General features: G+C 30.3%; 101 protein-coding genes, 3 tRNA genes, 2 pseudogenes and 2 riboswitches (2 of these 108 cut by a window edge). Of the genes and pseudogenes, 30 read left to right on the forward strand and 76 right to left on the reverse strand.

The features are described from left to right. A protein-coding gene (locus ACY2RX_RS03520) for an HAD family hydrolase (protein ID WP_490102585.1) crosses the window boundary here: on the reverse strand, positions 1-155 show its 5' end (the start). It extends 526 nt beyond the left edge of the window; the window shows 155 of its 681 coding nt (coding positions 1-155); it begins with the start codon at positions 153-155; its stop codon lies beyond the left edge, outside the window. Next, positions 156-878: an SDR family NAD(P)-dependent oxidoreductase gene (locus ACY2RX_RS03525; RefSeq protein WP_490102586.1), complete on the reverse strand. Its 723-nt coding sequence runs from the start codon at positions 876-878 to the stop codon at positions 156-158. Between the two features lie 121 nt (positions 879-999). Here ACY2RX_RS03525 and ACY2RX_RS03530 point away from each other — a divergent pair, with 121 nt between their 5' ends. Further along, positions 1,000-1,206 (forward strand): hypothetical protein, encoded by a 207-nt coding sequence (locus ACY2RX_RS03530; RefSeq protein WP_490102587.1) that lies wholly within the window; start codon positions 1,000-1,002, stop codon positions 1,204-1,206. Positions 1,207-1,295: 89 nt separating this feature from the next. Here ACY2RX_RS03530 and ACY2RX_RS03535 read toward each other — a convergent pair whose 3' ends face one another. Genes ACY2RX_RS03535 through ACY2RX_RS03545 form a run of 3 tightly spaced genes read right to left on the reverse strand, consistent with a single transcriptional unit; the run spans position 1,296 to position 4,677 of the window. Next, positions 1,296-3,320, reverse strand: a complete 2,025-nt coding sequence (locus ACY2RX_RS03535; RefSeq protein WP_490102588.1) for a dipeptidyl-peptidase 3 family protein — start codon at positions 3,318-3,320, stop codon at positions 1,296-1,298. 38 nt (positions 3,321-3,358) lie between these two features. Beyond that, a complete protein-coding gene (locus ACY2RX_RS03540) occupies positions 3,359-4,120 on the reverse strand; it encodes a hypothetical protein (RefSeq protein ID WP_490102589.1) in 762 nt (253 codons plus the stop codon). Next, a complete protein-coding gene (locus tag ACY2RX_RS03545; RefSeq protein ID WP_490102590.1) occupies positions 4,117-4,677 on the reverse strand; it encodes a DNA-3-methyladenine glycosylase I in 561 nt (186 codons plus the stop codon). The genes ACY2RX_RS03540 and ACY2RX_RS03545 overlap by 4 nt, the downstream gene beginning before the upstream one ends. Positions 4,678-4,887: 210 nt before the next feature. Here ACY2RX_RS03545 and ACY2RX_RS03550 point away from each other — a divergent pair, with 210 nt between their 5' ends. After that, the gene (locus ACY2RX_RS03550; protein WP_490102591.1) at positions 4,888-5,322 is read left to right on the forward strand and encodes a DUF6146 family protein; all 435 of its coding nucleotides are present in this window, start codon (positions 4,888-4,890) and stop codon (positions 5,320-5,322) included. On the opposite strand, the gene ACY2RX_RS03555 is transcribed toward ACY2RX_RS03550, so the two are convergent. Next, the gene (locus tag ACY2RX_RS03555; protein WP_490102592.1) at positions 5,315-5,809 is read right to left on the reverse strand and encodes a dihydrofolate reductase; all 495 of its coding nucleotides are present in this window, start codon (positions 5,807-5,809) and stop codon (positions 5,315-5,317) included. The genes ACY2RX_RS03550 and ACY2RX_RS03555 overlap by 8 nt on opposite strands. A gap of 302 nt (positions 5,810-6,111) precedes the next feature. Here ACY2RX_RS03555 and ACY2RX_RS03560 point away from each other — a divergent pair, with 302 nt between their 5' ends. Next, positions 6,112-6,408 (forward strand): isoamylase early set domain-containing protein, encoded by a 297-nt coding sequence (locus ACY2RX_RS03560; RefSeq protein ID WP_490102593.1) that lies wholly within the window; start codon positions 6,112-6,114, stop codon positions 6,406-6,408. Positions 6,409-6,464: 56 nt separating this feature from the next. Here the strand turns inward: ACY2RX_RS03560 and ACY2RX_RS03565 are convergent, their stop codons facing one another. The 5 genes from ACY2RX_RS03565 to ACY2RX_RS03585 all read right to left on the reverse strand — a co-directional run bounded on the left by ACY2RX_RS03565 (position 6,465) and on the right by ACY2RX_RS03585 (position 11,603). Then, positions 6,465-7,289 (reverse strand): thymidylate synthase, encoded by an 825-nt coding sequence (locus tag ACY2RX_RS03565; protein WP_490102594.1) that lies wholly within the window; start codon positions 7,287-7,289, stop codon positions 6,465-6,467. 70 nt (positions 7,290-7,359) lie between these two features. Then, complete coding sequence (locus tag ACY2RX_RS03570; protein ID WP_490102595.1) at positions 7,360-8,763, reverse strand: NupC/NupG family nucleoside CNT transporter; 1,404 nt, start codon at positions 8,761-8,763, stop codon at positions 7,360-7,362. A gap of 17 nt (positions 8,764-8,780) precedes the next feature. After that, complete coding sequence (locus tag ACY2RX_RS03575; RefSeq protein WP_490102596.1) at positions 8,781-9,392, reverse strand: bifunctional nuclease family protein; 612 nt, start codon at positions 9,390-9,392, stop codon at positions 8,781-8,783. Between the two features lie 368 nt (positions 9,393-9,760). After that, positions 9,761-10,717, reverse strand: coding sequence for an electron transfer flavoprotein subunit alpha/FixB family protein (locus ACY2RX_RS03580; protein ID WP_490102597.1), 957 nt, complete (start codon positions 10,715-10,717; stop codon positions 9,761-9,763). Between the two features lie 139 nt (positions 10,718-10,856). Further along, complete coding sequence (locus tag ACY2RX_RS03585) at positions 10,857-11,603, reverse strand: electron transfer flavoprotein subunit beta/FixA family protein (RefSeq protein ID WP_490102598.1); 747 nt, start codon at positions 11,601-11,603, stop codon at positions 10,857-10,859. A 223-nt stretch (positions 11,604-11,826) separates the two neighbouring features. Here ACY2RX_RS03585 and ACY2RX_RS03590 point away from each other — a divergent pair, with 223 nt between their 5' ends. The 3 genes from ACY2RX_RS03590 (at position 11,827) to ACY2RX_RS03600 (ending at position 15,999) form a co-directional block, all read left to right on the forward strand. After that, positions 11,827-12,804 (forward strand): pyruvate dehydrogenase complex E1 component subunit beta, encoded by a 978-nt coding sequence (locus tag ACY2RX_RS03590; protein WP_490102599.1) that lies wholly within the window; start codon positions 11,827-11,829, stop codon positions 12,802-12,804. Between the two features lie 169 nt (positions 12,805-12,973). Further along, positions 12,974-13,501, forward strand: a complete 528-nt coding sequence (locus tag ACY2RX_RS03595; RefSeq protein ID WP_490102600.1) for an inorganic diphosphatase — start codon at positions 12,974-12,976, stop codon at positions 13,499-13,501. Positions 13,502-13,617: 116 nt separating this feature from the next. Beyond that, the gene (locus ACY2RX_RS03600) at positions 13,618-15,999 is read left to right on the forward strand and encodes a sodium-translocating pyrophosphatase (protein WP_490102601.1); all 2,382 of its coding nucleotides are present in this window, start codon (positions 13,618-13,620) and stop codon (positions 15,997-15,999) included. Positions 16,000-16,094: 95 nt separating this feature from the next. Here the strand turns inward: ACY2RX_RS03600 and pckA are convergent, their stop codons facing one another. Then, on the reverse strand, positions 16,095-17,705 hold the full coding sequence (gene pckA, locus ACY2RX_RS03605; protein WP_490102913.1) for a phosphoenolpyruvate carboxykinase (ATP): 1,611 nt from the start codon (positions 17,703-17,705) through the stop codon (positions 16,095-16,097). A gap of 86 nt (positions 17,706-17,791) precedes the next feature. Next, a complete protein-coding gene (locus ACY2RX_RS03610; protein ID WP_490102602.1) occupies positions 17,792-18,172 on the reverse strand; it encodes a DUF423 domain-containing protein in 381 nt (126 codons plus the stop codon). A gap of 70 nt (positions 18,173-18,242) precedes the next feature. Here ACY2RX_RS03610 and ACY2RX_RS03615 point away from each other — a divergent pair, with 70 nt between their 5' ends. Next, a complete protein-coding gene (locus ACY2RX_RS03615; protein WP_490102603.1) occupies positions 18,243-19,613 on the forward strand; it encodes a saccharopine dehydrogenase family protein in 1,371 nt (456 codons plus the stop codon). Here ACY2RX_RS03615 and ACY2RX_RS03620 read toward each other — a convergent pair whose 3' ends face one another. The 4 genes from ACY2RX_RS03620 to ACY2RX_RS03635 form a co-directional block, all read right to left on the reverse strand. Continuing rightward, positions 19,614-20,372: a tRNA1(Val) (adenine(37)-N6)-methyltransferase gene (locus tag ACY2RX_RS03620; RefSeq protein ID WP_490102604.1), complete on the reverse strand. Its 759-nt coding sequence runs from the start codon at positions 20,370-20,372 to the stop codon at positions 19,614-19,616. Positions 20,373-20,429: 57 nt separating this feature from the next. After that, positions 20,430-20,514: transfer RNA gene (locus tag ACY2RX_RS03625), tRNA-Ser, on the reverse strand. 82 nt (positions 20,515-20,596) lie between these two features. Next, positions 20,597-21,124 carry a ribosome maturation factor RimM gene (gene rimM / locus ACY2RX_RS03630; protein WP_490102605.1) on the reverse strand — a complete coding sequence of 176 codons (528 nt, stop codon included), beginning with the start codon at positions 21,122-21,124 and terminating at the stop codon, positions 20,597-20,599. A 19-nt stretch (positions 21,125-21,143) separates the two neighbouring features. Next, complete coding sequence (locus tag ACY2RX_RS03635; protein WP_490102606.1) at positions 21,144-21,689, reverse strand: 30S ribosomal protein S16; 546 nt, start codon at positions 21,687-21,689, stop codon at positions 21,144-21,146. A 327-nt stretch (positions 21,690-22,016) separates the two neighbouring features. Between ACY2RX_RS03635 and dnaE the strand changes: the two genes are divergently transcribed. Then, the gene (dnaE, locus tag ACY2RX_RS03640) at positions 22,017-26,354 is read left to right on the forward strand and encodes a DNA polymerase III subunit alpha (RefSeq protein WP_490102607.1); all 4,338 of its coding nucleotides are present in this window, start codon (positions 22,017-22,019) and stop codon (positions 26,352-26,354) included. A 60-nt stretch (positions 26,355-26,414) separates the two neighbouring features. Here dnaE and gldA read toward each other — a convergent pair whose 3' ends face one another. From gldA to ACY2RX_RS03665, 5 genes are all read right to left on the reverse strand, one after another. Beyond that, on the reverse strand, positions 26,415-27,329 hold the full coding sequence (gene gldA / locus ACY2RX_RS03645; protein ID WP_490102608.1) for a gliding motility-associated ABC transporter ATP-binding subunit GldA: 915 nt from the start codon (positions 27,327-27,329) through the stop codon (positions 26,415-26,417). 39 nt (positions 27,330-27,368) lie between these two features. After that, positions 27,369-28,139 carry a hypothetical protein gene (locus tag ACY2RX_RS03650; RefSeq protein ID WP_490102609.1) on the reverse strand — a complete coding sequence of 257 codons (771 nt, stop codon included), beginning with the start codon at positions 28,137-28,139 and terminating at the stop codon, positions 27,369-27,371. 77 nt (positions 28,140-28,216) lie between these two features. Continuing rightward, on the reverse strand, positions 28,217-30,979 hold the full coding sequence (locus ACY2RX_RS03655; RefSeq protein ID WP_490102610.1) for a carboxypeptidase-like regulatory domain-containing protein: 2,763 nt from the start codon (positions 30,977-30,979) through the stop codon (positions 28,217-28,219). Between the two features lie 21 nt (positions 30,980-31,000). Then, a complete protein-coding gene (locus tag ACY2RX_RS03660) occupies positions 31,001-31,831 on the reverse strand; it encodes a GLPGLI family protein (RefSeq protein WP_490102611.1) in 831 nt (276 codons plus the stop codon). A gap of 103 nt (positions 31,832-31,934) precedes the next feature. Further along, positions 31,935-32,783 carry a GLPGLI family protein gene (locus tag ACY2RX_RS03665; protein WP_490102612.1) on the reverse strand — a complete coding sequence of 283 codons (849 nt, stop codon included), beginning with the start codon at positions 32,781-32,783 and terminating at the stop codon, positions 31,935-31,937. 116 nt (positions 32,784-32,899) lie between these two features. Between ACY2RX_RS03665 and ACY2RX_RS03670 the strand changes: the two genes are divergently transcribed. From ACY2RX_RS03670 to ACY2RX_RS03680, 3 genes are all read left to right on the forward strand, one after another. Then, a complete protein-coding gene (locus tag ACY2RX_RS03670; protein WP_490102613.1) occupies positions 32,900-34,489 on the forward strand; it encodes a sensor histidine kinase in 1,590 nt (529 codons plus the stop codon). Continuing rightward, complete coding sequence (locus ACY2RX_RS03675; protein ID WP_490102614.1) at positions 34,482-35,159, forward strand: response regulator transcription factor; 678 nt, start codon at positions 34,482-34,484, stop codon at positions 35,157-35,159. The genes ACY2RX_RS03670 and ACY2RX_RS03675 overlap by 8 nt, the downstream gene beginning before the upstream one ends. 65 nt (positions 35,160-35,224) lie before the next feature. Further along, complete coding sequence (locus tag ACY2RX_RS03680; RefSeq protein ID WP_490102615.1) at positions 35,225-35,839, forward strand: deoxynucleoside kinase; 615 nt, start codon at positions 35,225-35,227, stop codon at positions 35,837-35,839. Between the two features lie 178 nt (positions 35,840-36,017). Here the strand turns inward: ACY2RX_RS03680 and ACY2RX_RS03685 are convergent, their stop codons facing one another. Both ACY2RX_RS03685 and ACY2RX_RS03690 read right to left on the reverse strand, forming a co-directional pair. Beyond that, positions 36,018-36,857, reverse strand: coding sequence for a mechanosensitive ion channel family protein (locus tag ACY2RX_RS03685; RefSeq protein WP_490102616.1), 840 nt, complete (start codon positions 36,855-36,857; stop codon positions 36,018-36,020). A 196-nt stretch (positions 36,858-37,053) separates the two neighbouring features. Further along, a complete protein-coding gene (locus ACY2RX_RS03690) occupies positions 37,054-37,623 on the reverse strand; it encodes an RNA polymerase sigma factor (RefSeq protein WP_490102617.1) in 570 nt (189 codons plus the stop codon). A 201-nt stretch (positions 37,624-37,824) separates the two neighbouring features. Between ACY2RX_RS03690 and ACY2RX_RS03695 the strand changes: the two genes are divergently transcribed. The 3 genes from ACY2RX_RS03695 (at position 37,825) to ACY2RX_RS03705 (ending at position 41,087) form a co-directional block, all read left to right on the forward strand. Beyond that, on the forward strand, positions 37,825-38,688 hold the full coding sequence (locus ACY2RX_RS03695) for a sigma-70 family RNA polymerase sigma factor (protein WP_105017184.1): 864 nt from the start codon (positions 37,825-37,827) through the stop codon (positions 38,686-38,688). A 382-nt stretch (positions 38,689-39,070) separates the two neighbouring features. Then, on the forward strand, positions 39,071-39,727 hold the full coding sequence (rpe, locus tag ACY2RX_RS03700) for a ribulose-phosphate 3-epimerase (RefSeq protein ID WP_490102618.1): 657 nt from the start codon (positions 39,071-39,073) through the stop codon (positions 39,725-39,727). A 1-nt stretch (position 39,728) separates the two neighbouring features. Beyond that, positions 39,729-41,087: an exonuclease domain-containing protein gene (locus tag ACY2RX_RS03705; protein WP_490102914.1), complete on the forward strand. Its 1,359-nt coding sequence runs from the start codon at positions 39,729-39,731 to the stop codon at positions 41,085-41,087. A 32-nt stretch (positions 41,088-41,119) separates the two neighbouring features. On the opposite strand, the gene ACY2RX_RS03710 is transcribed toward ACY2RX_RS03705, so the two are convergent. The 11 genes from ACY2RX_RS03710 to ACY2RX_RS03760 form a co-directional block, all read right to left on the reverse strand. Then, the gene (locus ACY2RX_RS03710; protein ID WP_490102619.1) at positions 41,120-41,536 is read right to left on the reverse strand and encodes a CBS domain-containing protein; all 417 of its coding nucleotides are present in this window, start codon (positions 41,534-41,536) and stop codon (positions 41,120-41,122) included. A gap of 250 nt (positions 41,537-41,786) precedes the next feature. Continuing rightward, positions 41,787-41,860, reverse strand: a tRNA-Arg gene (locus ACY2RX_RS03715). 48 nt (positions 41,861-41,908) lie between these two features. After that, positions 41,909-42,358 (reverse strand): GatB/YqeY domain-containing protein, encoded by a 450-nt coding sequence (locus ACY2RX_RS03720; protein ID WP_490102620.1) that lies wholly within the window; start codon positions 42,356-42,358, stop codon positions 41,909-41,911. Positions 42,359-42,378: 20 nt separating this feature from the next. Next, the gene (locus ACY2RX_RS03725; protein ID WP_490102621.1) at positions 42,379-42,828 is read right to left on the reverse strand and encodes a retropepsin-like aspartic protease; all 450 of its coding nucleotides are present in this window, start codon (positions 42,826-42,828) and stop codon (positions 42,379-42,381) included. Positions 42,829-42,880: 52 nt separating this feature from the next. Further along, positions 42,881-43,678 (reverse strand): alpha/beta hydrolase, encoded by a 798-nt coding sequence (locus ACY2RX_RS03730; protein ID WP_490102622.1) that lies wholly within the window; start codon positions 43,676-43,678, stop codon positions 42,881-42,883. A gap of 475 nt (positions 43,679-44,153) precedes the next feature. Then, entirely contained in the window at positions 44,154-45,467 is a 1,314-nt protein-coding gene (nqrF, locus tag ACY2RX_RS03735; protein WP_490102623.1) for an NADH:ubiquinone reductase (Na(+)-transporting) subunit F, read from the reverse strand. Positions 45,468-45,471: 4 nt separating this feature from the next. Next, positions 45,472-46,203 carry an NADH:ubiquinone reductase (Na(+)-transporting) subunit E gene (nqrE, locus tag ACY2RX_RS03740; RefSeq protein WP_490102624.1) on the reverse strand — a complete coding sequence of 244 codons (732 nt, stop codon included), beginning with the start codon at positions 46,201-46,203 and terminating at the stop codon, positions 45,472-45,474. A gap of 74 nt (positions 46,204-46,277) precedes the next feature. Beyond that, positions 46,278-46,925, reverse strand: coding sequence for an NADH:ubiquinone reductase (Na(+)-transporting) subunit D (locus tag ACY2RX_RS03745; protein ID WP_490102625.1), 648 nt, complete (start codon positions 46,923-46,925; stop codon positions 46,278-46,280). A 3-nt stretch (positions 46,926-46,928) separates the two neighbouring features. After that, positions 46,929-47,675 carry a Na(+)-translocating NADH-quinone reductase subunit C gene (locus ACY2RX_RS03750; protein ID WP_490102626.1) on the reverse strand — a complete coding sequence of 249 codons (747 nt, stop codon included), beginning with the start codon at positions 47,673-47,675 and terminating at the stop codon, positions 46,929-46,931. 2 nt (positions 47,676-47,677) lie between these two features. Continuing rightward, entirely contained in the window at positions 47,678-48,877 is a 1,200-nt protein-coding gene (locus ACY2RX_RS03755; RefSeq protein ID WP_490102627.1) for an NADH:ubiquinone reductase (Na(+)-transporting) subunit B, read from the reverse strand. A 4-nt stretch (positions 48,878-48,881) separates the two neighbouring features. Then, entirely contained in the window at positions 48,882-50,231 is a 1,350-nt protein-coding gene (locus tag ACY2RX_RS03760) for a Na(+)-translocating NADH-quinone reductase subunit A (protein ID WP_490102628.1), read from the reverse strand. 206 nt (positions 50,232-50,437) lie between these two features. Between ACY2RX_RS03760 and ACY2RX_RS03765 the strand changes: the two genes are divergently transcribed. The 4 genes and pseudogenes from ACY2RX_RS03765 to ACY2RX_RS03780 all read left to right on the forward strand — a co-directional run bounded on the left by ACY2RX_RS03765 (position 50,438) and on the right by ACY2RX_RS03780 (position 53,212). After that, positions 50,438-51,655 (forward strand): type IX secretion system plug protein, encoded by a 1,218-nt coding sequence (locus ACY2RX_RS03765; protein WP_490102629.1) that lies wholly within the window; start codon positions 50,438-50,440, stop codon positions 51,653-51,655. 49 nt (positions 51,656-51,704) lie between these two features. Further along, positions 51,705-52,091 (forward strand): Co2+/Mg2+ efflux protein ApaG, encoded by a 387-nt coding sequence (apaG, locus tag ACY2RX_RS03770; protein ID WP_490102630.1) that lies wholly within the window; start codon positions 51,705-51,707, stop codon positions 52,089-52,091. 149 nt (positions 52,092-52,240) lie between these two features. Next, positions 52,241-52,387: pseudogene (locus ACY2RX_RS03775) on the forward strand (DUF3667 domain-containing protein); the annotation flags it as partial. A gap of 186 nt (positions 52,388-52,573) precedes the next feature. Next, the gene (locus tag ACY2RX_RS03780; RefSeq protein WP_490102631.1) at positions 52,574-53,212 is read left to right on the forward strand and encodes a hypothetical protein; all 639 of its coding nucleotides are present in this window, start codon (positions 52,574-52,576) and stop codon (positions 53,210-53,212) included. Here ACY2RX_RS03780 and ACY2RX_RS03785 read toward each other — a convergent pair. After that, on the reverse strand, positions 53,190-53,900 hold the full coding sequence (locus ACY2RX_RS03785; protein ID WP_490102632.1) for an NRDE family protein: 711 nt from the start codon (positions 53,898-53,900) through the stop codon (positions 53,190-53,192). The two genes, ACY2RX_RS03780 and ACY2RX_RS03785, sit on opposite strands and share 23 nt — an antisense overlap. Positions 53,901-54,045: 145 nt before the next feature. Here ACY2RX_RS03785 and pruA point away from each other — a divergent pair, with 145 nt between their 5' ends. Then, positions 54,046-55,671 (forward strand): L-glutamate gamma-semialdehyde dehydrogenase, encoded by a 1,626-nt coding sequence (gene pruA / locus ACY2RX_RS03790; protein WP_490102633.1) that lies wholly within the window; start codon positions 54,046-54,048, stop codon positions 55,669-55,671. A gap of 205 nt (positions 55,672-55,876) precedes the next feature. Here the strand turns inward: pruA and ACY2RX_RS03795 are convergent, their stop codons facing one another. After that, positions 55,877-59,191, reverse strand: a complete 3,315-nt coding sequence (locus ACY2RX_RS03795; RefSeq protein WP_490102634.1) for a reprolysin-like metallopeptidase — start codon at positions 59,189-59,191, stop codon at positions 55,877-55,879. 74 nt (positions 59,192-59,265) lie between these two features. On the opposite strand from ACY2RX_RS03795, the gene lipB reads away from it, so the two are divergent. Beyond that, a complete protein-coding gene (lipB, locus tag ACY2RX_RS03800) occupies positions 59,266-59,967 on the forward strand; it encodes a lipoyl(octanoyl) transferase LipB (RefSeq protein WP_490102635.1) in 702 nt (233 codons plus the stop codon). Between the two features lie 54 nt (positions 59,968-60,021). On the opposite strand, the gene ACY2RX_RS03805 is transcribed toward lipB, so the two are convergent. Both ACY2RX_RS03805 and rnhB read right to left on the reverse strand, forming a co-directional pair. Continuing rightward, the gene (locus tag ACY2RX_RS03805; RefSeq protein ID WP_490102636.1) at positions 60,022-61,074 is read right to left on the reverse strand and encodes a nucleoid-associated protein; all 1,053 of its coding nucleotides are present in this window, start codon (positions 61,072-61,074) and stop codon (positions 60,022-60,024) included. A gap of 240 nt (positions 61,075-61,314) precedes the next feature. Beyond that, positions 61,315-61,914, reverse strand: a complete 600-nt coding sequence (gene rnhB, locus ACY2RX_RS03810) for a ribonuclease HII (RefSeq protein WP_490102637.1) — start codon at positions 61,912-61,914, stop codon at positions 61,315-61,317. Between the two features lie 171 nt (positions 61,915-62,085). Here rnhB and ACY2RX_RS03815 point away from each other — a divergent pair, with 171 nt between their 5' ends. Further along, positions 62,086-64,041, forward strand: a complete 1,956-nt coding sequence (locus ACY2RX_RS03815; RefSeq protein WP_490102638.1) for a putative porin — start codon at positions 62,086-62,088, stop codon at positions 64,039-64,041. A gap of 44 nt (positions 64,042-64,085) precedes the next feature. Then, positions 64,086-64,319 carry a hypothetical protein gene (locus ACY2RX_RS03820; RefSeq protein WP_490102639.1) on the forward strand — a complete coding sequence of 78 codons (234 nt, stop codon included), beginning with the start codon at positions 64,086-64,088 and terminating at the stop codon, positions 64,317-64,319. Between the two features lie 120 nt (positions 64,320-64,439). Here the strand turns inward: ACY2RX_RS03820 and ACY2RX_RS03825 are convergent, their stop codons facing one another. Further along, positions 64,440-64,886 carry a GNAT family N-acetyltransferase gene (locus tag ACY2RX_RS03825; RefSeq protein ID WP_490102640.1) on the reverse strand — a complete coding sequence of 149 codons (447 nt, stop codon included), beginning with the start codon at positions 64,884-64,886 and terminating at the stop codon, positions 64,440-64,442. A 2-nt stretch (positions 64,887-64,888) separates the two neighbouring features. After that, entirely contained in the window at positions 64,889-66,373 is a 1,485-nt protein-coding gene (gene nhaC / locus ACY2RX_RS03830; protein ID WP_490102641.1) for a Na+/H+ antiporter NhaC, read from the reverse strand. A 79-nt stretch (positions 66,374-66,452) separates the two neighbouring features. Here nhaC and ACY2RX_RS03835 point away from each other — a divergent pair, with 79 nt between their 5' ends. Continuing rightward, complete coding sequence (locus ACY2RX_RS03835; RefSeq protein WP_490102642.1) at positions 66,453-67,475, forward strand: metal-dependent hydrolase; 1,023 nt, start codon at positions 66,453-66,455, stop codon at positions 67,473-67,475. A gap of 112 nt (positions 67,476-67,587) precedes the next feature. On the opposite strand, the gene ACY2RX_RS03840 is transcribed toward ACY2RX_RS03835, so the two are convergent. After that, positions 67,588-68,787, reverse strand: coding sequence for an aminotransferase class I/II-fold pyridoxal phosphate-dependent enzyme (locus ACY2RX_RS03840; protein WP_490102643.1), 1,200 nt, complete (start codon positions 68,785-68,787; stop codon positions 67,588-67,590). Between the two features lie 152 nt (positions 68,788-68,939). On the opposite strand from ACY2RX_RS03840, the gene ACY2RX_RS03845 reads away from it, so the two are divergent. Continuing rightward, complete coding sequence (locus tag ACY2RX_RS03845) at positions 68,940-69,395, forward strand: Lrp/AsnC family transcriptional regulator (RefSeq protein WP_490102644.1); 456 nt, start codon at positions 68,940-68,942, stop codon at positions 69,393-69,395. 105 nt (positions 69,396-69,500) lie between these two features. On the opposite strand, the gene ACY2RX_RS03850 is transcribed toward ACY2RX_RS03845, so the two are convergent. The 11 genes and pseudogenes from ACY2RX_RS03850 to ACY2RX_RS03900 form a co-directional block, all read right to left on the reverse strand. Further along, entirely contained in the window at positions 69,501-71,519 is a 2,019-nt protein-coding gene (locus ACY2RX_RS03850) for a DUF3858 domain-containing protein (protein WP_490102645.1), read from the reverse strand. 5 nt (positions 71,520-71,524) lie between these two features. Beyond that, complete coding sequence (locus ACY2RX_RS03855; protein ID WP_490102646.1) at positions 71,525-73,435, reverse strand: DUF3858 domain-containing protein; 1,911 nt, start codon at positions 73,433-73,435, stop codon at positions 71,525-71,527. Between the two features lie 93 nt (positions 73,436-73,528). Beyond that, a complete protein-coding gene (locus tag ACY2RX_RS03860) occupies positions 73,529-74,167 on the reverse strand; it encodes a YceI family protein (protein WP_490102647.1) in 639 nt (212 codons plus the stop codon). 102 nt (positions 74,168-74,269) lie between these two features. Further along, positions 74,270-74,722: a D-aminoacyl-tRNA deacylase gene (gene dtd, locus ACY2RX_RS03865; protein WP_490102648.1), complete on the reverse strand. Its 453-nt coding sequence runs from the start codon at positions 74,720-74,722 to the stop codon at positions 74,270-74,272. A 57-nt stretch (positions 74,723-74,779) separates the two neighbouring features. Next, positions 74,780-75,739, reverse strand: coding sequence for a ribosome small subunit-dependent GTPase A (gene rsgA, locus ACY2RX_RS03870; RefSeq protein WP_490102649.1), 960 nt, complete (start codon positions 75,737-75,739; stop codon positions 74,780-74,782). A gap of 215 nt (positions 75,740-75,954) precedes the next feature. Continuing rightward, a complete protein-coding gene (locus tag ACY2RX_RS03875) occupies positions 75,955-77,037 on the reverse strand; it encodes a chorismate mutase (protein ID WP_490102650.1) in 1,083 nt (360 codons plus the stop codon). Between the two features lie 82 nt (positions 77,038-77,119). After that, complete coding sequence (locus tag ACY2RX_RS03880; protein WP_490102651.1) at positions 77,120-77,971, reverse strand: prephenate dehydrogenase; 852 nt, start codon at positions 77,969-77,971, stop codon at positions 77,120-77,122. Between the two features lie 3 nt (positions 77,972-77,974). Then, entirely contained in the window at positions 77,975-79,117 is a 1,143-nt protein-coding gene (locus ACY2RX_RS03885; RefSeq protein WP_490102652.1) for a pyridoxal phosphate-dependent aminotransferase, read from the reverse strand. Then, positions 79,114-79,947, reverse strand: coding sequence for a prephenate dehydratase (locus ACY2RX_RS03890; RefSeq protein WP_490102653.1), 834 nt, complete (start codon positions 79,945-79,947; stop codon positions 79,114-79,116). The genes ACY2RX_RS03885 and ACY2RX_RS03890 overlap by 4 nt, the downstream gene beginning before the upstream one ends. Before the next feature lie 301 nt (positions 79,948-80,248). Continuing rightward, positions 80,249-81,745, reverse strand: coding sequence for an aminotransferase class V-fold PLP-dependent enzyme (locus ACY2RX_RS03895; RefSeq protein ID WP_490102654.1), 1,497 nt, complete (start codon positions 81,743-81,745; stop codon positions 80,249-80,251). Between the two features lie 316 nt (positions 81,746-82,061). Beyond that, positions 82,062-82,169, reverse strand: a pseudogene (locus ACY2RX_RS03900) (ATP-binding protein); the annotation flags it as partial. A gap of 85 nt (positions 82,170-82,254) precedes the next feature. On the opposite strand from ACY2RX_RS03900, the gene ACY2RX_RS03905 reads away from it, so the two are divergent. The 4 genes from ACY2RX_RS03905 (at position 82,255) to ACY2RX_RS03920 (ending at position 85,199) form a co-directional block, all read left to right on the forward strand. Beyond that, positions 82,255-82,815 (forward strand): 5-methylcytosine restriction system specificity protein McrC, encoded by a 561-nt coding sequence (locus tag ACY2RX_RS03905; RefSeq protein WP_490102915.1) that lies wholly within the window; start codon positions 82,255-82,257, stop codon positions 82,813-82,815. Positions 82,816-83,466: 651 nt separating this feature from the next. Further along, the gene (locus tag ACY2RX_RS03910; RefSeq protein WP_490102655.1) at positions 83,467-83,838 is read left to right on the forward strand and encodes a helix-turn-helix domain-containing protein; all 372 of its coding nucleotides are present in this window, start codon (positions 83,467-83,469) and stop codon (positions 83,836-83,838) included. Next, positions 83,839-84,270 carry a hypothetical protein gene (locus tag ACY2RX_RS03915; protein ID WP_490102656.1) on the forward strand — a complete coding sequence of 144 codons (432 nt, stop codon included), beginning with the start codon at positions 83,839-83,841 and terminating at the stop codon, positions 84,268-84,270. 59 nt (positions 84,271-84,329) lie between these two features. Further along, complete coding sequence (locus ACY2RX_RS03920) at positions 84,330-85,199, forward strand: Abi family protein (protein WP_490102657.1); 870 nt, start codon at positions 84,330-84,332, stop codon at positions 85,197-85,199. A gap of 208 nt (positions 85,200-85,407) precedes the next feature. On the opposite strand, the gene ACY2RX_RS03925 is transcribed toward ACY2RX_RS03920, so the two are convergent. The 22 genes from ACY2RX_RS03925 to ACY2RX_RS04030 all read right to left on the reverse strand — a co-directional run bounded on the left by ACY2RX_RS03925 (position 85,408) and on the right by ACY2RX_RS04030 (position 109,420). Further along, a complete protein-coding gene (locus ACY2RX_RS03925; RefSeq protein ID WP_490102658.1) occupies positions 85,408-86,001 on the reverse strand; it encodes a hypothetical protein in 594 nt (197 codons plus the stop codon). Positions 86,002-86,107: 106 nt separating this feature from the next. Continuing rightward, a tRNA-Asp gene (locus ACY2RX_RS03930) sits at positions 86,108-86,181 on the reverse strand. A 53-nt stretch (positions 86,182-86,234) separates the two neighbouring features. Next, positions 86,235-87,158: a DUF58 domain-containing protein gene (locus ACY2RX_RS03935; protein ID WP_490102659.1), complete on the reverse strand. Its 924-nt coding sequence runs from the start codon at positions 87,156-87,158 to the stop codon at positions 86,235-86,237. Positions 87,159-87,225: 67 nt separating this feature from the next. Then, positions 87,226-87,543, reverse strand: coding sequence for a thioredoxin (gene trxA, locus ACY2RX_RS03940; protein WP_490102660.1), 318 nt, complete (start codon positions 87,541-87,543; stop codon positions 87,226-87,228). Positions 87,544-87,667: 124 nt separating this feature from the next. Next, positions 87,668-88,621: a methylenetetrahydrofolate reductase [NAD(P)H] gene (gene metF, locus ACY2RX_RS03945; RefSeq protein WP_490102661.1), complete on the reverse strand. Its 954-nt coding sequence runs from the start codon at positions 88,619-88,621 to the stop codon at positions 87,668-87,670. A gap of 243 nt (positions 88,622-88,864) precedes the next feature. Then, complete coding sequence (gene metH / locus ACY2RX_RS03950) at positions 88,865-91,585, reverse strand: methionine synthase (protein WP_490102662.1); 2,721 nt, start codon at positions 91,583-91,585, stop codon at positions 88,865-88,867. A gap of 15 nt (positions 91,586-91,600) precedes the next feature. Beyond that, positions 91,601-92,620, reverse strand: coding sequence for a homocysteine S-methyltransferase family protein (locus ACY2RX_RS03955; protein ID WP_490102663.1), 1,020 nt, complete (start codon positions 92,618-92,620; stop codon positions 91,601-91,603). Positions 92,621-92,665: 45 nt separating this feature from the next. Further along, positions 92,666-92,772, reverse strand: a riboswitch (SAM riboswitch). A 72-nt stretch (positions 92,773-92,844) separates the two neighbouring features. After that, positions 92,845-93,738 (reverse strand): cysteine synthase CysM, encoded by an 894-nt coding sequence (cysM, locus tag ACY2RX_RS03960; RefSeq protein ID WP_490102664.1) that lies wholly within the window; start codon positions 93,736-93,738, stop codon positions 92,845-92,847. A gap of 1 nt (position 93,739) precedes the next feature. Then, positions 93,740-94,495: a serine O-acetyltransferase EpsC gene (gene epsC, locus ACY2RX_RS03965; protein ID WP_490102665.1), complete on the reverse strand. Its 756-nt coding sequence runs from the start codon at positions 94,493-94,495 to the stop codon at positions 93,740-93,742. Between the two features lie 8 nt (positions 94,496-94,503). Further along, positions 94,504-94,833 carry a 2Fe-2S iron-sulfur cluster-binding protein gene (locus ACY2RX_RS03970; protein ID WP_490102666.1) on the reverse strand — a complete coding sequence of 110 codons (330 nt, stop codon included), beginning with the start codon at positions 94,831-94,833 and terminating at the stop codon, positions 94,504-94,506. Positions 94,834-94,892: 59 nt separating this feature from the next. Beyond that, the gene (locus ACY2RX_RS03975) at positions 94,893-95,948 is read right to left on the reverse strand and encodes an NAD(P)/FAD-dependent oxidoreductase (protein WP_490102667.1); all 1,056 of its coding nucleotides are present in this window, start codon (positions 95,946-95,948) and stop codon (positions 94,893-94,895) included. Positions 95,949-96,025: 77 nt separating this feature from the next. Next, a complete protein-coding gene (locus ACY2RX_RS03980; protein ID WP_490102668.1) occupies positions 96,026-96,601 on the reverse strand; it encodes a precorrin-2 dehydrogenase/sirohydrochlorin ferrochelatase family protein in 576 nt (191 codons plus the stop codon). Further along, on the reverse strand, positions 96,601-97,422 hold the full coding sequence (gene cobA / locus ACY2RX_RS03985) for a uroporphyrinogen-III C-methyltransferase (protein ID WP_490102669.1): 822 nt from the start codon (positions 97,420-97,422) through the stop codon (positions 96,601-96,603). Before cobA ends, ACY2RX_RS03980 begins: the two co-directional genes overlap by 1 nt. A 2-nt stretch (positions 97,423-97,424) precedes the next feature. Next, a complete protein-coding gene (locus tag ACY2RX_RS03990) occupies positions 97,425-99,530 on the reverse strand; it encodes a HEPN domain-containing protein (protein ID WP_490102670.1) in 2,106 nt (701 codons plus the stop codon). 103 nt (positions 99,531-99,633) lie between these two features. Then, positions 99,634-100,881 (reverse strand): sulfate adenylyltransferase subunit 1, encoded by a 1,248-nt coding sequence (locus ACY2RX_RS03995; RefSeq protein ID WP_490102671.1) that lies wholly within the window; start codon positions 100,879-100,881, stop codon positions 99,634-99,636. A gap of 113 nt (positions 100,882-100,994) precedes the next feature. Continuing rightward, positions 100,995-101,900 (reverse strand): sulfate adenylyltransferase subunit CysD, encoded by a 906-nt coding sequence (gene cysD / locus ACY2RX_RS04000; RefSeq protein ID WP_490102672.1) that lies wholly within the window; start codon positions 101,898-101,900, stop codon positions 100,995-100,997. A gap of 13 nt (positions 101,901-101,913) precedes the next feature. After that, entirely contained in the window at positions 101,914-102,528 is a 615-nt protein-coding gene (locus ACY2RX_RS04005) for a phosphoadenosine phosphosulfate reductase domain-containing protein (RefSeq protein ID WP_490102673.1), read from the reverse strand. Then, the gene (locus tag ACY2RX_RS04010) at positions 102,528-102,794 is read right to left on the reverse strand and encodes a DUF2061 domain-containing protein (RefSeq protein WP_490102674.1); all 267 of its coding nucleotides are present in this window, start codon (positions 102,792-102,794) and stop codon (positions 102,528-102,530) included. Before ACY2RX_RS04010 ends, ACY2RX_RS04005 begins: the two co-directional genes overlap by 1 nt. Positions 102,795-102,999: 205 nt before the next feature. Next, entirely contained in the window at positions 103,000-103,413 is a 414-nt protein-coding gene (locus tag ACY2RX_RS04015; RefSeq protein WP_490102675.1) for an RrF2 family transcriptional regulator, read from the reverse strand. A 26-nt stretch (positions 103,414-103,439) separates the two neighbouring features. Further along, on the reverse strand, positions 103,440-104,606 hold the full coding sequence (locus tag ACY2RX_RS04020) for an O-succinylhomoserine sulfhydrylase (RefSeq protein WP_490102676.1): 1,167 nt from the start codon (positions 104,604-104,606) through the stop codon (positions 103,440-103,442). Positions 104,607-104,687: 81 nt separating this feature from the next. After that, entirely contained in the window at positions 104,688-108,089 is a 3,402-nt protein-coding gene (thrA, locus tag ACY2RX_RS04025; RefSeq protein WP_490102677.1) for a bifunctional aspartate kinase/homoserine dehydrogenase I, read from the reverse strand. A gap of 56 nt (positions 108,090-108,145) precedes the next feature. Then, a complete protein-coding gene (locus tag ACY2RX_RS04030) occupies positions 108,146-109,420 on the reverse strand; it encodes an O-acetylhomoserine aminocarboxypropyltransferase/cysteine synthase family protein (protein ID WP_490102678.1) in 1,275 nt (424 codons plus the stop codon). A gap of 125 nt (positions 109,421-109,545) precedes the next feature. Beyond that, positions 109,546-109,679: riboswitch (SAM riboswitch) on the reverse strand. A 390-nt stretch (positions 109,680-110,069) separates the two neighbouring features. Here ACY2RX_RS04030 and metK point away from each other — a divergent pair. Continuing rightward, positions 110,070-111,326: a methionine adenosyltransferase gene (gene metK, locus ACY2RX_RS04035; protein WP_490102679.1), complete on the forward strand. Its 1,257-nt coding sequence runs from the start codon at positions 110,070-110,072 to the stop codon at positions 111,324-111,326. A 160-nt stretch (positions 111,327-111,486) separates the two neighbouring features. Further along, complete coding sequence (locus tag ACY2RX_RS04040; RefSeq protein WP_490102680.1) at positions 111,487-113,973, forward strand: zinc-dependent metalloprotease; 2,487 nt, start codon at positions 111,487-111,489, stop codon at positions 113,971-113,973. 76 nt (positions 113,974-114,049) lie between these two features. Here the strand turns inward: ACY2RX_RS04040 and ACY2RX_RS04045 are convergent, their stop codons facing one another. Further along, positions 114,050-115,343, reverse strand: partial view of a mechanosensitive ion channel family protein gene (locus ACY2RX_RS04045; protein ID WP_490102681.1) — the 3' portion only. Its footprint extends 353 nt past the window's final position; the window shows 1,294 of its 1,647 coding nt (coding positions 354-1,647); the start codon falls outside the window, past its right edge; its stop codon occupies positions 114,050-114,052.

Consider the following 115,343-nt stretch of genomic DNA (forward strand, 5'->3'; position numbering starts at 1 on the left):
TGACTATCTGTTACATTTGGGTAGCTTTTCCAATCTTGATTTATTTCTGTAATTCCAAAATCAATCATTGTTTTTACATACGCAGTTTGATGTTGGTTTTCACTTTTTGTAAGTGTATCATCAATATCAAAAACAATTAAATTTTTCTTTTTCATTTAAGTTGCTTTCTTTAATAACCAAGCAGGTACAGTTTTTAAAACCCAAGCTATTAATTGCCATCTCTTAGAAATATAGGCAACTCTTTTTTTCTTTTTTATGGCAGCATAAATTTGATTTGATGCTTTTTTTAAAGGGACTAACCAAAAAACGCCATCGCCCAAAGCCATTGCTGTATCTACAAAACCAGGTCTAATATCTGTAATAAAAACTTTTTTAGATTTTATAGATTTTGTTTTGATATACAAACTTTCTAAGTAGGCTTTTTGATAGGCTTTGGATGCAAAATATACTGGCGCAGAACGATTTCCTCTAATAGATGCAATTGATGAAATTCCAACTAAATGTCCAAATTGTTGTTTCTTAAACAAATTATACGCTAAAGTGTAGAGTTTGGTTACGCCAAGCACATTTGTGTTTATGGTTTGCGCTTCTTTGCTCCATTCTAATTTTGGATTTACAAACCCAACTCCAGAAGATTGTATCACCAAATCAATGGTTTTAAATTGATTTACAATTTCATTAAAAACCTTTTCTACTTCATCAACTTTTTGAATATCATTTTGTTTGATGATTACTTGATTCGGAAATTCTTTTTTTATTTCTTCTAACAATTCTAATCTTCTACCTGTAATTGCCACATTATACCCGTCTTTAACTAAAAGTTGAGTTAGTGTTTTACCAATGCCAGAAGTTGCTCCAAAAACGATGGCGTTCTTCATTTTATTTGTAATTTTGAAAAATCAAATTTTAATGATTTTAGATAGACAATATATAGAAACTTTCTGAAAAATGAACTTTTCTTTTTGGCTATTAATTCACAACTTATAAAGAATAGAAACTATGTTTTTAAGTGCTTTTTTTACTACAGGACGAATTATTTTTACGATTTTCTTTGTAATTGCTTTTTTAACTTTAATGATTTATAGTTATAGAAAAGACATCAAAAATCACGAACGCTACTATAAAGGTGCTGGTAAAAAAGTGATGCTTTTTGGTGGGTTAATTGTTATTATTTTTATGGTAATTCGTTTTTTAACAGAGCATTAAAAAAACCGACTCATTTTAGAATCGGTTTTATAACATTTATAGCTTTTGATTTTACTGTAAAAGAAAATAACACAAATTGTATTTTCTTATTATTTAGTTTCTAAAAAGCTATAGTTTTTAGAGTAAAAAAGCATTTGGTTTTCAAAGCTTTTTGGTTGTTTAATAGTAACATCTATAATACTATCCTCTGTATTTGTTATTGGTACTAAAACAGGATTCACAAAACCATTATATGGTGCAGATTTAAACTGCTTATTTCTTTTAAGCACTTCTTTATGAATTTCTAGATCTACTTTAACACCATAACCTTCAACTAATTTTTTAGCAGCTTCAAAGTCTCCTTCAGATTTTATACGTTGTGTTTCTCTTAATAGTCGTCCAAAAATTTTACAAAGCTTATCATAATCATTAATATTATAATAGGTTTTTCCGTTTTTAACAACCTTTTCTATTACGTTGTCTTTTGCTCCTTGTTCAAACGCCCAAGCAGAAACCCATTGTCTGTTTACCATATGGTCTTCTTCTACATCATCACCTAAATTTAATCTTATTAATTGCGTTATTAATCCATTTCTAATATACCCATCATAAGCTGCCATTCCTAACTTTTTCCAATTATCGGTCAATCCTAATTCTTGCAATTTTGGATCCATTAAATAAAACAAACCAACTAAATCTGCACGTCCTTCTTCCATAGTTGATGCATAATTTTGAAGCGTTTCTTTTGGTTGCCCAACACCATTGTTAATTACCCCAGAAGCGTGTCCAACAACTTCATGTAAAGCTGTATGTAATTTGTCTGCAATTTGTCCGTATTTTTCTTCTAATTCAATTTCCTCTTTATCGTGCGCAAATTCTTTTAAACGCCCAGTTCCGCCAGCATTATTATACGCTCTAATAATGTTTCCTAGAGAGACAGATTTAGAACCATGCTGTTGGCGAATCCAATTATTGTTTGGTAAATTTACACCTATTGGCGTACTTGGAGATGCATCTCCTGCCTCACCAGCCACATTAACGGTTTTGTAAGAAACCCCTACAACATTTTTCTTTTTATGATTTTCCATTAAAGGAGAATTGTCTTCAAACCATTGTGCATTATCTGATAAAACTTTCATTTTACGAGACATATCAAAATCTTTAATTTGTACAATTGTTTCGTAAGACCCTCTGTATCCTTTAGGGTCGTTATAAACTTCTATAAAACCATTAATCCAATCTATATTACCATCTGTAGATGTTGCCCAAGCAATACAATATTTATCCCAAATATCTAAACTACCCGTTTTATAATACTCAATTAATAAACTTAATGCATTTGCTTGTTTTTCATTTTCTGCAACTCCTTTTGCTTTTTCTAACCAAACAATAATTTTGTCTATTGCTGCACCATACATTCCGCCAGATTTCCAAACTTTTTCTACCAATTTACCATTTTCTCTAACTAATTTAGAGTTTAAACCTGCTTCTATTGGCATTCCTTTTGGACCTTTGTAAGCTGTTTTATAAAAATTGGCAACTTCTTTATCAGTAATATCTGGCGCGTAAAAATTAATTGCAGATGATAAGATATTATCAACGCCTGCTTTTTTATTCACTTTTTTATTATCGGCATCATTAAATAATACTTCTATAACTTCTGAGGATAAACTAGTGTTCGATTTTTTTAATAATTCGTTTACAAAATATTCTTTAGTAAATTCTGGTTTTATTTTATCGTTTGAATAATGATGATGAATTCCGTTAGAAAACCAAACTCTTTTTAAATAGGTTTTAAACGACTTAAAATTGTCAGAATTTCTATCACTTTTATAATTCTGATTGATATTTTCTAGTGCTTTTCTAATACTTAAATTATGTCTGTAATTTTGATCCCACATAATATCTCTACCCGCTAAACCAGCTTGTGTTAGGTAGTATACAAGTTTTTTTTCTTTTAGAGTAAGTTCATTAAAACCAGGAATTTTGTAGCGTAAAACTTTAATGTCTGCAAATTGCTCTACAAAATGATTGAATTCTTCTTGCTTTTCAACCTTTTTAGAAGGTTCCTTTTTATCACAAGAAAATAAAAAAGCTACTGTAAATAGCGCTAAGAATGCTTGTTTTATATTCATATTTTTTAATTTTAAATTGATGTATAAATATACGGTTTTTAGGTTTGATATTTTCTCATATTTCTTAATCGTTTCCAAGTTTTGTTGTGTATAATAATATAAATTAAAAAACAACTTACATCAAGCAAAAAATAGAACAAACTTATTCCGCTTGGCGGATTATTGCTTGGTAAAAAAGTAAAAACCCTAAAAGCTGTATCTGGCCATTTCCAAGCGCCAAAAGCTGTTCCTCCTATTTCTAAAATTGCCACTAGAATATACATTGAATAAAAAAATAATCTATCTTTTGGTCTTTTCAATAGAAGTAAAAAAACACAAATTGTCATTACAAAACCAAAAATATCTGTAAAAAGTAGAAGATAAATTATTGCAAAAAAACCAATAGCTATTGCAAACAATTGTTCTATTGCTTTATGATGTTTTCTAACAACAGATGCTTTGCTAAACATAAAAATTCTTCCATACAAAGCAGCGTGACCTAATGGCACATATAAAGGTACATTTTCTAATCTATAAGTATACATATGAAGCCCCCTAGAAAATAAATGCTCTCCTAAAAAACCTACAATTACAGCGTAAATCATAACTTTTTTTACTCTAGGTGTAGATCTAAAGTACATTTTTAAAAAACCAGCAAGCATTAAAATATTAATAAGCCACTGTGAACTTGTTACATTTTCTGAAAACCAAAGACTATCAAAAAAAAGCACAAAAACAAAGAAAACAAAACGTCCTATTTCTCTATTAAATATTGATATTATTTTATTTAAATCGGTTTTAGGAACTGCTAATATTTTCATCCTTTAGGGTATTTAAAACAATTTGTTGTGTGATCATTTACCATACCAACTGCTTGCATATAAGCGTAGATTACAGTAGAACCCACAAATTTAAACCCACGTTTTTTTAAGTCTTTAGAAATTGTATCTGACAAAGTTGTTGTAGCAGGAACGTTTTCTTTTCTATGAAATTTATTTATAATCGGTTTTCCATCAACATAACTCCAAATAAATTTAGAAAAAGAACCAAATTCTTTTTGAAGTTCTATAAATAATTGTGCGTTAGTTATGGCACTTCTTACTTTTAATTTATTTCTAATGATTCCTGAATCTTGTAGTAAAGATTTGTACTTACTTTCTGAATATTTTGCAATCTTTTTGTAATCAAAATTATCAAATGCTTTTCTAAAGTTTTCTCTTTTATTTAAAATAGTAATCCAACTTAAACCTGCCTGAAATGTTTCTAAAATTAAAAACTCAAACAGTGTTTTATCATCATAAACGGGTTCTCCCCATTCACTATCATGGTAATCTTTATACAGTTTACTATCTGTAACCCAAAAGCATCTTTGTTTCATTTTATTGGTTTTTACAAGTTTACAAATTAATGTTAAAAGAAAGAATTATTTATCCATTTTAGAATAAATTTTGTATTTTATTCCTGTTTACTCAACAAAAGTGTGGTTTTACTCATTTTGTCTTTTTTTAATAAAATTACCATACTATTTTTGAGTAACTAAAGATTAAGAAAAGATTTTTACCTCTGTAATTAATTTAAATCAAAGAAAATGAAACTTATAAAATACTCACTATTAATTACCGTAATTAGTGTTTTTATTTGGTCTTGTGGTTCAACTCCTACTAATAAAACAACTAAAGAAAAAGAAGAACCTGTGGTTATTGCTAACGATAGTTTAGAATATGAAATAATTATTATTGATGTTGGTTTTAATTTGTTTTTAAATTCTATAGCGCGACCTAAAGGTTTTTATTCACAAAACTATTTAGAAACTAGAAATAGAGTTTGGGTCTTAGAATGGAACAACAGAGCAAGAAACATTAGTCAATTTAATGCCAATATTTACGAAAACGTAATTGATTACCAACCAGATATAGATTACGGGTACGAGGTAAATTATAAACTTTTTAATTATTTCTTGTTTGCTCAACGCAAATATAAAATGAGTTTAGGCGGCGGATTTAGAACCAATAGAATTAATTAGTTTTCTTTTGATAACTTACAAAACTATAATCATAGCTATTTTTTTCATCGGCTTTAAAATCTTCTCTTTTAGATTCTTCCCAAATATTTAAATCTATTTCTGGAAAAAAAGCATCTGCATCAAACTCTGAATGAACTAAAGTAATATCTAGTTGATCTACTAAATCCTTTTTTATTGCTTCTTTATAAATCTGTGCGCCACCAATAATAAATATTTTTTCATCATTTTCCGCTAATTCAATTGCTTCTTCTAAACTATGGGCAATTAAACAACCATCTTTAAAGTAATTTTTATTTCTAGTAATAATTATTGTTGTTCTGTTTGGCAATGGTTTACCAATAGATTCAAAAGTATTTCTACCCATTAAAATATGATGCGCAGAAGTTACTTTTTTAAACCTTTTTAAATCCGCAGGTAAATGCCAAATTAAATCGTTATTTTTTCCTAAAGCATTATTTTTGGCAATTGCTGCAATAATTGTAATCATAAATTCATAAATTTTTTAACAAAATTAAAGTAATTCTTCTTTGATTTGACGTTTTAAACTCTTTTTTAGACAATTTTATCAATTTACGAATACGTTTTCGGACTAAAAACGCTGAAAATCAAGGAAAAAGAAACCAACATTTTTTTATATAAACTTCAATTTTAAAACACTTTTTTTTTGAATTATCAATAATTTACATACACATTTTGTAAAACTGATAATTCTTTAAAATTCTTATAAAACTTTGTCTATTCTATTTCTTTTCTTCTATACATTTACCACAAAATTTTGAATTAAAAAATATGGCAATTAAAAAACAATTTTTAAAAAGCAAACCTGTTTGTAAAGTTACTTTTACCGTGCCTGCAGAAGAAGCAAATAAAGTAGCAGTTGTAGGAAATTTTAATGAGTGGAATGCAAAAGCAACTCCATTAAAAAAATTAAAAAATGGATCTTTTAAAGGTACTGTTGATTTAGAAACTGGTAATTCTTATGAATTTAGATACCTAGTTGATGGTGCTTATGTAAACGAACAAGAAGCAGATAGTTTTGCTTGGAACGATTATGCTGGCGCAGAAAACAGTGTATTAAACATATAACAAATGTTATGAAAAAAGAAAAAGAGCTTTCAGAATTACTTGAAAGCTCTTTTTTTTTAAACAGCAACCACTCCTTTTATATGTGGATGAGGGTTATAATTTAACAACTCAAAATCATTAAAAGTAAAATCGAAAATACTTTTTACTTCTGGGTTTATTTTCATTGTTGGCAAAGGTCTAAGTTCTCTAGACAATTGTAATTCTAATTGTTCTTGATGATTGTTATAAATATGGGCATCACCAAAAGTATGGATAAATTCTCCTGCTTTATAACCACAAACCTGAGCAATCATCATAGTAAGCAATGCATAACTTGCAATATTAAAAGGAACTCCTAAAAATATATCTGCACTTCTTTGGTACAACTGGCAAGACAATTTACCATCTGCAACATAAAACTGAAAAAAAGCGTGACAAGGTGGTAATGCTGCTTTTCCGTTAGCAACATTTTCAGAAAAAGATTTTGATGTATCTGGTAATACAGAAGGATTCCAAGCAGAAACCAACATTCTTCTAGAATTCGGATTCGTTTTTAAAGAGTGGATAATTTCTTTTAATTGGTCTATTTCATCGCTATTCCAATTACGCCATTGATGCCCGTAAACAGGACCTAAATCTCCATTTTCATCTGCCCAATCATTCCAAATTCTAACTCCATTTTCTTGTAAATATTTAATATTAGTATCTCCTTTTATAAACCAAAGCAATTCGTAAATAATCGATTTTAAATGTAATTTCTTAGTAGTTACCATAGGGAAACCTTTGCTTAAATCAAAACGCATTTGATGCCCAAAAACACTTTTTGTTCCTGTTCCTGTTCTGTCTCCTTTTTCGTTTCCGTTTTCTAAAACGTGTTTTACTAAATCGTGATATTGACGCATTGTTTTATCGTTTAATTGTTTATTTGTGTAACTGTTTAAACGCTTAAACAATTACACGATTACACATTTTTTATCCTATAATCATCCCTGCAATAGTTGCAGACATTAAAGAAGCAATTGTTCCACCAATTAGTGCTTTCATTCCAAATTCTGATAATACTTTTCGCTGACCAGGAGCTAAAGAGCCAATTCCTCCTATTTGTATTCCTATAGAAGCAAAGTTTGCAAAACCACACAACATATAGGTTGCCATAATTACAGATTTATTATAAGTTAAATGTGTTGCATTGGCTACATTTTTCAATTCTGCCAATTGTATATAACCTACAAATTCACTTGCGGCTAATTTAATTCCTAATAATTGCCCCATAAGTGCCATATCTTCTGTAGCAACACCCATTAACCACATTAGCGGGGCAAAAACATAGCCTAAAATAAACTCTAAAGTCAAAGATTGGTAAGGTGTGTTTTGTACAATCCAATCATTAAGACCAGTTATGCTACCCAAAGATGTAAACCCGTGATTTATCATAGCAATAAAAGCCACAAATACCAATAACATTGCCCCAACATTTACTGCCAAACGTAACCCTTCTGTTGTACCGTTAGCAATGGCATCTAAAATATTAGAACCTATTTTATCTGAAGAAACTTTTACATCTGTATTTATACTTTCTGTTTGCGGATATAAAATTTTAGAAATTATAATTGCACCTGGTGCTGCCATAACAGATGCAGCCAATAAATGTTTAGCATATTGTAATCTTAACACAGGATCATCTCCACCTAAAAAACCTATATAAGCAGCTAAAACAGCACCTGCAACAGTTGCCATTCCGCCAATCATTACCAATAACATTTCTGACTTATTCATTTTTTCTAAATAAGCTTTTATAAGAAGTGGTGCTTCTGTTTGTCCTAAAAAAATATTACCAGCAACTGATAGACTTTCTGCTCCAGAAATTTTTAAAATTTTCGACAAAACAATTCCAAATGCTTTTACAACAATCTGTATAACACCTAAGTAAAATAACAATGATGTTAATGCAGAAAAGAAAATGATTGTTGGCAATACTTGAAACGCAAAAATAAATCCAAAAGTATTCATATCGCCCACCATTCCTGCAAATAAAAACTCGCTTCCTGCTCTTGTAAAATCTAAAACTTTTACAAAAATATTACCTACAAATTCGAATCCGTTTTGAATAAAACCAACTTTTAAAACTCCAATTGCTATTAATAATTGAAAAGCTAAACCAATACCTACTGTTTTCCAATCTATATCTTTCTTTTTAGAGCTAAATAAATAGGCTATTGCAAGTAAAGAAATCATTCCTAAAACTCCTCTCCATAAAGTATTAAAAGAAAAACCTTGGCTTGGTAAAATTTCTGAAACTGTAGTGGCTGCTTCTGTGTTTTGAGAAAATATTGAAATTGATAAAAAACTAAAAACGATAAAAAGTGTTTTTTTCATAACTATATTGTATAATTTTAAGAGCGCTTGCTTATTTCGTCTCTAATTTTTGCTGCCAATTCATAATTTTCATCAGCAACTGCAGTATTTAATTGATCATTTAATTCTTTTATAGACAAATCTGAAAAAGGAGTTTCTTTTTGAGAAGTTAAGTCTTCTAATTCTAAAGAAGTTTCTTCTGAGACTGGTGTTTCTTTTATTGATAATTCTTCTTCAATTTTTAAATAAATACCTGCTTTTTCTAAAATATTTTCATAGGTATAAATAGGAGCTCCAAAACGAACTGCAATTGCAATTGCATCTGATGTTCGAGTATCAATAGCTTCTTCTACTCCTTCTCTCTCACAAATTAAACTAGAAAAGAAAACGCCATCTACCAATTTATGAATGATAACTTCTTTTACATTGATTAAAAAACGGTCGGAAAAAGTTTTAAATAAATCATGTGTAAGCGGTCTTGGCGGTCTAATTTCTGTTTCTAAAGCAATCGCAATAGATTGTGCTTCAAAAGCTCCAATAATAATTGGTAAAGTTCTTGTACCTTCTATTTCACTCAATACCAAGGCATAAGCTCCACTTTGGGTTTGACTGTAAGAAATTCCTTTAATATTTAATTGTATTAAACTCATACATTTATCTACATAAACTAAAAAGTAATTTTTAATATTTTAAAGTTTTTACGACTAACTTTTTAGTGGGCACAATTTAATAAAAATAATAGCTTAAAAACTGATATTTCTTTAAAAATACTAAATATAAATAGATACACACGCGTGAATGATTGAAGCATCTGTCCGAGCTATTTTCTTTTTTTTGATGAAATGAAAGAAAAGAAAAAGCGAGTGACTTTCGGCTTCGCTCAAGATAAACTCCAAGCCTAACTAAATTATTTAAAATTTGATTTACTTATGTTGATAAATAAAAAACCTACCAAAAAATAATTCTGATAGGTTTTTAAATTTGTAATTATAAATAATTTGGGCACGCCCAAAAAATATTAAGACGCTTTAAAAGCTTTTAATTTTTCGATTAATTTTGGTACAACCTCAAAAGCATCTCCAACAATACCATAATCTGCTGCCTTAAAGAAAGGGGCTTCTGCATCTGTATTGATAACCACTTTTACTTTAGATGCGTTGATACCTGCCAAATGCTGAATTGCACCAGAAATACCAATAGCAATATATAAGTTAGAAGCAACTGGCTTGCCTGTTTGCCCAACGTGTTCTGAGTGTGGACGCCAACCTAAATCTGAAACTGGTTTCGAACAAGCAGTTGCCGCTCCTAAAACGTCTGCCAGTTCTTCTATCATTTTCCAATTTTCTGGTCCTTTTAAACCTCTACCAGCAGAAACTACAATATCTGCATCTGCAATGGTTACTTTACCTGTAACTCTTTCTACTTTTTCTGATGTTACACCTGCTTCTACAATTGTAGCATTAAAAGATTCTGATGTTCCTGAAACCGTATTTTCGTGAACCCCGTAAGAGTTTTTAGCCAAACCAATTACTTTATTTTCTGTAGAAATTACGGTATTTGAAAATGCTTTGTTAGAAAAAGCTTTTCTTTTTACTGTAAACGGACTTGTGCTACTTGGTAATGCTACTACATTCGAAACATAACCTGCTTCTAAATTTACAGCAACAATTGGTGCTAAATACAAACCATCTATACTTGAGTCTACAACAACAACATTTGCACTTTCTGCTTTTGCTATTTCTGTTACAATGGCTGCATATTGTTTTGCATTAAATGTTTTTAAAGCATCGTTAGAAACTGCAATTACTTTTTCTGCTCCGTAGGTATATAATTCTGATGAATCGCTAGCATTTATTGTAAGCGCAACCACAGAAGTACCTAATTGTTCCGCTACTTTTTTTCCGTAAGAAACTACTTCAAAAGCAGTTTTTTTAAATTTTCCTTCCGATGAATCGGCAAAAACTAAAACAGACATATTATATAAGTTTTTGGTTGTTAGTAAGTAGTTTTTAGTTTTACTATACCAACAAAATTATTTTTATTTTTTAATTGTTGAATCGTGTAATTGTTGAATAGTGACTTTAACAATTACACAACTAAACATTTACACATTTTTATATCACTTTTGCTTCATTATGTAATAAGCTTATTAACTCATCTACATTGTCTGCATCTACTAATTTTACTGCTCCTTTTGGTGCTGGCTTTTCAAAAGTTTGAATATTTGTTAATGCATCTCCACCAACAGCTTCTACAACTTGTAAAGGTTTTTTACGCGCCATCATAATTCCGCGCATATTTGGTATACGCAAATCTTTCTCTTCAACAATTCCTTTTTGCCCTCCAATAACTAGAGGTAAACTAGAGGATAATGTTTCATTTCCGCCATCAATTTCTCTCATTGCAGATACATTTGTTCCATCTATTTCTAAACCGACACAACCATTTATAAAATTAAAATCGGTTAAAGTTGCTAACATTCCAGGAACCATTTGACCATTATAATCTGCAGATTCTTTACCCGCTAAGACCAAATCATAACCTCCATTTTTTACAACTGCCGCTAATTCTTTTGCTACTTGAAATCCGTCAGTAGGATTCGCATTTACACGAATTGCATTATCTGCACCTATTGCTAGCGCTTTTCTTAAAGTAGGTTCTGTTTCTGCGCCACCAACATTTACTACGGTTACAGAAGCTCCTTGTTTTTCTTTAAACCACATTGCTCTTGTAAGGCAAAACTCATCATAAGGATTTATTACAAACTGTACTCCATTTGTATCAAACTTTGTGTCGTTTTCAGTAAAATTAATTTTTGATGTGGTATCAGGAACGTGACTAATACATACCAATATTTTCATAAAATTCTATTTTTATACTTTTTTATTGCTGATGGCGAAATTACGTCTTTTTTTTAAAAAATACTATGCACGCATAATAAATTTTTATTTTTTTAACATTTTTCGAAAACGATTGAGTATTTAATCATCAACAAAAGTGATACTTTCTAATTCTGATTGAAAAAAAATGACAATTAATTCCTTACTTTTGCAATTGATAATTACTAATTACAACTAATAATAAATGAAAACAGTTCAGTTCAGAGAAGCAATTTGTGAAGCTATGAGTGAAGAAATGCGCAGAGACGAGAGCATTTACTTAATGGGTGAAGAAGTTGCAGAATATAATGGTGCCTACAAAGCATCTAAAGGAATGTTAGACGAGTTTGGTGCAAAACGTGTATTAGATACTCCAATTGCTGAACTTGGTTTTGCGGGTATTGCAATAGGTTCTGCTATGAATGGAAACAGACCCATTGTAGAGTATATGACTTTTAACTTCTCTTTAGTAGGAATTGATCAAATTATAAATAATGCCGCAAAAATTAGACAAATGTCTGGCGGACAATTTAATTGCCCAATAGTTTTTAGAGGTCCAACAGCATCTGCAGGTCAATTAGGAGCAACACACTCGCAAGCATTTGAAAACTGGTTTGCAAATACACCAGGTTTAAAAGTTATAGTACCCTCTAATCCTTATGACGCAAAAGGCTTATTAAAAGCTGCCATTAGAGATGATGATCCTGTAATTTTTATGGAATCTGAACAAATGTATGGAGATAAGATGGAAATTCCTGAAGGTGAGTATATTATACCTATTGGAGTTGCAGATATAAAAAGAGCAGGAACTGATGTAACCATTGTTTCTTTTGGTAAAATTATAAAAGAAGCTTACAAAGCTGCAGATGAATTAGCAAAAGAAAATATTTCTGTTGAGATTTTAGATTTAAGAACTGTTCGTCCTATGGACCATACTGCAATAATAGAATCGGTTAAAAAAACAAATAGATTAGTTATTTTAGAAGAAGCTTGGCCATTTGCAAGTGTTTCATCAGAAATAACTTATAGAATTCAAGAAGAAGCATTTGATTATTTAGATGCTCCAATAAAAAGAATTACAACTGCAGACACACCTGCACCCTATTCTCCTGTTCTGCTAGAAAAATGGTTACCAAATCATAATGATGTAATTAAAGCTGTAAAAGAAGTTTTATATCTTTAATAAATAAAAACAATTTAAAAAAAGCTTTTTCAAAATGAAAAAGCTTTTTTATTTACAATAACTATCTTTAAAATTCGAAAACCATTGCGTAAATAAAAATGTTAAAACCAAAGATAGATTAGATATATTCATTATTTTTACCGCCGTTTAACAAAAAAGAAGAGATAATATGAGCAAGAAAAAAGATTTAACATTTGATGTTTTAATTGAAATTCCAAAAGGAAGTAGAAATAAATACGAATACGATTTTACGTTAAATAAAATTCGCTTTGATAGAACATTATTCTCCTCTATGATGTATCCTGGAGATTATGGTTTTATACCAGAAACTTTAGCCTTAGATAAAGATCCTTTAGATGTTTTAGTACTTTGTACTGAACCAACTTATCCAATGGTTGTTATTGAAGTTAAACCAATAGGTGTATTTCATATGACTGATGAAAAAGGACCAGATGAAAAAATAATTTGTGTTCCTGTAGAAGATCCTATTTGGAATAAAAGAAAAGACATTTCTGATATTAACCCACATAGAATTCAAGAAATTGAACACTTTTTTCAAGTATATAAAGATTTAGAAGAAAAAAAAGTAGATGTTGGTGGTTGGGGAAATGCTGAAGAAGCAATTAAAATTTATCACAAATGTGTAGAACGTTATGAAAATAGCGAACACAAAAAGAAAAGAACTTTTACAATATAATTGTAAAATTGCTAAAATAATTGTGTAATCTTAAAATATAGTGGCTTTTTTTTATCACATTTATTTTACTACATTTAGCACCGTTTATTAAAATTAACTTATATAACTAATCAAATATGGAATCAATAGTGAAATTTTTACCGCTTTTTGGTGTTTTAGCCTTAGCGTTTGTATTCATTAAAAGTGCTTGGGTCAATAAACAAGATGAAGGTGAAGACCGAATGAAAAGGATAGCAAAAAACATTGCAGATGGAGCAATGTCATTTTTAAAAGCTGAATACAAAGTATTAGCAATTTTTGTAGCAGCAGTTGCTGTATTATTATATTTTAAAGGCGCATCAGAAGTTGGGTCTAGTGGAATGGTTGCTGTTTCTTTTATAATAGGAGCTATCTGTTCTGCTTTAGCTGGTTTCATTGGAATGAAAGTTGCAACAAAAGCAAATGTAAGAACAACACAAGCTGCAAGAACATCATTAGGTAGCGCTTTAGAAGTAGCTTTTGCTGGTGGTGCAGTAATGGGGTTAGGCGTTGTAGGTTTAGGTGTTTTAGGTCTTAGTATATTATTTATAGCTTATCAAAACATATGGCCTGGTGCAGATAATTTAACTTTAGTACTAAATGTACTTTCAGGTTTTTCTTTAGGTGCATCATCTATTGCATTATTTGCAAGAGTTGGTGGTGGTATTTATACCAAAGCAGCAGATGTTGGAGCAGATTTAGTTGGTAAGGTAGAAGCTGGTATACCAGAAGATCATCCTTTAAACCCTGCTACTATTGCAGACAATGTGGGTGATAATGTTGGTGATGTTGCTGGTATGGGAGCAGATTTATTCGAATCTTATGTTGGTTCTATTATTGGTACAATGGTTTTAGGTGCATTTATTATAACGCCTAATTTTGATGGAATGGGAGCTGTATATTTACCTTTAGTACTAGCAGCTGTCGGAATTGTAATGTCAATTCTAGGTTCGTTCTTTGTAAAAGTAAAAGACGGTGGAAACCCACAAACTGCATTAAACATTGGTGAATTTGGTTCAGCAGGATTAATGGTAGTTGCATCTTATTTTATTATAGAAAATATGTTAACAGGTACATCTAGTTTACCTCATGGTTCTATGGGTGTATTTTATGCTGTAATTGCTGGTTTAATTGCTGGTTTGGCTGTTGGAAAAATTACTGAATACTATACTGCAACTGGCAAAAAACCAGTTAACTCTATAGTTAAACAATCTGAAACTGGTTCTGCAACAAATATAATTGCTGGTTTAGGTGTTGGTATGATGTCTACTGCAATTCCAATTATTTTAATTGCTGCTGCAATTATGGTTTCTCATCATTTTGCAGGATTATATGGTATTGCTATTGCTGCCGTTGGTATGTTAGCAAATACAGGTATACAATTAGCTGTTGATGCTTACGGACCAATATGTGATAATGCTGGTGGTATTGCTGAAATGGCAGAATTACCGAGTGAAGTTAGAGAACGTACAGATAAATTAGATGCTGTTGGTAACACAACTGCAGCTGTAGGTAAAGGATTTGCTATTGCTTCTGCAGCTTTAACGGCTTTAGCATTATTTGCTGCTTTTATGAAAACTGCTAACGTAACTGCTATTGATGTATCTCAACCAAAAATTATGGCAGGTTTATTAGTTGGTGGTATGTTACCATTTGTATTTTCTGCCTTATCTATGAATGCTGTTGGTAGAGCTGCAATGGCTATGATCGAAGAAGTTCGTCGTCAATTTAGAGATATACCTCAATTAAAAGCTGCGCTTGAAGTAATGAGAGCTGTAGATTCTGATATGTCTAAAGCTACAAAAGAACAACGTGCTATTTTTGATGCTGCTGATGGTGTCGCTGAATATGATAAATGTGTAGATATTTCTACAAAAGCATCTATTAAAGAAATGGTTTTACCAGGCTTACTTGCTATTGCAGTACCTGTAGCTATTGGTTTTATAGGTGGCGCAGAAATGTTAGGAGGATTACTAGCAGGTGTTACAACTTGTGGTGTTTTAATGGCAATCTTTCAGTCTAATGCTGGTGGAGCTTGGGATAATGCAAAGAAAACTATTGAAGAACAAGGCAGAAAAGGAACTGAAGCTCATAAAGCTGCTGTTGTAGGAGATACAGTTGGAGATCCTTTTAAAGATACTTCTGGCCCTTCTTTAAACATCCTTTTAAAATTAATGTCTGTTGTAGCATTAGTAATTGCACCTAGTATTGCTTTAAACAGTACTGCCGTTTCTGATTATAATTCTAAAAAAGAAGTTAAAGTAGAAATTAAACAAACTACTGGAGATTTAGCAATGGCTACAATTACTACTACAAAAACTATTGATGGTAAAGTAACAGAAGAAATTCAAGAAATTGAGGGAACTGTTGCTGAAATAGAACAAAAAGCAAAAGAAGCTGGAAAAATTGTTTCTGTAAATGTTGAAAAAAACAAAAATGAAATAACAGAAAAAGTTGAAGTTATTGTTAAAAGCGAATAACTTTTTCAAGTAAATACATATAGAAACAGCCCCCAAAAAGTTAGACACTTTTTGGGGGCTGTACATTTTGGGTGTTTTGTAAAAACAAAAAACTACTAATATGCATAACGTTGTGGACCTCCTCTTCGGATTTCCTCGTTAGCAAATTGTTCGAATTTTTTAAAGTTATGTCTAAATGCATTCGATAATTTAAATGCCGTTTTATAATACGCATCATCGTTATTCCAAGTAGACCTTGGGCTTAACAACTCTGTTGGAACACCAGGACAAGTTCTTGGTTGTGCTACTCCAAATACAGAATGAATATGATAATCTTCGTAAGTATAATCTCCTAATTTGCCTTCTAACACAGCAGTAATCATTGCTCTTGTATACTTTAAAGGCATTCTTCTACCAACGCCATATTTACCACCAGACCAACCTGTGTTTATCAACCAAACATTTACACCAGCATCTTTCATTTTTTTACTCAACATTTCTGCATATCTTGTTGGATGTAAAGGCATAAATGGCGCACCAAAACAAGCTGAAAAACTCGGCATTGGCTCATTAACTCCAGCTTCAGTACCTGCTACTTTTGCTGTATAACCAGAAATAAAATGATACGCAGCTTGGCTAGGCGTTAATTTAGATATTGGAGGCAAAACACCAAAAGCATCAGCAGTTAAAAAGAAAATATTTTTTGGATTTTTACCTATTGATGGTTTTTTAATGTTTTCTATATGATAAAGAGGATAACTAACTCTTGTATTCTGAGTAATAGAAGTATCTTCAAAATCGATAACGCCATTAGCATCCATAATAACATTTTCTAAAATTGCACCTTTTTTTATGGCTGCAAAAATTTCTGGTTCTTGTTCTTTTGATAAATTAATTACCTTAGCATAACAACCGCCTTCAAAATTAAAAACAGTGTTTTCTGCTGTCCATCCATGTTCATCATCACCAATTAAACTTCTATCTGGGTCTGTAGACAAAGTTGTTTTTCCTGTACCCGATAATCCAAAAAAAATAGCTGTATCACCATCTTTACCAACATTTGCAGAACAATGCATAGGCAACGTATTTTTAAATACAGGTAGAATAAAATTTAGCGCAGAAAAAATTCCTTTTTTAATTTCACCAGTGTAACCAGTACCACCAACCAATGCAATTTTCTTACTAAAATTTAAAATTGCAAAATTATGCTGACGCGTTCCATCTACATCTGGATTTGCCATAAAACCAGGAGCATTGACCACGGTCCATTCTGGAGAAAAATCTTTTAATTCTTCTTCTGTAGGACGTAAAAACATATTGTAAGCAAACATATTGCTCCAAGGATATTCATTTACAACTCTTATATTTAACTTATAGTTTTTATCTGCACAAACATAACTGTCTCTCACAAAAATTTCTTTTTCAGATAAATAAGCACCCACTTTTTTATACAAGGCATCAAACTTTTCTGTGTCAAAAGGAATGTTAATATCACTCCACCAAACTTCATCTTTTGTTACATCATCTTTTACAATAAAACGATCTTGTGGAGAACGCCCTGTAAACTCACCTGTGTTTACCGCAATTGCGCCTAAAGAAGACTCTTTTCCTTGTTCTTTTTTTAAAGTTTGGTTATGTAATTCATCAGAAGTTAACTGATAACGAATTGTTGCATTTTTGATTCCTAGACTTTTTAACGAAATCGATTTCGTATTTGTATCTACCATATCAATATTTTTTGATGTTTTATATCGTAGCAAAATTAAACAATATTTTAAAACCTGTATAGAGTTGATAAAGAATTATTATTAATTTAAGTATTTTTTAATTTCTTTATGAATATGATAATCATTAAAAGCCAGCCTGCTATCAAAGTAAAACCACCAATAGGAGTTACAAACCAAATAGATTTAGCGGTTATTGATGTTAAATGAATTGTATAAATAGAGCCTGAAAAGAATAGAATTCCTAAAAGAAAAATAGTAGTAATTGTATTTTTTTGAGCTACTGTAAAGCCGTTATAAATATTAACAAACAACAAGACAATTACGTGATACATTTGATAACGAACACCTGTTTCAAAGCTTAATAATTCTTGTGGAGTTAAAATATCTCTTAAAGCGTGAGCTCCAAAAGCCCCTAATACAATAGCCAATAGTCCTAAAAAACACGTAATAATTAAATTTTTAAACATTTTTAATGGTTTTTGTTGAAATTTAAACAAAAATAGTATATTCGTATGACTACAAAATACGTTATTATTGATGAAAAACATTCTAATTATTGGTGCTGGAAAATCTAGTTCTTATTTAATTAAATATTTACTAGAAAAATCTGTAGATGAAAATTTATATTTAATTATTGGTGATATTTCTACTGAAAATGCAGACAAACTAATTAAAAATCATAAAAATGCAGAAAGTATTATTCTAGATGTTTTTAATGCAGAACAGCGTCAGAAATACATCAAAAAAGCTGACATTGTAATTTCTATGTTACCAGCAAGATTTCATTTAGAAGTGGCTAAAGATTGCATCACCTTTAACAAAAATATGGTTACTGCTTCTTATATTTCTGAAGAAATGAAAGACTTAGATAAAGCTGCAAAAGAAAAAGGCTTAATTTTTATGAATGAAATTGGTGTAGATCCAGGAATAGATCATATGAGTGCTATGCAAGTCTTAGATAGAATTAGAGATAATAACGCTAAAATTTTACTTTTTGAATCTTTTACTGGCGGCTTAATTGCTCCTGAAAGTGACAATAATCTTTGGAATTATAAGTTTACTTGGAATCCCAGAAATGTTGTTTTAGCAGGACAAGGTGGCGCTGCAATGTTTATACAAGAAGGTACTTACAAATACATTCCTTACCACAAATTATTTAGAAGAACAGAATTTTTAAACATAAATGGTAGCGGAAAATTTGAGGCTTATGCCAATAGAAATTCACTAAAATACAGACATATTTATGGTCTAGATAATATACCAACTATGTATAGAGGAACCATTAGAAAGGTTGGTTTTTCGAGAGCTTGGAATATTTTTGTACAACTAGGAATGACAGATGATTCTTACACAATAGAAGATTCCGAAAATATGAGTTACAGAGATTTTGTAAACTTATTTTTAGCCTATTCTCCTTCAGATTCTGTTGAACTAAAATTGCGTTCGTATTTAAAAATAGATCAAGATGATATTATGTGGGAAAAATTAATTGAATTAGATATTTTTAATCCGAATAAAAAAATTGGAATAAAAAATGCAACACCTGCACAAATGCTTCAAAAGATTTTATCTGATTCTTGGACTTTAAAAGAAGATGACAAAGATATGATTGTAATGCAACATCTTTTTGGCTATGAATATAAAGGAGAAAAACGCCAAATAGAAAGTAGTTTGGTTGTAATTGGCGAAAACCAAAGATATACAGCTATGGCAAAAACAGTGGGTTTACCAGTAGGTATTGCAACCCTAAAAATTCTAAAAGGCGAAATTAATACTCCAGGTGTTTTACGCCCTATTTCTAAAGAAATTTACATTCCTATTTTAAAAGAACTAGCAGAATATGGCATAAAATTTACCGAAAAGAAAGTTCCGTATTTAGGTTATAATCCAAATCACGTAACAGGATAATTACATCTTTAAATAAAAATCTTTTGTTAAGTTGATATATGCTTCTGTATAATTATGCCTAGAATTTTCTATAATTAAATGTTCTTCTTTTATTTCTGATGGATGAAAAGAAAACGTTAATAAACTTCTTTTTATTTCTGATGATGGATTGCCCTGAACTCTACAAACGCTATTTAAAAATAAGTGATTCTCTTTTGCTAAATTGATAAAACTTTCTTCTTCTTTATAAGGAATGATAACTGAGAATTTTCCGTTTTCTGATAAAATTTTTGAAACTCCAGAAATTAATTCAGAAAAAGACAAAGACGATGTAAATCGCGCCTTATTTCTTGCAATATCTTCGGTTTCAAAATCATCCGTATAAAATGGCGGATTAGAAACAATTAAATCATACGTTTCTTCTTCATCTGCAATTTCATCAGCAAATTCTTGAAAAGAAGCATTATAACAATACAATCTGTCTCCCCAATCAGATTCTTCAAAATTCTGAACACTTTGTTCGTATGCATTTTCATCAACCTCAACAGCATCAATTGTCAATGCATCAGAACGTTGCGCTAACATTAAAGAAATGACTCCAGTTCCAGAACCAACATCTAAAATTGAATCTGAAAAACTATCCATAGAACACCAAGCTCCTAACAAAACACCATCAGTTCCTACTTTCATTGCAGTTTTATCTTGATGGATTGTAAATTCTTTAAATTGGAATGGTTTCTTAATAATGCTTTCTATTTTTAAATTAAAAATTCTGCACATTTTAAATACGCAGAACTTTTTTAAATTTAATACTTTCTAACTTTAAAAACTTTTTTGCAGAAAGGAAGGGATTCGAACCCTCGATACGTTACCGTATACACACTTTCCAGGCGTGCGCCTTCGACCACTCGGCCACCTTTCTAAATACATTAAATATTAAAAAATTGACTATTAAAAGATTAAAAAAATATTAAATCTTTCAGTCATTTAATTTTTCAATAATATCAAGACAAATAAAGCTCTATTAATCCGTTTGGAGTTTCTACTTCTATTGTTTTATTCTCTCTATCCACTTTTTTGATAAAATCATCAATCATCGGGATAAAGATTTCTTTACCTTTTCTATCAATTTCAAAAAGAGGTTGTGCAGCTTTGTCATTAATATGAACAATTGCTCCTACTTCTCCAAAATTAGCATCAACAACTGTAAAGCCAATTACTTCGTGAAAATAAAATTTATTTCCTTCTAGTTTTGGTAATAAATCCATTGGTAAATAAATACCGCATTTTAAAATCGAATCCGCTGCTGCTTCAGTGTAAATATCTTCAAACTGAACACGCAATTGATTTCCTTTATGCAGCGAACTTTTTTCAATAAAAAATGGAACCAAATTTGTGCCGAATTCAACATAAACTGATTCCATATTTTTATACAACTCTGGTTCGTCTGTATCTAATTTGATAACAACCTCACCTTTAAAACTATATTTTGTTACGATTCTGCCTAAATAAAAACATTCTTCTTTACGCATTATCAACTAACTTTATAATTTACTCAGTTGCTTTTTCTTGAGCTTCATCAATTGTTTCTTTAGCTTCTTCAGCTTCAGCAACAACTTCTTCAGCAACCTCTGCAACTTCTTCTACAACGGGTTTAGCTGCTTCAATTCTAGCTTCATTAACTGCTTTTTCTGCTGCTAATGCTGCTGCTTTTGCTTCAGATTGAGCTTTAGATAAACCAGCTTCTTTATCAGCAATTTTAGTTGCCTTTTCTTCTAACCAAGCTGCAAACTTTGCATCTGCTTGTTCTTGAGTTAAAGCTCCTTTTCTTACACCGCCCGCTAAATGATTTTTTAACATTGCACCTTTGTAAGATAAAATGTTTTTAGCAGTATCTGTTGGTTGTGCTCCATTTTGTAACCATTCTACAGCTTTGTCAACGTTTAAATCGATAACTGCAGGGTTTACATTTGGGTTATACGTTCCTAATTTTTCTAAGTAACGTCCATCTCTTTTTGCACGGGCATCAGCAGCAACAATCCAATAGAATGGTTTCCCTTTTTTACCGTGTCTTTGTAATCTAATCTTTACAGACATAATTTGTTAATTTTTTAAGGTTCTCGACCTCGATTATTAAAAATCTTACCATCTCGTGATAAGTGGGCGCAAAAATACAAAACCTTTTTAAACTAAAACCTTAATTTTCAATATTTTTTAGGGCGTTTTAACGGGCTTTCGCTACTCGCTTTTTTTCATTCTTCAAAAAGAGCTCAAACAAACCGCTCAATCCCTAACGCAGTTAGCGGTTATCAAAAATAAAAACTTATGACCTATAAAACTTAAAATCAATCAAAAACCGTTAATAACTTCCGCCTAAAAACTCATCTTAAAATTGTAATTTTACAGTTTACTTAAATACTTTCTATGTACTTAATTTTTGATACTGAAACTACAGGTTTACCCAAAAGCTGGAATGCTCCAATTACTGATACAGACAACTGGCCTAGATGTATTCAAATTGCGTGGCAATTACACGATGAAATGGGAAATTTATTAGAAAACAACGATTTTCTAATACAACCAAACGGTTTTAACATTCCTTATGATGCAGAAAGAATTCATGGAATTTCTACTGAATTAGCTAATGAACAAGGAATTTCTTTAGACAAAGGTTTAGATTTATTTAATGAAGCGTTAAAAAAAACAAAGTTTATAGTTGGTCAAAATGTAGGTTTTGATATTAATATTATGGGGTGCGAATTCCATAGATTAGGTGTAGAAAACAACTTGGCTTCTCTCCTAGTTTTAGACACTTGTACAGAAAAAACGGCGCTACTATGTCAAATTCCTGGAGGTCGTGGCGGAAAGTTTAAATTACCAACTTTAACAGAGTTACACAAGCATTTATTTGGTATAGATTTTGCGGAAGCACACAACGCAACTGCCGATGTTGAGGCAACCACACGTTGTTTTTTAGAGTTGATTCGTTTAAGAGAATTTACCAAAGAACAATTAGATGTTGATGCAGAGTATTTCAAAAATTTTTCTGAAGCAAATCCAAAACCAATTCAGGTGATTGGTTTAAAACACATCAATCTAAAAAAAGAAAGTGATAAAATAAGAAAACGTCTTGAACAACTTAAAGACGTTGAAGAAACAAAATCTACATCAGAAGGGTTAGCCGAATTAAAAGACGTTCAATTTGCACATTTACACAACCATACACAGTATTCTGTTTTACAATCTACAATGCAAATTGGCAACATTGTAAAAGCCGCTGCAAAAGACAATATGCCAGCTGTTGCAATGACTGATACTGCAAATATGATGGCTTCTTTTCATTTTGTGAGTGCAGTTTTAAATCATAATAAAACTGCAGAAACTCCTATGAAACCCATAATTGGTTGTGAGTTTAATATCTGTGAGGATCATAAAAATAAATCGCAAAAAGACAATGGTTATCAAGTAGTTTTATTAGCAAAAAACAAAAAAGGATATCACAATTTGGCAAAAATGTCTTCCATCGCTTTTGTTGATGGATTCTATTATGTTCCTAGAATTGACAAAGAAGTCATCAAAAAACACAAAGAAGATATCATTGTCTTAACGGGCAATTTATATGGTGAAGTTCCCAGTAAAATATTAAATGTAGGAGAAAAACAAGCCGAAGAAGCTTTACTTTGGTGGAAAGAAGAATTTCAAGATGATTTTTATATTGAGTTGATGCGTCACAATCAACAAGATGAAAACATTGTTAATGAAACATTATTAAAGTTTTCTAAAAAACATAATATTAAAGTAGTTGCTACTAATAATACTTTTTATCTAAACAAAGAAGACGCTAATGCACACGATATTTTGTTATGTGTAAAAGATGGCGAAAAGCAAGCCACACCAAAAGGAAAAGGTCGTGGTTACAGATATGGTCTTCCAAATGAGGAATATTATTTTAAATCTTCGGATGAAATGAAAACCTTGTTTGCAGATTTACCAGAAGCTATCATTAATATTCAAGAAATTGTAGATAAAATTGAAATTTTCACTTTAGCTAGAGACGTTTTATTACCTGCTTTTGATATTCCAAATGAGTTTAAAGATGAAAAAGATGAAAAAGATGGAGGAAAGCGTGGTGAAAATAATTTCTTAAAACACTTAACTTTTGAAGGTGCTAAAAAACGGTATGGAGAAATTACAGAATCCATAAAAGAACGTTTAGATTTTGAATTAGAAGTTATCGAAAAAACAGGTTATCCAGGTTATTTTTTAATTGTGGAAGATTTTATCAGAGAAGCCAGAAATATGAATGTTGCTGTTGGTCCAGGTCGTGGTTCTGCTGCAGGTTCTGTAGTTGCTTATTGTTTGTGGATTACCAATATAGATCCTATTAAATACGATTTACTTTTTGAGCGTTTCCTAAACCCAGAACGTGTTTCTATGCCAGATATCGATATCGATTTTGATGATGAAGGTCGTGGACGCGTAATGGATTATGTAATTGATAAATATGGTGCAAATCAAGTAGCTCAAATTATTACTTACGGAACAATGGCAGCAAAATCATCAATAAGAGATACTGCCAGAGTTTTAGATTTACCACTTTTTGAAGCCGATAGAATTGCCAAATTAATACCCGGAATTAAGCTTAAAAATATTTTTGGTGATGATGCTAAAAGTAAAAGTAAAGTTGATGGATTAAGAGCAGAAGAAAAACAATTGGTTGAAGAATTAAAAACCATTTCTTATGGTAATGATTTAGCTTCAGAAACGGTAAACAAAGCCACCATTTTAGAAGGTTCTGTCAGAAATACGGGTATTCACGCCTGTGGCGTTATTATTACTCCAGGAGATATTACCAATTATGTTCCTGTAGCATTGGCAAAGGATTCTGATATGTATGTTACCCAATTTGACAATTCTGTAGTAGAATCTGCAGGTTTGCTAAAAATGGATTTCTTAGGATTAAAAACCCTGACTTTAATTAAAGATACCGTTAAAATTGTAAAGGCCAGACATGGGGTTCAGTTAGATCCAGAAAATTTTCCTTTGGATGATGAAAAAACGTATGAGTTATTTCAAAAAGGAGAAACCGTTGGTATTTTTCAATATGAATCTCCAGGAATGCAAAAACATATGCGCTCTCTAAAACCAACTGTTTTCGCAGATTTAATTGCAATGAATGCTTTGTATAGACCAGGACCTATGGAATATATTCCGAGTTTTATCAACAGAAAACATGGGACAGAAGATATTGAGTACGATTTGCCTGCTATGGAAGAATATTTGGCAGAAACTTACGGAATTACAGTATATCAAGAGCAAGTAATGTTACTCTCACAAAAATTAGCAGATTTCACCAAAGGTGAAGCCGATGTTTTGCGTAAAGCAATGGGTAAAAAACAAATTGCGGTTCTAGATAAAATGAAACCAAAATTTGTTGAGCAAGCTGCTGCAAACGGTCATGATGAAGAAAAATTAGAAAAAATTTGGAAAGATTGGGAAGCCTTTGCAAGTTATGCTTTTAACAAATCTCACTCTACTTGTTATGCTTGGATTGCTTATCAAACTGCGTATTTAAAAGCACATTATCCTGCAGAGTATATGGCTTCTGTGCTTTCTAATAATATGAATGACATTAAATCTGTATCGTTTTTTATGGAAGAATGCAAACGTATGGGATTAGAAGTTTTGGGTCCTGATTTAAATGAATCTTACTTAAAATTTTCAGTTAATAAAGAAGGTGCTGTTCGATTTGGAATGGCAGCTGTAAAAGGTGTTGGTGCTGCTGCAGTAAAAGCCATTATTAAAGAAAGAAAAGAAAATGGAAATTATTCATCCATTTTTGATTTAGCAAAACGTGTAGATTTACGTGCCGCTAATAAAAAATCTTTTGATAGTTTGATAAAAGCAGGTGCTTTTGATTCTTTTTCTGACACACATAGAGCGCAATATTTTGCCATTGATGAAAAAGGAATGACTTTTTTAGAACGTGCTATGAAATTTGGAAGCAAGTATCAAGAAAATGAAAATTCGGCACAAGTTTCTTTGTTTGGAGAAGCTTCTACCATACAATTTCCAGAGCCAGATATTCCGCAATGTGAAACTTGGGGAACTATGGAGCTTTTATCGCAAGAAAAAGAAGTAATTGGTATTTATATTTCTGCACATCCTTTAGACGATTTTAAAAATGAATTAAAATTTTGCAACGCAACTTTACATCATTTTAAAGGTGATATTGCAAAATATGTGGGAATGAATTTAGCTTTTGCAGGGATAGTTTCTGATGTTCAGCATAGAGTTTCTAAAGCCGGAAAAGGTTGGGCTGCATTTACTATTGAAGATTATGGAGATAGTAATGAGTTTCGAATTTTTGGCGAAGATTATTTAAAAATGAAACACTTTTTAGTACCAAATTCTTTCTTATTTGTACGTTGTACAATTCAACTAGGATGGACTAATAAAGAAGGTGTTACAGGAGAGCCAAGACTAAAATTTACAGAAATGAAACTCTTACACGACATTATGGATGAATTGTCTAAAAAAGTTACCATTCAGCTTCCTTTAGAAGAAATTAATGCAGAAACTATTTTAAATTTAGAAACTATTTTAAAAAATAATCATGGAAAAAAGTCTTTACATTTTACGGTTTGGGATGCTAAAGAAAAGATAGAAGTGAATTTGCCAAGTAGAAATACTAAAATTCATATTACGAATGAATTATTAGCGACTTTAGAAAGTCAGCAAATAAAATATAAATTGAATTAGTTTTGGAGTTCATTAAACCTTTCAGGTTTTAAAAACCAGAAAGGTCTGTAAAATGTAAATTTAACTTGTAACCTCTCTAAACAGCGTTTCTAAATTTTTATTTTGCGTATTTAAACCTAGAATTTTTAAACCGTTTTCTTGAGCAAAATCAAAGATTTTTGGGCGCATATCTTCATCAGAATCAAAAGTGATAAACCAAGTGTTATCATAATTGTTTTTGTATGAAAATACGTTTGGTAGTTTTTTAATGAATTGTTCTTCAATTTTATAATCAAACGTAACTTCTATAGTTTGCTGATTATTTTCTTTGAGTTCAGAAAGTTTTTTATCAACTAAAACCTCACCTTTTTTTATGATGATAACTCGATTGCAAACCGCCTCTACTTCTTGCATAATATGTGTAGAAAACAACACTGTTTTGTCTTTGCCCAATTCTTTAATTAGCTGACGAATTTCAACTAATTGATTTGGGTCTAAACCAGTTGTAGGTTCGTCTAAAATTAAGACTGTTGGATTGTGTAAAATTGCAGCAGCCAAACCTACTCTTTGTTGATATCCTTTAGACAATTGATTTATTTTTTTATGAGCTTCTGCTTCTAAACCAACTTTAGAAATACAAGTTTCTATTTGTTCTTTTTCTGTCAGATTGAGCGCAGACGAAATCTTAAAAATACTTGCTTGAAATTGCAAATATTCTCGCACATACATATCTTTATACAAAGGATTGTGTTCTGGTAAATATCCTATTGTTTTTTGAGCTTCTAGCGGATTTTCTAAAACATCTATTTCATCAACAAAAACCTCACCAGAATTTGGTTTGATAAAACCTGTTAAGATTTTCATCATTGTAGATTTTCCTGCGCCATTTGGACCTAAAAACCCAATAACTTGCCCTTTATCCGCAGAAAAAGAAACATCGTTTAATGCTTTTTGAGTATTATAAATTTTTGAAACTGACGTTACTTTAATTGACATTTAATCTAACTTTAGCTTTAGAACGAAATTACTTCTTTTTTAGTTTGTAGAAATTGAATTATGCATTCTAATTTTTCTGATATTTTTCATTCTTTTCCAAGCTATTTTATGTCTTTTTTTATAAAAATATAAACACCCTAAATCTAATCCAAAGTAAAAAAAACTAATTCCACTTGGTGGATTTGCACTTGGCAAAAAAGAAAAAGTATCCCAAGCTGTTATTGGCCACCACCAACATTTATAACTTGTGCCAATAATTTCTAAATAGCCAACTGCTAAAAACATAGTTAAATAAAACATACGTTCTCTTGGCTTTTTTCTTAAAATTAGCAAAGTTAAAACGGTAAGACTAAATCCGAAAACATCATTCTTAAAGATTAGAAATGTTGTTGCATAAATTATAATTATTGCAGTAAAAACTTTTTCTAAAGTTTTTATATTGTTTTTAGAAAACGATGTTTTTGTAAAATATAAAACTCCTGCATAAACCAAAGCATGTCCCATAGGAATATAATGAGGAATATTTTCTAATCTGTAAGTGTACATACCCATTCCTAAAGAAAAGGCATATTCGCCACCAATAGCAATTATTGTGGCATAAATCATTTGTTCTCTTATTCTTGGGCTTACTTTAAAAAGTGTAATTGAAAAAATAATTACCATAATTAGATTTGCCAATCCTTGTAAATCTTGATAATTCTCTACAACATAAACACTATCTAAAAAAAGTCCTAAAAAAATATATAGAAATAATATTCCTAAGGATTTTATAAAGGCTGGAAAAAAAGATTTTGAAGTAACAACACTCATTGCGCAAAAATAGGGAAACTAAATAAAAAAGGCTCAAAATATTTTTGAGCCTTGTTAATATATAATGTTTTTATAATTTACAATTGATAACGAACTCTAAAACTAATTAACCTTGGCAAGATAAAAGTTTCGTTTACAGAGAACAAAATATTATTTGCACTAACAGACGAACGAGAACCTGTGCCTAATAAGTTGCTTGCTTCTAATTCATATTCCCATTTTGCATCGCTGTTTTTTCTATATGCAAAAGTGGCATCCCAAATTTTAAATGAATTTTGTACGACTCCATTTTGTTTTACTTCGTTAAAAGAAAAATCGGTTTTAAAAGTTAAAGAATCCCATATATAGGCATCAAAACTTATGGATGGAGCATTTACCACTCCTTTATTTTCTCTAGTATTGGCGTTATTTTTTTGATTTGTATAACTTAAAGAATATTTAAGACTTACATTAGGTGCTTTTGTAAAATTTGTACCAACACTTGTTCTGTAAGAATGAACCAAGGTTTTGTTTACATTTCCTACAGAATTTAAAAACTGATTGGTTTTATTATAAGTGAAATTTGCACCTAAAGAAGTTCTAATTTTGCTAAATGTTTTTCCTACACGCCCAAAAGCTGTAAATCTTTCATTATCAAAAGGGGAATTAATAGCTGTACTGCTTGACACAACAGAGCCAGTTGGAAAATGAATATTATTGTTAATTTGATCTATAGTTTTTGTATAATTTACTGTTGCAAAAACATTTGTGTAATTAAATAAATTAAAACTAAAATATTTTAAATTTAAATTATGAATGGTTGCATTGGTTAATTTTGATGCTCCTGAAAAAAATGAATTATAACTATTAGCCACAATACCTCTTGCTATTTTATTTACATCAGTAAAATTAACTTGCTGTTTGTAAGAAAAAGTTAGACTCTCACTTCTTTTAAACTGTGCAACAATATTAATTTCTGGCAAGAATTTTTGAAACGTGTCTTTAAAAATTTTACTAAATTGAGTGTTTTTAGTTTTATAAGTATGTACTGTAAAACCTGGTGTAAAAGTAAAAATACCAGACTTTACTCTATACCTTACACCAGTATACACATCTGTAAAATTATATTCTGTATCGTTTGTGGTTTTTGGATTCACAACTCCTGGAATTGTTGGAGTTGGGTTTAAAGTATTTCCATTATCTAAAATTTGAAAAAACTTTGAATCGAAATTTTGTTTGCTTAAAATAGTACCCGCAACAAAGTTTAAATTACTTTTTTGATTTATAATATAATAGTAATCTAACTTTGCATCTAGTTGATTCGATTTTACTCTTCTGTTTTGCTCTAACTTATAAAATAGGTTGCTTCTATCTAAACCTAAATCTTTTGCTGGTTTATCAAAACCATCAGGAGGATTATTTCCTTTTGGATCGTTATTGTTATTTGCAGGATCGTTTTCTAAAGAAGCCACATAAAAAGGATCTTCATCTTGCAATAGATGTTTTACTTCTAAAGCAAAAATATTGTTTTCATTAGCGGTATAGAAATAGCTTAAATTTTGATTTATTTTAAAAGGCGTTGCATTTTCTTTTTCAGAAATATCACTTAAAACACGAGAGTTTACATTATCGGTTCTATATTCATTAGAAAAACGACCAATAATATCATAATTCATTTGATTGTTAAAATCTTTTTTATAGATAGAACTAAACTTAAATAAACCTGTGTTACTAGTTTGATCTGTTATACTTTGCGTAAAATCATCTGGTGTATTAGGGTTTACATAATTTTTAGTAACATTATTTTTCTGTCCATTACTATTACTAGAAAATATTAAGAATCCGCTTAAATCTAATTTTTTGTTGGGTGAATAACTAAAGTTTAAAGCCGATAGTTTTGTTTCTATTTTGTTAGCATTTCTAGCATTCGCATTTAAAAAGCCAATTCCGGCATCAGAAATGTTAATATTTGTTCCGTTAGATGGACTCTGGCTTCTAAAACCTCCACTAAAATTTCTAATATCTCTTCTACTTAAAACTACATCTCCTAAATTATTTACATCACCAATAACATTTATGGTATATTTTGGTGAATAATAAAAAAGTTTTGGCTGAAATAAATACAAACCTTCGTTTGGTGATGTGCCCAAACCTGCTGTAACATCTCCAAACCAAAAATTCTTTTTCCCTTCTTTTAATTTAATATTGATGGCAATTCTATCTTGGTTATTTTGCACACCTTTTAGTTGATTTACATCACCATAATTTCTTAAAACCTGAATTTTATCTACTGCATTAGATGGAATATTCTTGGTAGCTAACTTAGTGTCTCCATCAAAAAAATCTTTACCATCTACCATAATTTTTTCAACCTTTTTACCCTCTACTTCAATTTCACCAGCCTCATTTATTTCCATTCCTGGAATTTTCTTTACCACATCTTCTAGTTTTCTTTCGGTACCATTTTTAAAGGAATCTGCATTGTAAATAATGGTATCGCCTTTAATTGTAACTGGCATTTTAGAAATTATTTTAATTTCATCTAACTGATTGTCTTCTAACATAGTAAAGTTTTTTGTGATGTCTTTACTTGCTGTTTTTACAATTTGGCTAATCGTTTTAAAACCCACATAACTTACCTTTAGATTGTAAACTGTATTCTTTTTTAAGTCTAGTTTAAAATATCCTTTTGCATCTGTAAAACCGAAAGACGAAATGCTTTTGGCTATAGTATCTATAGCAATAACATTAGTCATTTCTAGTGGTGTACCTATAGAATCTTTTACAATACCTGATAGTTTAATTTGAGCAGATGTTAGCCCAGTCGCTAATAAAATAGCAACAAATAAAAGTTTTTTCATTTTTAGTTTGATTAAGTGTTTTTAGAACCCTCTTCTACGGCCTCTTTTTCTACTTTTAAAACGTTCTCTAAGTTCTTTTGATTTTTTCTTTATGATAGTATTATACTCTTTCCTAGTAACTTCTTTCCCTTTTTTGGGTTCTTTAATTTCTATTTCTTCTTCAGGATTTAAAACAATTTCCGTACACAACATTGTTGTTCTACCAGCATTTATTTCTAAAATCAACCCTGGTAAACCCCAATATTCTGCTGGCCCAGCACTTACAGGTATTTGTGGCGTGTACCAAGCTGTAACTAAAATAGTTTTAACTTGTTCTTTTTTAGCATTTGTTTTGGTAGAATCTTTCTTTTTATTATTTCCTCTTCTAAAAATTTTACCCCAGTCTATGTTTTTATCAATTTTAACATAAGTAACTTTGTAGGCTGTAAATTTTCCTATTTGCTTGGTTTCTGTACCTAATTGCCATTTGGGTTGTTGCAAGTCTTCTTTAATAAGAAATCTTTTACTAAACTGCTCTGTATCTTGAATCATTTTTCGGCTCTTAAGATTTTTATAAATAGAGCCTTGCCCATTACTACCTCCCCATCTTGAGCCAGATGTGCCTGGAGCCTCTAACTTTACATTTTCTTTAAATGATGATTCTATTTTATTAAAATTTAATGTATACGTTTTTTCTAAAAAGTTTTTAAAACGAGCCATCATCTGTTTTTTTCTCTGCTCAGACATTTTGTTTCCAAACCTACTCATATCCATTGTTGTCTTAGACATATAAGTAGCTTTACCTTGAAAACCTTTTTGAGCAAAAGTAACAACAGTAAATAATGTTAAAAATAAAGTAGATACTAATTTCATAGTTTTTTTGATTTGATTTTACCAAAAGTAATCTTTAATACTTTTAATTTGACTTAAAAAAAACTTAAAGGTTTATTTTGAGTAATAAAATCAAAAAATTAGATTAACCGCCTATTTTAATATTTATACCATTTCCTGAATCTACACCTTTTCTACTTTTAAATCGCTCCATCATTTCTTTAGATTTTTGTTTACTAATTTTTTCGTATTCTTTCTGAGAAACTACCTTTCCTTTTTCTGGCTCATCAATTTTTATACTACTAGATTTATCTAAAATAATTTCTGTACAAACAATGGTTGTTTTGCCATCATTAATTTCTAAAATCAATCCTGGTAAGCCTTGATAACTGCTTGGTCCATTACTAATAGGCACTTGTGGCGTATACCAAGCAGTTGTTATAATAGTTTCTTTTTTTATATCTTCTTCTGGTTTTCCATCTTTAAGAATCATTTTTATACTTTCCACTTCTTTAGAAAAAGTAGCTTTATAACAAGTATATTTACCAATATTTTTTGTTTCTGATGATAGTTTCCAACCTTGTGAATCTAAAGAATCTTTAACTAAAAATCTTTTCCCTAAAATTTCTGTTTGATTTGTAAATCTTTTTTCTTTGATGTTTTTGTAATAAACACTTCCATTTCCTGAGCCTCCAAAAGACATCACCATTACATTTGTTGCGCCAACTTTTGGTTTAGGAGCATTTAATTTTACATCTTCTTTATAGGTTGATGCATAATTATTAAACTCTAAAACAAAGGTTTTTTGAGTCATTTTTTGAATTCTTGCCTGAATTTGTTTTTTCATATCTTCTGATATGTTTGAGTTTTTACCTTCTCCAATTTTAAAATTAGACTTTCTACTTGTTTTATAAATTGCTTTTCCTTGAAAGTTTTGGGCTGTTATTATTATTGATGACAGCAAAGCAATACTAATACATAATTTACTTTTCATTTTAAATGTTTTTAAATCTTTACAAATGTCATAAAGAAAAACAATCTATAAGGTTAATAAATGTTAACGAGTGTTAAGCTACTAATTTTATATTTTTTAGAACATATATTTGTACTATGAATACAAAAAAGCATCAATGGCTCTTTTACCTAATTGCCATAACAATTGTTATTACAATTATTATCCAATTTTATTGGAATTATAAAAATTACGAGGAAAACAAAAGGCAAGTTACCAATGACATTCAATTAAGTTTAGACAATGCAGTAGAAGAATATTATGCTACTTTGGCAAAAAGTAATTTTATAACTATTATTGATGATAAGAATAATGTTACAAAAAAAGTTTCAGAAAAAAATGCTTTACAAAAAATCTTAAAAAGCATAAGAAAAGACAGTAATAACAAGCAAAAACCAAAAGTAACTATAACCAACCTAAGTATTACTTCTGATGAAGGGATTTCTCAAGAAAAAATAGACTCTATGATGAATTCTAACAAAGAATTTGTGACAAAGTTTAATTTAGAGAATGATTCTACTCACAAAAAAAGAAAAATTTTCACTCAATTTATAGATAAGAAAAATGGAATTACATTAAATACTAATAGATCTTTTAAAGAAGTTAAATTTTTTAAAGGAAAAAAAACAGCAGACAGTTTAAAACTAATTACCAATTTAAAACCTATTTTTATCTCATTTTTAAACCATTCTGTAAACTATAAAAAAATAGATTCCTTAATAGAAAATCAATTATATCAAAAAAAAATAAATTTAAAAACAAGGTTTTTGCATTTAAAAAGTGATACCCTTTTTCATCAAACAAAAGACAGTATTTTAATTGCAAATTTTTCTTCTATAAAATCAAAATCAACATTTGTAAGAGAGGGAGAAAATTTTGAATTACAGTATAGCAACCCTAATTTTGAAGCTCTAAAAAGAAGTTTTATTGGAATTTTATTATCATTAATTTTATCTTTTGCAGTAATATCTAGTTTATTCTATTTACTTAAAATCATTAATCAACAAAAAGAATTAGCCACCATAAAAAACGATTTAATTAGCAATATTACGCATGAATTTAAAACACCTATAGCTACAGTTTCTACAGCCATAGAAGCCATTGAAAACTTTAATGTTATTGATGATAAAGAAAAGACCAAAAAGTATTTGGCAATGTCTTCTGTACAACTAAAAAAACTGCATCAAATGGTAGAAAAACTTCTAGAAACTGCAACTTTAGACAGCGAAGATTTACTACTAAAAAAAGAAACTATAGACATTGTTGAAATAATTGAAAAACTAGTTAACAAACACAAATTATTAAGCAATAAAAAAGTGCTGGATTTTTCATCAAACTTGCAACCTATTTACTTAAATGTTGATGTTTTTCATTTTGAAAATGTAATTTCTAATTTAATAGATAATGCTATAAAATATGGTGGAAACCAAATAGAAATTAACGTAAACTCAATTTTAAAATCTACAGAAATTACAATTGCAGATGATGGAAATGGCATAGAAAAAAATCAGCAAGAAAAAATTTTTGATAAGTTTTATAGAGTTCCTAAAGGAAATACTCACAACATAAAAGGTTTTGGAATTGGCTTATATTACTGTAAAAACATTGTTGAAAAACATAGTGGCAGCATACAACTAACATCATCAAAAAACAACACTACTTTTAAAATAATAATGCCCAATGAGTAAAATAAAAGTACTTTTAGCTGAAGATGAAGAAAGCTTAGGAATGATTGTCAAAGAAAGTTTAGAATCTAGAGATTTTATAGTTTATCATTCTAAAAATGGGCAAAACGCATTAGAAATTTTTCAAACAAAAAAACCAGATATTTTAGTGCTAGATGTTATGATGCCTATTAAAGATGGTTTTACTTTAGCCAAAGAAATTAGGCAAGAAAACAAAGTTATTCCTATCATATTTCTAACTGCAAAATCGCAAACTAGCGATGTTTTAGAAGGATTTAATCACGGTGGAAATGACTATTTAAAAAAACCCTTTTCTATGGAAGAATTAATTGTTAGAATAAAATCTTTACTAAATAGAATTCATATAAAACCAAATATAGAAAACATTAAAATAGGAAAATATTTATTTAACTACACAAAACAAATTCTTACTTTTTCTGAAGAAAACCAACCATTAACTCATAGAGAATCTCAGTTATTATATCATCTTTTTGAAAAGAAAAATGAAGTTTTAGACAGAACTTTTATCCTAAATAAACTTTGGGGAAATGACGATTTTTTTAATGCAAGAAGTATGGATGTTTTTATTAGTAAACTTCGTAAAAAATTAAAAAAAGACGATACCATTAAAATTATAAATATTCGCGGATTTGGTTATAAATTGATTTGTTAACCTACTTTCTGTTCTACTTTTTTTATTACCTTTAGCGTCCCTTTTAATCTTATACAAATTATAATATGCACGTTGCAATTGCAGGAAATATTGGTGCTGGTAAAACTACACTAACCAAGTTATTAGCCAAACATTACAAGTGGAAACCACATTTTGAATCTGTTGATGAAAATCCTTATTTAGACGATTTTTACACAGAAATGGAACGTTGGTCATTTAATCTTCAGGTTTATTTTTTAAATAGTCGTTTTCGTCAGATTTTAGAACTTAGAGAAACTGGCAAAAATATTATTCAGGATAGAACCATTTATGAAGATGCTCACATATTTGCACCCAATTTACACGCAATGGGTTTAATGACAAATAGAGATTATAATAATTATAGTTCTTTATTTGAGTTGATGGAAAACTTAGTGCAACCACCAGATTTATTAATTTATTTACGCGCAGATATTTCTACTTTAGTGGGGCAAATTCACAAACGAGGTAGAGATTATGAAAACTCTATAAGTATAGATTATTTAAGTAGATTAAATGAACGTTATGAAGCTTGGATTTCTAAATATACCAAAGGAAAATTATTAATTATTGATGTTGATAATTTAGATTTTGTAGACAACCCAGAAGATTTAGGTTATATTATTGATAGAATAGATGCGCAAATAAATGGCTTATTCTAAAAAATAAATTTGATATTTAGATTCCCGTTTTTACAGGAATCACATTTTGAAACTCAAGAAAAAACCTCATAAAAGTATTTCTAATTAAAAGAGACCGCAAATGCAGTCTCTTTCTTTTTTTGTGAAATAAATCACTATCGATAAATCGTCCCCCAACTCTTCATCAATTTTTTTAACTCTATTTTATAATTTCAATTTTATTATCAACAATTTCTTTAATTGGCATTACAATTTTACCTTTTTCAGTTTTTAAAACTACACAAATATTATCTACAGTATCAACTACTCCTTGTTCTCCGTTAATTAAAACTTTATCTCCAACTTGTAAATTTTTTCTAGTATAATAACCAAATAATAATCTCTGAATTACATCTCTAGAGCCTAAGCCAAATGCTAATGTAAAAGAGGCTAAAATGGCACCCAAAATAATAGATAAATTATTCGTAATTAAATCTGTATTAACACCTGCCTGATTTAAAGCAGTTACAGTTACTATAATTGTTATAATATAAAAAGCGATATTACCCACAAAATTGCCACCTGTTAATTCTAAAGATTTAAACATAGAAACTAATATCTTCTTAATTACATTAGCAACATAAATACCCACAGCAAAAATAATAAGTGCACTAATTAACCTAGGCAAATAACCAATTAAATTACTTAACTGTTCAGAAACCATTTTTAAACCTAAGAGTTCTGAACCAACAATAATAAAAACTAAAATTAAAACCCACTTTATAGCAGTAATAATAATTTTTGTAGGTTGTATTTTTATTGATGATTCTCCAAAAATTTCATCAACATTTAATTTTTCTGGAAGACTATCAATACTTGTAAACTTTAACGCTTTTTTTACTATAAAAAGTATAAATTTTATGAATAACCAACCAATTACTAAAAAAATAAGTCCTTTTAATAATTGTGGTACAAAATCTACAAAATTATACCAAAGGTTTTGTAAAAAGGTAAAATCTAAATCAGATTGTAGGCTAAGCAGTTGTGGTTTCGTTGTCATATCTTTAGTTATTATAATTTAGGGTTATTCTTGTTGTTACTCATTAAGTCTCCAACAGTGTTAGGGTATTTAACTAAAAATAAATCGGCAATATCTAAGGTAAGCTTAATCATACCAATATCGCTCAAAACTTTTTTCTTGAGAACCTCAGGCACATTGTGGTGGTGAATAATTCTCTTAAAAGGGTTGTCCATAATTATAACTCTTCATACGTTCTTACAACTTTCTGTTTTGCTCTTTTAATTCGCATTTTAACAGCACTTTCACCAACTTCTAAAACTTCTTGAATTTCTCTAATAGTCATATCATCTTGATATTTCATTAAGAGAATCATTTTTTCTGCTGGCTCAATTAAAGACAATGCTTTTGCTAATTTCTCAGATTTTAACTCAAACAAAGTTGCATCTTCAATCTCTTGCAAAACATCGTCTTCTTTAATATTATCTGTAACAACTGTAACTTTTTCTTTCTTCTTGTAAGCGTTTCTTTGCACATAATTTACACAGAAATTATAGGTAAAAGAATACAACCAAGTAGAAAACTTAGAGTTACCCTTAAAGGTTTTTAATTTTACAAATAACCTGATAAAAACGTCATGAGTTAAATCTTCTGCTTCTTCCTTACTCTTGGAAAAACCATAGCATTTGTTGTAAACAACTTTAGAAAATCGGTCATATAAAACAGCAAACAAATGTGTATTATTTGTTTCAACAATTTTAAAGACTAAATCCTCATCACTTAAAGTTTTAACGTCAATCGTTTTCAATTCAGTTATTGTTTTGACACAAATAAACTTAATAAGTCACATATAAAAATTAAAAAAAGTTGATGCGACATTTAAGGTCGATGAATGGTAAAAAAACTACTTTTAAAAAAAATTAAAACTTTTTGTAACATTAACTTATATTCTTGCGTATAATAAAGTGTGGCATTCACATTAATCCTTTAAAAAGTTATAGAGAAGTAGATGAGACAACTTAAAATTACAAAGCAGGTTACAAATAGAGAAACTGCATCGTTAGACAAATACTTACAAGAAATAGGTAAAGTAGATTTAATTACAGCTGATGAAGAAGTAGAATTAGCACAGCTTATAAAAGCTGGCGATCAAAGAGCATTAGAAAAATTAACGAAAGCCAATTTAAGATTTGTTGTATCTGTAGCGAAGCAATATCAAAACCAAGGATTAACTTTACCAGATTTAATTAATGAAGGAAACTTAGGTTTAATTAAAGCAGCAAAACGTTTTGATGAAACTAGAGGTTTTAAATTTATATCTTACGCTGTTTGGTGGATTCGTCAATCTATCTTACAAGCCTTAGCAGAACAATCTAGAATTGTACGTTTGCCGTTAAATAAAATTGGTTCTATCAATAAAATTAACAAAATGTACGCGTTCTTAGAACAAGAAAACGAGCGTCCACCTAGTGCAGAAGAAATTGCCAAAAAGTTAGATATGACTGTAAACGACGTAAAAGAATCTATGAAAAATTCTGGACGTCACGTATCTATGGATGCACCTTTAATTGAAGGTGAAGATTCTAATTTATATGATGTATTAAACTCTGGCGAATCTCCAAACCCAGATAAAACTCTTTTACACGAATCTTTAAGAATCGAAATTAATAGAGCTTTAGAAACATTAACGCCAAGAGAAGCAGATGTTGTAAAATTATACTTTGGTTTAGGAGAACACCAACCAATGACGTTAGAAGAAATTGGTGAAACTTTCGATTTAACAAGAGAGCGTGTACGTCAAATTAAAGAAAAAGCAATTAGAAGATTAAAACACACTTCTAGAAGTAAAATTTTAATGACTTACCTAGGCTAGCAATCTCAGATTGCTTTAGGTATCTAGCTAATACTTAAAATTGTAAATAAAAATTAAAAAACTCTCGAACTCATTTTCGGGAGTTTTTTATTGGAAGCTATTTCGCGCTTTCCATTATATCTTTTTTCTTTCTGTCATTGCGAATAAAGCTTTTTCTGCTTTATGTGGCAATCTCATTTCTTCAGCAGATTACTTCATTCGTTCCTCATTCGTAATGACGCTAACTTAAAACAAGAAAAAAGGATGCCATTTCAATCACGGCTAAACCTACTTATGAGCATCTGTGTTTTATCCAATGCAAAACTAAACTATGTTTTCTATGTTTCTATGTGGTCAAATTTTTTAAATTCAATTACCTTTGCAAAAACACAACAACAAACTAATGAATAATTTAATTGCACCTTCAATTTTAGCAGCAGATTTTGCCAACTTACAACGCGATATAGAAATGGTAAACAATAGCGAAGCAGATTGGTTTCATATAGATATTATGGATGGCGTTTTTGTACCCAATATTTCTTTTGGAATGCCTGTTTTAAAAGCGATTTCTAAACACGCTAAAAAAACAATTGATGTACATTTAATGATTGTAGATCCAGATAGATACATCACAACTTTTGCAGATTTAGGCGCAGATGTTTTAACTGTACATTACGAAACTTGCACACATTTACACAGAACAATACAAGCCATAAAATCTGCAGGAATGAAAGCTGGTGTTGCCTTAAATCCGCATACACCAATTGCTGTTTTAGAAGATGTAATTGCAGATTTAGATTTGGTTTGTTTAATGAGTGTAAACCCTGGTTTTGGCGGACAATCGTTTATTGAAAATACCTACAAAAAAGTAAGTCAATTAAAACACTTAATCGAGTTTTCGAAATCAGATTGCCAAATAGAAATTGATGGTGGTGTAACCAATAAAAATGCCAATACATTAATAGAAGCCGGAGCAAATGTATTGGTTGCAGGCAGTTATGTTTTTGGAGCAGAAAACCCTACAGAAACCATTGCAGATTTAAAGAATATTGTTGGGTAAATTGTACACCGTAATCGACATAGAAACTACAGGAAATGGATATAAAGGTTCTAAAATAATCGAAATATCCATTTTTGTTTTTGATGGAAAAAAAGTGATTGATGAGTTTACAACTTTAGTAAATCCAGAACAAAACATTCCGCCATTTATTACCAACCTTACAGGCATTACAAATGCAATGGTAAGAAATGCTCCAAAATTCTATGAAATTGCAAAAAAGGTTGAAGAAATTACTAAAGACACCATTTTTGTAGCGCATAATGTAAATTTCGATTACAATATTATTCAAGAAGAATTTAAAAATTTAGGATTCGATTTTAAACGCAAAAAACTTTGCACAGTAAGATTATCAAGAAAAATTATTCCTGGATTAAATTCTTACAGCTTAGGCAATATTTGTACTTTTGAAAATATACCTATAAACGGAAGACACAGAGCCAAAGGAGATGCAGAAGCAACCACAGAATTGTTTCGAAGAATTATTGAAAGAGATAATCATTTTATTATCAATTCGTTTTTAAATCCGCGTTCTAGACAAGCCACTTTACCTCCTCTTTTAGACAAAAGTGTTGTAGATAATCTACCCGAAACTTTTGGTGTTTATTACTTTAAAAACTTAGCCAAAGAAGTTATTTATGTGGGTAAAGCCAACAATATTAAACAACGAGTTATCAGTCATTTTTACGATAAAAAGAAGAAAGAGCAAACAATGTGTTTAGAAACTTCAGATATTTCTTTTACAATAACTGGTAGTGAATTATTGCCGTTACTATTAGAATCATCAGAAATAAAACATATTTATCCTAAATATAATAGAGCGCAAAGAAGAGCCAAGGAGGCTGTTGGTTTATTTTCTTACGAAGACCAAAAAGGAATTATACATTTGGCATATAATCGATCAAAATTAGTTCCAAATCCTTTAACTAAATATTACAATGTTTCTGAGGCTCGAAATCAACTAGAAAACTTGTGTGCAGCATTTGAATTATGCCCAAAATATTGTCATTTACAAACCAATGTTTCTACCTGTTTTCATTATCAAATTAAAGAATGTAAAGGCATTTGTTGTGATAAAGAATCTGTAGAAAGTTATAATAAACGTGTAAAAAAAGCTATAAAATCAATAGAAATTGGTGCAGAGAATTTAGTTATTAAAGAAACAGGAAGAACAGAAAACGAAGTTGGTTTTGCGCTCATTTTAGACGGAATTTATCAAGGTTTTGGTTATGTAGATATTCATCAATCTGAACAATTAGAAAACCCAAAAGATTATCAGTTTTTTGTAAATCCAAAAAAAGACAATAGAGATATTCAACGAATTATTAGTTCTTATTTAAAGAAAAAAGAGGCTCTTTTTTAAGCCTCTTTTTTTCTAACCAACCAATAAAAATTCTATAGTTGCGCTACCAGAAAGTTAATTAGGTCTGTTGTGGTAACTATACCTACCAACTCACCATCTTCTACCACTGGTAAAGCGTGAAACTCTTTTTTTGTTAACATTGTTGCCACTTCTTTAACTGTGGCATAAGGAGGCACCATAAAAATATTTTTAGCCATAACTTGTCTTATAGAAAACATATCGTACACAAATGCATCTACGTTTCGCTCATCATCACTAACATCTGCAAAACTAATTCTAAGAATATCAGAATAACTTAACATTCCTAAAACCTCTTTGTTTTGTACAACAGGTATGTGTCTAATTTTGTTTTTTTTAAATAATTTTTCAGCCTTTTCTAAAGTATCTTCTGCACTTAAAGTAATAACATCTTGTGTCATTATTGCTGATATTGGTGTCTCTTTTCTCATAATTTCAGCTTTTACTTCTTATCTCAAATTTCTAAAAAATAATACTTGTAAAAGATGATTTTTATCAGTAAAACAAAATTATTCTAAATAAAAAAGCCAAGAATTATAATTTAATAGTTCTTGGCTTTAATTCGTGATTCTAGCAGGATTATTAAAGATGATCCTGACAAAACTCCGTTTTGAAAAAAGAACCATAAAATTTAAAAAATAAACTTGTTTATTTTTTAAATTTTATGGTTCTTTTAATTCGTGACTCCAGCAGGATTCAAACCTGCAACCCTCAGAGCCGAAATCTGATATTCTATTCAGTTGAACTATGGAGCCTTATATATAAAATTTTGTTATTCTGAAATGAGTTCAGAATAACAAAAACTACATTAAATTCTTTTTTACAAAAGTAGATATGGTTTTGCCATCTGCTTTACCAGATAATTTTTTAGAAACAATTCCCATCACTTTTCCCATATCTTTCATACCTAAAGCACCTACACTTTTTATGGTTTCTACAACAACTGCTTCTATTTCATCTTCAGACATTGCTTCTGGCAAGAATTGTTCTAAAACAGCAATTTCTGCTAACTCAGGAGCGGCTAAATCTTCTCTATTTTGTTTTAAAAAAATAGCGGCACTGTCTTTTCTTTGTTTTACTTGTTTCTGAATTATTTTAAGCTCTTGTTCTTGGGTTAATTCTTCTTGAGATCCTGTTTCTGTTTTTGCTAATAAAAATGCAGATTTTACGGCTCTTAAAGCTTGTAAAGCAACTGTATCTTTGGCTTTCATAGCTTCTTTCATTTTATCCATTACTTGTTTTTGCAAACTCATACTTTTATCTTTTAAATTAATTATTTCTTTGGCTTTTTTAAATACAAAACATTTTTATTGTAGTCTATAAATGCTTTTCCTTTTTGTAAAATATCTGCACCAATAATGCCGTGAACTTCTTTGGCATTGTGTTGCTTTAAAGCTGTATTTACGTGCGATAAATTAAACAATACTAAATGGCATTTGTTGGTTTTCCAATTACCAATTTTTAGCGTATTATTTTGAGATTGTTGAGTTTCCATATCTGTAGCACCTGCACCTGCTGCTTTGGTTTCACTTTCTTGCGCATCTAACTTAAAATGTGCTATTAAATCTAACCCCACACAAGAATTTGAAGCTCCTGTATCTAGTATAAATCTACCTTTTATATCATTTATTTTTGCTTTTAATTCTAAATGATTGGTAGTAATTTTCTTTAACTTAATTTTAATGTATTTCTTCTTCTTTAAAATCTTTTCTAAACGCTTCATTCTATAATTCTTTCTAAAAATCAAAAATACGATTTATAAAATTTAAAGAATACTATCGTTCTAAAATTTCTTTTAACTTTTCTTTATAAAGAGCGAATTCTCTAAGATTATGATGTGTTCCTCCATCTATTTCTACAAAGTTATCTTTAGATGATTTATTAAGTTTTATCAACTCTTTAGATTGTAAAAAAGAGGTAGTTTTATCTTTATTTCCGTGAAAAACTGTGATGGGTGCTGTTACTTTAGCAATATCTTTATCTGTTCTAAATTGATATCTTAACAAAAAAGTTGGTGCGAATTTAGAATAACATTGTAGCGCTTTTTTTAGATTGAAAAATGGAGCTTCTAAAATAAGTTCTTTGGGTTTGTTTAGAGAGGCGATTTTTGTAGCAAAAGTTGTTCCTAAAGAAAAACCGTAGACAACAATATTTTCTTCTTTATAATTATTTTTTAAATGATTATAAACCAACAAAGCGTCTTTGTACATTAATTTTTCATTAAAACTCCCTGTGCTTTTACCGTAATTTCTATAATCGAAAACTAAAACTTCGTAATTATACTTTAAAAAATAAGAAACTCTTTTTCCCCAACGTGTTAAATTTCCTTTGTTGCCGTGGCAAAACAATATTACTCCTTTAGGGTTTGGCAACTTAAAATGAAGAGCATTAATTTCTTTATCATCTTCAGTTTTTATAAAAACTTCTTCAAATTTATTAGAGAATTTATATTGATAATTTCTGTCTAATTTTTTCCAATTAATAAATATAAATTTCTCTTGAAAAAAATAGAAAATTAAACTGACAATTGTAACTACACAAGCAAAAAGAATAAGATAGAAAGTCCAGTTCATTAAATGATTTTAGTTTTACTAAACTACTGAAATTTAAGGAATAAAAAAACTACCTGATTTTGTATAATTGTTTAAAAAGAACTTAACAGCTGTTTTAAACAATAAAAAAGTTAATGGTTTATCATTTTAAAAGTGACTCATTTTTTAAAAAATAGTTTTTATTGAGGACTTTTATCCATAAATACTTTTTCCTACAATTAAAACATTTTTTATAGCCAACAAAAGGTAAAAAACTATAAATAGTTAATTTTTCTTTTTTTTCTTTCTGGCAAACTGGACACTCTGTCATTAGCTTAGGGGTTATTATTTATAAAAATAAGTAATAAAAATGTAAGTAAAAAAGAAATGTTCTTAAACTATTTTTTTTATATCTAAATACTAAATTTAGTAACACAAAAAAAACCGACATGTTTCTGTATCGGTTTTTAAATAAATTTTAAAAAGATTCTAAAACAAATTCAGAATGATGTTTTGCTTATCCTCCAAAATCGTCAAAACGAATATTTTCATCATCTAAACCAAAATCTTCTCCCATTTTTTGAACAGCATTGTTCATTAACGGTGGACCGCAGAAATATAATTCTAAATCTTCTGGCGCTTCATGTTTAGACAAATATTGGTCTATTACAACTTGATGAATAAAACCAACAAAACCATCTCCTTCTGTATCATCTACATCTTTTTTAATTTTCCAATTATCGGCCTCTGTTGGGTCTGACAACGCAATAAAGAATTTAAAGTTTGGAAAATCTTTTTCTAAAGCTCTAAAGTAATGAATGTAAAATAATTCTGCTTTAGAACGACCTCCATACCAATAAGTTACTTTTCTACCCGTTTTTAAAGTTCTGAATAAGTGATAAATATGAGAACGCATTGGCGCCATACCAGCACCACCACCAACATATAACATTTCAGCTTCAGAATCATTGATAAAGAACTCTCCATAAGGTCCAGAAATTGTACACTTATCACCTACTTTTAGGTTAAAAATATATGAAGATGCTACACCAGGATTTACATCCATCCATCCACCTTTAGCTCTATCAAAAGGAGGTGTTGCAACACGTACATTTAACATTATTTTTCTTCCTTCTGCTGGGTAAGAAGCCATAGAATAAGCTCTTTCTACAGACTCAGTGTTTTTCATCACCAAAGGCCATAAACCAAATTTTTCCCAATCTGCTTTAAACTTATCAGGTTCTCCTGGATGATCTTCAGGATGTGCTGTAACATCCATATCTGCATATTTTACTTCACATTCAGGAATTTCAATTTGAATATAACCACCTGCTTTGTAATCCATATCTTCAGGAATTTCAACCACAAATTCTTTAATAAATGTTGCTACATTATAATTAGAAACTACAGTTGCTTCCCATTTTTTAATTCCGAAAATTTCTTCTGGAATAGAAATGTCCATATCTTGTTTCACCTTAACTTGACAAGCTAAACGAATTCCTGATTTTAATTCTTTCTTAGTAAAATGTGGTATTTCTGTTGGCAAAGCTTCACCTCCACCAGAATTAACGTGACATTCACATTGAACACAAGAACCACCACCACCACAAGCTGATGGTAAAAATATTTTTTCGTTTCCTAAAGTTGTTAAAAGTGTACTACCAGAACCTACCTCTATTTTCTTTTCTCCATTGATAGTAATTGTAACTGGACCAGAAGGAGATAATTTTTGTTTTACGAATAATAATAGTGCTACTAATATGAGCGTTAAAACTAAAAATGCTGCTACTGTTGCAATTATAGTACCTGTTGTACCTGCTGCTAATATCATTTTACTATTGGTTTATATTTGTGTTTTCGGCTACAATTTCTTTAGCCTCTTTTTTAACTTCCTTTTTTACTTCTTCTACCTTAGCTTCTACTTTAGGAGTTTCTTCTTTCTTTTCATCACCACCTGTTAACATTCCTCCAAAACTCATAAAACCAATTGCCATTAAACCAGTAATAATAAAAGTAATTCCCAATCCTCTTAATGCTGGTGGCACTGAAGAATATCTAATTTTTTCACGAATTGCAGCAATTGCTAAAATTGCTAAAAACCACCCGATTCCTGAACCAACACCATACGTTAAAGCTAATCCTAAAGAAGGGATTTCGCGCGATTGCATAAATAAACTACCACCTAAAATTGCACAGTTTACTGCAATTAATGGTAAGAAAATACCTAATGAATTGTATAATGAAGGTGAAAATTTTTCAACAATAATTTCTACCAATTGTACCATTGTTGCAATGGTTGCAATAAACATAATAAATGACAAGAAACTTAAGTCGTATGCTGCATATTCTGGACCTAACCAAACTAATGCGCCTTCTTTTAATATGTATTGATCTAACAACCAGTTTAAAGGCACAGTAACTGCTAATACAAAAATTACAGCAGCTCCTAAACCAACAGCTGTTGATACTTTTTTAGATACAGCAAGGTAAGAACACATTCCTAAGAACGTGGCAAAAACCATATTATCTATAAATATCGATTTGAAAAATAATTCTATATGTTCCATATTATTATAGTTTTTAGTAATTAGTTTTTAGTGGTTAGTACTTATTGCTAACAACTATCTCCTAAAACCTAAATTTAATGTTCTTCTATTAATGTTTTATTTTTTGTTCTTTGAATCCAAATAATGATTCCAACCACTATTAATGCCATTGGCGATAATAACATAAATCCGTTATTTTCATAACCAATTGCATACAATCCTGTTTTTTCTATTGGGTCTCCTAACACTTTAAAACCTAATAAGGTACCGGAACCTAAAAGCTCTCTAAAGAAACCTACAATGATTAAAATAACTCCATAACCAATTGAGTTTCCTATTCCGTCTAAGAAAGAACGCCAAGGTCCGTTACCTAAAGCAAAAGCTTCAAAACGTCCCATAATGATACAGTTTGTAATAATCAATCCTACAAAAACGGATAGTGTTTTACTGAGTTCGTAAGCAAAAGCTTTTAAAACTAAATCTACTATAATTACTAAAGTTGCAACTACAATTAATTGCACAATAATTCTGATTTTTGATGGAATTATGTTTCTCATTAAAGAGATAACCACGTTTCCTAATCCTAAAACAAACATTACAGATATTGCCATTACAATAGAGGCTTTTAATTCTGCTGTAATTGCTAAAGCAGAACAAATACCTAATACTTGTATTGTAATTGGATTATTATCAAATAATGGATCTTTAATTAATGCTGCGTCTTTTTTTGATAAAAGTGCCATAAATTATTTTTTTAATGATTTAAAATAAGGTGCGTACAATGCTAAATCAGATTTAATCATTGCAGAAACTCCATCACCTGTAATGGTTGCACCCGCAATTGCATCTACTTCAAAATCTGTTTTTTCTTCGTTTTTAGGATCGTTATTACCTTTCTTTACGGTAATTCCTTTAAAATCTCCTGATGAATTGATTAAGTGTTCTCCCATAAAATCATCCATAAAAAAACGTTGTTTAATATTTGCTCCCAAACCTGGTGTTTCTCCTTTATGATCAAAATAGGCTCCTTGTACAACCATATTTTCATCCATAGCTACATACCCCCAAATGGCATCCCAAAGACCTTTACCTCTAATGGGTGCTACATAAAATATTTTCCCATCTTTTTCTCCAATAAATAAAGGTAATCTTCTTTGGTTTCCTGCTTTAGCAGAGGCTTGTTCTTTTTTTACATCTATTAAATAGGCTTTGTCATCTTCAGTAATTTTATCGCCTTGAATAACAATTTGCTTTTTAATATATTTTGTAAATTCTGTACCAGCAACATCTGTAGAAACAAAGTTTGCACTAGAATCATCGTTTTCATTAACACCCATTGCATACAAGATGTTTTGTTGCTTTTCTATTCTTTTATTTTCATCAATATTTGGTTTTAAAGACGATGCTAAAAAAGCTAATATCGATCCTACAACAACTACCATAATTACGGTAAATATTATTGTATATACATTACTATCTGTTCTCTTACTCATAATTAGGCAGTTTTAACTTTAGTACGTTTTAATCTCTTTTTTACATTTGCTTGCACTACATAGTGGTCTATTGTTGGCGCAAAAACATTCATTAATAAGATTGCTAAAAATACGCCTTCTGGATATGCAGGATTAAACACACGAATCATTATTGAGATAAACCCGATTAAAAAACCGTAAATCCATTTTCCTTTATTGGTTTGTGACGCCGTTACTGGGTCAGTTGCCATATACACAGCTCCAAATGCTAAACCACCAATCATTAAGTGTTCCCACCAAACTGTGTTCATTAATCCGTAAAACTTGCTAGATTCTGTAATAATATCTGCAGCAACTACTTGATTAAAAATAAAGCCCATTACTGCAGCTCCTAAGAATGTAGACACAATAATTCTCCAACTTCCAATTTTTGTAAAAATTAAAAATGCAGCTCCTAAAAGAATTAATAAAGTTGATGTTTCTCCTACAGAACCTGGAATGAATCCCATAAACTTATCCCAAGTAGAATAGATTACATCTTGGTTTTGCGCATAACTTCCTAAAATGGTTTCCCCAGAAATGGCATCTGGGGTTCCTGCTCTTTCTACAGCATCATACACCCAAACTTTATCTCCAGACATCCAAGTAGGATAGGCAAAAAACAAGAATGCTCTAATGGTTAAAGCCGGATTTAAGATATTCATTCCTGTACCTCCAAATACTTCTTTACCTATTACTACACCAAAAATGACTGCAACTGCTAACATCCATAATGGAGTGTCTACAGGAACAATTAATGGCACTAACATACCCGTTACTAAGTAACCTTCTTCTACTTCATGACCTTTGATAACCGCAAAAATAAATTCTACTCCTAAACCAACAGCATAAGAAACAATTACTAGTGGTAATACTTTTATGATACCAATCCAAAGATTATCAAACGTAAAAAAGTTTGCTAAAACATCTGTTCTTAAAGTAGCATCTATTGCTGCATAATGTTGATAACCTGCATTAAACATTCCGAAAATTAAACAAGGAATTAAAGCTAAAATTACTGTATTCATAGTACGCTTTAAATCGTCTGCTGCTTTTATATGAGTTCCTCCGTGAGTAACTTCGTTCGGTAAATATAAAAAGGTATGGATTGCATTAAATGCAGGTGCCATTTTTGTCCCTTTATATTTTTCTTTTAAATTATGTAAATTTTGTTTTAAGCCCATAATCTTATCCTAATTCTTCTCTCATTAAATCTAAACCTTCTCTAATAATTTTTTGATGAGGTTGTTTAGATACACAAATAAATTCTGTGAGTGCAAAATCTTCTGGAGCTACTTCGTAACCTCCTAAAGCTTCCATTTCGTCTAAATCTTTATACATAAATGCTTTTAACAATTGCATTGGATAAATATCTAAAGGAAAAACATCTTCGTAAGCACCTGTAACTACAAATGCTCTATGTTCACCATTTGTATTGGTGTTTAAATCGTATTTTTTCTTCGGATTTAACCAAGAAAACGTTAATGCTCTTGATGTTGATATTTTATTAAAAACAGGCATAGTCCAACCCAATAATTCATAATCATCACCTTCAGGAATTGCAGTAATTTGGTTATCATAATATCCTAAGAAACCGTCTTCTTTTACTTGTTTTCCACTTAAAACATTACCACTAATAATTCTTGTGTTATTGTCATTTAAGTTATTTGTAGTTACATCTTTAATTGTTGCTCCTGCAATTGCAGTTACATATTGTGGTTTACTAAATTTAGCACCTGTTAAAGCAATGATTCTTTCTAAGTTGAATTTCCCTGTTAAGAATAATTCACCTATAACTACCAAATCTTGCGGAGTAACCACCCAAACAACTTCTCCTTTATTAATAGGATCAATATTTGCAATTTGAGTACCAACATTTCCTGAAGGATGTGGCCCTGAAACCTTATGAATTTCTACACCTGATAAATTTGCTAAAGGAGAATTTGAATTTGCTCCTACAGAAATATGAACTTTACCCTCAGTAAGTTTAGAAATTGCGGTAACTGCTGTTTGTAACTCAGTTTCTTTACCCGCTAAAGTATACTCTAAATCTGCCGCTAAAGGCGCACTTGCATAGCCAGAAATAAATATAGCTTTTGGTGCCTGATTTGGGCTAGCAACAACATCGTAAGGACGTTGTTTTATAAAAGGCCAGCAACCAGAAGTAAACAAGTGATTTTTCACTTCTTCACCTGACATTTTTGCGGCATCTTTTTTACCAAAATCAGCATAAGTTTGTTTTGTATCTGCAGCAATTTTCATTGCTAATACTTTTCTTCTTGCTCCACGAATTACCGCTACAACTTTACCAGAAACAGGGCTTGGAAATAAAATGCGTTCATCACTTTTTGAATGAAAAAGTGCTTCACCTGCTTTTACTTCTGCGCCTTCTTTTGCAATAAGTTTAGGTATAATTCCGTGAAAATCTTCTGGCTTTACTGCATAAAACTTACTTAAAGAAATACTTGTAGTTGTTTTTTCTGCTTCGCCAACCAGCTTAATATCTAAGCCTTTTTTAATACGAATGTCTTTTGACATAGTAAATTGGAATTGTTAGTTATCTTTTAAAAAATCACGCAAAAATACTGATTTTAAGCATTATTTTTAACATAAAACAACTGATATCTTTGTTAAAAATTATTATTTATAATTATTCTAAATAAAGTATTTTCATAAAAACGCTTTCGCTTTCTTTTTGGCTTAACTTTTGTTATTCTTTTATAAATGATTGATATTTTAGCAAAATGATAAAACAAGTTATTATTTATTTTTGTATCCTACTTGTAGGATTTGCAAATGCGCAGCAGATAAAATCTATACAATTAAAACCACTTCAAGAAAATAGCTTTTCTGCAATTGTACCTTTAGGAACAGTCTTAGAATTATCTTTTGATGATTTAGATGCTGATAGTAAAGACTACCAATATAAAATAGAACATATGACATCTGATTGGCAATCTAGCAGATTATCTTCGAGTCAATATATAGATGGTTTTGATCAAAATACCATTATAGATGTTACCAATTCTTTTAACACATTACAGAGTTATACACACTATGCTGTTAAAATTCCTAACAGAAACACGATAATTACTAAAAGCGGAAATTATTTGTTATCCGTTTTAAATGATGACTATGAAGTTGTATTTACAAGGCGTTTTGTTTTGTATGAAAAATCGACCATTGTTGATGTAAATGTTGAAAGAAGCAGAAATACGAAAACTTTAAACACCCAACAAACTGTTCAGTTTTCTGTAAATCATCCTAAAATTAGGATAAATAATCCAGCTCAAGAAATAAAAGTTGTGCTTTTAAAAAACAATAATTGGAATGAGAAAATAACCAATTTACAACCTACTTTTTTTAAACCCAATCAACTTTTATATACTTATACCAACAAAACCAACTTTTGGGGAGGAAATGAATATTTAAATTTTGATAATAAAATTATTAGAAACAACAGTTTAAATGTAGTTAAGGTTGAAAAAAGAGCTGTTTTTCATCATTTTTTATATCCTTTTACTTACAATACTTATAAAGAATATAAGTATAATCCTGATATTAATGGACAGTTTTTAATTAGAACCCTAGAAGCAAATGACGCCAAAACTGAAGCAGATTACGCAATGATGCACTTTTCTCTTTTAGCAGAAAAACCTTTTAAAAATAAAAAAGTATATGTTTACGGAGCTTTTAATAATTTTTCTATCAACAAAGAAAACCAAATGATTTATGATGCAGAAGATAAAATGTACAAAGCATCCATTTTATTAAAACAAGGTTTTTACAATTATACGTTTGCCACAGTAAATTCTGATGGTTTTGTGAACGCAAACGAAATTAATGGCTCTTTTTATGAAACCGAAAACGAATACACAGTAATTGTTTACTACAAACCTTTTGGTAGTTTTTATGAACGTGTTATTGGTGTTGGTACAGGTTTTTTTAATCAAAATAGATAAGAAAAAAATCATTTGCACCTTTTAGGTAAAAAAACTACATTTACTCAATATGTTTCAACAAATTACAAAAGGCATAAAAATTTCGGTAAAAACGAAATACAATGGTACAAGTTATAGAAATTATAGATTGTATTATATTTTTGCCTATGTTGTTACGATAGAAAATAAATCTTCTGAAACTGTAAAACTTACAGACCGATTTTGGAAAATTTATGACTCTCTTAATAAAACTGAAATTGTAAGTGGAGAAGGCGTTGTTGGGCAAACCCCAGTTTTAAAACCAAATGACACCTATACCTATAGTTCTGGTTGTTTTTTAGAATCTAATATGGGTGCTATGAAAGGGTTTTACACAATGATAAATCTAGAAACCTTTGAACAGTTTAAAGTAATCATACCAACTTTTCAACTAACAACACAAACGTTATCAAACTAACAAAATCTAAAAAAAACAAACTAGCCAAAGTTAAAGATTCAGAATGTTTAAATTGTGGACATCCTTTTAGTGGACAAGAAAAATTTTGCCCAGATTGTGGACAAGCCAATAAAGGCAATAAAATAACCTTTAAAAGTTTTATTCACGAAATTTTTAATGGTTTTGTTTCTTGGGACGCCAAATTTTGGACAACTATTATTCCGCTTTTAATTAAACCAGGTAAGGTTTCTAAAGATTTTGTTGAAGGAAAAAGACAACGCTATTCTAATCCGTTTCGATTTTATTTAACCGTATCTATTCTGTTTTTTTTAATTGTTGGTGTTAGCAGTAGTATTTCTAAGTTTCAAGATTTACGAAGCGGAAAAAATACTGCTAACAAAATAAAAAATACTAACTTTTCTATTAATGAAAACCGAATACAAACCAACAATAACCAAATAGATTTAGATTCTTTACAAGAACAAGTTTATGAACAAATAGAATTGGCACAAAGAAAAAAAGATTCTTTACAAGCAGAAAAAAAAGATTCATTAATCAACAAAAATAAAAACCGACTTAATTTAGGTTTTGGAGACTCTGAAGAAATGGGAAAGTATATGCTTTTTCAAAAAAAACACCCTTCTTTATCTACAGATAAAGCATTAGATAGCTTAGGAGTTGAAAAAACATTTAGAAATCGGTTTTGGTATTCTAGAGCATCGTTTATAAACAAGATGATTTCAGACAAAGAAACAAGTCAAAATTATTACAAACAAATGTTATCTTATTCTTCTGTAGCATTATTTGTTTTATTGCCTCTTTTTACGCTATTTTTAAAATTAATTTATGTGCGTAGAAAATTTACTTATGTAGAACATTTAGTCTTTGTTTTTCATGTACAAACTGTATTTTTCTTATTGTTTTCAATCTTCTACATTATAGGTTTTTTTAAAAATGCAGAATATATTATTCCACTATTTCTATTGCTTTTTCTAATCTACTTATTTATAGCTATGAAAAAGTTTTATGCACAAAAATTCTTTAAAACATTCTTTAAATTTTTATTGGCAAATTTTGTTTATTTAATTTTAGCATCTTTTGGAACCCTAGCAATATCATTTATAGCATTTGCGCTGTATTAAAAACGTTATCTTTTACAAAATCTATATATTTAATATCAACTTCTTCAGAAGTTTTTTTTATTGATGTAATACTTACCGTTTCTACAAAAGAGCGTTTCATTTTTACAGAAGTTTCTAGAGTTCCTAATTCTTCATTTTTATGAAAAGCTATTATTTCTGTTTGATAAAACTCATTTTTACCTTTCAACCAATCTGCAAACCAAACTTTTCGTATTTGTTTCATTTTATCTGTATATAAAGTTGAAGACGACCAAATTTTTGGTTCTTGTTTTAGTAGATGAAAATGTTTTTCTTTTCCGTCCCAAACCAATTCATAGGTTTTTAATTGATGATTCCAATCTACCAATACAATTGTAAACGGCTCAATATCAGTAAAATCATAATTATTGATAAATGCAACTGCATTATCAGAAATTAAAATTTGTTTTACAATAACACCTCTACTTAATCGGTAATATTGGTTACGTTGGTGTTTTGTAAATCCGCCATTTAAGAGACAAACCAATCTGTTTTTTTCGCTTACGCCAATCCAAGTTCCGCCAGCTAATTCATCTTTTGGATACGTTAACTCAACACCCTTTTCTATATATTTCTGCGGATGCAAAGTTTTTCTGAAAGGAGTTTCATCTCTATTAGAAGTCAAAATAAAATTATTTTTTCCTAACGGAAGATAAGTAACAGTACACATATATATTTTTAATTATTTAAGAAAATTTCTAATTTTTATTGAATTTGTCATAAAAAAAGTGGTAAAAATTCCACTAAATTTATTGAAACAAAAATTGTAACTTTGAACTTCAAAATTAGTCGATAAATTTTAAAAAACATACAAAATGGCAAGAGGATTTTTTAATGTTCCAAAAGCGGTAAACGAACCTGTAAAAGGCTATGCTCCTGGTTCACCAGAAAGAGAAGAATTACTAGCAATGTACAAAACCATGTTTAATAGCAATATTGATGTGCCAATGCATATTAATGGCTCAGCAATAAGAACAGGAAATACCAGAAATATTACGCCACCTCACAATCATAAACACGTGGTTGGGCAATATCACACAGCAGATAAAAGCCACGTAGATGAAGCAATTGCAACAGCTTTGGCAGCAAGAGAAGCTTGGTCTTCTGTTTCTTGGACAGAACGTGCTTCTATCTTTTTAAAAGCTGCAGAATTATTAGCAGGACCTTACAGAGCAAAAATGAATGCCGCAACAATGATTGCGCAATCTAAAAATGTACATCAGGCAGAAATTGATGCCGCTTGTGAAATGATTGATTTCTTCCGTTTTAATGTAGAATATATGACCGATATTTTTAAAGACCAACCATCTTCTGCTCCAGGAATCTGGAACCGCGTTGAGTACAGGCCTTTAGAAGGTTTTGTGTACGCAATCTCTCCATTTAATTTTACTTCTATTGCCGCAAATTTACCTGCAGCAGCAGCTTTAATGGGTAATGTTGTAGTTTGGAAACCCTCTGATCATCAAGCCTATTCTGCACAAGTAATTGTAGATTTATTTAAAGAAGCAGGTTTGCCTGATGGTGTTATAAATGTAGTTTACGGCGATCCTGTAATGATTTCTGATACAGTCTTAGCATCTCCAGATTTTTCTGGATTACACTTTACAGGTTCTACACACGTTTTTAAAGACCTTTGGAAACAAATAGGAAACAACATTCACAACTATAAAACCTACCCAAGAATTGTTGGAGAAACGGGTGGAAAAGATTTTATTTGGGCACACAATTCTGCAAATCCGTTACAAGTTGCAACCGCAATTACTAGAGGAGCGTTTGAATACCAAGGGCAAAAATGTTCTGCGGCTTCGCGTGCTTATATTCCAAAATCTATTTGGGCAGATGTTAAAAAACATTTAGTTGCACAACTATCAGAATTAAAAATGGGTTCTCCAGAAGACCCAAGTAACTTTGTAAATGCAGTAATTCATGAAGGTTCTTTCGATAAAATTGCAAGTTATATTGATGCCGCTAAAGCGGATTCGGATGCAGAAATTATTATTGGTGGTAATCACGATAAATCTGTTGGATATTTTATTGAACCCACTGTAATTTTAGCAAAATCACCAACCTATGCAACTATGACTACAGAGTTGTTTGGTCCTGTAATAACTATTTATATTTATGAAGATTCAGAATGGAAAGCTTCCTTAAAATTAGTTGACGAATCTACTGAATATGCATTAACTGGAGCAATTTTCTCAACTGACAGATATATTGTTGAAAAAGCTTCTAAAGCTTTAGAAAACGCCGCAGGAAACTTTTATATTAACGACAAACCAACTGGAGCCGTTGTTGGTCAACAACCTTTTGGTGGCGCAAGAGCATCTGGCACAAATGACAAAGCAGGTTCTGCACAAAATTTATTACGTTGGACATCTGTTAGATTGATTAAAGAAACCTTTGTAACACCACAAGATTATAAATATCCGTTTTTAGGGTAACTTTAAAATTTATTAAAAAATCAGAGGCTGTCTGAAAAGTTGAAATTTATGTCATTCTGAGCTTGTTGAAGAATCTTTATTATTGACAATCAATGCATTAGATTTCTCCATTACAGTCGAAATGACAGCGAAATTTACTTTTCAGACAGCCTCTTTTTTATCACGTTTGTGTAACTATAATAAAAGAAACGTTTTTGATTCTTGTTTAAAAAACAATCAATCTTTTGGTTGTTTGTTTGGTTCCGTTTGCAATTTTTAGCAAGTACAAACCTGTTGAAGCTTTTTCGAAAATTATTTTTTTAGAAAAATTAGTTATTGTATTTAGATATTCTTTTTGATCTATTAACCTACCTCTAACATCAAATAAATGCACTGTAACTTTATCTGTATTTACAACTTTTAGATTTAAGGTAAACTCACCTTTTGTTGGGTTTGGATATAAACTAAAACCTTCAAAAACGGCATCTTTTACAGAAGCAGCAGGATTATCAACAATAAGTGTATAGTCTTCAGTTTCTCCCCATTCAGATTGATGATCAGCATCACAAGGTCCTGTTCCATTTGGAGCATCACTTGCAAAATACTCTGCTATAACTCTTAAACCTGTACTACCAAATTTTGCATCATTTGGCACAGTAATATTAAAAGTTAAGACTCCTTCTTCTGTAGTTCCGTTACCAATATTACTATCTATTAATTTTCCTAAATCATACCTTTCGTTAGTGGTATTAAAAACTAAATCTTGATTCCAATCAATAAAAACATAGCAATGATCTCTATAATCTCCTGTGTTTATTTTAACACTAATTTCATAGCTTTCTCCTCTTTTTACACTAGTACTTATAGAAGAAAAATCTTGATAACCATCTACAGTATCGTTTCCAGAATTATTATTAATTGTATTAAAAGTAACATTTGTTATATGTTCTGAGCCATCTGCTTCATCTGTAAATGTTGATTTACAATAGGGTGATGCCGTTTTGAAACTAAAAGCATTCGAAAAAGTTCCTTCTCCACAAGAATTTTTAGGTTTTACCCTCCAATAATAAGTAGTATTCCCTTTTAAGGAGTTTATTTTATAAGAATTTTTGGCTATAATACTATTTGCTACAATATTTGTAAACCCACTATCTGTAGCAATTTGAAGAATATAAGAAGAAACATTAGCATCTGAATTCCATTGTAAATTTTCTTTTAAGCCAAAACCTGTAGCACCATTTGTTGGTTTTGTTAAAACAACCGAACTAAAACTATTAGAAGTAATATTTAAATTTACATTAATATTTTGATTCACAGTTGTAGAATTTGCTTTTACATTAATTGTAAAAGCTTGTGGTGTTTTTCCGTTTAAATTAGAAACTTTCATTGTAACATTGCCATCAACATTTATTGTTGTTGGACTAAAAGTTACAACAGCTCCGTTTAAACCAGAAGGTAGCGTTGCCGACAAAGTTGCTGTTTCTGAAAAACCATTTACAAAATCGAAATTTAAACTATAGGTTGCTTCTTGATTTCCTGAATTACAAACAAATTGCGTTCCGCTTGTATTACTCATAACAAATGTTGGCACTGTAGATTTAATTTCAAAGTTGGTAGAGTTTACATTATAAAAAATGTTGTCTGCAGCTTCTACCATAATTCTTGCTTTTGTAGTTGCATAATTAGGAATTATAATAGTTTCTGAACCATCATTTGGAGTATTCATTTTTAAAGTGATAGGAAAAGTAAGTCCTCCATCTGTAGATAATTTAATATTTACATTACTACAATTAATAGGCGTACTATCTGTTTTTCCTTTATTCCAAGTAATGGTTTGATTTGAACCGATATTCCATGTTACATTAGAATTTGGAGCTAAAACTGTAAACGGATCAGCATCAATTACGGTTACTCTCATATCATCTCTATGAGTGGCCCCTCCTCCAATATGATTATCTCTAACTAAAAAAGAGAAATCCATATTCCTGGCTACTGATGGTAATACTTCCCAAGTAGAAGATGTGTTCCCTGCAATTACTGTAGACAATTCTGGCATATATCTTACAGGTACAGATTTTGAAGGTAAAGACCTAAACATTGGCCCTACAGTATTTGTAGAAACTGGTGCTCCTAAAACAATTTCTGGGTCAATTTGTTCCCAATTATAGGTTAATGTTGATAAACCATCAACATCTGTTGCAGCACCTTTTAACATAAAAGGAGTTGTTTTAGGAATGCTATAATCTAAGCCCGCATTTGCAACAGGTGCCGTATTATTTGTATCTGATAAAGTAGCACAAGTTGTTGTAGCAATATAATTTAACATCTGTGTAACACTAATTGCGTGAAAATAATCATCACTACTATTTTGAACATTTGGCGAACAAATACCTGCATATCCCATAATTGTAGACCCACTTCCTGGCTCTACAGCAGTAGCGTTTGTTCTGTTATCATTACAAGAATTATTAAATGTATGATTTGCTCCGAATTGATGCCCCATTTCATGTACAACAAAATCAATATCATAAGCATCTCCTACAGGAGAAGCTCTACCTGTAACACCTTTTGCTTTACTTCCATTCTTACAAACTGACTGAAAAACTGCAACTCCAGAATTATCTCCTGTACTAAACACATGGCCAATATCGTAATTTGAACTTCCAATTTTTGTATCAATAACATTTTGTATTTCGCCTAATAAAACGCCAGCATCATTATTTGTTAAGTTATCTGAGTTAGCGTCTAAAAAAATTACTTTATCATTATTAGCAACAATAACCATTTTTATAGCAAGATCTTTTTCAAATATTTGATTAACTCTTGTAATTGATGTATTCATTGCAGATAAAATTGCTGCTTTTTTTGTTGCTATAGAAGCAGAAGCAGAAATATTTTGTCTTGTTAAATGAAACTGAGCATACTCGCCTGTACAAGCTAAAGCCAAACGAAAAGTTCTTAATTTTTCTGTATTATTACTTTTGTTAAACGCAGTTGTAATGCTAGAATTATTATCAACTAAACATTCAAATTCTTTATCATTAGAATATAAGCCATCTCTTTTGTATAAAATATATCCTTTTTTATCTTTTGTATAAGGGTCTATATATAATGATTTTTTTCCTTTCGTAAACAAAACTGCGTGAAAACCATCTGTACCCATACTTATTTTTGCTGTTGATAAAGGATTTTTTACACCAACTGCAGTATACGATTTTATCATAGGATATTTCTTAGCCAAAGCTTTATCTAAATTAGAAACTTCCGTTAGTTTGTATTTAGAAAAACCACCTTTGCTGTTTGGTAAATCTATAATAAGTTCTTCCGATTTTTTATGATTAAAAACCAGTCCTTTCAATTTATGAGTGTTTAGTGTTACTAATTTATAATCTGATGGAATGGTTTTCTGTTTTAGAATTTCTTTCTTCTGAAATTGAGTATCTAATTTATTTGCTTTTGCCCAAAGTTTTTGAGCATACAAGGTACTAGAACTTAAAAAAAGTAGTGTAAAAACAAAAAGAAGAGGCAATCTAATTTTCATATATATTTCTTTAAAAAAGAGTTATTTTTGTATCCTTCAAAGATAATGAAATATTTATCTTTGTACAGTAAATTATGAATAGAAGCATACTGTTAAAAGACTTATCAACAAAAGATTACAAAGATACTTGGGATTATCAAACTAAATTACTACAAGAAATTGTAGACATTAAAATTGATAATCGTAGAAATAACAACAAAAAAGATACCAAAAATCATTTTTTATTTGTTGAACATCCGCATGTATATACTTTAGGAAAAAGTGGCGATTTAAGTAATTTGTTATTAAATGAAAAGCAACTTGAAGAAAAAGGAGCAACTTTTTACAAAATAAATCGTGGTGGAGATATTACCTATCATGGACCGGGTCAAATTGTGGGTTATCCAATTTTAGATTTAGAAAATTTCTTTACAGATATTCATAAATATCTACGTTTATTAGAAGAAACTATTATTTTAACCATTGCAGAATATGGTTTAAAAGGAGTAAGAAGTGATGGTGAAACTGGAGTTTGGCTAGATGCTGAAACTCCTTTTGCGCGTAAAATTTGTGCAATGGGAATTCGATCTTCACGCTGGGTTACAATGCACGGTTTTGCCTTGAACGCTAATGTAGATTTGGGTTATTTTGATAATATTATTCCGTGTGGAATTCGTGGAAAAGCAGTAACTTCTTTAGCGTCTGAATTGGGTAGAAAAGTAGATTTGGAAGAAGTAAAAAGTAAAATTTTAAAGCATTTTAAAAACCTTTTTGAGGTTGATGCGTTTTTTGTTTGAAGTTTGAAGTTTGAATAAGCTACTCAAATTTTTTACCACTAACACCTAACAAAATTACTTCTCTTCGTTAAAATAGACTTTGTAAAACTTCATTTTCTTTTCTTCATCATAACCTCGTTCTAAATATTCTGAAGCGGCTTCTGGTGCATCTACATCTAATTTAATATTGATGTTTGTATCTAGTTTTATCTCTGTTTTTAGCTTACTTTTTTCTTTCTTTAAAACAACCCCAGAAACATCAAAATTATTTCTGATTAATACATCGTTTAAAGTTTCGTAATGTTTTTTATAATCGTCAAATAATTCTTTATGTTTGTCTTCTTCAAAGATTTCGTCTTTAAAATTATGATAATCTACAGCTTCGTGTTCTTTAAAATAATCTACTGTATTGGCTAAAAAATTACCCTGTTGTTGCATACCGAATTCTGGTTTAATAACTTCTTCGGAAAATTCTTTACACAATTCTAAATAGTTTTGTGTGTGCGAATTATAATCGTCTGCCAATTTTACGGATAAGAAATTTTTAATCCAATATTGCGCATCGTAATTGTTATTATCTACAGAAAAAACAACGGTACCTTCTGTGTCTGAAGTATTTAAAATTAAACAACCTTTGTCTATTTTTCTGGTTGATATTCCTTTTTGAACCACCACATCCCAACTTTCGTTATCATCTAAATAGGTTTGAAAAAAATCGACTTTATTTTCAATTTTAAAAACCCCAATAGCTTCTGTTAATACATCTTTATATTCTAAGCCTTCAATAAAAACCACAATAACATCACCTGTTTTTATTTGCGCAGAGTTAGATTGTTCGTACAAATGATTGACAATGTTTTTTGAGTATTCTACAAAACTACTTTCTTCTTTAAAAACTTCTGATGCATAATTATTTAACTCGTTTAAACTAACATCTGCGTGATGCGTAAAACGATAACTTTGCGTTAAACTACCAAAAGGTTTTAGTAAAAAACTTTTCATTAAATCGTAACTTTCTTGATCGAAACGAATTAACTCTTCAGAAAACACATTGTGTCCGCTATTAAATTTATTGGCTACTTTGTGTAAAATACATTTGGTAATTTCTGCTCTAGTTTTTTTAATCATCTTCTAAAAATTAAGAGCGTAAAAATAGAAAAAGTTTATAGATGATATTTATTTTTTGCCCCGAATTCACGAATTTTTATTTGAATAAGAAATATGCTAGAATTATTGTAATTGTTGGCAGAAAAGTTTAGCCCAGATTGAACGGTTTGTTTGAGCTCGTTGAGGAACGAAACAGCGAGTAGTGAAAGCTGGAAATAGCTTCTAAAAAAAATCTGATGAGGTGCTTAAACTAGTTCAGAATTATAGTGCCAACTTTAATTGTTCTGGCAATAATTTAAAAGATTTTCTGTGGTATTTTGTGGCACCAAATTCTCTAATAGCATTTCTGTGTTCTTTGGTTGGGTAACCTTTATTTTTCTGCCAATTATACATAGGAAATTCTTGATGAATGTTTACCATATATTCATCTCTGTAAGTTTTTGCCAACACAGAAGCTGCTGCAATACTCATATATTTTGCATCGCCTTTTACAATGGTTTTATGCGGAATTTCTTTGTAGTTTTTAAATTTATTTCCATCAACAATTATAAATTCTGGAGTAATTTTTAGCATTTCTATAGCACGATGCATTCCTGTTATAGAAGCCTGTAAAACGTTTATTTTATCAACCTCTTCTTGCCAAACAAAAGACACTCCAAATGCAAGTGCATTTTCTTCTATAAAAGGGCGTAATTGTTCTCTCTTTTTTTCTGATAATTGTTTAGAATCGTTTAAAAAAGGATGTGTAAAATCTTTTGGCAAAATTACAGCAGCAGCCACAACCGGGCCAGACAAACAGCCTCTGCCTGCTTCATCTGTTCCTGCTTCTAAAGAAAAACCACTGTAATTTAATTTAAGCATCGTACAAAGAAAAGAAAACTTTTTCTTTTAAATTCTTGTTTTAACAGGAATGACAATTTATTGTTTACTTCAAATGAATTTGAAGAACATCTTATAATTAACAATTTTCAGTATAATTATTAACAACTATTTTCGTTTTATTATTTTACATTTGCTTTGTAGAAATTCACTATGAATAAACAACAATTTTTCTTTATAACCCTACTTTTTATTTGCTTAAGCAACTTGTATTCTCAGAGAATAAGAGAGCAAATTGACGGAAATTCTTTTGGAAATTCTAGGAACGACACTTTAAATAACTTAGGGCAAGTAAAAGTAAAATTATCTGGTAAAACAAAATATACAGATTATAAAGTTTTTTCTCATAAAAGAGATACAACATACATAGACACCACTTTAACACTAAAAAAAGAGTATCTTTTTAATTACTTAAGAAAAGATAATTTTGAGCTATTACCATTTCATAATCAAGGACAAACTTTTAATAATTTAGGATATAGTTTTCATAATGTTGGCTTATTGCCAGATATTGGTTTTAGGGCAAAACAATTTAGTTATTTAGAGGTTGATGAAATAAAATATTATGAAGTACCCACCACAACTTCAGAAATTTTATACAGAACTGGTTTACAACAAGGGCAAGTTTTAGATGCGCTATTTACCTTAAATTTTTCAAAAAGATTTAATGTTTCTTTTTCTTATAAAGGTTTGCGTTCTTTAGGTGCTTACAGAAGATCTTTAGCTAGTAACGGAAATTTTAGAGGAACTTTTACTTACAGAACCAAAGAGAATCAATATGAAATTCGCGGGCATTTAACTACGCAAGATTTTTTTAATGAAGAAAGTGGTGGATTGCCACAAAGTGAAATAGAAAAGTTTCAGAATGATGACCCAAATACCGCAACAAGAGCAAGATTAGATGTTAATTTAGTAGATGCAGAAAATCAATTTGATAGTAATAGACTTTATTTAGAACATAGCTACAAACTTTTGGCCAGTAAAGATAGCATCAACAATAAAGATTTTTCTAATTTAAAAATTGGTCACGTTCTTACTTACGAAAACAAATCTTATAGTTTTACACAACCAAATTCATCAAAAATTTTTGGTGCTGTAAATTCTGCTAAAGCATCAAATAATGAGGCTAAAAGCAAAATTACCAATAACGAATTAAACCTAGAATTTAACTCTAAATATGTATTAGGTAAATTTAAAGCAAAGTTAAATTTAACCAGCTATTCTTATGGATATGATACTATTTTAAATAGTAAAAGCACCATTAATAAAACCAAATTAAAAGGAAATGCAATTGCTGTTGGCGCAGATTGGAATGCAAAAATTAAGAACTTTAAATTAAATGCAACTGGTAATCTTACCCCAGGAAATAGCAGACTTTCTGGAAGCTTTTTAAAAGGTGAAGCTATCTATAAAAAAGACAGCCTTTTTAGTGTAAAAGGAAGTTTATTAATCAGTTCTAAATCTGCAAATTTTAACACACTTTTACATCAAAGTAAGTTTGATAATTATAATTGGCAAAACAATTTTAGCAACGTAAATACAAGAGATTTAGGTTTTACTTTAGATTCTAAATGGCTAAATGGTTCTCTAAATTTTACAAATATTGACAACTATACTTATTTTGATGAAAACAGCAAACCACAACAATTTGCAAATCAGATTACTTATTTAAAAGTAAAAGTGAATAAAAAGTTTACATATGGCAAATTTGCTTTAGACAATACACTAATGTATCAAAATGTAAGTAGTGGAAGTTCTGTTTTTAGAGTTCCAGAATTTGTGACTAGAAACACTTTTTACTATACAGATTATTGGTTTAAAGGAAAACCAATGTTGGTAAATATGGGTGCAACTTTTAAATATTTTACCAAATACAAAGCAAATGCTTACAATCCGTTATTAGCAGAATTTACCTTACAAAACTCACAAGAAATTGGCTACCCAACTATAGATGTATTTTTTAATGCGCAAGTTAGAAGAACGCGTTTGTATTTTAAAATTGATAATTTGAGCTCTAAGTTTTTAAAGAAAAATTATTTTTCTGCACCTGGTTATCCTTACAGAGATTTTACCATTCGTTTTGGCTTGGTCTGGAATTGGTTTATTTAAGCCCTTCCTAAATCCTTCCCAAAGGGAAAGACTTTTAAAAAATTATGAAAAAAACAATAAAAAATAATTGGAAACTTTTTTTATTAGCAAGCTTAACTTTAGGATTGGCACCTTTTAATCCACCACATATTATTGGTAAATTGAATTGGATTTTAGGCGGAAATGCTTTTGCTACAGAAAACGGAATGCAAGCTCAAGATTGGTTTGATGTGTTTTTACACGGAAGTCCTTGGATTCTTTTGTTAATTTCTATTGCTTTACATATTAACAAAAAGTAAAATTATTAGATTTTTCGACTTCACTTTGTTTCGCTCAAAATGACAACTGAATGTCATTTCGATTTTATGGAGAAATCTCACTTTTAGTTCCAATTAAAAATGTAATTATAGCTAAAACATCTATAATTTTTTCTGCATTACTGGTAAAAAACGACCAGCAATAGTACTTTCTTTTTTATCAATTTCATAAAATCCTTGTGAAGCATAAAAAGGAACTGCGTTTGGGTCTGCTAATAAAGTCATAAATGTTACTTTTTTATGTATCGCTTTTTTAACTGAATGATGTAACAATTTTTTTCCAATTCCTTTTCCAATAAAACTAGGCAAAACAAACAACATTTCTAGTTCTATTGAATTTCCTTTTGGCAGATTTAAAATATAAAATCCAGCAATGGTTTTATCAACCAAAAAATTAAAAACTGAACCCTCAGCAATCATTTTAGAAGTAATGGTTAAATCATTTCTCCAACTTTCTATTTGCGCATCAGTATAACCCCAAAATGCTTTGGACTTTAATGCAATATCTGTAAGTTTTTTTGCATCAGAAATATCTGAAGAAACAATCATTTTTATTTAATTGCTATTTCTTTAATTTTTATTCTAAAAGCTGCAAAAAGTAAAGTCATAAAAGGGCTTAACCAATTAAAAATTGCATAAATAGCGTAATCGAAAACAGAAACTCCTAACACTCCAGAATGATAAGCTCCACAGGTATTCCAAGGAATTAAAACCGATGTTACAGTACCTGAATCTTCTAAAGTTCTACTTAAATTTTGTGGAGCCAAACCTTTATCGGCATAAGCTTTTGCGTACATTTTTCCGGGAACAACTATGGCTAAATATTGGTCTGATGCTGTAAAATTTAATCCAATACAAGTAAAAACGGTACTTGCAAATAATCCAAAAATAGAATCAAACAAGTTTAACATAAAACTACTTATTCTTGCTAATGCGCCTATTGCATCCATAATTCCACCAAAAACCATTGCACATAAAATCAACCAAATTGTACCCAACATTTTTGCCATTCCACCCGCAGTAAATAAATCTACTAAAGCCGCGTTTTCTGTTGCCACAGAAGTTTTAACGGTAATGGCTTGCATAATTCCTTTGTATGCAGAAATTGTATTTAATTCTTTAGACCCGGTTATTTGCGCAACAACATCAGGTTGAAAAATTAAAGCAAAAACTCCTCCTAAAATGGTACCTGCCAACAAAGCAACTAATGGCGGGGTTTTCTTCACAATTAAAAAGATGACAACAATTGGCACTAAAAACAACCAAGGTGTAATATGAAAAGCTTTATTGATATCTGCAAGTAAAACAGAGGTATCTGCTTCTCCTGTAGTATTTTGCGTAAAACCAATAATAACAAATATAATAAGTGTAACCACAATTGTTGGCACGGTTGTGTATGCCATATATTTTATATGCGTAAACAAATCTGTACCTGCCATTGCAGGAGCTAAATTTGTTGTATCTGACATTGGGGACATTTTATCTCCAAAATAGGCACCAGATAAAACGGCACCTGCTGTCATTCCTAAAGAGATTCCTAGCGCTTCTCCAATACCAATTAAGGCAATACCAACTGTTGCTGAGGTTGTCCAAGAACTACCAGTAGCAATAGAAATTACAGCACAAATAATTAAACATGCTGCCAAAAATATTGTCGGATTTAAAACTTGCAAGCCATAATAAATCATTGCAGGAATAATTCCACTTATCAACCAAGTACCCGCTAAAGCACCTACCATCAATAAAATTAAAATAGCGCCAGCCGTAGATTTTATATTCTCTGCAACCTCTTCTATCATTCTTTTATAAGAAACCTTATTTCTAAAACCTACAAAAGCAGCAACTGCTCCTCCCAATAACAAAACAAATTGATTACTACCACTTAAGGCTTCGTCTCCGAAAACAAAAACATTGTAAGCTAACATTGCCACTAATGCTAAAACAGGAAACATTGCTTCCCAAATACTCAACTCTTTGTTTTCAATAATTTTTTGATTTTTTATTTTAATTTTTGATAGGTTTTTATTGTCTTGCATTCTAAGTTTTTTGGTATTGTAATGTTACGATTTTAGACCAAGTTATGCAAATTGAATCTGTTGACTTACATTTGCGCTTATGGATTCTTTAACTCAAATTGTTTTAGGTGCTGCTTGCGGAGAAGCAGTCTTAGGAAAAAAGATTGGAAATAAAGCACTTTTATTTGGAGCAATTGGTGGTACAATTCCAGATTTAGATGTATTTGTTGGTAGGTTTTTATACAATAATGAAATACAAGCAATGGCTTTTCATAGAGGGTTTATGCACTCTATTTTATTTGCCATTTTAAGTGCTTTTCTCTTTGGATGGATTACATACAAACTCTATAATTTTGGAAGAAGAAAGAATACAACCCTTCTTAAAGATTGGATTTGGCTCTTCTTCTGGTCTATTTTTACACATCCTATTTTAGATGCTTTTACGCCTTATGGAACGCAATTATTTGCTCCCTTTTCTGAGTACAGAGTAGCCTTTAACAATATCTCTGTTGTAGATCCTTTATATACTGTTCCGTTTTTATTGTGCCTAATTATTATGATGTTTTACAACCGAAAAAAAACAAGAAGAACTTGGTGGTTAAAAGCAGGTTTATATATAAGTGCTGCTTATATGGTTTTTACCATATTTAATAAATTTTATATAGATTCTGTTTTTAAAAAATCTTTTAAAAAAGCTAGAATTGTTTACAACAGATTTTCTGCACAACCTACCATTTTAAACAATATTTTATGGTATGCTGTTGCCGAAACAGAAGATAAATATCATTTAGCTTTTTATTCTTTGTTTGACAAAAAATCAATTTCTGATAAAATAATAACTGTTGATAAAAATCACGATTTAATTGATATGAATGATGAAAATTTACAGACACTTGCTTGGTTTAGCAACAACTATTTTAATCTTTCTAAAAAGGAAAAAGTGGGTACTTATCAATACACAGATTTGCGTTACCCTATGTTAAATCCTGATGATGCAAATACCGCTGTTTTTAACTTTACTATTTTCTTTAAAAATGATAAATGGGATATTCTACCTTTTGATGGAAACCCACCCAATAAAAAAGATTTTAGCAAATTTATTGAACGTTTAAAAGGAATATAATAGTGGTTAGTGGTTAGTGGTTAGTGGTTAGCAAAAATAAAAACTTTTTATAAATTCCAACTTCCCTCTCCAAACTTCAAACTCCAAGCTTCAAACTTCAAACTATTTAATCCTACAAAACCCCAACTTTTTTCATACAAGATTTCATCATTTGGTAAGTGCGTTCAATATCATTATCTAAACCAATAGAAAAACGAATTAATCCGTCAGAAAGCCCCATTTGTTTTTGTTCATCTTCTGGTATTTCTGATGATGTAGAACTTCCTGGAGCAGAAAACAATGTTTTGTAAAAGCCTAAACTTACTGCTAAATAACCTAAATTTTTGTGTTGCATTAGTTCCATTAATTCATTAGCTTTTTCTAAAGAACCTACATCAATAGTTAACATTCCACCAAAACCATATTCAGCATTCATCATCGATTTAAAAAGCTTGTGAGAAGGATGAGATGCTAAACCTGGATAAACAGTTTTTAATCCATCCGCTTGAAATTTATCAGCTAAAAAAGCAGCGTTAAAACTGTGTTGTTTCATTCTAATATGCAAAGTTCTCATATTTTTTAAAACGGATGCCGCTCTTAAACTATCCATTGTAGCACCTAACAACATACTTGCGCCATCATTTACATTTCGTAAATCATTTATAAATTCTTGCGTACCGCAAACTACGCCACCAACTGTATCTGAAGAACCGTTGATAAACTTTGTTAAACTATGACAAACCACATCTGCGCCTAACTTTGCTGGCGAAATTGACAATGGAGAAAATGTATTATCTACCACTAATTTTAAATTGTATTTTTTTGCTAAAGCTGATAAACCTGCAATATCTGCAACTTCTAACAAAGGATTGCTTACAGATTCGCAATACAAAACTTTGGTGTTTTTTGTAATTGCAGCTTCTACCACATCTAATTTTGTAATGTTAACAAAAGTGGTTGTAATATTTAATCTTGGCGTAAAGTTTTTTAAGAAAGCATACGTTCCTCCGTAAATAGTTCTACTAGAAACTATATGATCTCCTGCACCACATAATTGTAATAATACAGGTGTAATTGCTCCCATACCAGATGCTGCAACATTGGCTGTTTCTGTACCTTCCATTGCCGCTAAAGCTTCACCTAAATATAAATTTGATGGTGATGAGTGACGCGAATATAAGTAACAACCGTCTGCATTTCCTTCAAAAGTATCAAACATTGTTTTTGCTGAAAGAAATGTATATGTTGATGAGTCTGAAATTGATGGATTTACGCCACCAAATTCACCAAAATATTGTAAATCTTGAATATTATCTGCTGGATTGAATTTCATAATAGTAGTTTTAGATTTGTACAAATTGACAACAATTTAGAATTATAGTCAACAATAAATGCAAAATATAGTTTATTTTTCTATTTTTGATTTCATATTTAGTTTAAAAAACTATCAAACTTTATATACGTTTTAATTTTTAGAAAAATTTTATGTTAGATTCTACCGATAAAAAAATCATCAATTTATTACAAAATGATAGTAAACAGACTACTAAACAACTTTCGTTACAGCTTAATTTATCGGTAACTGCTGTTTATGAGCGGATTAAAAAGTTAGAAAATAATAAAGTTATTCAGAAATATGTAGCTATCATCAATAAACATAAAATTGAGAAATCTTTTTTGGTTTTTTGCCATATAAAACTCATTCAGCATTCTAAAGATTATGTTACCACTTTTGAGCGTGAAATTTTAAAACTAGAGGAAGTTTCTGAATGTTTTCACGTGAGTGGAGATTATGATTACATCTTAAAAATCTATGTAAAAGATATGGATAGTTACAGAGATTTTATGGTAACAAAACTTACTGCCATAAAATATATTGGCAGCACTCATAGTACTTTTGCCATTGAAGATGTTAAAAATACAACTGCAATACATTTATAAAATTCTGTATTTAGATTCCCACTTTCACGGGAATGACAATTTCAACGGAAACCCAGAGGCAGAGCCTCTAGGAATTCTTTTCGATTAAATCTTGGGTTTAATTTATTATTCTTTGACTAAAACTATTTTCTCTGATTGTTTTTTAACCAACTGATTATAAAATTCTTTTAAAACAGGATAATAATTAGGCGTAATAATTGCTTGGTTGAACTGTAAAATTGAGTAGGCACTAATTTTAGTGCCTTTTTGACTTAATTGAAACTTAAAAACGCCTAATTTTTCTGGCAAACTTATTGAAATTGGTTCTGGTAATTTTTCCAACTTATACCCTTTTGGTATCTGGATTGAAACTCTTGTTGTTTTCTTTAATGGCGATTCGAAATCTACAGGAAATTTTCTATCATTTGATTTAAAAGGATTTTTGTTTTTTGCTAAAAATAGTAAAGGTTCTAAATACAATTTTCCGTTTATCGATTCAATTAAATTATCGCTTAAAAACTTTACTGTACTTATAACGGGTTTCCCTATATTTTTTTTATGAACTAATTTATAATCTTCTATTTCAAAACTATTTTTTTCTTCAAGATTAGAAATAACTTGCTCTTCTTTTAAATGGTTATTTTTACTCCTGTAAGTTAATGCTGCTAAATTATCATATTTAGTTCTTACCATACCTTTAACCATAAAATCATCTGTAATACGAGCCATAATAATATTTTCTTCAAAAGCATATTTAGAAGAAGTTAGTTTCACCCAAGAAGATTTGCCTTCTTTAGTTACTTTTCTTCCATTCCAATTTAAAGCTCTAACAGGCAAAATATTAGGAACACTATATGGATGTGTAGCATCTAACAAAACATAAGAATTATCTTGAAATTGAACCATAGAAATAACATAATTAAATCCGTCTAATGTTGGAAACAGAGGAATACCATTGTTTCTAGAACTTAACAATACCGGATTTGCATTTAAACCTGCATAACGTAGCATTGATGTTAACATTAAATTTATTTCTGCAACATTACCCTCTCTTTCTTTATATGCCTTTCTAACTCCTTTGCTTGTGTATTTGCCATAATAACCATTCCACTTTACTTTGTTTTTAACAAACTGAAAAATAGCTATCATTTTATGTGCTTCTGTTTTTGCGTTAGCTAAAACATTTTTTAGATCGTTTTTATAATAACTAGATTTATTTAATTCTGAACCAAAATTAGATGATCTAAATATTTGTTTACTTACATTTTCCCACGTATTAGAATATGATTTTATACCACCACCAATGCTTAAAAAATCGGTTTGGGTTAATTCGAATTTCACTCCTCCTCTATAATTTTGAACGTTACTAACAAAAGGTTCATCATCTTTTAGGGCAGGAATATTATCTGCATTAAATTTTAAAACATTAGTAGTGAAATCTATTTTATTATAACTGGTATTTATTCTAGTAACATTCCAGCCACTTCTAGATTTAGATGTAATTCTTAAAGAACTATTTTTTCTTTCATTTTTTGGCACAACAGAATAATACCCTTTAAAAGAGGATTTAAATTTATAATACTCAGGAATTTCTATAGCATAGTTTATTTTTTTTACAGGAATTCTAAACTGAAATTCTACCTCATCAATTTTATAATAATAAGGAGAAGTTACTTTATACTTAATATCTATTACACTACCCTCTTTAACGCTTGGCATTGTAATTTTTTTTACGCTCCAATATTTATTTTTTTTCTCTTTAAAAATATCTTTTTTAGATAGTTTATGCTTTTCTACTTTGTTATTATTTATGTTAAACAAATACCCTTTTAAAGAAGATATTTTTTCTTCATTTCCATTATCTGGATTGTAATAATAAATTCTTTGAGTAGCATTCTCAAAACCTTTTTGGGTATAAATTTTTATTCTATTATGAATTTCTGTAATAATATTAAACCTCTCTTCTGCTTGATTAAACTCATAATATGTTCTTCTTTTTCTATATAAATAAGCTGCATCTGCAGTAGAATCTAAAGGATAAAATTTTTCTGATAATTCTTCTTTTGAGACTTTTCCGAATTTAATTTCTTGCGAAAAAATTACAAATTGACTGGTTAATAAAACAACAAATAATACTTTTTTCAAAATGGTTATTTTTTTGTGATGGCAATTCTTAAATTTTCGTATTTAGCAATACTTCTTCTAAAACTTCTGTAGGTTTTATAATCTTCTTTAGGATAAATTCCTTCTTTAATAATTATAGTTTTTTTGTAGCTAAAAGTAGTTGCATCAATTTTGGTAAAAGAAACTTTATACAATCCAAATTTGGTTTTTATTTCTTTTTCTGGAGGCAATACTGCTAGAACATAACCTTCAGGAAGTTTAAAAGTGTACTCATCTATATCTTTGTAACCTTTAGATATTTTTAGAGGTAACTTTCTTTTTCTATATCTTTTAGGCACTCTTGTTTCTTTATTAAAAACATTTACTCTAAAAAGATACTCACCTATATTTAACGATGCATAATTATTAATTAAAACATCTAATTCTTCTGTAAAAACAACTTTATTTTTATCATTTTTAAGATTGATAGATTCTATTTCTAAATTGTTATTATAGCTCCAAACATTAGATTTGTAATTTTTAATTAACTCCTTTTTTGTTTTGCTATCATAACCAAATTTTTCATCATATTGCAAACCTTTAGAAACTCTTTTTAAAGATGCTTTTAAACTTCCGTTTTCTAAAAGTTGAATTGTTCCTTTAATAGTTTGAAGATTCGTTTCATCTTTATAAGCGGATGTTCTCTTAATAATTCCTCCCTCTGGAGTTACCACCAACACGTTTCTATCGTCAGTAAAATCACCTAAAAAACCAAAAGGCATTGTTTGACTGGTACATTCTAACCAAATATCTTTTCCTTTATTTGGCAGATTTAAAATAACGTGATTTCCTTGTATTGAAGAAAAATCTTTATCTATATCTCTTTTTTCTTTTGCATAAACAATAGTGTAATAAGAGGTAACATCTGCAGCATCTAAAAGGGCTTTTGTATAATTTGTTAAACCTTTACAATCTCCATACCCAACTTTATCTACTTGGTTTGCTGCAATAGGTTCCCATCCTCCAATACCAACTTGTACACTAATATAACGTGTTTTTTCTTGCATAAATTTATACACAAGCTTTGCTCTTTCTATAGGGTCTTTTTCATTTTTTACTAATTCTCTTACTTGTGCTTTTGTAGTTTCATTTAATAGATCTCTACCTTTAAGCAATTTATCATACATCCATTTTCCAAAGTCATTCCAATTAGAATATTCTCCAAAAACACCTTTTAATTGAAATCTATCTAATGCTATTATTGCTTTTGGCAAAATATCTCTGTAAGAAACTGTACTTTTTTCGTACTTAATTCCTGGTTGATTTTCTAAAACATAACGAATTTCTGTTTCAGACTCAGTAGATGCTATATTAAAGTCGTCGAAATTTGTTTTTTTAAACCTCCAAGGAATTGATTTAGGATTCTTAATTTTATAAGAACTTTTTTCTACAGAAACAAAATATCCATTTACAGGAAACCACCAAGGAATAAAACCTGTTGTTGATGTTTTATATTCTGATTCAAAAACTACTGTATATGGGTAAGAAATTGGAGTATATCTTACATATTTTACTCTTGCATCTGAATAAAGAGTACCACCATCTACTGCACTTACATCTAAAAAATCTCTTTTTTTGTATTTTTTAATTTGCTTGCCAAAATCATTAAATATAAAAGCAGATAACTTCGTTATCTTTGTATCATTATCATAACTTGCTCCCATTCTTGCATCAACATCACCAAGTTTATTTAATACTGTAACAATCTTTTTTCTGTAGACAATCATTTTATCTACATCTTCTATGGTTATTTCTAAAGAATTATTTCTAACAACAGCATTTGCGCTTTCTTTTAATTTGGCAGGTATTAATAAAGAAGAATAATTTAATTTTTGACCAAATATAGATGTAACCAAAAACAAGGCGACTAAAACAGGGAGGGAAATAAACTTTTTCATACAAATTTAATAGACTACAAATTTAAAAAAAAGGGCTTGAAATCATAGATTTCAAGCCCTTTTTAACACTAAATTTTAATTGATTTTAAATAACTATGCTTTGGTTTTTACCACAAAAGAAAACTCAATATTATCATTAATAAATTTGTCTTTTAAATTGTTAAAAAACGATTTTGATTTATACTTTATATTAAAGTCTGCTCTGTTAACATTAAAAGCTTCACTTTTAAAAGTTGTTATTCCGTTTTCTTTAGAAATTGTTGCAGGTATTGTAATGCTTTTTGTAATATCTTTAATATTTAAATTACCAGTTACAGACAATTTACCACCTTCTTCTTTTACGTTAGTGATAATAAATTTTGATGTTGGATAAACAGCTATATCAAAAAAATCTGCCGCTTTTAAATGTCCTTCTAACTTTCCTGCTCCATCACTACCTTTCATATCTAAATTGGTAATGGTTGCCATATCAATAACAAAATGTCCTTTTGTTAATTTACCATCTTTAATTAAAAGACCTCCACTTTTTAAAGCTACAGTACCATTATGAGCTCCTGTTGGTTTTGTTCCTTTCCAATTTAAAACAGATGTAGCTATATCTACATTATTTAATTCTTCGATATTGGTTTCTACTTTTACAGCTTCTTTTACTTCTACTACTTTTTCTTTTTTCTCTTTACAAGAAGTTAAAATTGTTGCTGCTATTACTACTGATAAAATTACTTTCTTCATTTTGACTGATTTTAAATTTATTTTCCAGGGCAAATATATAATTTATTTATTTTCCAAGGAAAGTATTTTTATTATTTTAATATTATTTAACAAAAACTGTTACTATTCTCTATTTTTAGAATCTATAATAATTGTTACAGGTCCATCATTTATCAAGGCTACTTTCATATCTGCACCAAACACTCCTGTTTGCACTTTTTTATTGATTTCTTTTTGAAAAGTAGCAATAAATTTTTCATACAAAGCAATTGCCACATCTGGTTTTGCAGCTTTTATATAACTGGGTCTATTTCCTTTTTTGGTAGATGCTTGTAAAGTAAACTGGCTTACAATAATTACTTCACCTTTTGTATCTATTAACGAAAGGTTCATCACATTATTATCATCATTAAAAATTCTAAGGTTTGTAGTTTTTCTAACCAAGTAATTGATATCATCTTGCGTATCATCATTTACAATTCCTAAAAGGATTAACAATCCGTTATCAATATTGGCAACTTTTTCTTGATGAATGGTTACACTTGCTTTTGATACTCTTTGAATTACAACTTTCATTAATCTTTCTTTTAGCTTGTTTTACTTTTACACTTTACAAACCTTCAACTTTAAAACCTATTCATCTTCGTTCCAAATATCTGTTCTATAATGTTCTGTTTCTTCTTCTCCGTCTAAAATTTGAAGATAACTTTTATAACGCGACCAAGATATGTCTTCGTTTTCTAAGGCTTCTTTTACAGCACATTGTGGTTCTTTTAAATGCAAACAATCGTTAAATTTGCAATGCTGTTTTAACTCAAAAAACTCTAGAAAATAATCTCCTAATTCATATTTATCCATATCAACTACACCAAACCCTTTTATTCCTGGAGTGTCAATAATTCTAGCATTAAAACTTAAATCAAACATTTCTGCAAATGTTGTGGTGTGTTGCCCTTGTTTGTGCTGATCAGAAATTTCTTTAGTTTTTAAATCTAAAGTGGGTTCTATTGCATTGACTAGAGTTGTTTTACCAACTCCAGAATGCCCAACAAACATAGAGGTTTTACCTACCATTAGTTCTTTAATCTTGTCTACATTTTTATCCTGCGTAGCAGAAACTTCTACACAGCTGTAACCAATAGCTTCGTAAATATCTTTTAGATATAGAATCTCTGCTCTTTCTTCAATTTTGTAAGTATCTATCTTATTAAAAACCAAAACTACATCTATTCTATAAGCTCTAGCTGTAACTAAAAAACGGTCTATAAACGTTGTAAAAGTAGGTGGATTATTAATGGTGATTAATAAAAAAACTTGGTCTATATTGGCTGCTATAATGTGCGTTTGTTTAGAAAGATTTACTGATTTTCTTACAATATAATTTTCTCTATCAAGAATTTTTTTTATCACTCCTATTTCTTCATCACCTTTTTTTTCTATATCAAAATTTACTTTATCACCAACTGCTATTGGATTTGTACTTTTAATACCTTTAATTCTAAATTTCCCTTTGATTCTACATTGATAAAAAGTACCATCATTAGATTTTATATTATACCAACTTCCTGTAGATTTATATACGATTCCTGTCATTGTTACAAAGATGCAGAATTAAAATTGATTTAAAAAATAGGCTAAAATTACCCAGAGCAGAATCATACTTTTATTTTCAGCTACGAATTCAAGAATTAAAAAAAGCTTATCTCAATAAAAACCACAAAAAACCTCAAAGGTTTTTAAAACCTTTGAGGTTTAGCTAATAAAATTTAAACGTACTTACAAGGTTTTAAAAACTTTGCCAGAAAACATTATCCGTTAATAATTTTTTCTTGATGATTGATAGATTCTTGGTGAATGGCTTTAAACATTCTTAAAACAAATTCTTCACTCAAACCTCTTTGGTTTCCTTCTAAAACCATATTTCCTAAAATCTCATTCCAACGTCTAGATTGTAAAACAGCTACGTTTTTTTCTTTCTTTAACAAACCAATTTTATCGGCAACTTGCATACGTTTTCCTAACAGTTCTATTAATTGGTCATCAACTACATTAATTTGGGCTCTTAAGTTTTCTAAAGATTCTCTATATTCTGGAGCAGTTTCTGTCTTTTTCTTAATCTTTAAATCCTCCATAATCTGCTTTAAAGTAGTTGGTGTAACTTGCTGAGCAGCATCAGACCAAGCATTTTCTGGGTCAAAATGTGTTTCTATCATTAAACCATCAAAATTTAAATCTAAAGCAATTTGCGAAACATCAAAAACCATATCTCTGTTACCTGTAATATGTGAAGGATCACAGATTAATGGCAAATCTGGAAATCTATTTTGAAACTCAATTGCCAATTGCCAATTAGGATTGTTTCTATATTTAGATTTATCATAAGTAGTAAATCCTCTATGAATTGCTCCTAAATTTTTGATTCCTGCAGAGTATAATCTTTCAATTCCACCAAGCCATAATGCTAAATCTGGATTTACAGGATTTTTAACCAACACTATTTTGTCTGTACCTTCTAATGCTTCTGCAATTTCTTGCATAATAAATGGCGATACTGTAGAACGTGCGCCAATCCAAAGTAAATCTACATCATTTTCTAAGGCTAATTTTACATGAGCAGCATTGGCAACTTCTGTACAGGTTTTCATACCTGTTTCTTCTTTTACTTTTTTAAGCCAACCCAAACCTAAGGCACCAACACCTTCAAAATTTCCTGGTCTTGTTCTTGGTTTCCAAATTCCTGCTCTATAATAGTTTACATCAGAATCTTTTAATTCGTGTGCAATTTTTAAAACCTGTTCTTCGGTTTCTGCACTACAAGGCCCTGCTATTACTAGTGGATGTGGTAAATTCATATCATCCAACCATGTTCTTAATGCTGCTGTATTCTTCATTTTTAATAATTAATTTGTGTTGTTTGATTTGAGATTTTTCCACAAGGTCAAAATGACAAAAGCAGACAACGATTTTGGCTTTTTATTTTATGCCGTTTAAAATTTGTTTTATATAATTTGTATTCTCCATTTCGTTAAAAATTTCAGAGAAATTATCTTGTTCCATCAACTTTTTAAAATGTTGTAAATTGTTGATATAATCTTCTAACGTTTCAATAACGTTTTCTTTATTTTGTTTAAAAATTGGGGTCCACATTGCAGGACTACTTTTTGCCAAACGCACTGTAGATCTAAAACCAGAACCTGCCATATCAAAAATATCGCGTTCATTTTTTTCTTTGTTGATTACTGTTTTACCTAACATAAATGCACTAATATGAGATAAGTGAGAAACATACGCTATATGTTTGTCATGCGAAACAGGATCCATATAACGAATACGCATTCCAATATCTATAAAAAGCTTTAAAGCTTTTTCTTGAAGTTTAAAAGTTGTCTTTTCTACTTCGCAAATAATATTGGTCTTCCCTTTATATAAACCAGAAATAGCTGCAGTTGGCCCAGAATTTTCTGTCCCAGCAATGGGATGACAAGCTAAAAAATTTCTTCTTTTTGGATGATGTTCAACCACTTTACAAATGGCTTCTTTTGTAGAACCTGCATCAACTACCAAAGTATTATCTGATATTTTATCTAAAATGATTGGCAACAATTTTACAGTTGCATCAACAGGAATTGACACAATTACCAAATCTGCATTTTCTAAATTGTCTAAAGTTGCTTTTTTATCAATTAAATTTAGTTCTAAAGCTTTTTCTAAAGTTGCGTCTTTTCTACTAATTCCGTGAATTACAGCTTCTGGATAGTTCTTTTTAATATCAATAGCAAAACTACCTCCAATTAAACCAACACCAATCATATAAATATTCTTCATAACTTAAAATCTTGATATTGCTTCTTTAATTATTGTTGATGTTACACACAATGAAAACCTTATATAACCTTCTCCTTGAGAACCAAAAACAGTACCTGGCGTTATAAAAATATCTTTATCGTGTAAAATTGCATTTGTTATTTCTTTTGATTTTTTTCCTTCAGGAATTTTTGCCCACACAAATAATCCTGTTGCGTTTTTATTGTAAGTACATTCTAATTTATCTGCTAATTGCCAAATTAAATTTCTACGGTTTTCATAGGTTTTATTTTGGGCTGAAAACCAAGAGTCTGATAAATGCAACGCTTCTATGGCTCCTTTTTGAATTCCGTAAAACATACCAGAATCCATATTAGATTTTACTTTTAAAACTTCGTTGATAAAAGTTGCATTTCCTAATAACATTCCCACTCTCCAGCCAGCCATATTAAAGGTTTTACTTAAAGAATTTAATTCTAAAGCAATCTCTTTTGCTCCTTCAACTTGTAAAATACTGATAGGTTTGTCGTTTAAAATAAAACTATACGGATTGTCATTAATGATTAAAATTTTGTGTTTTTTTCCAAAAGCTACCAATTTTTTAAAAGTTTCTAAAGTTGCATTTGTTCCTGTAGGCATATGCGGATAATTTACCCACATTATTTTTACTTCTGATACATCTAATTGTTCTAATTCGTCAAAATTGGGTTGCCAATTATTTGCATCATTCAAATTATAAAAAAGCGGTGCTGCTCCTACCAATTTAGTAACAGAAGTATAGGTTGGATATCCTGGATTTGGAATCAATACTTTATCGCCTTCATTTAAAAAAGCCATAGAAATATGCATAATTCCTTCTTTGCTTCCCATTAATGGCAATATTTCACTTTCTGGATTAGAATCAACAAAAAACTTGTGTTTATAAAAATTAGAAATTGCCGCTCTTAATTCTGGCAACCCTTGATATGATTGATATTTATGTGCATTTACATCACTTAAACTTCCTTGAATTGCTTCTAAAACTTTTGCTGGTGGTTGCAAATCTGGCGAGCCAATTCCCATATTAATTATGGGTTTTCCGGCAGCAATTAAGTTTCTTACTTCTCGTAATTTTTTAGAAAAATAGTATTCTTGAACGGTATCTAATCTTTTGGCAGGTTGTATCATTTTTTTCTACCGTTTTTGTAGGTTCCTAAAATTTTAAAATCTTCTGCCATAATTTCTATAACGGATTTTGCTTTTTGGTAATCTTTATAATCATCAAAAGTTACATCTACAAAAAATGAATATTTCCAAGGAGTTTCTATAACTGGTAATGATTGTATTTTAGTTAAATTCATTTTACAATCGCTCAAAACATTTAAAACGGCTGCTAAACTTCCTCTTTTGTGATCTAATTGAAATTTTAAAGATGCTTTGTTTATTTGGTCAATTCCGTTATTTGGTTTTTCAGTTTGTACTAAAACAAAACGTGTAGAATTGTCTTTCATCGTCTGAATATCGTCTTCAATCACCTCTAAATCAAAGATTTCTGCGGCTATTTTAGGTGCAATTGCTGCAATTCCCACTAAATTTTCTTTTGCTATTCTTTTGGCAACTTCTGCTGTATCTACATCTTCTACCAATTTTATATGTGGATGTTTTTTAAAGAATTCTTTACATTGTAACAACGCCATTGGATGTGACCAAACTTCTTTTATATCTTGAATTTTTTGATCTTTTAAAGCCATTAAATGATGATGAATGTTTAAATATTCTTCGCCAGAAATATGCAAATCATATTTATCTATTAACGCATAATTAGGTATAATTGAACCCGCAATAGTGTTTTCTATAGCCATTACTGCTTGATCTGCTGTTTTATCTAACAAACTTTCTACCAAAACATCAAAAGACATACATTCTTTTAATTGTATTGTTGATCCATAAAAATCGCGTGCAACTTTATGATGGTTTGAGCCTTCTGCTCCTTGTATGGCTATTATTTTATTATTCATTTTATATCAAAAAAAAAGCCTCGAAGTAAATTCGAGACTTTATATTTTATATGTGTTACTTAACAACATAATACAAAGTCTCTGCTCTTATTAAAAAAATAAAAGTAAAAATAGAAACGTGTAAAAGTTGTGTTTAACATCTTAATTCTCTTGTTTTGAGCAACAAATCTAAAGATTAAATTGATATAAACAAATTATATATCTTCTTTTATAAAAGATTTGACAAATTGGTAAAAATTGATTACTAATTAGTTGCGATTTACAACATTCTTTAATAAAATCAATTTTAAAATAGTAAAGTCTAAATTTTAAACCATTCTTTAACTAATTGTTTTTCGATAGGAGTTACCGTTTTATGATAATAATCGTTTTTTATTGCATCATATTGATAGTCTTTAGACCATTTTTCAATGTTTTTTGATAATTTTTTTAATGAATTGCAAATAAAATTCAACTCTTCTGTAGTTACTGTAGGATGAACAGACAAACGCACCCAGCCAGGTTTTTCAGTATTACATCCGTGCAAAATCTGATCTTTAATTTTATTCGAAGTTTCTTGATCTACGTTTAGCAAAAAATGCCCGTAAGTTCCTGCGCAAGAACACCCTCCTCTGGTTTGAATTCCAAATCTATCATTTAATAATTTTACTACTAAATTAAAGTGATATTTTTCAAAATAGAAAGAAAAAATACTCAACCTTTCTTTATGATTGGGAGCTAATATTTTTACATCTGGTAAACTTTCTAAAGTTTCAAAAACAACTGTATTAATTTCGTCTTCTCTTTTTTTAATATTCTCTACACCCATTTCCTCTTTTAATTGAATAGAAAGTGCAATTCTAATGGTTTGTAAAAAACCAGGTGTACCTCCATCTTCTCTGGTCTCAACATCGTCAAAATAATCGTGTTCTCCCCAAGGGTTTGTATAGCTTACTGTACCTCCTCCTGGATTGTCTGGTACTGTGTTTTTGTATAAACTTTTATTAAAAACTAATACCCCAGAACTCCCTGGGCCTCCTAAAAATTTATGCGGAGAAAAGAAAATTGCATCTAACATTTCATCCTCGTTTTCTGGATGCATATTAATGTCTACATAAGGAGCACAACACGCAAAATCTACAAAACACAAACCGTTATACTTATGAATTAATTTTGCCACTTCATGATACGGAGTTTTAATACCTGTAACATTAGAACAAGAGGTAATAGAAACTATTTTTATTTTTCTTTGTTGATGCTCTTGAAAGCTTTTTTCAAATTCTTTTAAACACAATAAACCTTCATCATTACAAGGAACAACTACAACATCTGCAATGGTTTCTAACCAAGATGTTTGGTTGGAATGATGCTCCATATGAGAAACAAAAACCACTGGTTTTACATCTTCTGGTATGGTAGTATAATCTTTTAAATTCTCTGAAACTTTTAAACCTAAAATACGTTGAAATTTATTGACAACCCCTGTCATTCCTGAACCTGTTGTTATTAAAACATCATTGTTATTTGCATTAACGTGTTTCTTAATTATATTTCTAGCTTCATGATACGCCAAAGTCATAGCAGCACCAGAGGTTGAAGTTTCTGTATGTGTATTGGCTACAAAAGGTCCAAATTGATGAAGTAATTTATCTTCAATAGGCAAATACAACCTTCCGCTTGCGGTCCAATCAGTATAAATTAATTTTTGTTCTCCATAGGGAGATTGAAATGTTTGGTTTATACCCACAATATTCTCTCTGAATTGATTAAAATATTGTTCTAATTCTGACTTTACTATTTTATCTGTTGATGAAATCATACTTTAAAAGTTTCAAATTTACTTTTCAAAAGTAACTAATTATAAATTACTCTCTATTACTATTTTTTAAAACCTCTAAACCAAATCATAAAATAGACTCAACTACTTTGAAAAATAGGAGTACAAATGCTTTTAGAATTTAATCTTTTAAAGCGGTAGAACAAGTTACAAATATAGAAGACTTAACTAGAATAAATTAATAAATCTGTTAAATGCATATTAATTGGAAAGTCCGGTTAAACTGAGCCACCTATTCCGGATTAAATTGAGCAGGGTAAAATCAAGTGTTAAAATCGATTCGATTTGTATGTTAAATTTAGTGTTTTTTTCTTAATTTTTTTCTCATAGATCCTCCTTTTAAATTAATTCTATGTGCCGAGTGAACAATTCTATCTAAAATAGCATCGGCAATGGTTTGTTTGCCATAATGTTTTTATCAAATAAACATTTTATGACCTGCAAATAGAATCGACTTTATTAGTGGCTCAGTTTAACCTGGAATTAGTGGTATACTTTACCCAGAATTTGCACCCTATAACAAAGCAATAGATATTGCTAAAATGATAATTCTAAACTACTCTCCAAACCTCAATTCTGGCAATGATAATATGCTAACATTATTATTTGATATGAATAAATTATGGGAAGAATATGTATATAGAATATTACAAAAATACAAACCAAAAGAGTATTATATATCTCCTCAAAATTCAACACAATTTTGGGAAACAAAAAGAATAAAACCAGATATAGTAATAAAGCATAAAGAAGAAACGTATATCATAGATACAAAATGGAAAATAGTAAGCACCTATAAACCTTCCGATGATGATTTAAAGCAAATGTTTGCTTATAACTTATATTGGAAAGCTGAAAAAAGTATGTTGTTATATCCTAAAATAGACCAAAAAGACAGTAAGTTTGGCAATTATCATCATACCCCAAAAGAAAAAGAAACAAATCAATGTAAATTGGGTTTTATAAATATTATTAATGATAAAGGTTTAAGAAATAGTAATAATATTGCAAGTGAAATATTTAGTAAATTTAATACAGAATCGATTAGTTGATAAGTATTAATTAAAACACAATAAAGACTATTTTATTAATGCTATTTTTGATTTCCAGCATACATAAACAAACGTTAAAATTCACTTTTAAGTGAAATAAATTTGTAAATTAACTTATAAGTGAATAACTTATGCACGCATAAAACCATTATTTAAATTCAAAACAGTAGCATATTATTCTGTTAGTTTAGATGATAATGACATAACACTTTATCAAGAATTTGTTGAAAAACATACGATTAAAAATAAAAACAAGTTATATCATATTCAAAAATGGTTACAACTTATAGGAGAAAAATATGGTGCACAAAATCGTTTTTTTAGAAATGAAGCAAAAAATGCAGACACTCCAGCATTACCGCTAATTGGCAAAGATAGAGAACCTTATTATGTAGAATATGGTAAGAAAAAAGCAAATAATTTAAGATTATATTGTTTAAAAGCTAATTCAAATGTCGTTTTTCTTTTTAGTGGAGACATAAAAACAAAAAGCGCAAGATTGTTCAAATGTTAAAAAACATTTTAATTTAGCAAATACATTAACAAAAGCCATTGATAATGCTTTTAGAGAAGGCGATATTATTTGGAATGAAAATTGTACTTTAATTAGTTACAATAAAGATTTTATCCTTTATTATTAAAAAAACCAAAATGGAATTTCCTAAAGAAAACATACTAAATAACTGGTTAGAAGAAAATACAAACCAAGAAATTGATAGGTTTATTGAACGTAATTTAGAAATTACTCAAAAAGTATGTGCAGTTTTGAATAAAAGAAATATCAAGAAGAAAGAGTTTGCTAAAATGCTAAACAAAAGACCTTCCGAAGTTACAAAATGGTTATCTGGCTTACATAACTTAACATTAAAAAGTATAACAAAAATGGAAGTTGCTTTAGGAGTTAGTTTAATGAATCCAGAACCTCAATACATTTATTTAGGAAAAGTAGAAGGGGATTCTAAAAATTTAACTACAGCAATAGACAATTACGAACAAACTTATTACACGCAAGAGGCTGTATAAATGGCAGAAAACTTAATAATACCAGAAAAGATAAAATTATTTCATATTGAGGTTGTCAAAACTTATATTAATGACAATACTATTGATGAAAACTTAAATCTTGAATTTAGCGTTGCTCATAATACAAGACACAACCTCAAAGACGAACGTGTTAAAATAGAATTATTTATAAACTTATTATCACACCAAGAAATTGGAGTTAAGTTTCATATTGATTTTCATTATAATATTACTGACCTAAATAATCATTACAACTTAAATGAAGATGAAACACCAATCTTTTCAGGTCAGTTTATAGCTACACTTTTAGGTATTAGTTTTTCAACTGCAAGAGGTCTTATTTACCAGCAACTTCAAGAAACCAATTTTAAAGGAATGATCTTACCTGTTGTTTCGCCATTAAAAATGTTAGCATCACAAAAAAAAGTATAATAATATTTATTATTCAAAAAATTAAGTACTTATTTTATAAATATTGAAAGAGAAAAAGAATGGGTAATATCGCAACAAACTCTAATCAACAATTAGAAAAACTAACTGAAAGAGGTATGATTTTAGACTTTCCTGAAAAGAAAGTTAAAGAAATCTTATTAGATATTGGCTATTATAGACTTGGCTTTTATTGGAATCCTTTTGAAATAAATGAAAACCACGAATTTAAAGAAGGAACTAAATTTTCTGATGTTGTTAATTTATACTATTTAGATGTAGACTTGAGAAACTTATTGCTGAAGTATATTAAAAGAATAGAAATAAATTTTAGAACTAAAGTAGTTTATTATGTTTCTAACAAATACAAAGACTCTCCAACTTGGTTTATAGATTCTAAAGTAGTTAGCCAAAACTTAATAGATTCTTTTGATGAACACTACAATACAGAATTTAAAAGTAAAAACAAGCAAATAAAGTTACATCATAGAAAATATATAAATGATAAATATGCACCAGCTTGGAAAACTCTTGAATTTTTCACTTTTGGTGCTATTCTAAAAATATTTAAATCTTTAAATGATACTTCAATTAAAGAACGAATTTCTAACATATACGAAATAAGAAATCTAAAAAAGTTTACCAATCTTATGGAAACAATAGTTTTTATAAGAAATACTTGTGCACATAGTGGAGTTATTTTTGATTTAAATACACCAAGAGGTATTTCTATTGTACCAGGTATAGAGTTTAATAACAATAACAGAAGTACTTTAGATTCTTCAATAAAAATCATTTTATTTATCCTTGATAAAATTTCTAATGATAGAAAATTAGAATTAGAAACTGAAATTAAAAGGCTTTTTGATAATTATAAAGAGAACGATTCTATTAAAGAAATTATTGAAAATAAAATTGGATATAAATATTAATTAGGCATAGATATTGCTAATTAAATAATGTTTAGTACCTTTGTACTCATATTGCACCATTATTCATTTGCTTTAATGCTGCAAGTAAAAAAAATAATTATAAACCCAGACTTGCTCTGGGTTTTTCTTTTTTAGGTTCTGGTACGGTGGCTTAATTATTAGAAATAAATATCACTTATAAAACCGTTGTAATACTGCAACGGTTTTTTTAACCTCTATAAGGTTTTAATTTATTTCTTATAGTATAATCATTTCCTGAATAAAAGTCCTCAAAAGAAATCTCTCTTTGCTCATAAGCCTTACTTTTTCTGAAATGAAAATACTTGTTATAAATACCAGCAGTAAGTGTTATATATATTCTTTGCAAATTATTATGAAAAGTATGCTCTATTTTATCTACATAAAACATTCCACTACCTACTTTAGCTTTAACAAAAGAAATATCAATTTGCTCTCCTACTCTTGGTAAATATTTTAAATCATTACATTCAAACTGAAAAAAGTTCCCTAAATAATTTGTGTAAAAGACAATTTCCACTTTAGTAAAATCAAGATTATTTTCAAAAAACTCTTCATAAAACTCTTTAATGAGTTTAGTTACTTTAGATGAACTTAACTCTATAGCTTGAGAAATTTCTTTTATAGTGGGTAATTTTAAGTCGTTATCATCTAAATAATCTTTAGTAAAGATGAATTCTATAAAACCTTTATACTTGTTGTTTCCCTCAAATACCCTAATTACTTGCTCTTTCACAATCATTAAATCTATGATTGCTCTTTTTGTAGTGTATGTTTTTATCATTTTTAATTTTAAAAATAATAAAAAATATTGTGGGGAAAATGTGGGGATAATTAGTTTTGTAAAAAGTAAAAAGCCTTGACAATCAAAAGATTATCAAGACTTTCTGCGGTCTGGACGGGACTCGAACCCGCGACCCCCTGCGTGACAGGCAGGTATTCTAACCAGCTGAACTACCAGACCGTTGCTAATAGCGGATGCAAATATAAGCCTGTTTTTTAATCTGACAAAGAAATTTATAAAAAATTTCTTCTACTTATTAAATAATTTGTGAGAACTATATTAAAACCTTTATTAATATCTACAGGAATATAATCTATCTTATACTGCAAACATTTATTTTTCAAGTTATTAAAGAAATCCGAAACCATTTCTTTATACTTTTCTTGAATATTTTCTACAAAAATATTTATTTCATCACCCGATTCTACATCTACCATTTTTTTAGGATTGTTATCAAAAATTAAGTTAAACTCTGTTGCGGCATCGTAAGTATGAAATAAAACCACTTCATGTTTGTTAAATTTTAAATGACGTAAAGCATCAAATAATTCTTCTTTGTTTTTTGTAGTTTGAAACATATCTGTAAACAAAAAAATTAAAGATCTTCTATGAATTTTTTCTGCAATTTCGTGTAAATATTGATACGTTTCTGTTGTAGCTTTAGATGATGAAACTAACAATTGCTCTAATTGATGCAACAACATTTTTCGATGACGCTCACTCCCTTTTTCTGGCGCATAATATTCGTAAGAATCTGAATAAATACTTAAACCCACTGCATCTCTTTGACGTTTTAATATTTCCATTAAAGAGGCTGCTGCTGCAACAGAAAACCCAATCTTATTTAAATTATCTACAGTTTGTTTTTTTACAATAGGATAATGCATTGAAGCTGAATTATCAATAATAATATGACATCTTAAATTGGTTTCTTCTTCGTACTTTTTAGTGTATAGTTTTTCGGTTTTGGCAAATAATTTCCAATCGATATGACGTGTGCTTTCTCCTTTATTGTATAATTTGTGTTCAGAAAACTCAACCGAAAATCCGTGAAACGGACTTTTATGCATTCCTGTTATAAAACCTTCTACCACTTGTTTTGCCAACAAATCGAGGTTTTTTATTTCTGAAGTATGTATTTCGGATAAGTTTATCATTAAGTATCGAAAATAAAAAAAGGTTTGACGTTAGCCAAACCTTTATCTTATTTATATGTTAATACTATTAAAGTACAGCATCAATTTTACCTGTGTATACATTTTTTGGAGCAACTCCTACTTGCTTATCTACCACTTCTCCGTTCTTAAAAATTAAAACAGTAGGTATATTTCTTACTCCATATTTTGCTGCAAATTCTTGGTTTGCATCAACATCTACTTTACCAACAATAGCTTTACCATCATATTCTGTGTGAATTTCATCAACAATTGGTCCAACCATTCTACAAGGACCACACCAAGCTGCCCAAAAATCTACTAATACTGGTTTGTCTGATTTTAATACTACTTCATCAAAAGTTGCATCTGTAATTTCTAATGCCATTTTATAATTATTTTAAATTGTAACTCTATTTTTATTTAAACAAAAGTAATCAAATATTTTACCAAAACAATTTTCTTAAAATTACTTTTTGTTATTTGTCTATCAAAAGTCTTTATGCTTACAACTAAAACAACTCTTTTGCTATTGCGTGCACATTATCACTTTTTCCCATAGAATAATAATGTAATACAGGAACTCCTGCAGCTAATAATTCTTTAGATTGCTGTATTGCAAACTCAATACCAACTTTACGAACGTCTTTATTTGTTTTACATTTTTCTACTTCAGAAATTAAAGTTTCTGGCAAATCAATCTTAAAAACTTGCGGCAATAATTGCAAATGACGTTTTACTGCAATGGGTTTAATTCCTGGAATTATAGGTACATTAATTCCTGCTTTTTTTGCAGCTTCTACAAAGTCAAAATACTTCTGATTATCAAAAAACATTTGTGTTACCACGTAATCTGCACCTGCATCAACTTTTTCTTTTAAGCGTTTTAAATCGGTTTGTAAAGACGGAGCTTCTAAATGTTTTTCTGGATACCCTGCAACGCCAATACAAAAATCTGCTTTGTTAGAAGCCTCAACAACATCGTGTAAATATTTACCAGAATTCAAATCTTGAATTTGAGTTACCAAATCTTTTGCAAAATGATTTCCTCCATTATTGGGTTCAAAATATTTTTGATGACTCATTGCATCTCCTCTCAACGCCATTACATTGTCTATTCCTAAATAATGACAATCTACCAAAACATATTCTGTTTCTTCTTTTGTAAAACCTCCACACAAAACATGAGGCACAGTATCTACATTATATTTGTGTTTAATTGCTGCACAAATACCTACAGTTCCTGGGCGCATTCTGGTTATTTTTCTATCTAACAATCCATTTTTTTCGATATAAATATATTCTTCTCTAGACGTTGTAACATCTATAAATGGCGGTTTAAACTCCATTAACGGATCTATATTATTGTATAAATCTTGAATATTATTTCCTTTTTTTGGCGGAATAATTTCAAATGAAAACAATGTTTTTCCGTTTGCTTTTTTAATGTGATCTGTAACTTTCATAAGCCTCCCATAATCCCTCCAAAGGAGGGAAATTCTTACTCGGTATTTTTAAATTCTTAATTTATTCTTTTTGGCGTTTCCTAAAGGTCGCGCTTTTCGTTTTATCTTTTTTTCGTTCCTCTAAAAAGGTTGTCAATGCAATCGCTAACGCAACTTATTTACTAACTTTTTTCATCATCAAAACTCTTTTAAAAACTAATTTACATAAGAGTGTTCCTCCCTTTTGGAAGATTAAGATGGTTTTTACTCTTGCGCAAGAGTAGGGTGCAACCACTTTCTTGCTTTTTCTTTTGTAATTCCTTTTCTTTCTGAATAATCTGTAACTTGATCATCTGTAATTTTACCCAAACCAAAATATTTAGCTTCTTTATTTGCAAAGTAATACCCAGAAACTGCTGCTGCTGGCCACATTGCTAAACTTTCTGTGAGCTTTACTCCTATTTGATTTTCTACATCTAACAAACTCCAAATGGTTTCTTTTTCTAAATGATCTGGACACGCAGGATAACCTGGTGCAGGTCTAATTCCTTTATAACTTTCTTTTATTAAATCATCGTTAGTTAAGTCTTCATTAGCAGCATAACCCCAATGTTTTGTTCTAATTTGTTTGTGCAAATATTCTGCAAAAGCTTCTGCAAACCTGTCTGCAATGGCTTGCGCCATAATTGCATTGTAATCATCTTCTTTTGCTTTGTAAGCATCTGCTAATTCTTGAGCCCCAAAAACACCCACACAAAAAGCGCCAACATAATCTGTTTTATTAGAGTCTTTGGGTGCTATAAAATCTGCTAAAGCAATATTCGGAATTCCTTCGCGCTTTTTTAATTGTTGACGTAAAGTTCTAAAAACAACTTTATTGTTTTTAGATTTCTCGACTTGGCTCGAAATGACATTTTTATTTCTATTTGGCTTTATTGAAACCTCAATATCATCCTCATTAATTGCATTTGCTTCAAACAAACCAAAAATGGCTTTGGGTTTTAAAAGTTGTTTAGCAATGATTTCTTGAATCATTTCTAGGGCATCATTATACAATTCTCTTGCTTGTTCGCCCACAACTTTATCTGTTAAAATTGCTGGAAATTTTCCGTGTAAATCCCAGCTTCTAAAAAACGGACTCCAATCTATAAATGGCTCTAGTTCTTTTAAACTCAATTGTTCTAAAGTTTGAATTCCTAATTCTTTTGGTTTTACAATTTCTGATGTTTGCCAATCAATTTTATATTTACGTTTACGAGCTTCATCAATAGAAATATATTTTTTTTCTTTTCCTCGTTTTAAAAATTTGTTTCTAAATTCATCATAATCTCTCTTTAGCTTAACAACGTACTCATTAGCAGTTTTTTTGTTTAATAAATCGCCTACAACAGTTACCGCTCTTGATGCGTCATTTACGTGAACTACTGCGTTTTTATACTGGGTATCAATCTTAACAGCTGTATGTGCTTTAGATGTGGTTGCCCCACCAATTAATAGCGGTAATTCAAAATTTTGACGTTGCATTTCTTTGGCTAAATAGACCATTTCATCTAAAGAAGGTGTTATTAATCCGCTTAAACCAATAGCATCTACACGCTCGTCAATTGCAGTTTGAATGATTTTTTCTGGAGGAACCATAACACCTAAATCTACAATTTCGTAATTATTACAAGCCAAAACAACACTCACAATATTTTTACCAATATCGTGCACATCGCCTTTAACAGTAGCCATCAAGATTTTTCCAACTGGCTCTGATTTATCAGATTTTGCAGCCTCAATAAACGGATTTAAATACCCAACTGCTTTTTTCATCACACGTGCAGATTTTACTACTTGTGGCAAGAACATTTTTCCTGCTCCAAATAAATCTCCAACTACATTCATACCAATCATTAAATGACCTTCTATGACTTCTATTGGTGCTTTAGCTTCTTGTCTGGCTTGTTCTACATCCTCTATAATAAAGGCATCAATTCCTTTTACCAATGCGTGTGTAATTCTATCTTGTAAAGGATTTTCTCTCCAAGATAAATCAACAGTTTTTTCTTTTTTAGAACCTTTAACTGTTTCAGCAAAATCGAGTAAACGCTCTGTGGCATCATTACGTCTATCGAGAATTACATCTTCTACGTGTTCTAATAAATCCTTTGGAATATCATCATAAACCTCTAACATTGCTGGATTTACAATACCCATATTCATCCCATTTTGAATGGCATAATACAAGAAAACAGAGTGCATTGCTTCACGAACACCATTGTTACCTCTAAAAGAAAACGAAACATTACTTACACCACCACTTACAGAAACATTGGGTAAATTTTGACGAACCCATCTTGTGGCTTCTATAAAATCGATGGCATTTTTACGGTGTTCTTCCATTCCTGTGGCAACAGGAAAAATGTTTAAATCGAAAATGATATCTTCTGATGGAAAGTTGACTTTATTCACTAAAATATCATAAGAACGTTTAGCAATTTCTATTCTACGTTCGTAATTATCTGCTTGCCCAACTTCATCAAAAGCCATTACAATTACTGCTGCTCCATAACGTTTGATTTGAGTAGCTTCCCAAATAAACTTTTCTTCTCCTTCTTTTAAAGAAATTGAATTCACCACACATTTACCCTGTACAACTTGTAAACCTGCTTCAATGATTTCCCATTTGGAAGAATCAATCATAATTGGTACTCTACAAATATCTGGTTCTGCAGCAATTAAGTTTAAAAAACGAACCATTGCTTCTTTTCCATCAATTAAACCATCATCCATATTAATATCGATGATTTGCGCTCCACCATCTACTTGATGTCTTGCAATATCAAGTGCTTCATCAAATTTTTCTTCTTTGATTAAGCGTAAGAATTTTTTTGAACCCGCAACATTTGTTCTTTCTCCAACATTTATAAAATTGCTATTCTCGTTTAAAACCAAGGGTTCTAAACCAGATAAACGCATATATTTTTCTTGTTTTATCTTCATCTTCTTTCTTTCCTTTTAATGAGACCTTTCGACTGCGCTCAAGGTGACAGCTTCTCTAGGTTTGTATTTTGCAGCAATATTTGCAATTTCTCTAATATGCTCTGGACTTGTACCACAACATCCACCAATAATATTGATGAGATTCTTCTTTAAATATTCTTCTATCTGCTCTCCCATTTCTTCTGGCGTTTCATCATACTCACCAAACGCATTTGGTAATCCTGCATTGGGATGTGCAGAAATTGCAAAGTCGGTTTTATTGGCAATTGCCTCTAAATGAGGTTGTAATAAATTAGCTCCAAGAGCACAATTAAATCCGACAGATAATAATGGAATGTGAGAAACTGAAATTAAAAAGGCTTCTGCTGTTTGCCCAGATAATGTTCTACCTGAAGCATCTGTGATTGTGCCACTTAACATTACAGGAATTTCTATATTTCTTTCTTCTTTTACTTGTTCAATAGCAAATAAGGCAGCTTTTGCATTTAAAGTATCAAACACGGTTTCTACTAATAATAAATCTACTCCGCCATCAACTAAAGCCTCAGTTTGTTGTTTGTATGCAATTCTTAATTCATTAAAAGTTACAGCTCTATATCCAGGGTCGTTTACATCTGGAGACATACTTGCAGTTCTATTTGTGGGCCCTATAGAACCTGCAACAAAACGTGGTTTGTGTGGTTCTTTTGCTGTAAACTCAACTGCAACTTCTTTGGCTATTTTTGCAGATTGATAATTTAACTCATACACCAAATCTTCCATTTGATAATCTGCCATCGCTATTGTAGTACCAGAAAACGTATTGGTTTCTACAATATCTGCACCTGCTTCAAAATATTTTCCGTGGATGGTTTTGATAGCTTCTGGCTGGGTAATTGACAACAAATCGTTGTTCCCTTGCAAAGGTGTTGGATAGTCTTTAAAGCGTTCTCCTCTAAAATCTTCTTCAGTGAATTTGTAAGCTTGTAGCATAGTACCCATAGCACCATCTAATACTAAAATTCGTTCTTGTAAAGCTTTATATATGTTTGACATATTTTATTTTTTTAATATGTCATCAGGAAAAGTGAAGTGTTTTCGCTGTTATCTGTCAGAATAAAAATTCTGTAGAATGTAGCACCTTTCTCTAAAATGAGAGGTTGCCAAGGTTTCAACGGGTCTAATCCCTCTGCCTTTCGTGATAACGTAATCAATAAGTTTATGAACTATTTTGCAAAGAAAAGGATTATTTTTTTATTTGCAGAATGTATTTAAAAAAACTATTCTTTTTCGAATAAAGTTGATGATAAATATCTATCTCCTCTGTCGCAAATTATTGCAACTACAACACCTTTATCAATTTTTTCTGCAATTTTTAATGCACTAGCAACTGCTCCTCCACTACTCATACCTGCAAAAACTCCTTCTTCTGCTGCCAATCTTTGCGTCATTTCTTTTGCTTCTGCCGTACTCACTTCTAAAACTTCATCTACTTTTTTACGATTAAAAATAGCAGGAATATAATCTCCTTCCCATTTTCTAATTCCTGGGATTTTAGATTCACCATTTGGTTGAACACCAATAATAGTGACCTCTTTATTTTGTTCTTTTAAGTAATCTGAAACCCCCATTATTGTTCCTGTTGTTCCCATTGCTGAAACAAAATGCGTAATTTCTCCTTCTGTGTCTTTCCAAATTTCTGGACCTGTTGTATTGTAATGTGCTTTAGAATTGTCTGTATTATCAAACTGATTCAATCTAAAATATCCTTTTTTATACTTTAATTTTAAAGCATAATCTCTAGAGCCTTCCATACCTAATTCTTGTGGAGTTAAAATTACTTTTGCTCCGTAAGAACGCATTGTTTTTACTCTTTCTTCTGTAGAGTTTTCTGGCAAAACCAACACCATATTGACTCCTAAAACCTTTGCCATTAAAGCTAAAGCAATTCCTGTATTTCCACTTGTAGCTTCAACTAAAGTATCGCCTTTTCTAATATTTTTTCTTTTTATTGCTTCAGAAATCATATTGTATGCAGCTCTATCTTTTACGCTTCCACCAGGATTATTACCTTCTAATTTTAGTAATAATTTTACGCCTTCTTTTTTTAGAATATTTTGTACTTCCACCAAAGGTGTGTTACCTACAAAATCTATAATACTTTTTGTTTTCATTTTACTTTCTTTTTGTAATAAAATTATTAGATTCTACAGTAACTACCGAGTTTTCTGAAATAGATTCTGTAATGCAAACATTTGCACCAATTACAGAATTTTTACCAATAACAACGTTACCCCCTAAAATAGTTGCATTTGCATAAATTACCACTCCATTTTCTATGGTTGGATGTCTTTTTGTAGATGCTAAACTTTTCTTGACTTGGATTCCGCCTAATGTAACTCCTTGAAAAATCTGTACATTATCTTTAATAACAGTTGTTTCTCCAATAACAATTCCTGTTGCGTGATCTATAAAAAATGATTCTCCTATTTCTGCTCCTGGATGTATATCTGTGCCTGTTATGCTGTGCGCAAATTCGCTCATCATTCTTGGTAAAATAGGAGTTTTTAATTTTTCTAATTGATGACTCAATCTGTAAACAGCAATTGCATAAAAACCAGGATACGCCAAATAAACTTCTGCTAAACTTTTTGCAGCTGGATCGTTTTTAAGAGCTGCTTCTGCATCTAAATCTAATTTTTGTCTGATAGAAATAAAAGAGTTTTCAAAATTATTCCATAAAATTTCTCCATCATCAATAGATAATCTTTCTAAAATTTTTAAAAATTTGATTCTTGTTTCTGCCCCACTTTCTGATAAATTATTTACATCAAATAAATTATTAATCAATTGCTTTGTAAAAATTGCTACAGCATCTCTTAAACACATACTGTAGTTTTTAAATGCAACTATTTGCGCTACTTCTTTCATTTATAGTCTTAACTTTCTGGTGCCAACTCCACTTCTAGCCCCTCCATTTCTGGTGTCATTTGTATTTGGCACCCCAATCTACTGTTGTCTTCTACGTTAAATGCTTCTGCTAACATTGCGTCTTCATCATCTGTCATTTCTGGTAATTCGTGCTCTGATTTTACATAACATTGACAAGAAGCACACATTGCCATTCCGCCGCAAATCCCTATGGTTCCTTCTTCTGCTAATTCATAAGAACGTACAACTTCCATCAGGTTCATTGCCATATCTGTTGGCGCAACAACTTGGTGAGTTTCACCATTTCTATCTGTAATTTTAATATTGATGTCTTGCATCTATTTCTTTTTTTAAAATTTGTCTGCAAAGTTACACAAACCTAACAACAATCAATATCTTATTGAATTGCTTTTACAACTGCTTTTGGTGCTTCTTTTTTTGTACCATCAAAACCTTCTACACCACCAACAGTTGTATATTTCATCACGTATTTTTTATTTGGAAAAATTCTTTTATATGCACTTTGACACATTAAAGTTGCCTCGTGGAAACCACATAAAATCAATTTTAATTTTCCAGGATACGTGTTTACATCGCCAATAGCATAAACTCCTTCTATGTTTGTTTGATAATCTAAAGCATTATTTACTTTAATGGCATTTTTCTCTATTTCTAATCCCCAATTGGCAATGGGTCCTAATTTTGGTGACAAACCAAATAATGGAATAAAATGATCTGTATCAATAATAAAAGCATCTTCACCTTTTCTCTCAACAGCAACACCTGTTACTTTTTCCGTGCCTAAAATTCCTTTTACTTCTGCAGGAGTTACAATGTTTATCTTGCCTAAATTCTTTAATTCTTGTACTTTTTCTACAGAATCTAAAGCGCCTCTAAATTCGTTTCTTCTGTGAATTAATGTTACTTCTGATGCAACATCTGACAAGAAAATTGCCCAATCTAAAGCTGAATCTCCACCACCAGAGATTACTACTTTTTTATCTCTGTAGATTTCAGGTTCTTTTATGATGTACTCTACACCTTTATCTTCAAAATCTGCAATATTTTGAATTAATGGTTTTCTTGGTTCAAAAGAACCTAAACCACCTGCAATAGCAACAACTTTTGCGTGATGTTTTGTTCCTTTATTGGTGGTTACAATAAATGTACCATCCTCTTGTTTATCTATTGTTTCTGCTCTTTCTCCTAAAGTAAAACCAGGTTCAAATTGTTTAATTTGCTCCATTAATTTATGCGTTAAATCTCCTGCTAAAATCTCTGGATATGCAGGAATATCATAAATTGGTTTCTTCGGATAAATCTCTGAACACTGACCTCCAGGTTGTGCTAATGCATCAATTAAATGACACTTTAGTTTTAATAAACCTGCCTCAAAAACGGTAAATAATCCTGTGGGTCCTGCTCCAATAATTAGTATGTCTGTTGTAATCATATTTTTTTGCTTTTAGCTATTTGCTTTTAGCCGTTCGCTAATTGCTAATTGCAAAAAGCTAAAGGCTACTAAACATTTTATTTCTCTACTAAACTTTTTGTAAATTTATTTAGTTTTTCTACTTTTTCTTCAAAGTTACCTTTGAGTGTTTTTCTATATTTATTTAAATTCTGTACCAAATCATTAATATTTTCTGGAATTACATCTTCAAAAAACTGACGTAATCTTTTGGCGGTTGTTGGTGATTTTCCGTTGGTAGAAATCGCAATTTTCACATTTCCTTTGGTTACAATTCCGCCCATATAAAAATCGCAATAGGGTGGATTATCAGCAACATTTACCAATATATTTCTTTCTTTACAATCTTTGTAAACTTGCACATTTACATCAACTTTATTTGTTGTAGCAATTACAATATGCTTGTTTTTTAAATAAGCGTTATTGTAACTATCAACAATCATTTTAACATCAAACTTGTTTGCCAAATCTTTTGTTTCTTCTCTAAAAAAAGGAGAAACCATTGTTATTATTGAGTTTGGACTTGACTTTAACAGAAATGATAATTTCTCAAATGCCACAAAACCTCCGCCAACAATTAACGTTTCTAATTGATGCGTTTTTAAAAAAATAGGATATAACTCGTTTTGCTGCATTATACCACTTCTTTTAACAAATTTTCTTGCTGATATTGTACATTCAATATTTTTTGACGATGTTTTACAACATCACCCAAAACAATAATTGCAGGATTTTTTAATTCTTGTTTTTTAACGACTTCTAAAATAGTATCTACAGTACCTATTCCTATTTTTTCTTTTATCGTTGTTCCGTTTTGAATTATGGCAACTGACAACTCATTTTTACCTTGTTTTTGAAATAGTTTTACAATTTGAGGCAGTTTGCTCATTCCCATTAAAACAACCACAGTTGCATTCGATTTTGCGGCCAAAGCCACATCATTTGATAATTTATGCTCTTTTGTGGTTCCTGTAATTACCCAAAAACTCTCTGCACTTCCTCTTTTTGTTAGTGGAATATTTTGATAAGCAGGCACTGCTAATGAAGATGAAATACCTGGAACAACAGCTATTTCTAAACCGAAATTGGCAGCATATTCCATTTCTTCTGCACCTCTACCAAAAATAAATGGGTCACCTCCTTTTAAACGAACTACGTGTCTATGTGTATTTGCACGTGCAACAATTAGCTCATTTATTTGTTCTTGCTGATATCTGTAACAACCTCTTCTTTTGCCTACAAAAATTAGTTCTGCATTTGGTTTAACATATTCTAATAATTCTTTATTTACCAGAGCATCATATAAAACCACATCTGCAGTTTTTAAAACTTTAATTGCTTTTAAAGTTATTAAATCTACATCACCAGGACCAGCACCTATTACAGTTAGGCGCCCCTTTTTATCCCCCAAAGGGGGAAATAATGGGTTTTTATTTTCTTTAATTTTTTCTAACATTATTAAACTGTTTCTGTGGTTTTTATTAAATCTCCTTCTCTAAAAGCTCTTACTTTTTGTAAAAATAGGGTAGCATCTTCTATATATTTTTCTGCAAATTCTTTTGTTGGTGCATTTTTATTTATCTGATAAATGAATTCTGAAAAAGAGGTTTCTAAATCTATTTTATGAGTTTTAATAAAGAATTCATCAAACTGTTTAATGATGGAAGCTTGAGAATTTGTCTTTTTATTTTCTGCTAATAATAAAGCCTTTGCAGAGTTTACCAAAGAACGATATGTATGATAAATAGAATGAGAATATACTTTATTTTTAAAAGCTTCTTTTGCTTCATCAATTTTTTCTTCACTCTCTAAAAACAACGTTGCTATTAAATCGATAATAACTCCTGCACATTCTCCAATTCCGATTTCTTTTACATATTTTTCTTGTTCTCCCCAATCAATAAAATCTTGTTGTTTTAAATTTGATACGTCTTGTAAATCGTTTAAAAGATTGTAAAAATACTTCTCTCCTTTTTCTTTATAATATTCCACAAACAGTTTTCCGTTTGCGTTTTTTTCAAAATCATTTAAAATTCTACGCAAAGCTTCTGGGCCTCTTCTGCTTGGAACTTTTACAACTTTGTCTGCTAACAGCGCATTTCCATTACCTAAATTACCACCACCTAACAACACTTGTAAAGCAGGAGCAACTAATTTATTTGGCGTACGAACTGACATTCCTTGAAAACCAATATTTGCCATATTATGTTGCCCACAAGCATTCATACAACCACTAATTTTTATAACTAAATCTTCGTTTTTTAAATACTGAGGATATTCTGCTGCAATGACTCTTTCTAACTCTTTTGCAATTCCTGTACTACTTGCAATTCCTAAGTTGCAAGTGTCTGTACCAGGACAAGCAGTAATATCTACAGCTTTGTTATAACCCGTTTCTGCAAAGCCTAATTTTTCTAATTCTTGATAGAAAAACGGAACTAAATCTTCTTTTACAAAAGGAATTAAAATATTTTGACGCAAGGTTAAACGAATTTCACCAGCAGCATATTTTTCTACTAAATTGGCTAATAACCTTGCTTTATCTGTATAAAAATCTCCTAATAAAACTTTTATACCAATTGCAACATAACCTTCTTGTTTTTGGGTAATAATATTTGTTGATTTCCAACTATTAAAAGCTTGTTGGTTTTTAATAATTGCTTTTGGAATCTCTTTTATTTCTACTGGTTTTGAAACTTGATAAGCATTTGCATCTATAGCTACTGTTTTAAATTCTATAGCGTTTTGTTCTTGGGCAACTAATTCTTTAAAAGCCTCTAAACCAATATCTTTTAATAAGAATTTCATTCTAGCTTTGGCTCTACTTTTACGCTCACCATATCTATCAAAAATTCTTAAAACACCTTCCATAGTTGGAATAATTTTATCCGAAGGAAGAAAATCATATAACACATCTGCGTGTCTTGGTTGCGATCCTAAGCCTCCACCAATCATCACTTTAAAACCACGAATTCCGCCTTTTATTTTTGCTATAAAACCTAAATCGTGGATATATGACAAGCCTGTATCTTCATCCGAAGAGGAAAAAGATACCTTAAATTTACGTCCCATTTCTTGACAAATTGGGTTTCTTAAAAAGAACTTAAAAAGTGCTTCTGCATAAGGAGATACATCAAAAGGTTCGTTAACATCTATACCAGCAGTTTCTGAAGCTGTTACGTTTCTTACAGTATTACCACAAGCTTCTCTTAAAGTAACTTTATCGCGCTCTAATTCTGCCCACAATTCTGGAGTTCTGTTTAAATCTACATAATGAATTTGAATATCTTGACGCGTTGTAATATGCAATCTCCCTCTAGAATATTCATCAGAAACATCTGCAATTCTGCGCAATTGATTGCTTTTTACTTTACCATAAGGCAACTTTATACGAATCATTTGTACGCCTTGCTGACGCTGACCGTAAACACCTCTTGCTAAACGTAAACTTCTAAATTTTTCTTCATCAATTTGTAGATTATTGAATTTTGCAATTTTATCTGCCAACTCAATAATGTCTTTTTCTACAACCGGATTTTCGATTTCTGTTCTAAAACTTTGCATAAAATCTCCCTATTAACCTCCTTTTTAGAGAAGGAATTCTTACTTGGACGATAAGAAATTTGTTTATTTTTTTCTTCTTTTTAATTTTACAATTACACGATTTTTATTTTATAAAACCTACGCCAACTGTATTGTTAGTTTTGGGGTTTATTAAGATAAAAGAACCATTAGATTTATTGTTTTTATAGGAGTCAAACAACAATGGTTTGCTTAATTTTAATTGTATTTCACCAATTTGATTTAAGGCTAATTCTGATGGATTTTCTTCAATCCCAGAAAAATCGGTTTTTATGATGCTATTTAATTGTGTAATTTTTGCCTGCGCATCATTTACGCCGTGTTTGATGTAATATTTTTGCGATGCTTGCAAAGGTTCTTTATCCATCCAACAAATTTTAGCTTCTAATTGTTTGGCTATTAGGGGTTCTTCACCAACTTTTACCAACATATCTCCTCTGCTCACATTTACGTTATCTTCTAAAGTTATTGTAACTGAGCTTCCTCTTTTTGCTTTTGCATATTCTTTATCAAAAAAATGAATGCTTTTTATTTTAGATTTTGTTAATGATGGAAGCACAGCAACTTCATCTCCAACTTCTAAATCACCTCCATAAATTTTACCTGCATATCCTCTAAAATCGTGATAATTTTCTGTTTTGGGTCTGATAACCGTTTGTACTGGAAAACGAGTTTGAGAAACTTCATTGATATCTTCTGCATCTAAATTTTCTAAGTGATTCATTAACGTATCACCTTTATACCAAGGCATATTTTCAGATTTTTCAACCACATTATCACCTTGCAAAGCTGATAAAGGAATGAATGTTAAATTCTGATTTTTATACTCGCTTTTACTTGCTAAGTACTCAATTTCTCCTTTTATGATATTGTATTTCTCCTCAGAAAAATTGACCAAATCCATTTTATTTATGGCAATCACAACATCTTTAATTCTCAATAAATTATTGATAAAAAAGTGCCTATAAGTTTGTTCTACAACTCCGTTTCTTGCATCAATTAAAACAATAGAAGCTTGCGCTGTAGAAGCTCCTGTAACCATATTTCTGGTATATTCTATATGACCTGGTGTATCTGCAATTATGAAACTTTTTGATGGTGTAGAAAAATAAATATGGGCTACATCAATGGTAATTCCTTGTTCGCGTTCTGCTACTAAACCATCAGTTGCAAGAGAAAAATCTAAATAATCAAATCCTCTTTGTCGACTTTTTTCTTCTATGGCTTCTAATTTATCGTCCGTTAATGATTTTGTATCGTATAAAATACGACCAATTAAGGTACTTTTACCATCGTCTACACTACCTGCTGTTGCTATTTTTAATACTTTCATTTTATTAGCTGTTTGCTATTAGCCTTTGGCTTTTAGCTTAGTTTGTAATCGTTTTAATTTTCGCTAAAGGCTAAATACCAAAAGCTAAATGCTAAAAATTTGTTTCACAAATTTTAAAAATACCCTTGTTGTTTACGTTTTTCCATTGCTGCTTCAGAACGTTTATCATCTATTCTGGCACCTCTTTCTGATATAGAGGAATCTCTTATTTCTTCTACTACTTTTGCTATATCTACTGCATCAGACAATACTGCTGCTGTACAACTCATATCACCCACTGTTCTAAAACGCACCATTCTTTCTACCACTTCTTCCTCTTTATCTCTATACACAACTTCATCATCTGCAGACCAGATTAAACCATCTCTTACAAATGTTTTTCTTTTGTGTGCAAAATAGATAGATGGAATTTCGATTTTTTCATTTTTGATGTATGACCAAACGTCTAATTCTGTCCAATTTGATATTGGAAAAACACGCACATTTTGTCCTAAATCAATTCTTCCATTTAACATATCAAAAACTTCTGGGCGCTGATTTTTTTCATCCCATTGACCAAAATCATCTCTTACAGAAAAAATTCTTTCTTTTGCTCTTGCTTTTTCTTCATCTCTTCTTGCTCCTCCAATACAAGCATCAAAACCGAACTCTTCAATAGCATCTAACAATGTTTCTGTTTGCAACATATTTCTACTTGCATATCTGCCTGTTTCTTCTTTTACTCTGCCAGAATCGATATTATCTTGAACGTTTCTTACAATTAATTCAACCCCTAATTCTTTTACCAATCTGTCTCTAAATTCTATCGTTTCTGGAAAATTATGGCCAGTATCTATATGCATTAAGGGAAAAGGAATTTTAGCTGGATAAAACGCTTTTTGCGCCAAACGCACTAAAGTTATACTATCTTTTCCTCCAGAAAATAATAAGACAGGCTTTTCAAACTGTGCTACTACTTCTCTAAAAATATAAATGGCTTCACTCTCTAAAGCATCTACTTTTATTGTTTCTTGACTCATAATATATTGTCTTTTAGATATGTAATCCACACTCGCGATTACTCTCTACTTTTGTTGGATCGAAATATGTAAACTCGTTTGGCAAACCTTTTTCTTCTAAATAATCATCTAATTGTTCATCAGACCAATTGTAAAAAGGACTTACTTTAATGATGCCATCTTTACTTTGAGAAACTACATCAATACTATTTCTAAAAGCAGTTTGTCCTTTTCTTAAATTCGTAAACCAAACATCTGGTTGATGCTCTTTCATTGCTCTTGCAAACGGCTCTAACTTTACTTGCTGTGTAAAAACAACGTGTTTTGGGTCATCTATAGATGGAACTCCTAACACTACATTTCTATGAGCTGCAGTTTGTTTTGGTGAATATAATTGGATATTTAAATCTAATGTTTTAATAATTTCTTCTGCGTGTTTATAGGTTTCTACAGTGTTATAACCAGTATCACACCAAATAACTTTTATCTCTTTTTTTACCTCTGTAACTGCATTTAAAATTGCCACTTCATAAGGTCTGAAGTTGGTTGTAATTACAGGATTTTTTGCAAAAGAAATTGCCCAAACAATAATTTCTGACGGACTTTTACCTTTTAATTCTTTATTAATTTGTTCTAAATTTAAGCTCATTATTTACCCCATTTTACTTTGTTCCAAATTCTTTCATGAAAGAAATACAAAACAAGTTTTGTTAAAAAATCTATTGATGCTATTGAAGTTGCTAAAGCTATTTTACCTGTTAAAATGTATGACACTACTAATGTATCTAACGTACCAACAATTCTCCAACTCAATGCTTTTACCACACTTCTTAAAGGCTTTTCAGAATTTTTATCATCTTTAAAACCTCTAGTTTGTGTGTGTTTTTTGTTAAAAATGATTTGGTCTACAATCATAAAAAAATCAATTCAAATAATTACCCTACTGTTTTAATAGGGTATGCAAACATACATGATTAAAATGTAAAAAAATGACATAGAACCTTAAAAAATATTTAATTCCTATAGTTTTAGTAGATTAATAAAAAAAAGTAATTCTTTTTAAGAATATTAAATTACTACAAGGTTTTAGTTAAAGAAAAAACTATAAAAAAAGTTACTCCTAGCATTTACACAAATCTGCTAAAGTTGTATTTCTAAAAATTTGCAAAGAACTGTCTCTTACCTGAATCATTAAACCATGAACAGCACAAGTATTTTCGTCAGGACAATCTTCGCATTTTTCATAGAAATTAAGACTTACACACGGCACCATAGAAATTGGTCCTTCAAGAATTCGATATATGGTAGTCATTTGAATTTCACTAGGTTCTTTTAAAAGGTAATAACCACCACCTTTTCCTTTTTTAGAACCTAGCAATCCATTTTTACGAAGTGTTAATAAGATACTTTCTAAAAACTTTAATGATATATTTTCACTTTTAGAGATAGTAGCTATTTGCACAGGATTTCTATTTTCCTGTCTTGCCAAATAAGTGAGTGCTTTTATTCCGTATTTTGTTTTTTTAGAAAGCATACAGCAAAACTACACAATTAAAATTATTATGCATTCAATGCTTGTTGAATATCTGAAATAATATCCTCAACATTTTCTAATCCTACAGAAACTCTCACTAAACCATCTGTAATGCCAACTTCTAGCCTGTCTTCTTCAGATAAACGCCCGTGAGTTGTAGATGATGGATGCGTAACAATGGTTCTTGTATCTCCTAAATTTGCTGATAAAGAGCACATTTTTATGTTATTTAAAAAAGTTCTTCCTGCATCAATTCCGCCTTTAATTTCGAAAGCCACAATGTTACCTCCTAATTTCATTTGGTTTTTTGCCACTTCATACTGCGGATGCGATTTTAAAAAAGGATATTTTACCAACTCAACACGCTCATTATCTTCTAAAAACTGAGCAACTTTTAAGGCATTTTCACAATGTTTTTCTACTCTAATTGATAAAGTTTCTAAACTTTTAGACAAAACCCACGCATTAAAAGGAGACATTGCAGGTCCTGTATTTCTTGCAAAAAGATAAATCTCTCTAATCAAATCTTTTTTACCAACTGCTACTCCGCCTAAAACTCTTCCTTGTCCGTCTATTAATTTTGTGGCAGAATGAATTACTAAATCTGCTCCAAACTTAATGGGTTGCTGAATATAAGGTGTTGCAAAACAATTATCAACAATAAAAATTAGCTTGTGCTTTTTTGCAATCTTACCTATTACAGATAAATCTAAAATATCTACTGCCGGATTTGTTGGCGTTTCTATATAAAGAATCTTGGTATTTTCTTTGATTAAACTTTCTACCAAATCTACTTCATCAACCTTAAAATAAGAAGTTTCTATATTCCATTTTGGCAAATATTTTGTAAACATACTGTGTGTAGAACCAAAAACAGAACGACAAGAAACAATATGATCTCCTGCATTTAACAACGCAGCAAAGGTTGAAAATATGGCAGACATTCCTGTTGCAAAAGCATAACCAGCTTCTGCACCTTCCATAGCCACAATTTTATCTACAAATTCGGTAGTATTTGGGTTTGTAAACCTGCTATATAAATTGCGTTCTTTCTCTTCTGCGAAAGATGAACGCATATCTTCTGCATCATTAAAAACAAAACTAGAAGTTAAATATAAAGGTGTAGAATGTTCAGAAAATTGAGATTTTTCTGTTTGATTTCTAATTGCCTGTGTTTCGAAATGTTTGCTCATTTTATAGGTTTTAGGGATTAGGTTTTAGGTTTTAGGGATTAGTTGCACACTAAAACCTAACTACTAAAAACTATTTACTAATTAATTATTATGTTTTGCTAATCGTAAAATATCTCCAAAAACGCCTCTTGCAGTTACACTTGCTCCTGCTCCTGCTCCTTGAATTACAATGGGTTGCTCTCCATAAGATTCTGTATAAATTTCAAAAATGGCATCAGAACCTTTTAAAGAACCTAATGGAGTACTTTCTGGTATAGACACTAATTTTACTTCTAAATTTCCTTTTTCTTTGGATAAATCTCCACTCAATTCCCCAATATAACGCAATACGTGATTTGGTTTCTGATGGTCTTTTAAGGTTTGATATTCATCATTTAACAATTCTAAATTACTTAAAAATTCATCCACAGAACCATTTCTTAAATTTTCTGGAATTAGATTTTTAATCTCAACTTCATCCAATTCGTTTTCTAAATCTAATTCTCTTGCCAAAATTAATAATTTTCTAGCAACGTCATTTCCACCTAAATCTTCTCTTGGGTCTGGCTCTGTAAAACCTTTGTCTATTGCTTCTTTTAAAACTTTTGAAAACGGAACATTTTCAGCAGAAAAAGTATTGAACAAATAACTTAAAGAGCCTGAAAAAACACCTCTAATTTTAGTAATATTCTCTCCAGATTCGTGCAATAATCGAATTGTATCAATCAATGGTAAACCTGCGCCAACATTGGTTTCGTATAAATATTGTTTTTTGTATTCTTTTAATTTTGCCCTTACTTCTTTGTAAAAACTAAAAGACAATGTATTGGCAATTTTATTACAAGAAACCAAGTCGAAACCAGCTTCTATTAAAGGAATATAATTGCTTACAAAGTTTACACTTGCTGTATTATCTACCGCTATTAAATTCTCAAAATGATGGTTTTTTGCAAAGTTAATAATATCTTGAACGGATGTATTTTCATCACCTTTTTCTAAAAGATTTTTTTTCCAATTTTTAGAAACCCCATCTTTTTTTAACAATACTTTTTTAGAATTTGCAACTGCAAAAACATTCAGCTGAATTTTTCTTCGCTCTAAAACAGATTGTGTATTTTCTATAATTTGATCAATTAAAGTTCCGCCAACCAAACCTTTGCCAAAAATAACAATGTTCACTTTTTTGGTAACTCCAAAAACTTGTCCGTGAATTACATTTACAGCTTTGTGCAAATCTTCCTTTTTTACCACCAAACTCACATTTTTACCGGTAACTGTGTTATTGAATAAAACTGGTACTATTTGATTTTTGATTAAAGCATTATAAGGATGATGAAACTCACTCAAATCTTGACCAATAATTGATATTACAGCCACGTTATTTACTACAGAAATCTGATTTACATCTTGTGAATAAAAATCGTTTTCAAACTCTTTTTCTAATGCAGTAACTGCTTCTTGAGCGCTGTCTGCATCAATAATTAAACCTATTCCTCTTTCTGAAGAACCTTGCGAAATAATACTAACACTGATGTTTTTATCACTTAAAGCTCTAAAAATCCTTGCATCAACGCCAACTTTACCCAACAAACCTCTTCCTTCAAAATTTAATAATGCAACATTATTAATGGTAGAAATAGATTTGATTCCTTTTGTTGATGATTTTGATGTTATTAAAGTGCCTTTATCCTCTTTATTAAACGTGTTTAAAATCCGTAGGTTAATGTTTTTTTCTATTAATGGAATAATCGTTTTTGCGTGTAAAATTGTGGCTCCAAAATTGGCCAATTCATTGGCTTCAGAAAACGATAATTGTTCAATCTTTTTTGCATCTGCCACTAAATCTGGATTTGCGGTAAAAATTCCGCTAACGTGGGTATAATTTTGTAACTCATTTGCATCTAAATAATTTGCTAAAAGTGCTGCTGTATAATTGCTTCCGTTTCTACCTAAAGTTGTAGTTTCTCCTTTTTTGTTAGCTGCAATAAAACCAGTTACAATATTAATTGTATTACTGTTTTCTTTAAAATGATGAACAACATTTTCTTTAGAAACCGCAGTAATTGGTTGCGCATTTCCAAAATTTTCATCAGTAATAATTAAACGTCTAGCATCTACAGGGTTTGCAGGAATTTGTTGTTGCTTTAACAAACTCGCCACTACTTTTACCGCAAGTAATTCTCCTTGTGCTAAAACTTCGTCTTTAATTTTTTGGCTATAATCTCCCAATAAAGAAACCCCTTCAAAAATGGTTTTTAATTTTAAAAATTCTTTTGATACATTAACCTTAGTATTAGGTTCTAATTGATATGCTTTAAACTTTTCAAAGTCAGTTTTATAATCTTTTTTTGCAGCAGCTTTTTGCAAAATAGATTCTAAATTGTTGGTCGAATTTCCTCTTGCAGAAGCAACAAGGGCTATTTTTTGTCCTTGGTTGAACTTATTTGCAATAATTTCAATTGCATTTTCTAAACCTTTTCCATTGGCTAAAGATTTTCCTCCAAATTTTACAACTTTCATTTTTTTATTTCTAAAATCTTTATTAAAAATGGGTTCAATTATTTTTTCTAACTGGTCGTATTCTATCAAAAAAGCATCATGACCATGAACAGAATTAATTTCGTTATACGTTACATTTTCTTTGGTTACTGCTAATTTTTTATGCGTTTCTCTATTTTCTTCTGCAGTAAAAAACAAATCAGAATTCACACCAATAATATGAATATTCGCATGAATTTTATCTAAAACTTCTATCGTTTTTTTACCTGCAACAGTTACATCAATCGTTTTTAACAATTGATTCATCAACTTATAAGAAGATAATTGATAACGTTCTTGCAATTTTTTTCCATGATGTAACAACCAACTTTCTACATTAAAAAAGTTAGAATCTTCATTTTTTGATCTCTGAAAACGCTCTTTAAATGATTCTGGTGTTCTATAACACAACATTGCATGCATACGCGCATCATGCACAGGATTGCTAGAATTTACCAAAAACTGTTCTTGAATCTGGCAGTTGGCAATTAACCAATCTGTAGATTTCCAATCGGTTGCAACCGGAATAAAGTGTTGCGTTAAATTGTTTTGCAAAACAACCATTTCCCAAGCAATTCCACCCCCTAAAGAACCTCCAATTAAGGCAAATAATTGATTTATTTTCAATTTTGATAATCCCTCTAAAAAAATTCTTGCAACATCTCTTGCAATAAAATCTTTGTAATTATCAATTAAAAATCCATCAAAACCATTTCCTGGAATATTAAAGCATAAAATGGTATAAACATCCGTATTTATTGCTTTATTTTTACCAACAATATCTTGCCACCAACCATTTTTACCTCCAACTTGGCTATTGCCTGTTAATGCATGATTGATTAAAACCACAGGAGCTAAACCTAATTCTTTACCAAAAACTTGATAGCTTAAATTAAGTTCAGAAATTTTTGCACCAGCTTCTGTGGTAAAATTTTTAATTTTGATATGCTCTAGTCTGTGTTTCAATATGTATTCTTTTTAGACCTCATAGGTTTTAAAACCTATGAGGTCTTTTAAGCCAATTATATCTCTAAAAAAGCCGCTTTTAAATCTGCTTTTAAATCTTCTAAATCTTCAATACCCACAGATAATCTAATCAAATCTTGAGAGACTCCTGCACTTGCTTGTTGCGCTTCATCCAATTGTTGATGGGTTGTACTTGCAGGGTGAATGATTAATGATTTGGTATCGCCAATGTTGGCTAATAAAGAAAATACTTTTGTTTTATCTGCAATTGTTTTAGCAGCTTCAAAGCCGCCTTTGTGACCAAAAGTTACAATTCCGCTTTGTCCTTTTGGCAAATATTTATCGGCTAAAGATTTGTATTTGCTACTTTCTAAGCCAGGATAATTTACCCAAGCAACTTCCTCTTGTGCTTCTAACCATTTTGCCAATGCCAATGCATTTTCAGAATGTTGTTTTATTCTTACTGGTAAAGTTTCTAAACCTTGAATAATATTAAACGCATTTGTTGGACTAATTGCGCCACCAAAATCACGTAAACCTTCTAAAATTAATTTAAAAGTGTAAGAAGCTGCTCCCAAAACTTCGTGATATTTTAATCCGTGATAACCTGCTGATGGTTCTGTAAATTCTGGGAATTTTCCATTTGCCCAATTAAAAGTTCCTGCATCAATAATTGCACCTCCTAAAGAATTTCCTTGTCCGCCAATATATTTTGTTAACGAGTGAATTACAATATTTGCACCGTGTTTAATTGGGTTTAATAATGCTGGAGTTGCAACAGTATTATCAACAATAAAAGGAACTTCTGCAGCTTTAGAGTGCGCTGCAATAGCTTCTAAATCTAATACATCTAACTTTGGGTTTCCTAAAGATTCTACAAAAAAGGCTCTTGTATTCTCTTGCACTGCATCTGCAAAATTATCTGGGTTTGAAGCATCTACAAACGTAGTTGTAATTCCTAATCTTGGTAAAGTTACATTTAGTAAATTATAGGTTCCTCCGTACAAACTACTTGAAGCTACAATATGATCTCCAGCTTTTAAAAGGGTTAACAATCCTGTAGATATTGCTGCGGTTCCAGAAGCAAAAACTACGGCTCCTATTCCGCCTTCAATGGCAGCTAAACGTTCTTGTAAAATTTGATTTGTTGGGTTGTTTAAACGTGTGTAAATAAACCCCAGTTCTGCTAACGAAAATAAATTTGCTGCATGTTCTGAATCGTTAAAAACATACGATGTAGTTTGATAAATAGGAACAGCTCTTGTTCCTCCTGTAGCTGTAACATCATGACCTGCGTGCAACGCATTCGTTGCTAATTTGTGTGTACTCATTTTTCTATTTTTTTTTGAGTTAATAAATAATTAAAACAAAAGTCAAATGCATCAAAAAATTTGATGTACTTACTAGAAAAATGTTATTAAGAATTATAAATTTCTTGGTTAAGAAATTCATTTTTGTGTTATCTATCCAAATATAAAATACTTAGGTAGAATTTAGCACCTTCTTTATAGATACTGAACAGATTTCAGCATTTACAAAGGGTTGCTAAGGCTTCAACGGGTCTAATCCCTCCACCTTTCTTGATAACATTTCAATAAGTTATTGAACTTTGTGAGTGCAAATATATGTTCAGAAAAATTTAATATCCAAATAAAAAGGAATTTATTTTTTTAGAAATAAGAATTTCTCAATTTAGTTGCATATTATTTAGTTATCAATCAAAATATAAACTTAGAACACTTTTATATTGATGAAACCATAAAAAAATATTATCAAAAAAATTATAATATTTAGATTTATAATGTAACTTTGTGCAGAATTTAAGAGGAAAAATTTGAACTGATTGCAACCTCTTTTGTTGAAATGTTTTAGATACTAAAAACAAGTTCAGCAGAACAAAATGCTAAAGCAGTAATTATCTACTTCTTTTAGCAACCTGCAATCAATCTTAGTTTCCTATCAAAAAAAAAGAAGAAAATTATGTCATATTTATTTACATCAGAAAGTGTTTCTGAAGGACACCCAGACAAAGTTTCAGATCAAATTTCTGACGCTTTAATCGATAATTTTTTAGCGTTCGACAAAACGAGTAAAGTTGCTTGTGAAACGCTTGTTACAACAGGTCAAGTTGTTTTGGCAGGAGAAGTTAAATCTAAAACCTATTTAGATGTACAAAAAATTGCTAGAGATGTAATTAACAAAATTGGGTACACCAAAAGCGAGTATATGTTTGATGGAAATTCTTGTGGAGTTTTATCTGCCATTCATGAACAATCTCCAGATATTAATCAAGGAGTAGACAGAGTAAACCCAGAAGAACAAGGTGCAGGAGACCAAGGAATGATGTTTGGTTATGCAACTGATGAAACCGAAAACTATATGCCTTTGGCTTTAGAACTTTCTCATAGATTGTTAATAGAATTAGCAGAACTAAGAAGAGAAAATAAAGACATAACTTACTTGCGCCCAGATGCTAAAAGCCAAGTTACTATAGAATATTCTGATGATAATGTTCCGCAAAGAATTGATGCCATTGTTATTTCTACACAACATGATGATTTTAATACTTCTGAACAAGTAATGTTAGCAAAAATTAAAAAAGATATTGTTGATATTTTAATTCCTAGAGTTGTGGCTAAATTGCCAACACATATTCAAAAGTTATTTACGGATGATATTACTTATCACATTAATCCAACAGGTATTTTTGTAATTGGTGGCCCTCATGGAGATACTGGTTTAACAGGACGTAAAATTATTGTAGACACTTATGGTGGAAAAGGCGCTCATGGTGGTGGTGCATTTTCGGGTAAAGACCCAAGTAAAGTTGATAGATCTGGAGCTTATGCCACAAGACATATTGCCAAAAATTTAGTAGCTGCTGGCTTATGTAAAGAAGTTTTAGTTCAGGTTTCTTACGCAATTGGAGTTGCAAAACCAACAAGTATAAATGTTGAAACTTATGATACTTCAAAAGTAAATTTAACTGATGGTGAGATTAGCAAAAAAGTAGAAGAACTTTTTGATATGCGTCCTTATTTTATCGAAAAACGATTAAAATTAAGAACACCCATTTACTCTGAAACTGCTGCTTACGGACATATGGGACGAACTCCAGAAATAAAAACAGTAACTTTTACAAACCCTATGGGAGAAACTGTTTCTGAAGAAGTAGAAACTTTTACTTGGGAAAAATTAGATTATATAGACAAAGTAAAAAAAGCTTTTAACTTATAATCCTATCTTTAATACATATTTAAAACCTTCAAAATTAATTTTTTGAAGGTTTTTTTGTTGATACATATCACTTAAAAATAATCTCTCTTTAACATTTATTTAAGAGAGCTTACTTTTATAGTTTCTTACCTTCGAAAATAATTCAAAACAAACTTAAATTATGACTAAAAAAGTACTCTCGCAACTGCTTTTTGTTGCCCTTGTTTTTGGTTTTTCTCTTGATGCTGATGCGCAATTCTGGAAAAAAAAGAAAAAAGAAACCAAAAAAGTTGCTCCTAAACCAAAACCTAAGAAAGGAGCCATTAAGCCTTACAATAAGGTAGTTACAAAAGACCACAAAACAGATGAAGGTCTTTTTAAAGTTCACTCAAAAGACAACTCTTACTTATTCGAAATACCAGACTCTCTTTTAAGAAGAGAAATGTTAATGGTTACTAGAATTGCTAAAACCGCAAGCGGAATTGGTTTTGGTGGAGGAAAAACCAACACACAAGTTTTACGTTGGGAGAAAAAAAATAAGAAAATTCTTTTAAGAGTTGTATCACACAATGTGGTGGCTGACACAATTTTACCAGTTCATGAAGCAGTAGTTAATTCGAATTTAGAACCAATACTATTTTCTTTTCCAATAAAAGCTTTCAATAAAGATTCTAATGCTACTGTAATTGATGCAACAGCATTATTTTCTACAGATGTAAAGCCTTTAGGTTTTCCTAGTTTTTACAGAAAAAGATACCAAGCTACAAGAATGGATAAAAGTCGTTCTTACATAGATAGAGTTAGTAGTTATCCAAAAAATATTGAAATAAGACATATAAAAACTTATTTTGCAAATAAAGCTCCTTCTAACAGCGCTTTAGGTTCTATTACCCTAGAGATGAGCAATTCTATGATTTTATTACCTAAAGTACCTATGAAACGTCGTTATTTTGATGAACGTGTTGGTTGGTTTGCTCGCGGACAAATTGATTATGGTTTAAAAGCGCAAAAAAGTAAAACTGTAACCTATTTAGATAGGTATAGACTAGAGGTTAAAGATGAAGACATCGAAAAATTTAAAAGAGGCGAATTAGTTGAACCCAAAAAACAAATTGTGTATTATGTAGATAGAGCAACTCCAGAAGAATGGGTGCCTTATATTATACAGGGTGTAAATGATTGGCAAGTAGCTTTTGAAGCTGCTGGTTTTAAAAATGCAATAATTGCAAAAAGAGCGCCAACTAAAGAAGAAGACCCAGAATATAGCCCAGAAGATATTCGTTATTCTGTAATTCGTTATTTAGCTTCACCCATACCAAATGCAAACGGACCTCATGTTAGTGATCCACGTTCTGGTGAAATCTTAGAATCTGATATTAACTGGTATCACAATGTAATGACATTATTACATAACTGGTTTTTTATTCAAACTGCAGCTATAAACCCAGATGCAAGAAGTAACAATTTTAAGACGGAAACAATGGGAGAATTAATCAAATTTGTTTCTTCACATGAATTAGGTCACACTTTAGGATTGCCTCATAATATGGGAAGTTCTTCTGCTTATCCTGTAGATTCTTTACGCTCTGCTAGCTTCACTAAAAAATACGGAACAGCTCCTTCTATTATGGATTATGCCCGTTTTAATTATGTTGCGCAACCAGAAGATAAAGGGGTTGCTTTAATGCCAAATATTGGTGTATATGATAAGTATGCCATTTCTTGGGGATATAGACCTATTTTAGATAAAACTGCAGAAGAAGAAAAACCAATTTTAGATAGTTGGATTTTAAAAAATGCTGGAGACCCAATGTATAGGTTTGGACACCAACAAGCAGGTGGAGTTGTAGATCCAACTTCTCAAACAGAAGATTTAGGAGACAATGCTATGAAAGCTTCTATGTATGGAATTAAAAACTTACAAAGAATTTTACCAAGACTAGAAGAATGGACTTCAGAAAAAGGTAAAAATTATAGTGAGTTATCTACTATGTATGGGCAAGTTTTAAGTCAATTTAACAGATATATGGGGCACGTTTCTGCAAATGTTGGTGGTGTTACAGAATTCTTTAAAACTACAGACCAAGATGGGGCAGTTTACACGCACATAGATAAAGCTACTCAAAAAGAAGCTTTAAAATTTGTTATTGATGAATTGTTTAAAACGCCAACTTGGCTATTAGATAAAAATATTTTTAGCAAAATAGAATTTTCTGGTTCAGTAGAAAGAATTAGAGCTTTGCAAGCAAGATCTTTAAACAATCTTTTAGATCCTGGAAGAATGGCTAGAATGATTGAAAACCAAACTTTAAACGGTTCTAAAGCATATACTTTAGTTAATATGATGAGTGATTTACGCAAAGGTGTTTGGTCTGAATTATATAACAGACGTTCTATAGACACTTATAGAAGAAACTTACAAAGAGTACATTTAGACAGGTTAGACTACTTATTAAATAAAGCAAAAAACCAAAAAGGTCTTAATAGAGGATATCTTAAAAAAAGTGGAATTACAGTAAATCAATCTGATATTAAATCTATTGTTAGAGGAGAGTTAAAACGTTTACAACGTGATGCAAAAACTGCTTCTAACAACGGTAATACGCTTACGCGATATCACTTAAAAGATGTAGTAGATAGAATTGATATGATTCTAGATCCAAAATAATTAAACCTCTTATTTTACACAAAACCTCATCAAATTTGATGAGGTTTTTTTATCTCTAAAAATCAATAAATATTGATTAATCTTTTATTTTTTCTTTAGAATTTTCATCCTTAAAATCTTTTAAAACTTTAAAAATAGAAGCATTTATTTTATCTTGATTGGTATCATATTTTAGCAACAATCCTTTCTTTTCTGGAAACTGTTCAATAGTAACCGTTGTTGATGGAAAAGCAAAATCTACACCTAATTCAGCAGCCAATTTAACAATAGCAATATGCAATCTGTGTTTAGAAGATTGCTCTATGCCCCAAGCCAAACTTTTAAAATATACATTTACCATAATCAATAAAGCAGAATCACCAAAACCAGTAAACTCAACATTATACGAATCAGATCTTGTTTCTGGATGCGCAATAATAATTTCTCTAACTCCTTTTACAAAAGCTTCTATTAATTCTGGTGGCGTATCATAACGTAAACCTAGCTTAGTATTGTATCTTCTAAAAAGTCTTAATCCTTTATTATTAATCACAATTTCAGATAATTTACTGTTCGGTATTTGATATATTGATGTATCTGCAGCACGTACTCTTGTAGACCTAAAACCTACTTTTTCTACGGTACCCACAACCTCACCAGCTTCTATCCAATCTTCTATATGAAAAGGTTTGTCAAGAAAAATCATAATAGTTCCTATCAGATTTTTTACAGTGTCTTGAGATGCTAATGCAAAAGCCAAACCTCCAATTGTGGCACCTGCTAACATTGTAGTGGCATCAACCCCAAAAAGAATAAGCAATCTAAACAACCCAACCACTAATACTATTCCTGTAAAAAAACTGTGTAAAATTGGCACTAATTGATCATCTAACCTGCCATGCGTTCTTTCAGTAAACTCTGCATAAACACGCATTATTACTTGAACCAGCTTTAAGAAAACATAAATCCAGAAAACTGTTTTTGCGATATTTAGAACTAAAAACACCCAAGTATTAATATCTAAACCAAATTGTAGAGACGGAAAAATTTTATCTATAAAAGCTACCACAACTAATAAACTTATAGGATGTGCCAACTTTTTAATTACTTTATTTACTTCTAAATTTGTGCTTTTGGTTATTTGATGTTGAATCTTTTTTAGAATAAAAAAAGCGATTCTTTTTACAATTAAAAAAATAAGATACCCTAAACTTAAGAGTAACAACAATCCTACAAACTTCCACAACTCTAAGCCAAAGATTTTTTTATGACCAGAAACTGGAATCATTTTTTGCAATTTTTGAACGTACCAAGGAAAAACTTCCTTATATAAACCCTCTATTTTTGCAACAGTTTCTGTAGAATAATACCAATTTTCGCCTATTTTTTCT

It is taken from the genome of Polaribacter sp. 2405UD43-2, from assembly GCF_058147125.1.

Coding starts and splice junctions, on each gene's coding strand:
- ACY2RX_RS03525 (WP_490102586.1), bottom strand. CDS start 878: ATGAAGAACGCCATCGTTTTTGGAGCAACTTCTGGCATTGGTAAAACA.
- ACY2RX_RS03530 (WP_490102587.1), top strand. CDS start 1,000: ATGTTTTTAAGTGCTTTTTTTACTACAGGACGAATTATTTTTACGATT.
- ACY2RX_RS03535 (WP_490102588.1), bottom strand. CDS start 3,320: ATGAATATAAAACAAGCATTCTTAGCGCTATTTACAGTAGCTTTTTTA.
- ACY2RX_RS03540 (WP_490102589.1), bottom strand. CDS start 4,120: ATGAAAATATTAGCAGTTCCTAAAACCGATTTAAATAAAATAATATCA.
- ACY2RX_RS03545 (WP_490102590.1), bottom strand. CDS start 4,677: ATGAAACAAAGATGCTTTTGGGTTACAGATAGTAAACTGTATAAAGAT.
- ACY2RX_RS03550 (WP_490102591.1), top strand. CDS start 4,888: ATGAAACTTATAAAATACTCACTATTAATTACCGTAATTAGTGTTTTT.
- ACY2RX_RS03555 (WP_490102592.1), bottom strand. CDS start 5,809: ATGATTACAATTATTGCAGCAATTGCCAAAAATAATGCTTTAGGAAAA.
- ACY2RX_RS03560 (WP_490102593.1), top strand. CDS start 6,112: ATGGCAATTAAAAAACAATTTTTAAAAAGCAAACCTGTTTGTAAAGTT.
- ACY2RX_RS03565 (WP_490102594.1), bottom strand. CDS start 7,289: ATGCGTCAATATCACGATTTAGTAAAACACGTTTTAGAAAACGGAAAC.
- ACY2RX_RS03570 (WP_490102595.1), bottom strand. CDS start 8,763: ATGAAAAAAACACTTTTTATCGTTTTTAGTTTTTTATCAATTTCAATA.
- ACY2RX_RS03575 (WP_490102596.1), bottom strand. CDS start 9,392: ATGAGTTTAATACAATTAAATATTAAAGGAATTTCTTACAGTCAAACC.
- ACY2RX_RS03580 (WP_490102597.1), bottom strand. CDS start 10,717: ATGTCTGTTTTAGTTTTTGCCGATTCATCGGAAGGAAAATTTAAAAAA.
- ACY2RX_RS03585 (WP_490102598.1), bottom strand. CDS start 11,603: ATGAAAATATTGGTATGTATTAGTCACGTTCCTGATACCACATCAAAA.
- ACY2RX_RS03590 (WP_490102599.1), top strand. CDS start 11,827: ATGAAAACAGTTCAGTTCAGAGAAGCAATTTGTGAAGCTATGAGTGAA.
- ACY2RX_RS03595 (WP_490102600.1), top strand. CDS start 12,974: ATGAGCAAGAAAAAAGATTTAACATTTGATGTTTTAATTGAAATTCCA.
- ACY2RX_RS03600 (WP_490102601.1), top strand. CDS start 13,618: ATGGAATCAATAGTGAAATTTTTACCGCTTTTTGGTGTTTTAGCCTTA.
- pckA (WP_490102913.1), bottom strand. CDS start 17,705: ATGGTAGATACAAATACGAAATCGATTTCGTTAAAAAGTCTAGGAATC.
- ACY2RX_RS03610 (WP_490102602.1), bottom strand. CDS start 18,172: ATGTTTAAAAATTTAATTATTACGTGTTTTTTAGGACTATTGGCTATT.
- ACY2RX_RS03615 (WP_490102603.1), top strand. CDS start 18,243: ATGAAAAACATTCTAATTATTGGTGCTGGAAAATCTAGTTCTTATTTA.
- ACY2RX_RS03620 (WP_490102604.1), bottom strand. CDS start 20,372: ATGTGCAGAATTTTTAATTTAAAAATAGAAAGCATTATTAAGAAACCA.
- rimM (WP_490102605.1), bottom strand. CDS start 21,124: ATGCGTAAAGAAGAATGTTTTTATTTAGGCAGAATCGTAACAAAATAT.
- ACY2RX_RS03635 (WP_490102606.1), bottom strand. CDS start 21,689: ATGTCTGTAAAGATTAGATTACAAAGACACGGTAAAAAAGGGAAACCA.
- dnaE (WP_490102607.1), top strand. CDS start 22,017: ATGTACTTAATTTTTGATACTGAAACTACAGGTTTACCCAAAAGCTGG.
- gldA (WP_490102608.1), bottom strand. CDS start 27,329: ATGTCAATTAAAGTAACGTCAGTTTCAAAAATTTATAATACTCAAAAA.
- ACY2RX_RS03650 (WP_490102609.1), bottom strand. CDS start 28,139: ATGAGTGTTGTTACTTCAAAATCTTTTTTTCCAGCCTTTATAAAATCC.
- ACY2RX_RS03655 (WP_490102610.1), bottom strand. CDS start 30,979: ATGAAAAAACTTTTATTTGTTGCTATTTTATTAGCGACTGGGCTAACA.
- ACY2RX_RS03660 (WP_490102611.1), bottom strand. CDS start 31,831: ATGAAATTAGTATCTACTTTATTTTTAACATTATTTACTGTTGTTACT.
- ACY2RX_RS03665 (WP_490102612.1), bottom strand. CDS start 32,783: ATGAAAAGTAAATTATGTATTAGTATTGCTTTGCTGTCATCAATAATA.
- ACY2RX_RS03670 (WP_490102613.1), top strand. CDS start 32,900: ATGAATACAAAAAAGCATCAATGGCTCTTTTACCTAATTGCCATAACA.
- ACY2RX_RS03675 (WP_490102614.1), top strand. CDS start 34,482: ATGAGTAAAATAAAAGTACTTTTAGCTGAAGATGAAGAAAGCTTAGGA.
- ACY2RX_RS03680 (WP_490102615.1), top strand. CDS start 35,225: ATGCACGTTGCAATTGCAGGAAATATTGGTGCTGGTAAAACTACACTA.
- ACY2RX_RS03685 (WP_490102616.1), bottom strand. CDS start 36,857: ATGACAACGAAACCACAACTGCTTAGCCTACAATCTGATTTAGATTTT.
- ACY2RX_RS03695 (WP_105017184.1), top strand. CDS start 37,825: ATGAGACAACTTAAAATTACAAAGCAGGTTACAAATAGAGAAACTGCA.
- rpe (WP_490102618.1), top strand. CDS start 39,071: ATGAATAATTTAATTGCACCTTCAATTTTAGCAGCAGATTTTGCCAAC.
- ACY2RX_RS03710 (WP_490102619.1), bottom strand. CDS start 41,536: ATGAGAAAAGAGACACCAATATCAGCAATAATGACACAAGATGTTATT.
- ACY2RX_RS03720 (WP_490102620.1), bottom strand. CDS start 42,358: ATGAGTTTGCAAAAACAAGTAATGGATAAAATGAAAGAAGCTATGAAA.
- ACY2RX_RS03725 (WP_490102621.1), bottom strand. CDS start 42,828: ATGAAGCGTTTAGAAAAGATTTTAAAGAAGAAGAAATACATTAAAATT.
- ACY2RX_RS03730 (WP_490102622.1), bottom strand. CDS start 43,678: ATGAACTGGACTTTCTATCTTATTCTTTTTGCTTGTGTAGTTACAATT.
- nqrF (WP_490102623.1), bottom strand. CDS start 45,467: ATGATATTAGCAGCAGGTACAACAGGTACTATAATTGCAACAGTAGCA.
- nqrE (WP_490102624.1), bottom strand. CDS start 46,203: ATGGAACATATAGAATTATTTTTCAAATCGATATTTATAGATAATATG.
- ACY2RX_RS03745 (WP_490102625.1), bottom strand. CDS start 46,925: ATGGCACTTTTATCAAAAAAAGACGCAGCATTAATTAAAGATCCATTA.
- ACY2RX_RS03750 (WP_490102626.1), bottom strand. CDS start 47,675: ATGAGTAAGAGAACAGATAGTAATGTATATACAATAATATTTACCGTA.
- ACY2RX_RS03755 (WP_490102627.1), bottom strand. CDS start 48,877: ATGGGCTTAAAACAAAATTTACATAATTTAAAAGAAAAATATAAAGGG.
- ACY2RX_RS03760 (WP_490102628.1), bottom strand. CDS start 50,231: ATGTCAAAAGACATTCGTATTAAAAAAGGCTTAGATATTAAGCTGGTT.
- ACY2RX_RS03765 (WP_490102629.1), top strand. CDS start 50,438: ATGATAAAACAAGTTATTATTTATTTTTGTATCCTACTTGTAGGATTT.
- apaG (WP_490102630.1), top strand. CDS start 51,705: ATGTTTCAACAAATTACAAAAGGCATAAAAATTTCGGTAAAAACGAAA.
- ACY2RX_RS03785 (WP_490102632.1), bottom strand. CDS start 53,900: ATGTGTACTGTTACTTATCTTCCGTTAGGAAAAAATAATTTTATTTTG.
- pruA (WP_490102633.1), top strand. CDS start 54,046: ATGGCAAGAGGATTTTTTAATGTTCCAAAAGCGGTAAACGAACCTGTA.
- ACY2RX_RS03795 (WP_490102634.1), bottom strand. CDS start 59,191: ATGAAAATTAGATTGCCTCTTCTTTTTGTTTTTACACTACTTTTTTTA.
- lipB (WP_490102635.1), top strand. CDS start 59,266: ATGAATAGAAGCATACTGTTAAAAGACTTATCAACAAAAGATTACAAA.
- ACY2RX_RS03805 (WP_490102636.1), bottom strand. CDS start 61,074: ATGATTAAAAAAACTAGAGCAGAAATTACCAAATGTATTTTACACAAA.
- rnhB (WP_490102637.1), bottom strand. CDS start 61,914: ATGCTTAAATTAAATTACAGTGGTTTTTCTTTAGAAGCAGGAACAGAT.
- ACY2RX_RS03815 (WP_490102638.1), top strand. CDS start 62,086: ATGAATAAACAACAATTTTTCTTTATAACCCTACTTTTTATTTGCTTA.
- ACY2RX_RS03820 (WP_490102639.1), top strand. CDS start 64,086: ATGAAAAAAACAATAAAAAATAATTGGAAACTTTTTTTATTAGCAAGC.
- ACY2RX_RS03825 (WP_490102640.1), bottom strand. CDS start 64,886: ATGATTGTTTCTTCAGATATTTCTGATGCAAAAAAACTTACAGATATT.
- nhaC (WP_490102641.1), bottom strand. CDS start 66,373: ATGCAAGACAATAAAAACCTATCAAAAATTAAAATAAAAAATCAAAAA.
- ACY2RX_RS03835 (WP_490102642.1), top strand. CDS start 66,453: ATGGATTCTTTAACTCAAATTGTTTTAGGTGCTGCTTGCGGAGAAGCA.
- ACY2RX_RS03840 (WP_490102643.1), bottom strand. CDS start 68,787: ATGAAATTCAATCCAGCAGATAATATTCAAGATTTACAATATTTTGGT.
- ACY2RX_RS03845 (WP_490102644.1), top strand. CDS start 68,940: ATGTTAGATTCTACCGATAAAAAAATCATCAATTTATTACAAAATGAT.
- ACY2RX_RS03855 (WP_490102646.1), bottom strand. CDS start 73,435: ATGAAAAAGTTTATTTCCCTCCCTGTTTTAGTCGCCTTGTTTTTGGTT.
- ACY2RX_RS03860 (WP_490102647.1), bottom strand. CDS start 74,167: ATGAAGAAAGTAATTTTATCAGTAGTAATAGCAGCAACAATTTTAACT.
- dtd (WP_490102648.1), bottom strand. CDS start 74,722: ATGAAAGTTGTAATTCAAAGAGTATCAAAAGCAAGTGTAACCATTCAT.
- rsgA (WP_490102649.1), bottom strand. CDS start 75,739: ATGACAGGAATCGTATATAAATCTACAGGAAGTTGGTATAATATAAAA.
- ACY2RX_RS03875 (WP_490102650.1), bottom strand. CDS start 77,037: ATGAAGAATACAGCAGCATTAAGAACATGGTTGGATGATATGAATTTA.
- ACY2RX_RS03880 (WP_490102651.1), bottom strand. CDS start 77,971: ATGAAGAATATTTATATGATTGGTGTTGGTTTAATTGGAGGTAGTTTT.
- ACY2RX_RS03885 (WP_490102652.1), bottom strand. CDS start 79,117: ATGATACAACCTGCCAAAAGATTAGATACCGTTCAAGAATACTATTTT.
- ACY2RX_RS03890 (WP_490102653.1), bottom strand. CDS start 79,947: ATGAATAATAAAATAATAGCCATACAAGGAGCAGAAGGCTCAAACCAT.
- ACY2RX_RS03895 (WP_490102654.1), bottom strand. CDS start 81,745: ATGATTTCATCAACAGATAAAATAGTAAAGTCAGAATTAGAACAATAT.
- ACY2RX_RS03910 (WP_490102655.1), top strand. CDS start 83,467: ATGGAATTTCCTAAAGAAAACATACTAAATAACTGGTTAGAAGAAAAT.
- ACY2RX_RS03915 (WP_490102656.1), top strand. CDS start 83,839: ATGGCAGAAAACTTAATAATACCAGAAAAGATAAAATTATTTCATATT.
- ACY2RX_RS03920 (WP_490102657.1), top strand. CDS start 84,330: ATGGGTAATATCGCAACAAACTCTAATCAACAATTAGAAAAACTAACT.
- ACY2RX_RS03925 (WP_490102658.1), bottom strand. CDS start 86,001: ATGATAAAAACATACACTACAAAAAGAGCAATCATAGATTTAATGATT.
- ACY2RX_RS03935 (WP_490102659.1), bottom strand. CDS start 87,158: ATGATAAACTTATCCGAAATACATACTTCAGAAATAAAAAACCTCGAT.
- trxA (WP_490102660.1), bottom strand. CDS start 87,543: ATGGCATTAGAAATTACAGATGCAACTTTTGATGAAGTAGTATTAAAA.
- metF (WP_490102661.1), bottom strand. CDS start 88,621: ATGAAAGTTACAGATCACATTAAAAAAGCAAACGGAAAAACATTGTTT.
- metH (WP_490102662.1), bottom strand. CDS start 91,585: ATGAAGATAAAACAAGAAAAATATATGCGTTTATCTGGTTTAGAACCC.
- ACY2RX_RS03955 (WP_490102663.1), bottom strand. CDS start 92,620: ATGTCAAACATATATAAAGCTTTACAAGAACGAATTTTAGTATTAGAT.
- cysM (WP_490102664.1), bottom strand. CDS start 93,738: ATGAAAACAAAAAGTATTATAGATTTTGTAGGTAACACACCTTTGGTG.
- epsC (WP_490102665.1), bottom strand. CDS start 94,495: ATGAAAGAAGTAGCGCAAATAGTTGCATTTAAAAACTACAGTATGTGT.
- ACY2RX_RS03970 (WP_490102666.1), bottom strand. CDS start 94,833: ATGCAAGACATCAATATTAAAATTACAGATAGAAATGGTGAAACTCAC.
- ACY2RX_RS03975 (WP_490102667.1), bottom strand. CDS start 95,948: ATGATTACAACAGACATACTAATTATTGGAGCAGGACCCACAGGATTA.
- ACY2RX_RS03980 (WP_490102668.1), bottom strand. CDS start 96,601: ATGCAGCAAAACGAGTTATATCCTATTTTTTTAAAAACGCATCAATTA.
- cobA (WP_490102669.1), bottom strand. CDS start 97,422: ATGTTAGAAAAAATTAAAGAAAATAAAAACCCATTATTTCCCCCTTTG.
- ACY2RX_RS03990 (WP_490102670.1), bottom strand. CDS start 99,530: ATGCAAAGTTTTAGAACAGAAATCGAAAATCCGGTTGTAGAAAAAGAC.
- ACY2RX_RS03995 (WP_490102671.1), bottom strand. CDS start 100,881: ATGAAAGTATTAAAAATAGCAACAGCAGGTAGTGTAGACGATGGTAAA.
- cysD (WP_490102672.1), bottom strand. CDS start 101,900: ATGAGTCAAGAAACAATAAAAGTAGATGCTTTAGAGAGTGAAGCCATT.
- ACY2RX_RS04005 (WP_490102673.1), bottom strand. CDS start 102,528: ATGAGCTTAAATTTAGAACAAATTAATAAAGAATTAAAAGGTAAAAGT.
- ACY2RX_RS04010 (WP_490102674.1), bottom strand. CDS start 102,794: ATGATTGTAGACCAAATCATTTTTAACAAAAAACACACACAAACTAGA.
- ACY2RX_RS04015 (WP_490102675.1), bottom strand. CDS start 103,413: ATGCTTTCTAAAAAAACAAAATACGGAATAAAAGCACTCACTTATTTG.
- ACY2RX_RS04020 (WP_490102676.1), bottom strand. CDS start 104,606: ATGAGCAAACATTTCGAAACACAGGCAATTAGAAATCAAACAGAAAAA.
- ACY2RX_RS04030 (WP_490102678.1), bottom strand. CDS start 109,420: ATGAGTACACACAAATTAGCAACGAATGCGTTGCACGCAGGTCATGAT.
- metK (WP_490102679.1), top strand. CDS start 110,070: ATGTCATATTTATTTACATCAGAAAGTGTTTCTGAAGGACACCCAGAC.
- ACY2RX_RS04040 (WP_490102680.1), top strand. CDS start 111,487: ATGACTAAAAAAGTACTCTCGCAACTGCTTTTTGTTGCCCTTGTTTTT.